Origin of the sequence: Planotetraspora thailandica (assembly GCF_016863335.1) — a bacterium.
Taxonomy (GTDB): Bacteria; Actinomycetota; Actinomycetes; order Streptosporangiales; family Streptosporangiaceae; genus Planotetraspora; species Planotetraspora thailandica.
Genome location: NZ_BOOR01000012.1, coordinates 225,758 through 310,083, shown reverse-complemented (window position 1 = coordinate 310,083; position 84,326 = coordinate 225,758). Strand labels below are relative to the sequence as shown.

The following is an 84,326-nucleotide window of genomic DNA, read 5'->3' as shown; positions in this document are numbered from 1 at the left end:
GGCACGGTCTTCAGGCACGGTCTTCAGGCACGGTCTTCAGGCACGGTCTTCAAGCGCAGTCTTCAGCCGCGGGCCGGCCTGCTGCCCGCATACGGCTTCGCGCGTACGGCGCGGGCCCACCTCACCTGTTGATGTAGCCGACGAGCGCCTCCTTCTCGATCTCCAGCTCCTCGATGGCGCTCTTGACCACGTCGCCGATGCTCACGATGCCGCACAGCCTGCCGTGGCGCACGACGGGCACGTGACGCACGCGATGGTTGGTCATGGTGCGGCGAAGCTCCTCCACGTTCGCGTCGGGAGCACAGGTGCGAACGTCGGCAGTCATGATCGATGAGACGGGGAGGCCGAGTACCCCGGCGCCCTGCTCGTGCAACCGCCGTACGACGTCGCGTTCCGAGACGATTCCCTCGATCGTGACGCCGTCCTGTGAGACGACCACGGCTCCGATGTTGAGCTCGGCGAGCATCGCGAGGAGCTCGGTGACCGTGGCCTGCGGGGGAACCGTCGCGACGCTCGTCCCCTTACCCTGCAAGATCGAACCGATGAGCAATCCACACCGCCCTTCCGGGGCTCCGAGGGGAAAGATCCCCGATTACCGCTCCGGCCTGCGGCGGAAGCGACCCAGTCTGTTTTCCCAGGCAACAACCGCCGGTCAAGTCCGTCAATACTCCTGACTCACAACAGGCGAAGGATCGCCGCCCCCTTGAACCGCCCCCTTGACCGCCGCTCGTCGTACGGCGGAGCCTCCGCCGGCAGTTCACTTGATCGTCATATAGGTCCCCTAGGGTGAGCGCGTGCGCGCCCCCCTGGCCGTGGCCGGATACACCGACGAGGTCCTCGACGCCGTCGGCGGCACGCTGACCGAGGCGGAGCGCACCCGGGCGGACCGGTTCACCCGCAGGCAGGACCGCCTCGACTTCATCGCCGCCCACCTGCTCGTACGGCACTGCGCGGCGGAGCTGCTCGACACCCGGGCCTGCATGCTCACGCTGGTCCAGCGGTGCGAGCGCTGCGGCGGCGCGCACGGGCGCCCCCGGCTGGCCGAGGCGCCCGAGTTGTCGATCACCCTGGCGCACACGTCCGGATACGTCTGCGCGGCGGCCGGATACGGGCGGGTGGGAGTCGACGCGGAGCACGCGACGTCCGGCCCTGCCGACGAGAGCCTGGCCGCCCTGGCGTTGACCCCGGCGGAGGCGGCCGTGGTGGGCCGCGACAACGCCCGGCTCATCCGGCAGTGGGTCCGCAAGGAGGCCCTGGTGAAACGGGGAGAGCTGACCCTCGACCGGCTCAGAGACGTCGACCTGTCCGCGCTGCCGTTCGACGACGGCCTTTCCGGCGACATCGAGTGGGAAGGCCGCCACCTGCTCGAATGGCGGGCCGGCACCGTCATCGCGACCGCGATCACCGACGAGCCGGCGAAGCTACGCCTCCTGGGGGGCTGACCGTCCGGGGGTCGGGTCGAGGAAGACCTGCTTGATCTCGGGGAAACGCTCGGTCAGGCACAGCTCCACCCGGTCGGACGCCTTCTCCAGCCCGTCCCCCGTGGTCTCGTCCAGGAAGTCGATCTTCGCGGCGACCATGATCTGGCCGGGGCCCATCACGACCGTGACGAGCTCGACGACGCCCTCCACCTCCGGCTGGCCGACGAGCAAGGCCCTGATCTCGTCCTCCATGGCGGTGGAGGTCGACTGCCCGATGAGCAGCGACGCGTTCGTCCTGATCAGGATGAGGGCCACACCGAGCAGGAGCAGGCCGATGACGATCGAGGCCGTGCCGTCCCAGAACGCCGTGCCGGTGACGCTGGACAACACCAGGCCGAGCCCGGCGATCACGATGCCGGCCAGAGCCGCGATGTCCTCCAGGACGACGGCTTTCAGCATCGTGTCGGAGGTGCGCGACAGCAGCCGGCGGGAGCTCACCCCCTGCCTGCCCGCCTCCGTGCGCAGCTGCGACAGTCCTCGCCACAGGGAGACCGACTCGATCACGAAGGACACGGCGAGCACCGCGTAGGAGACCCAGACCTTGCCCAGCTCCTCGCCGTGGGTGATCGTGTGCCAGCCATGCGTGAGGGAGAAGCCGGCTCCCACGACCAGCGTGAAGCAGGCCGCGATGATCGCCCATAAGTAGCTCGCCCTGCCGTGGCCCAGCGGATGCCGCCGGTCGGCGGGCCGCTCGCCGTGCCTGATGGCGGTGAAGAGCAGCAGCTCTGTGACGGTGTCGGCGGCCGAGTGGGCGGCCTCGGACAACATCGACGCGGACGAGCTGATGAGGCCCGCGACCAGTTTGGCGAGCGCGATCGCGAGATTGGCCGCCCCGGCCACCACGACGGTGCCGAGGCTCTCGCTGTTCTCGCTGCCCTCTTCCGCGCCCATCGCCACTCCGTCCGCCCTGCTCAATCGGTGCGATCTTATGCTGTGGTCATGAAAGACCCCGGCTGGCTCACCCCGCAGGAGCAGCGCGCGTGGCGGGCTCATCTCGCCGCGCACCGCCTGTTGTCCCATCAGCTCGACCGCGAGCTCCAGGTTTTCGGCCTGTCGCTCAACGACTACGAGATCCTGGTGAACCTCTCCGAGAGTCCTGAGCATCGTATGCGTATGAGCGAACTCGCCGACGCGACCGTCCAGTCCCGCAGCAGGCTCTCCCACCAGATCTCCCGCATGGAGGCGGACGGGCTGGTGGCGCGGGAGGACTGCGAGGACGACCGCCGCGGCACGTTCGCGGTGCTGACCGACCTCGGGTGGGAGACCATGCAGCGGGTGGCCCCCGAACACGTCGCCAGCGTGCGTGAGCATTTCGTCGACCTCCTCACCCCGGAGCAGGTGGCCACGATCGAGGAGGTCTACACCGGCGTCGTCGAGCACCTCCACACGCTCCGCTCGGCCAAGTGACCACACGCGTACGGCACGGGCCGAGGGTCGTGTTCCCCCAGAGGTGCCAAACCGATATGTCGCAATCGCCTGCCGTTACCTTGACGATCGCTACGATCCGCCTGTGAGAAGAATCGTCTGGCTGGCCCTGGCCGCCGTCCTGCTCGTCGCGTCCTGCGGCTCGAACAGCGACGCCTCATTGCCGAGCGGCCCCGACCTGCTCAGGAAGTCCGCGGACGCGATGAAGGCGGTCAAGACGGTCTCCTTCGCCATCGACACCAAGGACAAGCCCGCCGTGCCGATCCGGCACGCGGAGGGCAGTCTCACCAATGCGGGCGACGCCAAGGGCAAGATCCAGATCGATCTCATGGGCCTCCAGGAGCTGGAGTTCGTGGTGTCCGGCGACACCGTGCACTTCAAGGGACCGACCGGCGGCTTCCAGACGATGACCCGTCAGCAGCTCGCAGCGATCTACGACCCGTCGGCGGTGCTCACGGGCGTGCCCGCGCTGCTGACGGAGGCGGCGAAGGACGCCCGCGCCGAGGCGGCCGAGAAGGTCGGCGACGCCGACGCCTACCGGGTGGGCGTGAAGCTGCCCCAGCAGTCCCTGGTCAAGCTGGTTCCCGGCGTTCAGCAGGGCGTCGACGGCACGGTGTGGATCGACAAGGCCACCAGCCGGCTCGTGAAGATCGACCTGCCGCTGACCGGCGGCAGCGTGCTGGTCACGCTCGACGACTACGACGCACCCGTGACCATCACGCCTCCCCCGGCCGCGTGACCGCCGCCTCATGACCACGGTGCAGAACACGATGCGGAACACTGTGCGGAGTCGCCGCGTCCTGCTCGGCGTCGGCGGAGCAACCGTGCTCCTGGCCGCGCTGGACGCCTACGTCGTCGTGACCGTGCTCACCGCCATCGCGGGGGACGTCGGCGTCCCGGTCAACCATCTGGAGCGCGCCACCCCGATCGTCACCGGCTTCCTGCTGGGATACGTCGCGGCGATGCCGCTGCTCGGACAGCTGTCCGACCGGTACGGCAGGCGTGTGGTGATCCACGCCTGCCTGGCGGGCTTCGCCGCCGGGTCCGTGATCACCGCCCTGGCCACGGGGGTGCCCGCCCTCGTGGCGGGCCGTACGCTCCAGGGCGTCGCGGGCGGCGCGTTGCTGCCGGTCACGATGGCGCTCATCGCGGACCTGTGGGACGAGCGGGGGCGGCCGGTGGCCCTGGGGGCCGTCGGCGCCGCGCAGGAGCTCGGCAGCGTCCTCGGCCCGCTGTACGGCGCGGGCCTGGCGGCCCTGGCAGGTTGGCGCGGCATCTTCTGGATCAACGTGCCGCTGGCGCTGCTGGCCGCCGTCGCCGTCCACCGGGCGGTCCCCGGCGAACCCCGCGGCCGTACGGCAGGCCCGACCGGGGCGCAGATCGGGGTGCGGATCGACGTCGTCGGCGGGATCCTGCTCGCGCTCTCCCTCGGGCTGCTGGTGGCCGGGCTGTACAACCCGTCGCCGGGCACCTCCGTGCTGCCGCCGTGGGGCCTGCCGTGCGTGGCGGCGGGGGCGGTCGCGGCGGCGGCGTTCGTGACCTGGGAGATCCGCTCGCCGGTCCGCCTGCTCGACCTCACCGGGATTCCCCGGCGGCCGCTGCTCGCGACGCTGGCCGTGAGCTTCCTGGCCGGGGCCGCCCTGCTGGTCACACTGGTCGACGTGCAACTCGTCGCGCAGACGCTGATGGGCAAGGACGAGGTCTCCGGCGCCCTGGTCCTGACCCGGTTCCTCGCCGCGCTCGCGGTGGCGGCCTTCCTCGGCGGCATGCTGACGCGCCGGTTCGGGGAGCGCGTGGTCGCGGTGGCCGGCATGGCGCTGGCCACCGCCGGTTATGTGCTCATCTCCGGCTGGCCCGCCGACCCTGCGGCGGCGGGGCTGCGCGTGGACGCCGACCTGGTCGTCGCCGGTCTCGGGCTGGGCGCGGTCATCGCCCCGGTCTCGTCGGCGGTGCTCAGGGCCGTGCCGGCCGTGCAGCACGGTGTGGCGTCGGCGGCGGTCGTGGTGGCCCGGATGATGGGGATGCTGCTCGGCGTGGCCGCCCTGTCCGCGTGGGGTTTCCACCGTTTCCAGTCGCTGACCGCCGACCTGGACACGCCGCTGCCGTTCGGGGTGGACGCCGCCGAGTACACGAAGCAGATTGCCGACTACACGGCCAAGGTCAAAGCCGCCCTCCACGTCGAATATTCGGAGATCTTCCTGATCACCGCGGGGCTGTGCGTGCTCGGCGCGGCCGCCGCCCTGGCGCTGCCCGCCCGCGCCGCGGCCGGCGAACCCCCGGCGGGCGAACCCGGCGCTCAGGAACCCGGTGCTTAAGAGCGCAGGTAGGCCAGCACCGCCTGGACGCGGCGGTGCTGGTCGGCGTCGTCGGCGTGCAGCCCGAGCTTGGTGAAGATGCCGCGGATGTGCTTTTCGACCGCGCCCTCGGTGACGACGAGCAGCCGGCTGATGGCCGGGTTGGACCGGCCTTCCGCCATGAGCCCGAGCACCTCCCGCTCGCGCGGGGTCAGCGACGCGAGGGGGTCGCCCCGGCGCCGCCGTACCATCAGCTGGGCGACGACCTGGGGGTCGAAGACGGTGCCGCCGGCCGCGACCCGGCGCAGCCCCTCCATGAACTCCTCGACGTCGACGACGCGGTCTTTGAGCAGGTAGCCGACCGCGCCGCGGGCGTCGGCCAGCAGGTCGTCGGCGTAGGAGACCTCGACGTACTGGGAGAGGATGAGCACGGGCGCGCCGGGCACGCGGCGCCGCGCCTCGACGGCGGCTTTGAGGCCCTCGTCGGTGAACGACGGCGGCATCCGCACGTCGACGACCGACACGTCGGGCCGGTGGGCGGTGACCGCCTCGACGAGGCCGTCTCCGGTGCCGACGGCCTCGACCACTTCACATCCGAACTCTTCGAGCAGCCGGACCAGGCCTTCCCTGATCAGGACCGCGTCGTCCGCCACCACTACCCGCACGGAACCTCCGCCACGATCGTCGTCGGCCCGCCGGCGGGCGACCGTACGGCCAGTTCGCCCTCGACCGCCCGCAGCCGGTCGGCGAGGCCGGACAGGCCATGCCCCTTGGCGACGTGCGCGCCGCCCACCCCATCGTCGCCGATGGTGAGCAGGAGCGTGTCGCCGATCCTCGACAACGTGACCTGGCAGAGCTCGGCCCTGCTGTGCTTGGCCACGTTGGTGAGCGCCTCTGCGGTCACGAAATACACCGTGTTCTCGATCAGCGCGGGGAACCGCTCGTCGACCTGCACGTCGAGCTCGACGGGCACCGTGCACCGGCTCGCCAGGGCGGCCAGCGCCGGAGCCAGGCCGCGGTCGGCGAGGATCGGCGGCGCGATGCCCCGCGACAGCGCCCGCAGCTCGTCCAGGGTCTCGCGGGTGGCGGTGATCGCCTTGCCGATGGTGTTCTGGGCGGCCGTCGCGTCGCGTTCGAGCTCGCGCTGGGCGCGCGACAGCTCCATGGCCAGGTGCACGAGTCGCTGCTGGGGGCCGTCGTGGATGTCGCGCTCCAGCCTGCGCAGGGCGTTGGCCTCGGCGTAGGCGGCGGCGTTGCGGCCCTCCGTCAGGTCCTCGATGCGCTCCTGCAGCTCGGCGACCCCGGTGAGCAGCGCCCTGCCCAGGGACGCCTGAAGCAGCGCGCAGCCTCGGACGACCGGATAGAGCGTGATTGCCGCGACGACGCCGAGCGCGCCGTAGAAGAGGGAGTCGACGAAATATCCGCGGCCGAATCCGAGCAGCTCGGGCAGGCCGTGGTTGTCCGGGATGTTGGACAAGACCCAGCCATAGAGCGGATAGGTCAGCCCGGTGAGCGTCAGCGACCACCACGTGACCGCCACGCAGAAGGTCAGGATCGCCACGGGGAAGATCACCAGAGCGTGCAGGACGTCGAGCCACGGCTGCCCGCCGGACAGCGGCGTCAGCATCCTGCGCAGCCAGCCGGCGCCTTCGGGAGACCGGGGGTAGCGGGGGCGGGCGAGTTGCGTGCCCAGCACCCCGCTGATCCTGATCCGCTCGACGTCGCCCAGTCCCCGCGCCACGAGCGCGGTCAGCGCGAGGACGGGCACGCCGACCCAGACGACCAGCAGGCCCGCCCCGGAGGAGAGGCCGAGCACCGTCAGGCAGAACGCGATGATCGCGAGGGGGAACCCGACGAGGAGATAGACGGTGTCCCCGGCGAGGCGGGAGAGGAGTCGTCGCATGAAGCCCACGCTATGCACCGGCCGCCTCTCGATCGATCCCGTAGCCGGGAGCCCTCAAGGTAGGGCTGGCCCTACTTCTTCTTCCGCTTCTCCCTGATCTTCATGGTGACCTCGATCGGGGAGCCGGCGAAGCCGAACTCCTCACGGATGCGCCGCTCCAGGAACCGGCGGTAGGTCTCCTCGAGGAAGCCCGAGGTGAACAGCACGAACTTGGGCGGCTCCGTCGACGCCTGGGTCGCGAACAGGATCTTGGGCTGCTTGCCCGACCGGACCGGCGGCGGGGTCGCCTGCAGCAGCTCGGTGAGGAACTGGTTGAGGCGGCCGGTCGGCACCCGCGTGCCCCACGACTCCAGCGCCCGCTCGATCGCCGGCACGAGCTTCTCGACGTGACGGCCGGTCTTGGCGGAGATGTTGACCCGCAGCGCCCAAGGCGTGCGCACGAGCTGCCGGTCGATCTCCTTCTCCAGGTAGTAGCGCCGGTCCTCGTCGACCAGGTCCCACTTGTTGAAGGCGACGACCATCGCCCGGCCCGACTCGATGACCAGGCCGATGATGCGCAGGTCCTGCTCGGTCAGCACCTCGGAGGCGTCGATCAGCACGACGGCGACCTCGGAGCGCTCCAGGGCGGCACGGGTGCGCATGGCCGCGTAGAAGTCGGCGCCCTGCAACTCCCTGTCCCGGCGGCGGATGCCGGCGGTGTCGATGAAGCGGTAGGTTTTTCCGCCCAGCTCGACCAGCTCGTCGACCGGGTCGCGCGTGGTGCCCGCCTTGGGGTCGACCAGCACGCGTTCCTCCCCCGCCACCCGGTTGAGCAGGGACGACTTGCCCACGTTGGGCTTGCCCAGCAGGGCGATCCTGCGGGGACCCCGGCCCTCGCCGAACTTGAGGGGCGGCGTCTCGGGGAGCGCCTCGAGCACGACGTCGAGGAGGTCGCCGCTGGACCGTCCGTGCAGGGCCGAGACCGGGTACGGCTCGCCGAGCCCCAATGACCAAAGTCCGGTGGCCTCCAGCTCCATCAGCTGGTTGTCGACCTTGTTGGCGGCGAGGATCACGGGTTTGCCCGAGCGGCGCAGCACCGCGCCGACGGCCTCGTCGGAGTCGGTCACGCCGACGCTGGCGTCGACGACGAAGAGCACCACGTCGGCCAGGTCGGCCGCGATCTGGGCCTGCTCGGCGATGCGCAGAGCCATGCCGGTGGCGTCCGGGTCCCAGCCGCCGGTGTCGACCAGGGTGAACCGGCGCCCCCGCCAGTTCGCCTCGTAGGTGACCCGGTCGCGGGTCACGCCGGGCACGTCCTCCACGACCGCCTCACGCCGGCCGATGATGCGGTTGACCAGCGTGGACTTGCCCACGTTGGGCCGGCCGACCACCGCGACGACCGGGATCGGCCCCGCGTCGGGCTCCTCGTCCGCGCCGCCGGAGGGCGCCTCGTTCTCGTCGAACTCGTCGAACCCATCGAACTCGGAGAATTCGGACTCGTCGAAGTCAGCGGGCTCGGCGTCCACCCAGCCGCTGTCGTCGCGGTACTCCCCCGTCACGTCCCTGCTCATCGCTTCCTCTCCCGATCCCGGAGAGGATCAGGCTCGCTCCTTGACGAGCCGCAGGACCTCGGCGATCACATCGTCCAAGGTCAGCGGCGTGGTGTCCAGCTCGATCGCGTCCGCGGCCATCGCGAGCGGGTCGGCCTTCCTGGTGGAGTCGAGCGTGTCCCGCCGGGCCATATCGGCCTTCTGCGTCTCGACCGTGGTCTCCGCCGCCGTGCCGATCAACTCCGCCGTACGGCGCCGCGCACGGGCGTCGGCGCTCGCCGTCAGGTAGATCTTGACGGGCGCGTCCGGGGCGACGACGGTGCCGGTGTCACGGCCCTCGACGACGATGCCGCCTTCGGGCAGGGACGCGGCGATGATCTCCTGCTGGAGGGCGACGAGGCGGCGGCGCACCTCGGGCACCGCGCTCACGGCCGAGACGGCGCCCGTGACCTCCGGGCCACGGATGGGGCCGTTCACGTCGACGCCTCCGACGGTCACGCCGGGGGCGTCCGGGTCGGTGGTCATGACCAGGACCGGCTCGCCGGCGCGGGCCGCGATCGCCGCGGGGTCGGCCAGGTCGACCCCCTGCTGGAGCATCCACCAGGTGATCGCGCGGTACATCGCACCCGTGTCGAGGTAGCGCAGTCCGAGCGCGCGGGCGACGCCGCGCGAGGCGCTCGACTTGCCTGACCCCGAGGGACCATCCATGGCGACGACCAGACCCGACACGGTCTCTCCTTTACTTTTCCGGCCCCTTCGAGCTTCCGCCCATGAGGCTACCGGGATTCGACGTCTACCCACGCATCGGAGCGGCTTCCCGTCCGGGCTCGTCAGGCGTCTCCGAGCAGCCGCGTGGAGGCGGCCTCCTGAGCGAGCCTGCGCAGGGAGGCCAGCACCGCGTCGCCGACCGCGGTCCACACCACCACGGCCTCGACGACGCTGTCGAGATCTCCCCGCCGGGCGACCGCCTCGACCTCCTCGGCGGCGAGCCGGTCGGCGGCTTCCGCATAGGAGTCGAGCAGCGCGAAGTAGTCGTCCTGGCCGAGCCTTCGCAACGTGGCGAGCGCCTCCGCGAGGGTGCGGCGGGCCGGGTTGTTCTCCTTGACCTGCCATCCCCGCTTGGCGACGAGTTCGTCCACCTCGGCCACGGCGTCGTCCCACGCCTCGTCCCGCTCGTGCTCCCCGACGGGCTCCCGCGCGGGCGTCATGGCGTACTGCGCCTTGCCGAGGGTGTCGAGCTCGGACAGGCCGCCCGAGAACATCAGGGTGAGCGCCTCACGCGCGGAGGCGATCGACAGCCCGCCGACCTCGACGAGCGCCCGGGCGAGCCGGATTCGCCGCACGTGGGCCTCGCCGTACTGGGCCTGGTTGGGACCGGTGCGCTCCCCTGCAGGGACGAGGCCCTCCCGCAGGTAGTACTTGATCGTGGGGATGGGGACGCCGGTGCGCCTGCTGAGCTCAGCGATCCTCATCGTCTCTCTCCCTCGCCACGTGCCCCCAGGATAGGACCCCCGCGGTGTACGGCACCGCCCGCGAGGTCTTGCCCGCCTCACCACCGAGCGGATAGCATCACTATCCATAAAGTGGATAGCAATACTTTCTACTATCCATCATGGAGGTCCGCATGTTCGCCACTCTGGGCAGGTTCGCCGGCCGGCGCCGCCGGTGGATCATGGTGGGGACGCTGGTGCTCGTCGCCTTCTCGGCGGTCTGGGGCACCGGCGTCTTCTCGCGGCTCGGCGGCGGCGCCGGCTTCGACGACCCCGGGAGCCCGTCCGCGCACGCGGACCGCGTGCTCGCCGGGCCGCTCGGGCGGCACGCCAATGACCTGGTCGTCCTCTACGAGAGCGACCGGCTCACCGTGGACGACCCCGCCTTCTCCGGCCCCGTACAGCGGGCGCTGGAATCGGTCCCCCGCGACGACGTCACCCGGCTCGACTCCTACTGGTCGACCGGATCGCCCGGATTCGTCGCGAAGGACAGGCACGCCACCTACGTCACCGTGCAGTTGCGCTCGGCCGACGATCAGGAGCGGGTCCAGCAGCTGAGGAGGATCCAAGGCGATTTCGCGGCCGAAGGGCTCACGGTGCGCTTCGGCGGCACCACGGCCATGACCGACCAGGTGAACCGGATGACGCTGCGCGACCTCGCGATCGCCGAGGCGGTCTCGATCCCGGTGCTGCTGATCCTGCTGATCGTGATCTTCCGGAGCGTCCGGGCGGCCGCCATCCCCCTGATCATCGGGATCACGGCGGCACTCGGCTCGCTCGCGCTGCTGCGGTTCGTCACGTTCTTCACCGACATCTCGACCTTCGCCATCCAGGTCGTCACCATCCTCGGCCTCGGTCTGGCCATCGACTACGCGCTGCTGGCCGTCACCCGGTTCCGCGAGGAGCTGTCGGCGGGCGCCACCGTGGAGGCGGCGGTGGAACGCACGATGGCCACGGCGGGCCGCACCATCGTGTTCTCCGGGGCCGTGGTGGCCGTGTCGTTCTCCGGGCTCACGCTGTTCCCGTCACGGTTCCTGCTGTCCATGGGCTATGCGGGGGCGGGCACGGTGATCGTCGCCGTGCTCGCCTCCCTCACCGTGCTGCCGGCGATCCTCACGTCCATGGGCACCAGGTTGAAGACGGCCCGGTCCCGGACGGCCGACCCCCTGGCGGGGCGGTGGTACCGGGTCGCCCACGCCGTCATGCGGCGCCCGCTGCGCAACACGGTCGGCATCGTCGTCGTGCTGGCCGCGCTCGGCCTGCCGTTCCTCGGCGTGAACTGGGCCCGTCCCGGCGACTGGGTGCTCCCCCCGAGCGCCGACGCCCGGGTCGTCACCCAGGAACTGGCGGCGCGCTTCGCCGCCGACCCGGGCAAGCTGCTCACCGCCGTCGTCGAGTCGCCCGGCCCCGCCGACCTGGCCACCTTGGACGCCTACGCCGCACGGCTCGACGCGGTGCCGGGAGTCGAGGGCGCGGCGGTCACGGGAGCCGCCGGCCGCCAGGCCAGGATCACCCTCGGCTATTCGATGGACCCGATGTCGCGCGACGCCCGGCGCATGGTCGAGGACCTCCGCGCGGTCCCCGCGCCCGCGGGCGGCACCGCCTCGTTCACCGGCATGCCGGCCTCGCGGGTGGACATCGTGAACATGGTCACCTCCCGCATGCCGTGGATGGCGTTGTTCGCGGCCGTGGTGTCCTTCGCGGTCCTGTTCCTGGCGTTCGGTTCGGTGGTGCTGCCGCTCAAGTCGGTGGTACTCAACCTGCTGTCGCTCGCCGCGGCCTTCGGCGCCATCAAGCTCATCTTCCAGGACGGCCTGCTCGACGGCCTGCTGGGGCTCCAGGCGGTCGGCGCGGTCGACGTGAACTTCCCCGTGCTGATCGTCGCGATCGCCTTCGGCCTGGCCATGGACTACGAGGTGTTCCTGCTGTCCCGGGTCCGGGAGGAATACGACCGCACGGGCGACGTCGCCGAGGCGACCGCGGTGGGGCTGCAACGCACCGCCCATGTCATCACCAGCGCCGCCCTGCTGGTGGCGATCGTCGTCGGCGGGTTCGCCCTGTCCGGCATCGTGTTCATGAAGATGGCCGGCATCGGCCTGGTGGTCGCCGTGGCGGTGGACGCCGTCGTGGTGCGGGGCCTGCTCGTGCCCGCGACGATGCGGCTGCTCGGGCGGTGGGCCTGGTGGGCGCCCGGGCCGCTGGCCCGGTGGTGGCGGCGGTACGGCACGGCCGGCCCGGCGATTCCCGGCTCCGGCGCGTCCACGGGCCGGCTCGATTCTCGCCCTGCTCGCACCTGACGGACATCCAGCGGACGTCCTGGCCGGCGTTCGCGCCGCGCCGGAACTCAGACGGGCACGTGCCAGCCGCGCCGGCGCAGCCCGTCGGCCAGGGCGTCCGCCGCCTCCGGCTGGACGTACAGCTCGGCCGCGCCCAGCGGCAGGCCGGGGGCGTGCTCCAGCCGGATGTCCTCGATGTTGACGCCGGTCTCCCCCGCCGCCTGCACGAGCCGCGCGAGCTCGCCGGGGCGGTCGCCGATGACGACCTGGACGACCGCGTACGTCCTGGCCGGCCCACCGTGTTTGCCGGGGATGCGGCCCGTGCCGCGCACTCCGCGTTCGAGCAGGTCGGTGACTCCGCTCACCGCCGCGCCCTCCCCGGCGAATTCGCGCAGGGACCGCGCCACGGCCGAAAGGTCGGCCACCAGCGCCTCCAGGACCTCGGCCACCGGTGTGGCGTTGCCCGACAGGATGCCCGTCCACAACGACGGGTCGCCCGCCGCGATGCGAGTGACGTCACGTACGCCCTGCCCGGACAGGCCGAGGGCGGTGTCGGACGCCTCCGACAGCCGCGCGGCGACGGCGGCGGCGGTGACATGGGGCACGTGGGAGACGACCGCGACGGCCCTGTCGTGCTGCTCGGCGTCCACCTGGGTGGCGTTTCCGCCGCACAGCGCGACCAGTTCGAGAGCCGTGTCCAGTGCCGCCGGCGTGGTCTCCGGCGTCGGGCAGAGCGCCCACGGGCGGCCCAGGAACAGATCGGCTCTGGCAGCCGCGGGCCCGGACCGTTCCCGGCCGGCGAGGGGATGCCCCGCCACATAACTGGACAGGTCGCACCCCAGCTGAGCGGCCTGGTCGAGCGGCAGCACCTTGACGCTGGCGACATCGGTGTAGACGCGCGCGGTGTCGTTCTTCTGCAGGTCGAGCAGCTGCTGCGCGACGAACTGCGGGGGAACGGCGATGATCGCGAGGTCGACCGTGCGGTCGGACGGCCAGTCCTCACCCGCGCCCAGCTCCCGCGCCAGCCGTACGGCCGACGGGTCGCGGTCGGAGAGGAAGACCCGGACCCCCTTCTGCCGGAGCGCGAGCGCGATCGAGGTGCCGATCAGCCCGGTGCCGATCACGACGGCGCTGCTGATCGCCGTGTCCTCGATGGGAGTCATGTCGTCGTCCTCGAGAGCCGTCTCATCGGGCCGACCGGCCGGTATGCCGGTCCGTTCCCGTCCAGCGGGCGGCCGTACGGCCCGTGAGGGCCGGCCGCCCGCGCCCGCCGTCCGGCCGGCGTGTACGGACGGCCTGCCGTACACGCCATGTGAGCCGTCAGCGGGCGGGTGTCACTGAGCGATGTCGACCCGCAGGGCCGCAGCGCCGCGCAGGTAGACGTGGTGGATCTCCTGCCGCGGGCGGTCCGTCGCCACGTGCGCCATGAGGCGCACCACCCGGGGCAGCGCGCCCGGCACGTCGATCTCCGAGGCGCACAGGAGGGGCACATCGTGGAAACCCAGCTTGCGGGCCGCCAGGGCGGGAAACTCGGCGGTCAGGTCGGGCGTGGCCGTGAAGATCACACTGATGACGTCGTCGGTCGTAAGCTTGTTGCGCTCCATCACCTCGGTCACCAGCTCGGTCGTGCCGGCGATGATCGAGTCACGATCGTCGGCGTCGACCTGGATGGCACCGCGTACTGCCCGCACCATGTCATTCCCCTCCCAGGAAACGGAGAGACGGGCGGGCTGAGCCACCCGTCTCCTTGACCCACAGACATTGTGCCCGAATGCGAAGTTCGTTCGCCGGACGGCCCAGGTTAGAGGCCCACGGCCGCGTACAGCTCGCCGATCTCCTGCACGGTCAGGGTCCGCACCGTGCCCGGCTTGAGACGCCCCAGCTTGACCGGGCCGAACTCGATGCGGGCGAGGTCGATCACCCGGTGGCCCGAGGCCTCGAGCAGCCGTCTGACGATGTGCTTGCGCCCCTCGTGCAGGACGATCTCCACGAGCGCCTGCTGGGCGTGCTCCTGCACGACGTGGAACTCGTCGACCTTGGCCAGCCCGTCCTCGAGCTCGATGCCCTTGCGGAGCACCCGGTGCAGGTCGCGCGGAATGGGACCGGGCACCTTGGCCCAGTACTTCTTCTGCACGCCGTAACTCGGGTGGGTCAGCCGGTGGGCGAGCTCCCCGTCGTTGGTGAACAGCAGCAGGCCCTCGGTCTCGGTGTCGAGCCGCCCGACGTGGAACAGCCGCGTGGACAGCTCCTGCACGTAGTCCTGGAGGCACGGCCGGCCGTCCGGGTCCTCCATGGTGCTCACGACGCCGATCGGCTTGTTCAGGGCGTAGTAGACGAGGTCGGGCGAGGCCGGGATGCGCTTGCCGTCGACGTGGATGACCTGCTTGGCGGGGTCGACCCGCGCACCGAAGCGGCGCACCACCTGACCGTCCACCGTCACGCGGCCGTCGCCGATCATCTCCTCGCAGGCCCGGCGGCTGGCGATGCCGGCCTGGGCCAGCACCTTCTGAAGCCGCTGGCCGCCCGGCACCTCGGTGGTGTCGCGCTCGTCGGTGTAGTCCTCGTCGTAGAAGTCCGGGTCGCGCCGCGGTTGCCGGGCGCTCTTGAACGGGTTCTCGCCGACGGTCCGGTCCGCTCCGCCGCGGCCCGCCCCGCCCTGCCCGTACGGCCGGCTGCCACGGGAACCGCCCGTGCCTCCCGAACCGCCCGTGCCTCCCGAACCCGACCGGGAGCCGCCGGAACCGGCACGCGTGTCCCGGCGGGAGCCGTCCCTGCCGAAACGGCCACGGGAGCCGCCCCTGTCGTCCCCGCCGCCACGGCCGAAGGAGCCCCGCCCGGAACCGCCGCGGCCGTAGCCGTCGCCGATCGTCTGGACGTCGTCACGCCGGTCGCTCCGGCCGCCCCGGGCACCGCGATCGGGCTGGGTGCGGGCGCCGCCCCGCTCGGCACGGAACCCCGCTCGCTCCTGGGACGGGCGCCCGTCCCCGCGCTCGCGCCGCACACCGTCCCGCCGGTCGCCCCCGTCGCGGTAATCTCGACGGTCGTCCCGGCTGTCCCGGCTGTCACGGCGGTCATCACGACGGTCGTCGCGGCTGTCACGGCGGTCGTCGCGACCGTATCCGCGCGTCTCCTCGCGCCGGGGGGCGCGCTCACGCCGATCCGAGCCGCCGCCCCGGTAGCCGCCGCGGTCGTCCCCGGCGTCGCGGCCCGGCCGCTCGCCGCGGTATCCGCGGTCGTCATCCGGCCTGCCGTACCGCTCGCGGGAACCGCCCCGCTCGGCCCGGAAGGAATCCGACCGGAAGGAGCCGGACCGGGGAGAGTCGGACCTGGAGGAGCCGCGCTCGCTCCTGTACCCGTCCCTGTCGCCCTCCGGCCTGCCGTACCGGCCGCGCGAGCCGCCGCGCTCCCCGGCGTCCCTGGAGCGGAAACCGCCGTCGGACCCGGTTCCACCGCTCTGCCGGAATCCCGATCCGGAGTCCGACCCGCGGAAACCTCCACGCCTGTCCCCCTGCGCTCCACGGCTGCCGCCGCGGGATCCTCCGCGGGTGCCGCCGGGACCGCTGCGGAATCCGCTCGATCCTCCCGAGCGGCCCGCCGCTCCTCCGCTCCGGCCGGTGTTCCGGTTCTGACCGCGTCCATCACCGGACGGGGTGCTCCTGCTGTTCACTTCTGCTCCTCAAGGGTTTCCACGTTGTCCGGGAGGAAGGGGGCCAGCTCGGGAAGCTCGCCGAGCTCCCGCAGCCCCAGTCTCTCCAGGAAATAGCTGGTCGTCCGGTAGAGCACGGCCTGGCTCTCCTGATCGACCCCGGCCTCTTCCACGAGGCCGCGTGCGAGCAGCGTCCGCATGACGCTGTCGCTGTTCACGCCGCGCACGGCCGCCACCCTGGCCCGGCTGACCGGCTGGCGGTAGGCGACCACGGCGAGCGTCTCCAGCGCGGCCTGGGTCAGGCGCGCCTGCTGGCCGTCTCTGACGAACCTCTCCACCAGCGGGGCGCATTCGGCCCGGGTGTAGAAGCGCCAGCCTCCGGCGACCTCCCGCAGGTCGAAACCTCTGCCTGCGGCAGTGTATTCCTCCGACAGCGCCCGCAACGCCGCGCTGATCTCGTTGGTGGGCCGCTCCAGCACCTGGGCCAGCGTGATCTCGGCGACGGGCTCGTCCACGACCATGAGGATCGACTCCAGCGCCGCGGACAGGCCGGGCCCGGCTTCGCCCTCTTCGGGGACGCCGATGTGGTCGGCGAGTCCGGAGGCGTCGCTCGCTTCCATAGCTCCTCGTTCGTCGTTTCGGGGCGCGGGCTCGTCCTGCCGCCGCTCGCGCCGTTTCGTCGGGCCTCGATGCTCACCGCGAGGCGGCGACCGGGACGGCCGGGGCTCCCGCGGGCGTGCCGGTCACTCGTCGTCCCCGTCGCCCTCGTCGCCCTCGTCGCGGCCGGGGGCGCTTTTGGCCTGGTCGTAGTCGTCCCCGACGGCCACCTCACCGTCGGACGAGCCCGTCCAGGTCACGTAGAGATCGCCCAGGGGCTCGAGCTGCTCGAACGTGACGGCGGCCTCCCGGAAGAGCTCCAAGATGGCCAGGAAGCGGGCGACGATCTCGAACGTGCCCGAGCAGTCGGCGGTCAGTGCCCGGAACGTCGCCTTCTGGACTCGTCTGAGCCGCTCGACAAGGATAGCCGCCTGTTCGCGGACACTGGCGAGCGGTTGGTACATGTGGCTGACCGAGACGGACGGCGGCGCCTTCGGCGTGAACGCCCGGGCCGCGATCTTCGCCAGCTGCTCGGGCCCGATGCCGAGCACCAGCTCGGGTAGGAGCTCCGCGAACCGCTTCTCCATGGGGACGGCTCTGGGGAAACGCAGCGCCTCCTCGGCCATCCGGCCGGAGAAGACCTTCGCCACCTCCTTGTAGGCCCGGTATTGGAGCAGCCGGGCGAACAGCAGGTCGCGGGCCTCCAATAGGGCGAGGTCCTCCTCATCCTCGACCTCACCGGTCGGCAGGAGCCTGGCGGCCTTGAGATCCAGCAAGGTCGCGGCGACGAGCAGGAAGTGGCTGGTCTGGTCGAGGTCCCATTCGGGGCCGCGTGAGCGGATGTAGGCGATGAACTCGTCGGTGACCTTGTGCAGGGAGACCTCGGTGATGTCGAGCTTGTGCTTGGAGATCAATCCGAGGAGCAGGTCAAACGGGCCCTCGAAGACGTCCAGGTGCACCTGGAAGCCGTCCTTGGGCGGGCTCTCCTGCTCCGTCTCCTGCTCGATCACGCCTCTCATTGTCCCCCACGCGGCGGGTCGCCGCCGGACGGCCGCGTGAATCCCCTCGCCGTAGAGCGCGTCCGCACGGTCGTCTTCGTGGCGTCGGCCCAAAAATAGGCAGGCGGCAATGATCACGATCTGCCTACCCTGTCGTCGTGGGCACCGACATCTACGGCGTCATCGAGGCGCGTCACCCCTTAGCCGATGAGGACTGGTACGAGTGGGAGCCGTGGTCGGTGTCGATGCCCCTCTACCCGCTCTATGACGGCAGCGACTTGGACACGTTCGGCTGCCTCTTCGGCGTCCGCAACCGGCTCGGCTGGCCCCCGGTCGCAGCCGGCCGCGGCCTGCCGGCCGACGTCTCCGAAGCCGTCCGCACCGACTACGAGAACGACGCACGGATCGACGCCGCCATCCATGGCTGCACGTGGGTTTCGTGGGCGGAGCTTCGTGAGCTGGACATGACCGTCCGCCCCGCCGCGAGGGGGACGCTGCAGGTCCAGCGAGGCGGGTTGATCCACCAGTATCGGATCGACGAGCAGTGGCCCGATGAGGTCGTCGAGCAGTACGGCACACCGCCGCTGGGCGCCTCACCTGTCGACGCTCCGGCCCTTCGATGGGAGGCGGCTGGAGCGACACTCGAGTACGTCCCGGTGACCCGGCATGACGTGCTGGGCCCCGGCACCGGGTGGGAGCACGTCTTCGAAGTGATGCGGGCCCTGGCGCAACGGTTCGGTCCCGACGGCGTGCGGCTGGTCGTCTGGTTCGACTGACGGCACCGTGTGCCTCGCGGGCGTCTCACGGGCGGCTCATGGGCGTCCCGCCCGCACGCGCCCGCCGGTTATGCCTCGCCCTGGCTGAGATGTTCGCGCGCCCACGTGGAGATCTGGTCCAGCGCGGGCATGAGCGCCCGCCCTCGCTCGGTCAGCTCGTAAAACACCGCGACGGGCGGTCCCTCGTCGACGGTGCGGGCGACGAGCCCCTGCTCGGTCAGTTCGGAGAGACGGTCGGAGAGCACCGAGTCGCTCACCCCGCCGATTGCGCGCGAAAGCTCGCGGAATCCCGCAGGACCGGGCCGGAGGCATCCGAGGACGACGGCGGTCCAGCGCTTCCCCAGGAACGAGAACGCCCGACTCAGCGCCGCGTCGCCGCGCTCGCAGGCTGCCGCATCCGCGTGCGTGGGGGGTTCGAGAGCCACGCGCCAATACTAGCCCTCACCTGGTCGCTTCTATTTTCCTAGCTGCTACTCTTCTCGATGTCACCAGTAATTTACGAGTGAGGACGGAACAATGAGTGACAGTGACGGCGTGCGCACGAGCGTCGTGGTCGTGGGCGGCGGATATGCCGGCATCCGGGTCGCCAAGGAGCTCGACGACGTCGCCGACGTGACCCTGGTGAGCCCCAGTGACGCGTTCGTGCACAACGTGGCGGCCTGGCGCGCCCTGGTCGAGCCGGTGTGGCTGGACCAGATCTTCATGCCGTACGACCGCCTGCTGAGGAACGGCCGGTTCGTCCGCGACCGCGCCGTCGACGTCGACGGCCGGCGGGTCAGGCTGGCGTCAGGGAAGGTCCTGGAGCCCGACTATCTGGTGCTGGCCACGGGAAGCTCCTATCCGTTCCCCGCCAAGACGGACGCGCCGGACGCCGAGACGGCGCGGGCGAGGTTCCTGGGGGCGCACGAGGACCTGCTCAAGGCGGACCGGGCCCTGCTGGTCGGTGCCGGCCCCACCGGCCTGGAGCTCGCCGGTGAGATCAAGGCGTTCTTCCCCGACAAGCACGTGACGATCGTCGACGCGGGGCCCGACGTCCTTCACGGCCCGTTCGACCAGACGCTGCGCGACGAACTCCGGCGCCAGCTCAAGGAGCTCGGCGTCGAGGTCCTGCTCGGCAGCCCGCTCAGAGAGCTGCCCGACACGCCCCCCGCGACCTACGGCGAGATCGTCGTCACCACGGAGGCGGGCACCAAGGTGACCGCGGACATCTGGTTCCAATGCTTCGGCCTGACCCCGCAGACGGAGTATCTGGGCGGCACGCTGGCCGAGGCCCGTGACGCGAACGGCTACATCCGGGTCGACGAGAACCTCCGGGTGGCCGGGCAGGACCGGGTGTTCGCGATCGGCGACATCGGCGACGCCGACCGCAACACCGGTGGCAACGCCACCTACCAGGCCATGACGGTCGCGGCGAGCATCCGCACGCTGATCACCGGCGAGGGTGAGCTCGGCCGGTGGGAACGGTCACAGCCACTCATCGTCGTGCCCCTGGGGCCTGAAGGGGGCGCCAGCTGGTTCCCCGGCGACGACGGCGTGCTGGGCCTGGCGGGGCCTGAGGTGACCACGGGCGTGAAGGGCAAGGCCATGCTGGTCGACATGTACAGCCCGCTGTTCGACGGTCCCGGCGGCATCACGGAAGACTGAGCGCCGCGAGACGGCGCCTCGACCCGTGCGGTCCCGTATCGGGGGGACGGGACCGTGCGCGGTCAGACGCGGGAAGGCCACCTGACGAGCAGTTCGCGGGCCAGCTCGCGGTAGGCGGTGGCGCCCATCGACCCCGGGTCGAACTGCGTGATCGGCTCGCCGGCGAGGGTGGCGTCCGGGAACCGGACCGTCCGGTTGATGACGGTGTGGAAGACCTTGTCGCCGAAACCCTGCATGATCGTCTGAAGCACCTCGCGGGCGTGCAGCGTACGCGGGTCGTACATCGTCGCCAGCAGGCCGTCGATCTCGAGCTCCTTGTTCAGGCGCTCCTGCACCTTCCCGATCGACTCCATCAGCAGCGCGACGCCTCGAAGAGCGAAGAACTCGCACTCCAGCGGGATCATCACACTGTGCGCGCAGGTCAGCGCGTTGACCGTGAGCAGGCCCAGGGACGGCTGGCAGTCAATGAGGATGATGTCGTAGTGCGGCAGAAGCGGCTCCAGTGACCGCTGCAGCGCGTACTCGCGGGCGACCTCGTTGACGAGCCTGATCTCGGCGCCGGACAGGAAGATGTTGCTCGGCAGCAGGTCCATGCCCTCGACGGAGGTGTTCAGCAGGACGTCTTCGACCGTGACGTCCGGCTCCTCCATGATGAGGTCGTACATGGTCGACTCAAGCGGCCGGGGATCGATGCCCAAGCCGACCGACAGCGCGCCCTGGGGGTCGAAGTCCACGAGCAGCACCCGCTGACCCACTTCGGCCAGTGCGGCACCCAGATTGATCGTGGTGGTCGTCTTGCCGACGCCGCCCTTCTGGTTCACCATCGCCACGACCCGCGCGGGACCGTGCGTCTCCGGCGGTAGCGGCTCGGGGAACACGGGGCGGGGGCGACCGGTCGGCCCGATCTCACCGCCGGGAGTCCCCGCGGTCCACGTCGCATCTGTGGTCGCAGTCAACTGTTGAACCTCCCTGACGGCCATAAACCTGATCGAATTTAGAGCGTAGGCCCCCACGCGGCAAGGCGGCGCGCCCGGGACCGCGATATTCGGCGCTTGCTGCCTGCGAAATCGACTGCTTTCAGTGCCGGGCCCGGGGGTGGGCGGCCGCATAGACCTCGCGGAGCTTGTCGACCGTCACCAGCGTGTACACCTGGGTGGTGGTCACCGATGCGTGGCCGAGCAACTCCTGGACCACCCTAACGTCGGCGCCGCCGTCCAGGAGATGCGTTGCGAATGAATGCCGCAACATATGCGGAGAAACACCCGAAAGACCGGCTCGTTCTGCCGCCGCCTGGAGGACCTCCCACGCGCCCTGGCGGGTCAGCCGCCCGCCTCTGGCGTTGAGGAACAACGCCGGAGTCCCACGCCCGTGTGCGGCGATCTTGGGCCTGGCCCGCACCATGTACGCGTCGAGCGCCTGGCGGGCGAACCGGCCCAGCGGGACGATCCTCGACCTGCCGCCCTTGCCGCGCAGGCGCACCTGGTCGTGGTCGTCGCCTGCGGGTACGGAGACGTCGTCCACGGCCAGGCCCACCGCCTCCGATATTCGGGCGCCCGTGCCGTACAGGACCTCGAGGAGGGCGCGGTTGCGGAGGGTCAGCGGGGCGTCCTCCGGGCCGGACGCGGCGATGAGCCGCTCCACCTCGGCGACGGTGATCGCCTTGGGCAGTCTGCGGAGCTGGCGCGGCGGCCTGACCTCGTGCGCGGGGTCGTCGCCCGTCACGCCCTCGCGCACGGCGAAGCGGTGCAGGCCGCGCACGGCCGACACCGCCCGGGCCGCCGAACTGGCGACCAGGGCGGGGTGCTCCTCGTCCCCCTCCCTCAGGGAGGTGAGGAACGCGACCACGTCCGACTCGGCGATCTGGGAGAAGGACTCCAGCCCGCGCCCCTCAAGATGGTCGAGGTAGCGGCGCAGGTCACGGCGGTAGGACGCGAGCGTATTGGCAGCCAGACCGCGCTCCACCGCCAGATGGGCGAGGTAGCTGGACAGCACCGCCTCGGGCTCGCTCAGAACGTCCCCCTATGGACTCATGCCTCCGGCGCGTCGGCGGGACGAAGCCCCTTGAATCCGTCGGCGGAAGCGGCGTACGCGGCGAGAATACCGGCGACGGCCGGAGAATTGTGGATCATTCCTGCCAGGGCCTTCTCGACCGCTTCGGACAAGGGGATCCAGATCGCCGGCATGTCGATCTCCTCGTCCTTGCGGACGAAGTCGTCCTCGTCTTCGGGCAGCGGCTCGACGTCGCGGGCGAGGAAGACCCGGATCCGCTCGTCGCTCATGCCGGGCGAGGTGTACACGTCGACCAGCGTGTGCCAGGTGGCCGCACGGTAGGAGGCCTCCTCTGCCAGTTCGCGCGCCGCGCAGTCCACCAGCGGCTCGCCGGGAACGTCGCGGATGCCCGCGGGGAGCTCCCACAGCAGGTGGCGCGCCGGGTGCCGGTATTGGCGGATGAGCAGCACGCGCTCGTCCGCGTCGAGCGCGACCACCGCGACGGCGCCCGGATGCACCACGTAGTCGCGCTTGGCCGCCGAGCCGTCGGGCATGCGCACCTCGTCGGTCCGCACGGAGATCACCCGTCCGGAGAAGTGCTCCTGCGAACCGCTGATCTCCCAGGACTCCTTGATGTCTTCGACGTTCACTTGGTACGGCCCGCCTTCGCGACGGTCTCACGGGCGTCGGCGTACACCAGGGCGGCCTGGACCAGCCCCTTGAAGAGCGGATGGGCCCGGGTGGGCCGCGAGCGGAACTCGGGGTGCGCCTGGGTGCCGATGAAGAAGGGGTGCTGGTCGGCCGACATCTCGGCGTATTCGACGAGCCTGCCGTCGGGCGACAGACCGGAGAACACCATGCCGATCTTCTCCAGGCGCTCGCGGAAGGAGTTGTTCACCTCGTAGCGGTGGCGGTGCCGCTCCTCCACCTTGGCCTTGCCGTACAGCTGGCGGGCCAGGGAGCCCTCGAGGAGGTTGGCGGGGTAGAGCCCGAGCCGCATCGTGCCGCCCATGTCGCGGTCGCCGGAGACGACGTCCTCCTGGTCGGCCATGGTCGAGATCACCGCGTCGGCCGTCTCCGGGTCGAACTCGGTGCTGCCCGCGTCGGCGATGCCCGCGAGGTTGCGCGAGGCCTCGATCACCATGCACTGCATGCCGAGGCAGATGCCGAGCAGCGGGATCTTCTCCTCGCGGGCGTGGCGGACCGCGCCGACCTTGCCCTCGATGCCGCGCACGCCGAACCCGCCGGGGATGAGCACGCCGTCCACGCCGTCGAGCTCGCGCGCGGCGCCCTCGGGCGTCTCGCAGTCGTCGCTCTTGACCCAGCGGATGTTGACGCGGGCGTCGTTGGCGAAGCCTCCGGCGCGCATCGCCTCGGTGACCGACAGGTAGGCGTCGGGCAGGTCGATGTACTTGCCGACCAGGGCGATCGTCACCTCCCTCGACGGGCGGTGCACACGGTGCAGGAGCTGGTCCCACTCCTTCCAGTCCACGTCGCGGAACGGCAGGCCGAGCCGCCTGACGACGTAGGCGTCGAGCCCTTCGGTGTGCAGGACCTTCGGGATGTCGTAGATCGACGCGGCGTCCACGGCCGACACCACGGCGTCCTCGTCCACGTCGCACATCAGGCTGATCTTGCGCTTGAGCGAGGTGGTGATGGGCCGGTCGGAGCGGCAGACGATGGCGTCGGGCTGGATGCCGATGCTGCGCAGGGCCGCCACGGAGTGCTGGGTCGGCTTGGTCTTCAGCTCGCCGCTCGGCCCGATGTACGGCAGCAGCGACACGTGGAGGAAGAAGACGTTGTCGCGGCCCACCTCGTGGCGCACCTGGCGGACGGCCTCCAGGAAGGGCAGCGACTCGATGTCGCCGACGGTGCCGCCGACCTCGGTGATGACCACGTCCACATCGGGCCTGGCCATGGCGCGGATGCGGTCCTTGATCTCGTTGGTGATGTGCGGGATGACCTGCACGGTGTCACCCAGGTATTCGCCGCGCCGCTCCTTGGCGATCACGTTCGAATAGACCTGCCCGGTGGTCACGTTGGCGGAGCCGTGGAGCTCGGTGTCGAGGAACCGCTCGTAGTGGCCGACGTCGAGGTCGGTCTCGGCGCCGTCGTCGGTGACGAACACCTCACCGTGCTGGAACGGGTTCATCGTCCCGGGGTCCACGTTGAGGTAGGGGTCCAGCTTCTGCATGGTGACCCTGAGGCCACGAAGCTTGAGGAGGCGTCCGAGGCTGGAGGCGGTGAGCCCCTTGCCGAGGCTGGAGGCGACGCCGCCGGTGACGAACAGATGCTTGGTCAGTGCTGGCCTGGAGTGGGCGTCGCTGCTGCGCAAGAAGGGCTCCCGTGGTCGTTAACTGTGCTCGGCCGCCGGATCGGCGACCGCCATGCCACGGGCTCTCAGAATATCAAACGCTTTGCATGATTGGGGCCCCCACGTGCGCGAACCCACCATGGTCACCAGCCCGACCAGGGGGTACCTTGTCCCGTTATGTCGATCGTGAAGCGCCTCGTCGGGCGGCTGGCCCACCGGGGGTGGGCCTACGTGCGCGAGGCCGCCGCCCTCAGCCCCGGTTCCACGGGCGGCTACCGGTTCCGCCGTTTCGGCGAAGGCGCCTGCGTTTCGTTCCCGCTCGGCGCGATCTTCGGTGAGGCGTGGATCGAGATCGGCGACCACACGCTGATCGGGGAGCGTGTGTCGATCTCCGCCGGGATGGGCCCCGGCGTCGACCTCGGGCCGGACTCGATCGTGCGGATCGGCCGGGCGTGCTCCATCGGCCGCGGCAGCCACATCGTCGGCCACCAGTCGATCGACATCGGCGACGACGTGTTCACCGGGCCGTACGTCTACATCACCGACCAGAACCACGTGTACGACGACCCGGAGACGCCCATCGGGCGGCAGTGGCCGCGCAACAACCCGGTCTCGATCGGCTCGGGCTCGTGGCTGGGGACCGGCGCGATCATCCTGCCGGGCACCCGGATCGGGCGACAGTCGGTCGTCGCCGCCGGAGCCGTCGTCCGGGGTGAGTTCCCCGACCACTCGGTGATCGCGGGCGTCCCCGCCAAGATCGTGCGGCGGCACTCCCCCGAGCGGGGGTGGCACAGCCCTCTCCTGCCGGTTCCACCCGCCGACCCGTTGCCCGTCCCTGATCCCCGTACGGCTCCGCGCGCCGGCGAACCGGCCGACGAACGCCTAGCCCCTGGTCAGCAGCAGCTGATGTAGGGGCTCTCCGCGGCCTCGTTGTGGGCGTCCGGCGCCACGGCCGCGGCTCCGGCGGCCAGGCCCGCGCAGATGAGCGCCGCCACCAGGATGTTCCTCACGTACGCGCGCACAGCGCCTCCTTGTCGTTGATCGCATTCATCGAATCAGGAGGTCGCGGATTTTTCATCAAATGTCAAGAAATCATGACAATAAAGCCGACGACGGCGACGTGGGAGACGGCCCTGGCCGCCCGGTCAGGCGTGTCCCAGGATTCGCGCCCGCTCCTCCAGGGCGCGCCGTTCGTCGTTGCGGTCACCGCTCTCCCGGGCTGCCCGCAGGGCCTCGGCGATGTGTTCCGCCGCCCCTTCGGCGTCGCCGAGCAGCCGGCACGACCTCGCGAGGGCGACCAGGGTCTGCGACAGTTCAAGGCTCTGGGCGCACCGGGCGAAGCTCGCCACCGCCTCTTTCAGGTGCTCACGCGCCGCCGCAGCGTCGCCGCCCGCGAGGGACGCCTCGCCGAGCCGCCGCAGCGTCATCGCCTCGTGCATGACGTCACCCGTCTCCCGGGCCCGTTCCAGGGCCTGCCGAAGCACCGGGGCGGCCTCGCCGGGCGCCCCCAAAGACGTGTGGGCCTCCCCCGCCATGATCAACGCGTACCGCTCGCCCGGGGCCGAGCCGACACGCCTGCTGATGACGAGCTGACGCTCGGCGAAACGCAGCGCCTCGTCGTGGCGCTGCAGGAGGAGGTGAGCGCTGGCGAGGTTGCCGAGCGCCCGCATCTCGCCGAGGCCGTCACCCATCTCGTGGCAGAGGTCGAGCTCCGCCTTGAGGCACTCCAGCTCGGCCTCGTCGTCGTTGAGCGCGCGGTAGGCCATCGAGAGCATGGCGAGAGCGTGCGACTCGCTTTCCCGGTCCCCGAGGCGGCGCGCGGCGTCGAGGGCCGCCGCGCCGAGCGCGCGCATGTCATGGCGGTGCCGATGCGCCGCGGGGTGCCAGCGCAGGCTGAGGGCCAGGGCGACGGCGAGGCGCTCGTCCGCCTCCTCGGTGTTCCACGCCTGACCGGCGAGCGACAGCAGGTTGGGCAGTTCCCGCTCCAGCCAGCGCTCGGCGTCGGGCCGGTCGCGCAGGGGCAGCGGAGACTGCGGCACCTCGGGCACGACTGCGTGCACCCGATGCGGCTCCACCAGTCGTACGGCGGCGCCTGTGGTGGCGAGATGGAAGCCCAGGACACGGCGGAACGCGGCGGAACGCTCCCCCGGCTCGGTGTCCTGCGCCCGTTCCTGCGCGTACAGCCGTATGAGGTCGTGCATGGTGTAACGGTCGGGGACCGGCGCGTCGACCAGCCGCGCGTCGACCAGTCTCTCGACGACCTCCTCCGCGGCTCTGTGCGGCAGGCCGAGCAGTGCGGCCACCGCCTCCAGGCCCACGTCGGGCACCCGCAGAAGCCCGATGAGGCGGAACGCGCGTGCCGCATCGCGCTCGACGGCCTGCTCGCTGCCGTCCAGCGCCGCGTAGCTGACCGCGATGCTGCCGCGCACGCCGGCCTCGCCGCTGCGCAGCTCGTCGAGCCGCCTGCTCTCGTCCTCCAGCCGCTCGATGAGCATGTCGGCCGTCCAGCCGGCCCGGCTTGCCAGGCGTGCGCCCGCGACGTGCAAGGCCAGGGGGAACCCGTCGCACAGGCCGGCCAGCCGTTCGACGGCCTTCTCCGAGTAGCCGACGCCGCCCGACCGGAACCTCCGCTCGAGCATCGCGACGGCCTCTTCGCGCGGCAACGGCCCGAGGTCGACGTGCGACCCGGGAGCCGCCCGGGCCAGGCTCTCCCGCGAGGTCAGCAGCACGGTGGACCCCGCCGTCATCGGGAGGAGGGGGCCGACCTGCGCGATCGACGCGGCGTCGTCCAGGAGGAGCAGCACCCGCCGGTCGTGCAGCAGCGTGCGCAGCGCCGAGGCCGCCTCGTCGGCGTCCGGGGGGATGTCCGTCTCCGGCGTGCCGAACGTGCGCAGGAGCCTGCCCACGAGCTCCTCGGTCTCCAGCCGGCGCACGCCCGGCATCGCGCCGCGGAGGTTGACGTACACCTGCCCGTCCGGGAAGTCGCGGGCGGCCTCGTGCGCGGCGCGCAGCGCGAGGGCGGACTTGCCCGTCCCCGGGGGCCCGCAGACGGCGACGACCGGCGCGGGCGCGGCCCCGCCCGGCGGGACGAGCCAGGAGACCAGCCGCGCGAGCTCGTCCGCCCTTCCCACGAAGTGCGGCACGTCAGAGGGCAGCTGCCTCGGCACCGCCCGCCTGCCTGTCTCCGCCACGGGCGCGGCCGGGGAGAGCCCGGGATCGGCGTCGAGGATGCGCTGATGCAGCAGCTGAATGGAATGGGCGGGCTCGACGCCCAGCTCGTCGACCAGGCGGCCGCGCAACTCCTGGAACGCCTCCAGCGCGTCGGCCCGCCTGCCGTCGCGCGACAGGGCGAGCATCAGCTGTTCCCACGGGCGCTCCCGCAGCGGGTGGTCGCCCACCCACGCGCGGAGGGAACCGATCATCTCGGCGTGCATGCCTAGGTCGAGCCGCGCCTGCGCCCAGTCTTCGAACACGCTCATCCGCTGCTCGCGCAACTGCGCGGCGATCTGCTCGAGCCTGAGCGTGAGCGGCACGTCCTGGAACGGGTCGTCACGCCACAGCAGGAGAGCCCGCTGGAACAGGGCCTCGGCCTGCCGCGGATCGCCGGACTTGAGCGCGGTCCTGCCCTTCGCGGCGAGGTCGGCGAAGGCGGGCAGGTCGAGTTCGCCGGGCCGTACGGCGATGCGGTAGCCGTCCCCCGCGGTCTCGATGGGCGAGGCCTCGCCGGAGGGCGACAGCAGCCGGCGCAGGTCTGAGACGTAGGTCTTGAGGTTGCCGCGGGCCGACGCGGGCGGCGTGCCGTCCCACAGATGCTCGATGAGCCGTCCGGCGGGCACGACTCTGCCCGCGTCCACGAGCAGCGCGACGAGCACCTGGCGGTGCTTGGGACGGACGACGTGGATCTCCCGGCCCGTGTCGTCGCGGACCCGGACAGGACCGAGGAGCCGGTACTCCACGCGGCCTCCGGCGATGAGGCGATGAGTCGTGAAACGCCCTAGATCCTAGGCATCCGCCCCTCACACAGCAAGATCGCCAGATGAGTCGGCGGTGTCTGTGTGCTCGCGTCCGTCCCGTGGAGCGAAGGCTGCCAGAGCGTCCGCGTCGGTTGCGCGCGCGTGCAAGAAGTAGTCGGCCCACTCCGCGATCTCGGGGTAGGAGGAGTCCTGGCTGACCTGTGAGACGGCGGATTCGATGTCGAATTCGGTGGCTCGTAGTTCGACGCCAGGACCCAAGAGGGCCCAGTGAGCTCCGCTTCGCCCGTAGGGCATGCCCACGCTGCCGGGGTTGATCACCAGCCGGCCATGGGCGAGGCGGACGAACGGCATGTGGGTATGGCCGCAGACGACGGTGCGGACGTCGGCGTCGAGCCCGCTGAGCACTTCCTCCCAACGAGCGAGGCGCGAGTCGACCAGAACGACCTCTTCGTCATCCCGGGGAGTGGCGTGGCAGAACAGCACCTGCCCCAGGCCCCGCACGGGCAGGGAGAGCGACTGCGGCAGCCGGCTGAGGATGTCGAGGTGGTCTTCGCGTAGTTGGCCGGCAGCCCAGGGGGCGATCGGATCGGGGATCGACTCGCGGTGCCCGCGGCGGTACTCAAGAAGTTCCCGGTCGGCGTTTCCACTGATCCAGGCGACCCGGTCGCCGAGGCCGGTCAGCAGGTCGAGGACCTGGGTGGGTTGTGGACCTGCGGTGATGTCGCCGGTGAGCACGATGCGGTCAGCAGCGCGCACATCCGGTTCCGCGAGCACGGCCTCCAGGGCCGGCAGGACTCCGTGAATGTCGGACAGTACCGCCACTCGATTCAGCATGCTCACCACTCTGGCCGCCGCCCACTAACCATGCGATTACCTATTTGTGGCCACTATTCGTCGTCGTGAGTGAATCTTCTTATGGGAGCGACCGCTCGGCGGCCTCACCGGCCGACTCCCCTCACCCCTCACCTACTCTCGTAGGGCCCCCCGTTCCTCCGGAGGCCGGCCCGTACGGCATGCCTGGGTCCTACGGAACTCTTCAGAGCCCTTACGGCGGCCCCTACCCGCCTCTGCAGAATTACCTGACCCCGTAGAAGACCAACGGTTTCGCGATCGCCGCCCTCGTCCTCGGCGTTATCGGCGTCGTCTTCCTGTCGCTCATCTTCGGCGTCGTCGCGCTGGTGCAGATCGGCCGGCGCGGCGGCCAGGGCAGGGGCGTCGCGATCGCCGGCCTGATCGCGTCAGGTGTGTGGATCCTCTTCGTCGGCCTGGTTGTCCTCTTCGGCGTCATGGGCTCCGCTCAGCGGGACGCTGCGGGCAAGGTGATCCGGAGCGGGTCGGTGTCGATCGGCAGCGTGCACGTCGGTGACTGCGTGGACGGCCTGGCCAACGGCGAGGTGGCCACCAGCGTGACGGCCGTGCCGTGCACCCAGCCGCACGACGCCGAGGTCATCGCCAATGTGGCCCTGCCCGCGGGTGACTGGCCGGGCGTCGACGCCACCCACCAGGAGGCGAGGTCCATCTGCGAGCAGCAGGTTGCCCAGAAACTCGCGAACAGCCCGATGCTCGACCGGCTCCGGATCCTCGACCTCTTCCCACACAACAAGGCCGCGTGGGACCGGGGTAACCCGATCACCTGCCTCGTGGTCGACCTGCAGAACGGCGGCCGGCTGACCGGCCCGGTCGGTTCCTGATGACCTCGGAACACGAAGAAGGGGCGGGCGGCCGAGTGCTCTGGAAGAGGACATCATGATCAGTACCACGCCGGCGCAGCGGGCCCTCCTGCTCGCCGAGTTCCCGGAGTTGCTGGACTTCGCGCGGCCGGCCTTGCGGCTCCATCCGCGTCCCGGGGTCACGGAGATTGGTGACAGCTCGGTCGGGGGACCTTTGCTGTGGCCGGCTGACGAACCCTGGCCAACCTGCACGGAACCCCATCTCGTGGAGCGGGTGTCCACACTGTCCACAGAGGAGTCCGCGCGCAGGCACGAGGACTCGATTGCCCGTCGGCGCCGGTCATTGGAGCACTTGGAGAAGCTCGGCGGAGCAGTTCCTGATCTCGTCGAGCAGGCACGGGCCGCGCTGGCGAAGGCTGAGTTCGGTCCGCGGCACATGGTCGGCGTCTCCCGTGAGGCGGAGCCGTCCGGGGAGCCCGTGGTGATGGCTCCGGTGCTCCAGTTGTTCGAGCGTGATGCTCCGGGCATAGCGTTCGCCGACGACTCGGACCTGGTCCAGGTGCTGTGGTGTCCGGCGCAGCACGCATCCGGCCTTGGGCCGCGGCCGGTCGTCTTCTGGCGCCGTGTCGCTGAAATCGATGCCTGTCGTGAGGCGGCTCCAGCACTCAACCGGGTTTTCAGGGACAGCTGGGTGCCACTGATGTGCGTCGTCCATCCTGAGTCCGTACTCGAGTTTCCGCCCATCTGCACGCTGGAAGACGAAACGTCCACTGGACTGTTCGGGCTGCTTCCTGCGTCGCTGGAAACCAGGATCCGCGAGTGGGACGCGGCGGAAAACCTGCCGGAGGAACTGTCGTATGTGAGGCTGGCACACGCGCCGGGTTGGAAGGTCGGGGGGTGGGAGTTCAGCGCTCCCGAGGATGACGCCCTGGTCGACTGCGCTTGCGGAGCCCCGATGCGGCCGCTCTTGGAGACGTACAGCAACGAGGAACTCGCAGGCCCGTGGTCCCCGAGCAGCGGACCCGACTTCGTCTGGGGCGATCCGGAGAATTGGACCGACCAGGAACCCACTGGCGTGAAAGTCGCCCGCAACGGTGCCTTGTGGATCCGGATCTGCAGCGTCAACCCTCGGCACCCGATCGATGTCGGGCTCTTCTAAGCAACCGTCTGCCTGACGTGCGTTGGAGGTCGCAATCGGGGACAGGGGCGTGAGAAGACCGGCTACCGGCCGGCGAGAGCGGCTTCGCCGTCCGGCCGTGCTCTGCGGCGCTCGTGCCAGAGCGCCGCACCGGTGACCAGCGCGCCCAGTCCCTCCCAGAGCCCCACGCCGAGGAAGCTGTCCGGCGCGACGTCGGCCAGGACGAGCGTGGTGAAGACGGTGAAGGTGACCACGCGGAAGGGCACGGTCCAGAAGAAGAAAGGCCGGAAGTCGACGGCCGCGGCGAGGACGTAGTAGACGCCCATGTTCACCGAGGCCATGGACGAGGCGGTCATGAAGACCCGCGTGTAGTCGCCGGACGCGCGCTGCTCCGCGCCGATGCTCACGAAGCCCACCATGGCCAGTTGCGCGTCGGGGGCCACCAGACCGACCAGTCCGAGCACAAGGGCCATGAACCCGAACACCGCCATCGTCCACCCTGAAAGGGACCGCGGGAGCCGCACGGACGTCCTCCTTCGCCGCAGACCGGTGGATCTTCGAGGCTGCACGATCTTTGATCGTGCATTTCATCACGAGGTGGCCCTCAGCCGACACCCCTTCACCGGGCCCGTCGCGCTGGATCTGCACTTCACCAGCAGGCGGAAGAATCCGCCCGCGATCCACAACGTTGCCAAGCACGTTCTCGATCTCCTGGATGAGGCTGACCCGGCCGTCCGGCCCCGCCGGCGGAGCGTGCTCTACCGGGACGACCGGTCGACCTGGTGCGTGAGCTGTTCAGGCTGGTCGACGACGACCTGGGGCAGACCGTCGACGCGCTCGAGGCCACCGCCGGCAGCATGCGTACGCTCGACCGCACTCCCGAGCGGCCGGTAGCCAGGGAGGGCTGGGCAGTGAGTGACACGCAGCCAGGATCGGTGTGGGCGCTGTACGCGCGGGCGGCCGACGTACAGCAGGTGCGGGCCCAGCTCGCCGAGCTGCGCGCCTATGTCGACGGCGAGACTGGCGGCCACGTGCACGCGGAGTGCTACGACCGTGGCCGCCCCGGCGTCGGCCTGGAGGCGGTTCTCGCACTGGCCCGGGCGGGGTCGTCGACCGGATCCTCGTGAAGGACGCCCCCCGGCTGGGCCGCCAGCTCCACGCGCTGAGCGAGTTCGGCGAGACGGGCGCGCAGCTGTTCTACCTCGACCGCATCCGCGCGCAGGGCGGCACAGCGGTGCCTGTGGAGTTGGAGGCACAGGTCCGTGAGTTGTTCGACGAGGCCGGCGCGGGCCCGGACGACGTCGCCGAGCTTCCCCGTCGTGGTTCCACGACGGGGTGCTCGCGTTGCTGCGCCAGCGGATGCAGCAGGCGCAGCCGGCGACCACTCAGGCGGACGCGCCGCCCGGGTACGGAGTCACCCCGGACGTGATCGAGGCGCGGCTTCGTGCGGCTGACGCGGAGTGGTTCTTCGCCGCCCGCGTCATGCAGCTGGGCCAGCCGCAGGCCTGACCGGGGCGCTGATCTTCTCCGTCGTGCCCTCTATCCCGTCGGCGCGGGTTTGATGGCGAGGTTCGCGACGGTGGCGTGGTCTGCCTCGAGACTGAAGACCTGGGTGAAGCTGAAGCTCGCCCGTTTCGTGTCCGAAGGCAGGTGCCCGGGGAAAACGACCACCCCGTCGATCCGTACGCCGGGCGGGACGGTCGTGGGCCACCGGCTGCGGAACGGGTCCCCGCTCAGCGTGGTGCCGTCCGCCGCGCTGAGCTGGCTGTATCCGTACACGGGAAGCGACAGCGACTCGGAACCCCGGTTGCGCGCGGACAGCTCGACCCGGGTGAAGTGTGACGTGACCAGGATCCGCCGGACGGTGAGAGTGAGGGATCCGGACGTGGCGGTCTTCTGCGCTCTGAGGACGTTGCTCCCCGGCTCGTCGCCGGTGACGTAGCCGCCGACATAACGCACGCCCAGGGCGACGGCGGCCGCACCGCCTCCGCACAGCGCGATCACCAGCAGCACGGCGGCGATGGCCGGCATTCCACGCGACCGCTTCTGCGGGGTGGCGGGAGGCCAACGGAGCTGATCGCTCGGCGCGCTCGGCGGCGATCCGCCGTCCCCCTGCACGACCGTGATGACACCGGTGATGGCGACGAGCCCGACGACCAACCCAAGACCGATGGGGTTCGTCCAGTCCTTGCCGGCGAAGCTGATGGCCGCGTCGAGGGCGATGCCGACGACAGTGGCGATCATCGAGAAGAGGATCGCGCGGGCTAACCGCCCACCGCCTATCCGCCGCATGAGCACCACCATCTCGTGGTAGGCCTGACTGCCAGATGTTCAGGAAGGGCGTCCGCTCCGCTGCCGTGAGGCTTTCTTTCACGTCTCGGGCCCGAGTTCATGATCTCCGAGGTGGCGTCCTCACACAATGGGTCACTTCGCCGGAACGATCACCGTGCGCGCCTCTCGGACTCCGCATGAAATCACAGCTGGTACGGATAGAGCCAGATCTCGGGCGATCGAAATGAAATGACGTCGTGCGGCTTGAGCCTCGCCCTTCGGCCGGCGTCCGGGATTTCGATCAAAAGAATGTCCGTGCCCGTCCTGAGTTCGACCACGTGATCGTCCTCCTCGCCGACGCCGAGCACCTCCCCGGTGACGCGCACGTCCTCGCCGATCTCCGAGATGGCGGGAACGCCCGGCGCAGGCTCCTCCCATTCCTGGACCTCTTCCGGAATTTCGAACTCGACGTCGTAGAAACCCTCGTTGGCGGGCGTGGATCCCTTCCAGCGCCCGGTCGCGGTGCCGATCTCGCATCGGAACGAGACGATTCCCTGGGCAGGGTCCACGACTCGGAGAATCTCCACTCTCACTACTTCAACCCCAAAGGAACCCGCTGCATCGTATTGCCGACGGTCCACTGGTTTATCACAGAGTTCCAATCCCACGTTTCCATGTGGTAGTGGAACCTGTTCGGTGTCGAGTCCATTTCGTGTTTCCCTATTCGAATGCTGCGACGTCCATCGGCCGACACGAGCCGGTCGGGATCGGGAAGCCCGGTCCGCGGGTGCGTGTTCGTGTAAGGCCCCTCCCCCAGGAAATCCCTCCATGCCGCATCCGCCTGTGAAGGTTTGAGAGGCTTGGGCGCCTTCACCTCCGGCAGGTTGACCACTGTTTCAGCGGGACCGCAGTTGTGGACGAGGACGGGGGTCGTGCCGGCCACCACGTAGAACGTGTGGAATCCGTCCACGGTCAGGTCGTGGACCACGGGGTGGCCCTGGGCCACGGCTGCGGAGACGACGCGCACGGTCCGGCCGTCCGGCGTGCGGACGACGTCGGCGGCGGTCAGCTGGTCCGCGCGGACCCAGGTGTGATCGTCGGCGTCCCAGAACAGGTGGTGCTCGGTGGCGAGGATGACGCCCGTCGCCGCGCCCTTGCCCCCGTCGGTGTCGACGGTGACCTGGACGAGGTCGACGTAGCCGACGCCGGAGGAGACGGCCGTGACGGCCTTCGCGACGGTCTTGCCGGTGGCGGGGTCGGTCGCCAGGACCTTGTCCCCGGGCTTGACCTTCTCGATCGCCTTGGTGGTGCCGTCGGCCAGCTTGACCAAGGTTCCGGCGGGGAAGCTGTCGCAGCCGGACGGCTTGGCCGAGCCCGCGCGGGGGCCTCCGCCTGCGCCCTTGGCCGCGCCCTCTGCGGCTTCGGCTCCGGCCGCGGCATCCTCTGCCGCGCCGCCCGCGCGTCCGACCGCGGCCCGCACCTTGCCCGCGGCCCTGCTGACGGCTCCGCTGACGGCCCGGCCCGCCGCCGTGGTGGCGAGCTTGCCCATGACCGCGGACACCGCCTTGCCGGCGACTCCGCCCGCCGCGCCGATGACGGCCCCGACGGCGGCGGCCTTGAACGCCCCTCCCGCGCTCCACTCGTCACGCGGCGTGGAGACCAGGTAGCCCGCCAGGTTGCCCGCCGCTCCCCCGGCGGCCGCGCAGCCGATGCTGCCCGCCCCTCCGGTCGCCGCCTCGCATCCGATGGTGACGACGATGGCGACCGTGACGCTGACGATGGTGGCCTTGTGCTGGTTCCAGAAGTTGTGCGCCTTGCAGCCGAAGTCCCACCGGCCGCAGTGCGGCGGGCTGCTCGGCGCGGGAGGACTGAAGTCGGGAAGTGGCGGGCGTTTGCCGCTGCTGCCGCCTTTGGGTTTGCCGCCGAAGTTCGGGTTGTCGTAGTCGCAGTGGTACGCGGTGCAGAACGGACCGTCTTCCGGCCTCAGCCCCGAGGGGTCGGACTTCGCGACCGGGCTGTTGTCGGCGTAGGCGTAGCCGTTCCAGCTCTGCGGGTCCGACGCGTCGAACACCGGGTCCACGGAGATGAACCGTCCGGTCTCGGCGTCGTACTCGCGGGCGCCCAGATGGGTCAGTTCGGTGCTCTGGTCGACGGTGCCGCCGACGAAGCCCCGCTCCCCCGGCCAGGACGCGGGCGAGGGGCCGCGGATCTGTCCGAAGGGGGTGAACCGTCGCCGGGTGGTCGCCTGCGCGGTGGTGTCGTCGACGGCGGTGTCGGCGCTTCCGTGCTGGTCGGCGCCGAGCCAGGTCACCCCGCGGGTGGTGCGGACGGCGACGGTCTGTCCCGCGTGGGTGTAGTAGCGGGTCGCGGTCTTGGCGCCGGTCTTGGTGTCGAGCCGGATCTCCATGCCCGCGACGTACAGGGTGGCCGAGCCCGGATCCCGGCGGATGAGCCGCTCACCGCCGGCGTCGTAGACATAGGTGCTGACGCCTGAGGGGTCGGTCGATCTCGCGAGATGCCCTTCGACGTCCCATTCGAGCAGGCGGTCGTCGCCCCGCTCGGTGGTGTTGCCCACGGCGTCGTAGGCGTAGTCGTCGGTCTGCCCGTCGCGGGGGCCGCCCTGGTAGGAGACCGAGGTCAGGGTGTGCGGCTGCGGGTGGCCCTGGCCGGCGTAGGCGAAGGTCTTGGTGATATCACCGGTGGGGTCGTGATCGACCTCCTCGGTCCGGTTGCCGACGACGTCGTAGGAGAAGGACTGCCAGTACGGCGCGGGCCCGCCGACGATCGACGGCGAGGGGGCGCTCGCGCAGCCGTCGGTGGCGGTCCACGCCTCGGTGAGCCGTTGCAGGGTGTCCTGCTTGAAGCACTGCACGTCCTGGGGTTGTCCCGAGGGCGTGTCGGCGATCTTGGTGATGTTGCCGGAGTCGTCGTAGGTGTAGTTGGTGTCGGCCACCGAGATGGGCGCGGTCTCCCGCTCGAAGAGGGAGCGGGTGAGCCGGTTGGTGCCCTCCTCGTAGAAGTTGGTCTCCTTGACGCGCTTGCCGCCGGTCGACATGGTCATGTCGAGCACCTGGCCGAGCTTGGAATAGGTCGTCGAGGTGACGTAGTCGGTCAGGCCGCGCGTCGTGGTCGGATCGCCTAGCTCGTCGTAGCCGTACAGCATCGTCTCGCCGAGCAGGCCGCCGGCGGCGGGCAGGACGGTGCGGTGCACGGTGCCGTCGGGGTTGTAGTCGGTGCTCGTCTTGTAGGTGCCCGCCAGGCCGCCCTCGGCCGCCGGGATGACCGTCTGGGTGCCGGTGGGCCGGTAGGCGTCGTCGTATCCGGTGATGGAGCTGACGTAGGCGTCCATCGCGCCCGTGGCGGGGTTCTTGACGTACCGCGTGGAGGAGACGGGCTGGCCCTTGGCGGCCGTGCCGCTGGGCAGCGTGTCGAAGGCCCACTCGGCGAGCTTGGTGCCGCTCGGGGAGGTGCCCGCGTATTCGGCGGTCTTGCGGCCGAGCGCGTCGTAGGTGAAGAACAGGCTGGAGCCGCGCGCGTCGGTGACCGTCTGGAGCCAGTCGGTCCTGTCGTCGTACTTCAGCGTCGCGGTGCCCTTGTCGGGGTCGTCGACCTGGACCAGCCGCCCCCGCAGGTCGTACTGGTAGCTCCAGGCGTTTCCCGCGGCGTCGGTGACCGTGGCGGGCTGCCCGGCCCGCGTGTAGGTGTATTTGACCGCGTCGTAGTCGCCGGTCGGGTCGTCGCCCTTGTACTGCCGCAGCTCGGTCGTCTCGCCCTGCGCGTTCACGATCTCGGTGGTGGGGGTCGCGCCGGGCGGCGGGTCGACGCTGGTGCGGTCGCCGCCGTACGTCGTGGTGGTGCGCCACTGCTCGCTGCCGCGCTTGCGGAAGATCTGCGCGGTTGGCCACTCCATCCCGTTGTAGACCGTGACGGTCTGGCCGGGCACGTCGTCGTCGCTCGCCGGGGTCCACAGCGTCGTGCCGGGGGCGCCCTCGGTGTAGTAGGCCTGGTCGGTCTTGGCCACCAGGCCGCGGGTGTCGTAGAAGACGCCGTCGACCACCCTGCCGCCGCCGGGTGCGGGCTGCTGGGTCTGCCGCTGCCGCAGGAGCCCGTCGTACAGCGCGTATCCCGTGGTGTAGGTGGCGCCGTCGTTGCGGAGCGTCGAGGTGGAGACGGCGGTCGGCCCGTCGGTGCGGATCAGGTAGCCGAACTTCATGCTCGGGGCCGAGGGGAACGACGCCTTGGCGTGGCCGGGCATCCAGACGCCGGTCAGGCGGCCGAGCGGGTCGTAGGCCATCTCGGCGCGCTTGCCGTTCGGGTCGGTCGTCGCGGTCGCCACGCCCCACGCCGGATCGATCTGGGTCGTGCTGGTGAAGCCGAGCGCGTTGGTCTCCTGCTTTGCGGTCAGCAGGCCGGTGGCCGGGGTGTAGACGGTCCTCGTCGTGGCGCCGGTCGCGTCGGTGACCACCAGCGGCCGGCCGTACCCATCGAAAGTGGTGGTGCCGGCGGTGACGTAGACCGGGCCTCCGTCCCATGAGCCGAGCCGTTCGGTCCTGGTCACGTCTCCCCTGGCGGGGGCGGCGCCGAACGCCATGCCGTCGTAGTACTTGCGCACGTCGGACACCACGTCGGCCGGCCGGTCGGGGGTGGCCGAGCACGCCTTGGTGACGGTCTCCACCCGTGTGGCGTAGGAGACCAGCCATTTCGCGGCGTCGCGGGCGTAGGTGGTGCGCACGCACTGGTCGTCGGCGGGGTCGGCCACGTCGCCGAGGTCGCCGACCTGCGTGGGCAGGCCGTCGGCGTTGTAGGAGGTGTCGGTCGCGGTCCGCCGCCAGCCTCCGGCGGCCAGGGCGGTCCGGGTGCGTTCCTCGTCGGGGCGCACCATCTGGGCGGTGGTGGTGCCCCAGGAGCGCACGCGCTTGCCGGTCTGCTTGACCCAGTAGCCGGTGATCGTGCCCGTCAGCGCGGGCCCGCCGGCGCCGTCGTAGTGGATCTCCTCGAGCATCCGGCCCTGCAGGGCCTCGGCGTCGGGCACGGATGTGCCCTCGGAGTCGGCGACCTTCACGTCCCGGGTGCCGCCGCCGGACAGTTCGTCGCCGTCCATGCCGCGGAAGTAGGTGAGCTCGGCCTTCGACTGCGTCTGGCCGGGCGCTCCGCTCAGCACCCGCACCTTGCCGTAGCCGCGCCACTGCGACCAGGTCTTGTACTTCTCCTTGGTCAGCCCGTCGTCGTCATCGTGGTGCCAGGCGCCGCCGCCGAGGTACTCGTAGGTGTCCACCACGTCCGGCGCCCCGCCGGTACGGTCGACCTGCTGCACCTGGGTGACGACGTACTTGTGGAACCAGTCCAGCTGGGGCGTGATCGCCCCCTCCGGCGACGAGTACTGCGGGAAGCACCGCCGGGCGTTGGCGTCGGGCGCGGGGGTGTCGCCGGCGACGCAGTCGGGATCGGAATAGGTGACCGACAGGGAGCCGCCGGTCTCGTTGTCGACAGCCGAGACCCGCCACTTGGTCAGCGGGGGCCGCCCTTCGAGCGCGTCGACCCGGTTGGGCAGCTGCACCCCGGAGAACGTCACCTCGGGCAGCGACGCGCTCCCTCCGACCTTGCCGGTGTGCTCGATCCCGGCCAGCCAGAGCGTCGCGGCGGTGCCGTCCCCGGGGGCGCGCATCTCCTGCCTCAGCGTCCAGGTGTCCACGTCCGCGTAGGAGGTGCCGGAGGTCAGGACCTGCGTGGTGACGCCGGCCAGCCGCTTGGTCGTCCAGAACGTCGGGGAGTACCTGTCGAGGCACTTGTCGCCGGAGTCGCATTTCTGGTCGTACGGAACGTCCGGCCAGAACTTGGCGTTGTCCTTGGTCAGCTTGTCGGCGGCGCAGTCGAAGGCCGAGGTCGGGATGCACCGCTCCTTGGCATCGAAGACGACGCGGGCGGGGGCCGAGGTGGTGAACACGGCGTCGGAGCGCTGCCCGTAGTCGATGCGCTTGAGGTAGCCGCCACGGGTGTAGACGGTCGGCGTGCCGTTGGGCTGGCCGTCGGTCAGGGTGGTGACGTCACGCCGGTAGTAGTTGGTCTCCGGGGTGTACCAGAACGTGCTGACCGTGCCGTGCGGGTCGACGACGTAGTCGAGGTTCCACCGCCACGCCTGCTGGCACCAGGAGTCGTCGAATCCGGAGTCCTTGTGGCACGGCTCGCCGTCGTCGTCGCCGTAGACCGGGACCGTCCACGTCGACTTGGTCTCCGGCTTGCCGCTCGCCCATCCGGGCAGGTGGTTGAGCCCGAAGTAGTACTGGGTGCCGTCGGGGGTGGTGACCCGCCAGTGCTCGCCGCCGTTGGCTCCGTTGTCGGCGTCCTTGAGCCGCTCGACCTTGGACCCGTCGTCGTCCTGCGGCTGCCAGGTGCCGGTCGCGTCGTCTCTGACGAGTTCGGTGGCCTGGCCGTTCAGCGACAATGTGGCGTTGTCGGTGCCCCAGCACTGGTCGGACCGCTTGGGGGTGACGCCGTCGTCGGCGCACTGCTTGTATTTGCGCTCGATGAAGCCGGGCCAGTAGTCGAAGCCCTCCCCGATCCAGGAGGCCTGGTTGTTGGTGGCCACGGTTCGGCCGTCGACGCTGCCGGAGGAGTAGGCGAATCCGATCTCGGGGGCGGGACCGCCCGGAGGGGGCGGCACGCGCAGCGGATAGGACCAGGAGAAGGATCCGCTCTGCTCGCTGACGCTCCACGTCGCCGACGGGGACAGGGCGGTCGCCTCGTAGGTGCCCGCCGACCCGGACGGCGCGGCCTCGGCGGCCAGCGTGATCGAGGCCGCCGACGCGAGGCCCACATCGGCGGCGAGGCGCCCGGCCTTCACGTCGTTGCGGGTGGCCAGCGGAGTGCGCGTCTGGCATTCGGGCCGATCGGGGGTCGTGGCCGCGCAGTCGGGCAGCCTGACCAGCCGCAGTCGCGAGGCCCAGTCGCCTCCGTAGGCGTACCGGAAGCCGGAGTAGTCGATCTCGACCGCCATGCGGGCGGGGCGAGCCGGTCGGGTGAGCGGCGTCAGCCGGATGCCGAGACCCTCGATGCCGGACATGCCGGCCGTACGGGCGTCGAGCGTGCGGACCTCCACCGACGGCGCGGGCGACGCGGCAGCCGTACCGGATCCGGCGGAGGGCGAGCCGGGAGAGACTCCGGAGGACGCGGCTCCGGCCGGTCCCCTCCTCCCGGCCGGAGCCCCGGCATCCCCCTGCGGGGCGGAAAGCGCGGGCCCCAGCCACACCGGTAACGCTCCGGCCTTCACTTTGGTGCCACCACGCACAAGATCGGCACCGTTTTGCGGATCAATGTCCGTTTTCACGCCGGATCTGGCAGGATCCGTCTGGCTCGGCGCCGCCCCTGCCGGTGTCTCTACCGGTGTCTCTGCCGGCGCCTCGGGCAGGCGCACCACCGCGGCGCCCGCCGCCGGCCAGACCACCGGCGGCGCGCCCTTCAGGTCGTACCTCGCCCCAGGGTCCGTCACGGGCCCTCGTGCCGTGGCGGCGTGTCCGGGCACGGGGTGTTGCGCCTGGGCGGCGTGCCATCCCGGGACGCCGGCGGCCTCGGCGGCCCCCGGGCTGAGCAGCGCGGCGGGCACCACGACGGCGAGCGTTCCGGCGATCAGCTTCCAGCCTCGCGTGGGACCGGGCACGGTTTCCTCCGGGGGGTGACACGTCTGCGGGAACGGTGGGCGGGTGGGTCAGCCGTCGACCGGGAGATTCATGGCGAGGTTCACGATCTGGCGATCGGTGAGGGTCCCGGCGAAGACGCGCACGTCGTCGATGTCGCCGGCGAAGTAGTCGGAGTAGGAGCCCCGGTATTTGACCCGGCCGATCTGGAGGCCGCCCGAGGCGTGCCAGCCCGTGGACGGCCTGCGGTCGGAGAGCTGGCCGTTGACGTAGAGCCGGATCTCCCTGGCGACCTCGTCGTACACGCCTACCAGGTGGGTCCAGCCGTTGACGGCCGAGCAGTCGATCGGCTCGGCCGACTTGGCCACGGTCATGGACTCGGTGTCGGTGTCGTCGCTGGCGGTGGAGAACCCCCAGCGGGACACCTTCACCCCGTTCTCGGTGTAGATGCGGTAGCTGAGGTAGAAGCCGCTGTTGCGCACGCCGTCCTGGCCGACGGCGGTCATCACCCGGGCGGGGAGGGCGCAGGTGTCGTCTCCGGCAAGGCGCACCCAGGCGGACACCGCGTAGCTGTGGTCGGTCCTGACGGCGGCCGAGGTGGTGGACGCGTATCCCTTCACCCCGTCGAGGCTCAGCACGGCGCCGCCGTCGACGCCGTCGCCGGACCATCCGGCTCCCGTGGCGAGGGTCGCCTTCGCTCCGCCGTCGGATCCGGCCGCCGTGGTGCCCGTGCCCTCGTCGAACGTCCACCGGCCGACGGCCGCGGGAGGCTGCTTGGCCATGGCCGCGATCTCGTTTCCGAGGCCGGGGTCGGTCACCGAGCGGGGGTCGTCGGACAACATCCGGTCCCAGACCGTGACGTCGTCGATGTCGCCGGCGAAGTTCTCGATGAAATGGCTGCGCCATTTCATCCGTCCGACCTGGAGCGGGCCGGTCGCGTCCCAGGGCGTGTACGGGTAGGCGGCCGGGGCGGACTGCAGCGTGCCGTTGACATAGAGGCGGATCTGCTTGGCGGGAGCGTCGTACACGCCGACCAGGTGGGTCCACACGTTGGCCTGCGGCTCTTTGTCGCTCAAAGCCCGGATGGCGATCTCGGTGTCGGTGTCGGCGTCGTACTTGTTGAAGACCCAGCGTTTGTACCCCGACGAGTAGTAGAGCTGGAAGCCGGAGCCGTGCACGCCCGACTGGCTCACGATCGTGGAGTTCTTCGTCGTGTCGGCGAGGCGGACCCACGCCGAGACGCTCAGCCCCCGGTCGGTGTGCACCACGGGCCCGTCCGTGCTGCCGTACCCGGTATCGCCGTCCAGCCGGAGGGCGCCGCCCACGCGGCCGCCCGTCCAGCCGGTTCCCCCGGTCAGGGTCAGGGGGTGCGGCGTCGCCGAGGAGTCGGCCGCCAGGGCGCCGGACGTCTCATCCATGCGCCACTGCCCGGCCGGGTCGGCGCCGGCCTTGACGTAGAAGCTGTAGACAGCGGGAGTCTTGCCCACGTTGCCCGCCCGGTCCACCGGGAAGACGTACAGGGTGTTCAGCCAGTCGTGGCGGGGCGCGACCGACACGGTGACGGAGGTCTGCCCCGCCGGGATCGTGACCTGGGTCGCGGGGGTGGCCAGCGCCGGGTCGTCGAGGGCGAACCGGAAGGCCGACAGGTCGGTCTCGCCGCCTCCGGGGGCGAAGGTGAACGCACCCGCCGAGCCGACGCCGCCCCGCCAGTCGTCCGGGGTGCCCGCAGGGTAGTCGGCCGAGCTCACCTCGGGCAGCGTGGCGGGGTCGACGGTGTCCACCGTGAACTCGCACCAGGCGCTCCACGCGCTGGAGTCGGTGCCGTCGTACGCCTTGACCTTGTAGGAGTAGGTCTCGCCGTCGGCGAGGGAGGTCAGCGTGATCGAGTGGTCGGTCGCCGCGGTGGTGTACTTGTAAGCCGTCTTGCCGCCGCCCGGCAGCGTCGAGGTGATCTCCTCCCAGGTGCCGGTGGCCGTGTTGAAGTGGTTCATGACGAACTCGGCGCGGACCCCGTCGTTCGCCTTGTCCGGGTCGTAGATCTTCGCCTTGAGCTGGAGGGGGCTCTGGGCGTCGCCGGCGTTGACGTACGGCCGGCCGGCCCCGGTGACGCACGGGGTGCCGGGGTAGGTGCCGACGCCCGACGGCGCGGCCGGCGGGGTGTTGTAGTCGACGACGAGCTTGGGCGCGTTGCTGAACCCCTTCCAGCCCCAGGTGCTGCTGCCGGTGTCGTCGTAGTCGCGCAGCCCGAAGGTCGTGTTCGGCCAGCCGCCCTTGGCGGCCTTGACGATCGTGCCGGTGACGTCGAACTCGATGCCCTTGGCGGGACACGAGGAGCTGTAGCCGGCGTCGGAGGAGACGCTGTCCAGCATGTCCATCCAGGACGGCTGGTGGCTCCAGTTGGTCGACTTGGTGATGCCGCCGGTCAGCCACAGCTGCACGGCCTGCGGGCTGTCGGTGCAGCCCCACGACTTGTTCTGCGTGATGCGGAAGGTCGCCTTGAGGATGTGCTTGCCGTTCACGTTGTCGGAGTCCATGCGGAAGAACGACCGCTTGAGCCCGCTGCCGTAGTTGCCCGCCTCCGGCGTGTGAGTGGAGTTCCAGTACTCCTGGTCGGGGTAGGCGCGGTCCACGTACGTCCACGCCTGCTTGGACCCCGACCACTGCGGGTCGATATACACCGGGTAGACGGTGCTGGGTCCGTTGAGCAGCCCGGCGTCGGGGGCCAGCACGACCGCGTCCTTCGTCGCCTCCACGCCCATCACCGCCTGCCGGCCGTACGGCACGGCCTCTGGGGCGGATCCCGGGGCGGATGGCGGGGCGGGCCGCAAAGCGGACGCCGAGCCGGACGAGTCCCACATGCGGGGAGCCGGCGCGTGGAACACGGCGCTGCCGTCGGGGGCCTCAGCGCTCAGGCCGCCGTCGTCGGTCTCACGTACGGCGACGCCGGTGCCGCGTGTGCCGAACCTCAGTTTGGCCAGCGCGGGGTTGACCGCGGCCTCGTGGCTCTTGACCACCAGGACTTCGGAGTAGCCGAGCACCGAGGCGGTGACCTGCAGGTCGACCCCGGGCAGCACCGAGGGGTAGGTGGCGGTGTCGCCGTCGAGCACGGGCCTCGGCAGCGTGCCCGGCCAGGTCGTGGCGACCGAGCGCCCGCCGTCGGCGATGGTGGCCAGCGGTTCCGTGCCGCCGCCGGAGAACGTCATGCTCAGGGGCGTGGCGGCCGGCCGCACCGTGCCGTCGGGGGCGAACCGCAACGTGGTGTCGACGTCGGCCCAGCCCGCCCCCTGGCGCACCCGCTCGGGCAGGGCCGCCGTCTCGGAGGTGAAGCTGCCGTCGGCGTTGGCGAACACCTGGCGGTTCTCGGTGCGCAGCGGCAGCACCTCGACCCGGTGCCCGGAGGTGCGGGCCAGCGCGACGGCCTGCTCTTCGCTCGATCCCGGCTCCGCGGGCGGTTCGGCACGCGCGGTCGCGGCCCACGCGGGGCTCGCACCGGGCCCAATGGAGACCGCGCCGGTGACGCCGGCCATGACGACGGCCATCAGCAGGGCGGTGCCACGCGGGCGAGGGAGCATCATTGATCTCCATGGCGGAACGTTCGTACGGATGTGACGCCGCCAGTCGACCAGGCTCCGGTTCACCGCCGGTCCACCGAAAATGAACCGCCTTAACCGGATTCAAAATGCATATCTCGTTATTTCAGGACTCACGCCATGATGGGGGCGGCCGACCGGGGACACGGGACCACGGTCGTCCGTTGATGACCGCGCGAGATCGTCTCGCGCAGCGAGGAGGTGCTGATGTTCGCGGCCCTGACCGGCCTCGGCCTTTCGACCGCGGCGGGGCTCAACGCGTACATCCCGCTGATGGTCGTCGGCCTGCTCGCCGACTTCACCGACGCCGTACGGCTGCCGCAGGGTTATGAGTGGCTGTCCAACGGATGGGTGCTGACGGTCATCGGGGTGTTGCTGGTCGCCGAGTTCGTGCTCGACAAGGTGCCCGTGGTCGACCACGTGAACGACATCATCCAGACGGCCGTACGGCCCGCCTCCGGCGGCGTGGTCTTCAGCGCCACCGCCGCGGCGGCCAAGCTCGACAACTCGGCCTGGATGGCCGAGCATCCGGCGGTCGGCTGGGTCCTGGGCATCGTGGTCGCCCTGGTGGTCCACCTCGTCAAGGCGAGCACCCGGCCCGTCGTCAACGCGAGCACTGCCGGTTTCGGCGCGCCGATCGTCAGCACGGTGGAGGACGTGAGCTCGCTGGGCATGAGCCTCATCGCGATCTTCCTGCCGGTGCTGGTCATCGTGGGCGTGGTGGTGATGGCGCTCGTCGCCTGGGTCCTCGTCCGCCGCGTGCGGCGGTTCCGGGAATCCCGGCGCGCCCGCGCGGCCGCCCCACCGGAAACGCCATAGGCGGCGGCCTGCAGGCATGCGCCGCGTGTCCGGCGGACCGCCCGGATGGCACGGGTCAGCGGCTCCCGTGGCCGTCCGCACCGGTCTCACCGGACGCCGCGTCCATCAGGGCCGCGAGATCCCGCTCGGTCGCGCCGCGCTTGGCCAGTGCCGCCATCCGCTGCGCCTGCCGCGTCGTCGGCAGGGCGCCGGCGAGCAGGAACGGCAGGAACATGCGGCGGCCGAGCAGTTCGGGAGCCGAGATGCCGTACGGCCGGCGCACCACCGAGACGTTGACCCGGATCGCGTGCTCGTTGCCCGGCGGGACGCCCGGACGGTCGGTCTCGATCGCCGCGTAGCGGAAGCCGTGCGCGAGGTCGCACGGCGCGCATCCCACCGGCCCCCTCCCCAGCCGGGATCCGCAGTCGTCGCAGGTCAGCCTGTCGAGAGCGGCGTCGACCACCCGCCAGTCGTACCGGTCGGGCTCCTGCGCGACCATCTCGGCGATGATCCGCTCGTCCTCGTGGGCCGGTGTGCCGAACTCCCCGGCGAGGAATTCGCGCCACGCCTCTTCCACGATGTCGTCGACGAGCGCGGCGCAGCGCGGGCACCCGGGCGCTCCGCCGTACTCCCAGGAGTCGCAGGCCGTGCAGCGCCGGACAGGCGCACCCACCGCCGGTCGCATCAGCACCTCCGAGACACGGTCAGGTTTGGTCGAGCGCGGGAACGGGGGCGGCGGGATCGGCGGCCGGGGCGAGCACGGCGTCCAGCAGGCCGGGAAAACGTTCGTCCAGATCCTCGCGACGCAGGCTGACGTACCGCTGCCGGCCGCGCGGGACGTTGCGGATCACCCCTGCCTCCCGCAGCGTCTTCAGGTGGTGGGAGAGCGTCGACTTCGGAATCTCCCCAGCCACGGGCTGGCAGGCCGCCACCTCGATCGGCCCGTCGGCCACGCTCCGCACGATCGCCAGCCGGGACGGGTCGCTCAACGCGAACAGCACATCGGTCAGGACCAGGTCCTCCGCGCCGGGATGGGTCAGCTCCCGTGACGTTCCACTCATGGTTCGAGAATAGTTGAACCATCGCCCGGCATGACGTAGCCTCCAACAGTTCGAAATTTTTGGAACTAAGGAGCATGTTCATGTCTGGCGTTCCCCCGTCAACCGGCCGGGCCGGGCGGCGCATTCCCCGCGCGGCCGGTTTCTGGCTGCTCGGTGTGACCCTCCTGGTCTTCATGGCCGCCTCGAGCACGCCTTCCCCGCTCTACGTCGTCTACCAGCAACGATGGGGCTTCTCCTCCGCCACGCTGACCGCCGTGTTCGCCGTCTACGTCGTGGCCCTGCTGGTCGCGCTGCTGACCGTCGGAGGGCTTTCCGACCACCTCGGCCGCCGCCCCGTCCTGGCCGCCGCCCTGCTGGTGGAGGCGGTCGCCATGGGTGTGTTCATGTCCGCCCACGGAGTCGGGGTGCTGCTGCTCGCCCGTGTCGTGCAGGGCCTGGCGACGGGCGCCGCCGCCGGAGCGATCAGCGCCGCCGTGGTGGACTTCCAGCCGAGCCCATGGCTGGGCGCCTTGATGAACAGCGTGGCCCCCGCCCTGGGCCTGGCCGTGGGAGCGCTGGGCGCGGGACTGCTCGTGCAGTACGCCCCCGCGCCGACCATTCTTCCCTTCGCGGTGCTCGCGGCCGTCTTCGTGCTGCTCATCGTGTCCGTGGCGTTCCTGCCGGAACCGGTCGCGCGACGGCACGGGGCGTTCGCGTCGTTACGTCCCCGGGCGTCGGTCCCGCCCCGGGCCCGGCGTGCGTTCCTCGCGGCCGTGCCCTGCCTCGTGGCGACATGGGCGCTGGGCGGCCTCTACCTGTCGCTGGGCGGCTCGATCACCGCGAGCGTGCTGCACGTGAGCAACCACCTGGTGGGCGGGCTGGTGGTGACCACCCTCACCGGCGCGGCCGCCGTGTCCTCGATCGTGGTGCGCGACATGGCGCCGCGGCGCGTCATGGCCGGAGGGTCGGCGATGCTGGCCGTCGGGACCGGTCTGACGCTGGCCGCGGTCGCCGCGTCGTCGGTGCCGCTGTTCTTCGTCGGCACGGCCGTCGCGGGCTGCGGGTTCGGGGCCGCGTTCCTCGGCGCGTTCCGTTCCCTGGCGCAACTCGCCGAGCCGTCGGAGCGGGCGGAGTTGTTCGCCTCCGTCTACGTGGTCAGCTACCTCGGCTTCAGCGTTCCCGCGGTCGTGGCGGGCCTGGCCGTACCGCATGCCGGGCTGCGCAGCGTGGCGACGGCTTACGGGGCCCTGGTCATCGCGCTGGCGCTGGTCGCCGTCGTCACGGGAGTCGCGAGGAGGCGGCCCGGCTCCGAGCCGCTCGCCGCCGGCTCTGGCAAGCGTGTCCCCGCCGGCAGGACCGCCGCGTGACGGGGGCCTGCAGTGGCCCCACGGTGGCACTGCGCCGGCCGGGCGTCGGCCGGCGCGGCCCCGTCGATGGGCGGACCGAGCCCTCACCGGTAGCGGCGGTCACTATCCGCTGCTGCGGGCCTACTTCACGCCGGCTTCCCGCATGTCGCGGACCTCGCGCTTCAGCTCCTTGATCTCATCGCGGAGCCGGGCCGCCACCTCGAACTGGAGGTCGGCTGCGGCCGCGTGCATCTGCTCGGTGAGCGACTCGACCAGCGACTCCAGCTGCGCCCGGGGCATCTCGCCCGCGATGGCCTTCGCGTGCTGGCCCGCCGCGCGGGAGGCGACACCGGGGACCGGCGCCTTGCCGCGCGACTGCTGGCGTCCGCCGCCGCCGAGGAGCTGGGCCGTGTCGGCGTCCTCCCTGGCGAGGCTGTCGAGGATGTCGGCGATCTTCTTGCGGAGCGGCTGCGGGTCGATGCCGTTGGCCTCGTTGTAGGCCATCTGCTTGGCCCTGCGCCGGTTGGTCTCGTCGATCGCCCGTTCCATGCTGGGCGTGATCTTGTCGGCGTACATGTGGACCTGGCCGGAGACGTTTCGCGCGGCGCGGCCGATGGTCTGGATGAGCGAGGTCTCCGACCGGAGGAACCCCTCCTTGTCGGCGTCGAGGATGGCCACCAGCGACACCTCGGGCAGGTCGAGGCCCTCACGCAGCAGGTTGATGCCGACCAGCACGTCGAACTCGCCCATCCGCAGCTCGCGCAGCAGCTCGATCCGGCGCAGGGTGTCGACCTCGCTGTGCAGGTAGCGGACACGGATGCCGTTCTCGAGCAGGTAGTCGGTGAGGTCTTCTGCCATCTTCTTGGTCAGCGTGGTGACCAGGACCCGCTCGTCACGCTCGGCCCGCGCCCTGATCTCCTCCATGAGGTCGTCGATCTGGCCCTTGGTGGGCTTCACCACGACCTCGGGGTCGACCAGGCCGGTCGGGCGGATGACCTGCTCGACGACGTCGCCCTTGCTCCGCCCCAGCTCGTACGGCCCGGGGGTGGCCGACAGGTAAACGGTCTGGCCGATGCGCTGGAGGAACTCCTCCCACTTCAGCGGGCGGTTGTCCATGGCGGAAGGCAGGCGGAACCCGTGGTCGACGAGCGTGCGCTTGCGCGAGGCGTCGCCCTCGTACATCGCGCCGATCTGCGGCACGGTCTGGTGCGACTCGTCGAGGACGAGCAGGAAGTCGTCGGGGAAGAAGTCGAGCAGCGTGTGCGGCGCGGTGCCCGCCTCACGCCCGTCGATGTGCCGCGAGTAGTTCTCGATGCCGGCGCACGTGCCGATCTGGCGCATCATCTCGATGTCGTAGGTGGTGCGCATGCGCAGCCGCTGCGCCTCCAGCAGCTTGCCCTGCCGCTCCAGGTCGGCGAGCCGCTCGACCAGCTCGGCCTCGATGCCGGCGATCGCCCGCTCCATGCGCTCCGGGCCGGCGACGTAGTGGGTGGCGGGGAAGATGTGCAGCTCGGTGTCCTCGCTGACGATCTCCCCGGTCAGGGGATGGAGGGTGGACAGCTTCTCGATCTCGTCGCCGAACATCTCGATCCGCACGGCGAGCTCCTGGTAGACCGGGATGACCTCGATCGTGTCGCCCCGCACGCGGAAGGTGCCGCGGGTGAAGGCGACGTCGTTGCGCGCGTACTGCATGTCGACGAGCTTGCGCAGCAGGCGGTCGCGCTCGATCTCCTGGCCGACCTTGAGGCCGACCATGCGGTCGACGTACTCCTGAGGAGTGCCCAGGCCGTAGATGCACGAGACGGAGGCGACCACGACGACGTCGCGCCGGGACACCAGCGACCACGTGGCCGAGTGGCGCAGCCGCTCGACCTCCTCGTTGATCGAGGAGTCCTTCTCGATGTAGGTGTCGCTCTGCGGGACGTACGCCTCAGGCTGGTAGTAGTCGTAATACGACACGAAATACTCGACCGCGTTGTTGGGGAGCATCTCGCGCAGCTCGTTGGCGAACTGGGCGGCGAGCGTCTTGTTGGGCTGCATGACCAGCGTGGGCCGCTGGACACGCTCGATCAGCCAGGCCACGGAGGCCGTCTTGCCGGTGCCGGTGGCGCCCAGCAGGACGTTGTCCTTGTCTCCCGCCTTGACCCGGCGCTCCAGCTCGGCGATCGCCGCGGGCTGGTCCCCCGACGGGGTCATCGCGGTCACGACCTCGAAGGGCGCCGCGCTGCGCTGCAGGTCGGCAACTGGTTTCATCGGCCGCTCACCACTCCTCGATCACAAAGGGATCCGTCATCCGGCGGCCATGCCGCTCGTCGTGCCGGGCCACGGGACCACGACCCCGGACAGCCACTGACCCCGAAACCACTGACGGGCCCCGCCCCACAGTTGCATAACCTACGCGCGGCCACCGACAATTCCGGCGCCGATCCCCGGCCGCCGCCTCCGCCCCCGTACGGCTCCCGCGAACGATCTCGGTTCGTCCCGTTCCTGGCCGTCTCATGACCTTCTCGTTACCATGCGATGGGGGCCACACCGACGGATGCGGGGCTGACCTATGGCGGGGTTCAAGGAGGCCGTTGGCCGTTCCCTGACGTGGGCGGCCAAGAACGTCGACGGCGCGATCGCGCTCGTCCTGGCCGTCGTGGTCGGCGTGCTCGGCGTCCTGCCCGATCCGGTGATCGACGACGACACGAAGAGACAGCTGATCAGCAGCACCACCCTGGTCATCCTCGCGCTCGTGGCGACCGCGCTGCTGCGTGACAGGGTGCGCCAGGAGCCGGTGGAGACCGCGATCAACGCGGCCTCGGGGGTCCTCGCCCAGCTGCCGGAGCGGCTGCGCCGCCTCGACGAGCTGGAGTCCCTGGTGGGCGACACCAAGAGGGCCCTGGAGGACATGTCGGTCGTGCGGATTCTGGGCAGCCAGCAGGAGATCACCCAGGCCCACGCCGACGCGCGCCGCGGCGCCCTGCGGTGGAGCTTCAAGGGCGGCACAGGCACCTACATGCGGGCGGTCACGCTGCCGGAGTGCGTCGCGGCCGCCAGGCGCGAGAAGCGGCACCTGACGATCCGCGTGGAGATCATCGACCCGTCCGACGAGGAGGTCTGCGAGTCCTACGCGCACTACCGCCGCTCACTGTCCGACCGCCCCGACGGCACGGGCGAGCTGTGGACCACCGAACGGGTCAGGAAGGAGTCGTTCGCGACGGTCCTGGCCGCGTTCTGGTACCGCCAGAGGTTCGGGCTGCTCGACATCGGCGTCGGGCTGTCCTCGACGATGACGACGTTCCGGTGGGACCTGTCCAGCCACATGGTCATCATGACGGTGGAGGATCCCAACCGGGCGATGGCCGCCCTGAGCGGCACGTTCTACTACGAGAGCTGCGACACCGAGCTGCGCACCAGCTTCGAGCAGGCGCGCAAGGTCCCGGTCGACCGTTACAAGGCGGTCCCGCTCAGCGAGGAGCCGACCGTGGAGGAGGTCCGCAGGTTCTTCGACCGGATCGACCTCCCCCTGCCGAAGTCCTACACGGATCGCGAGGTCGTCGAGATCACCCGCAAAGCCCTTCGCGCCAAGGACCCGTACGCGTGACGAAATATCATGATCTGCTCTACGAGCTGCGCGAGGGCCGCGGCGTCCGCGGCTGGGCCCTCGGAGTCCTGGGGGAGATCGCGGAAGGCCGCTCCGGCCTCACCGCCGTGCGCCATCCGCTCGGCTTCCTGTGCCTGCCGCTGGAACGCGAAGGCGACTACGGCGTGTGCGTGCACATCTGGTCGGCCACGGTGCGGCATGCCGGCAACACGACCTCCGAGGTCCACTGTCACAGCTGGGACCTGATCAGCCACGTGCTCTACGGGCGGGTGCGCAACGTCCACGCGGTCGTGACCGACGCCGCGCGGGACGCCACCCATCGCGTCTTCGAGGTGACGAGCTCTCCCGAGGGCGACCTCCTGCGGCCGACCGGGCGCACGGTCACGTACGCCACGGGGCGCGTCGAGGAGTTCGGCCCCGGCGACACCTACACGCTCAAGGCGGGCGTGTTCCACAGCAGCGTGATATCCGACGAGGGCGAGGCCGCCACCGTCGCGCTCGGCCGCGGCAGGCCCGGCCTCGCCGACCTGTCGCTCGGCCCGCTCGACATGCCCCTCCACCACGTGGAACGGGAACGTTGTGACGCCGGTGAGACCGTCCAGGCCGCCGTGCTCGCCAGGAGGAGCCTATGGATCTCGAACACGCCCGGCGGCTAGCCGTCGAGGCCGCGAACGACGCCGGGACGATCCTGCGCGAGGGCACCGCGGGCGCCGTCGGGATCCTCCCCAAGGGATCGGGGGGCGACGTCGTCACCGCTCTCGACCTGGCGGCGGAGAAGCTGCTCATCGACCGGATCCAGGCCGAATACCCCGCCCACAAGATCATTGCGGAGGAGTCGGGTGTCCACGGGGCCGGCGACTGGACGTGGCTGATCGACCCTCTCGACGGGACCAACAACGTGGCCATCGGCCTGCCCGCCTACGTCGTGGGCCTGGCGTTGTGCGAAGGCGGCCGTCCGATGCTGGGCGTGGTGCACGACCCGATCCGCCGCCTGACGTGGTCGGCGATCGACGGCCGCGGCGCCCTCGGGCCGGGCGGGCCGATGCCGCTCCCGCCGCCGCGCGACCTCACGAACGGCCCGGTGCTCGCGTGGACCCAGGGCTACGGCGTGGCCCGCGACGACCCGGCTGTACGGTCGATCAAGATGACCATGGATGTGCGGGCGCGGCGGGTGCTTCAACTGTGGGCGCCACTGCTGTCGTGGGCGATGCTCGCCCGCGGCGACATCGACGGGATGGTCGGCTACCATGCCGAGGCCGTCGACCTGCCCGCCGGAGCTCTCATCGCGCGGGAGGCGGGCCTGGAGATCCGCGACCTGGACGGCGGACCGTTCGAGGTGAGCCTGGACTGCCGGCCCGACGGCCGCAGCTTCGTCGCCGGCCGTCCCGAGATGGTGGAGTCGCTGCTCACGCTGATCGGCGATGCGCGCGCGAGCGCCGCCGGTCTCCCCGCCCTCTGACCCCTCAGGGCGCGCCGGGCCTGAGCGCGGCGACGCCGTCCAGCACCCGTTCGAGGCCCTCGGCGAACGCCTCGTCGGGCGAGACCCGCTCGAACTCGGCGAAGATCCGGGCGAGCGCGGGGTAGCGCCCGGTGGCCGCCATGCGGGCCAGGTAGGTGAGCTGCTCCACGCCGGGCTCGGCCTCCGGGCCGGGGAGCAGTTCGAGCTGGAGGAACCCCGCGATGTAGGCGCGGACGGCGTTGACGGCGTGCACGGTCTCGCGCGCCGACAGGCCGAGCGCGGCCACGCTCGCGAACAGCCGCTCCGAATAGGCCAGCCCGTTCGGCCCGTACGGCTGGCGGGTGCCGAGCAGCGTGACGTACCACGGGTGGCGGCGGGCAATGAACTGGGTGCCGTGCGCGATCGCCCGCAGGTCTTCCCGCCAGCCCCCCGATCCAGGCAGCTCAGGCGGGGCGGGCAGCTCGATCTCGCCGCAGACCGCGTCCATCATCAGGTCGAGCAGGTCGTCCTTGGTGTCCAGGTAGCCGTACAGGCGCATCGGCCCGGTGCCGAGGGCCGAGGCGACGCGGCGCAGCGACACCGCCTCGAGCCCTTCCCGGTCGGCGATGGGGACGGCCGCCGCGGTGATGCCCGCGCGGTCCAGCCGGACCACCCGTCGCGGGCCCGGCTCCGGGCGCTCCCAGATGACACTCACTCAATACAGTGTATCGTGTCGATACGGCGTATCGAGAAAGGCAGGCGGATGAGGAAGGCCATCAACTACGACGTGGGCATGCGGGCGACCCCCGACTGGCCGTCCCGGCCGGTCTTCGACCCGGCGGCGGTCCGCGAGGAGATGCGGGTCATCCGGCACGACCTCGGTTGCACGGCCGTACGGATCTTCGGGGAGGACCTCGGTCGCCTGACCACGGCCGCCGAGTCCGCCCTCGACGAGGGCCTTGAGGTCTGGTTCTCCCCCGACCTCCACAACTCCCGTCCCCGTGCCTGGCTTGCCGCGCTCGCCGACGCAGCCGACGCCGCGGAACGGCTGCGCTCGCGCGGCCCGGTCGTGTTCGTCGTGGGCCGGGAGCTGACGTTCTTCATGCGGGGCCTGGTGCTGGGCCGCGACGCCCCGGCCCGCATGAGGACCTTCACGTCCGTGCCAAGGCTGCTGGCGAACCTGCTGGTGCGGGGCTCGTTCAACCGAAGGCTCGGCGCGTTCCTGTCCCGCGCGGTGCCCGTCGTGCGGACCCGTTTCCGCGGCCCGGTCACCTACGCCGCCGGATCGTGGGAGCAGGTCGACTGGGCGCCCTTCGACATCGTGAGCGCCGACCTGTACAGGGACGCCGCCGCGGCGGCCGGGTTCCGCGACACGATCCGGGCCTGCTTCTCGCCGGGCAAGCCCGTCGCGATCACCGAGTTCGGCTGCTGCACCTACCGGGGCGCCGCAGCCAGGGGCGGCATGGGGTGGGCCGTCGTCGACCGTACGGCCACGCCGCCCCGCCTGAAAGAGCGGCTGGTCCGCGACGAGGAGGGTCAGGCGGCGGAGGTGACCGGGCTCATGGACGTCTTCGCGGCGGAGGGAGCCGACGTGGCGTTCCTGTTCACCTTCGCCAGCTACAGCTACCCGCACTCGCCCGACCCGGCGCTCGATCTCGACCTGGCCGCCTACGGCATCGTGTCGTGCCTGCCGGACGGCTCCTGGCGGCCGAAGAAGGCGTTCCACGCGTTCGCCGCCTGGCCCGCCGGAAACCTGAGCCAGGTCGCGGACGCCTCGGAACGTGCGACGGGGACAGGCGCACCCGGGCCGCCGGTCACGACGTGAGCAGCAGCGCGCCCACCGTCACGGCCAGCCCCACGACCGCGAGGCCTGCCCCGAACTCCAGGCTCGCCCGGCGACCCCACGCCATCTGGACGGGACAGAGCCCGGGGAGATCCCACAAGATCTGGGTGCCCCACGCCGAACGCATTACCATTCGATGGGGGAAATGCGCCGGAAGCCATTGAGGGGCCTTTATGCGGAATCTCCTGGCACGACTGCGGGGGCTGGTCGAGAACGCGGACATCATCCTGGTGTTCCTGACCGCTCTGGTCTTGGGCGTGCTCGACCTGATGAATCTCGTGCCCGACGACAAGGCGAGCGGCGCGATTCTCCCGGTTCTCGCGGCACTCGCCTTCGTCTGGATCATGGACCGCTCGCGCCAGGGGCGGGTAGCCAAGCAGGTGTCCTCCGTGGCCGACGACACGCAGGATCTCAAAACCCTGCTGACCAACGCGAGCTCCGTACGCGTGCTGTCCGGCCCAATGATCTCCCGTGAACTGCGCGAGGCGCGGCTGGACACCGACCGGTGGCTGTTCAAGGGCGGAACGGGGACGTTCACACGCGCGGTGACGCTGCCGGAGTGTTTCGCGCACGCCGAACGTAACCGTCGCTCGATCGAGTTCCGGCTCGAGATCCTCGATCCCATGGACGCGGCCCTGTGCGCGAACTACACCAAACTTCACCAGGATCTGGCGCCGGCGAAATCAGAGGAAAGGGACGTCTGGACGCCGAAGGGCACCCGCATGGACGCCTACTCGACGATCCTGGCCTGCTGCTGGTATCGGCAGCTCAACGAGCAGCTCCTGGACATCGACGTGCGGCTCTCCTCGGTCATCACGCTCTTCCGGTGGGACCTGTCGTCCAGCCGCCTGATCATCACACAGCGTGGCCCGCGCTTTCCCGCCATCTCCTTCCCCCGGCACAGCCCCCACTACAACCTGTGGTCCACCGAGCTGAGGAACAGCCTTCGCCAGGCGCGGCGCGTCCCGCTGGAGCTTGCTCCGCGGCTCAGCGACTCGCCGACGCCGGCGGAGACGTTCGCTCTGTTCGCGGCCCTCAGGATTCCGCTGCCTGACGACTTCGGCGAGGTCGACGCCGAGGAGATCGCCCGGAACGCGCTGAACCATCAGGACCCCTACAGAGGACACATCCCGCCCGAGGCCGCCTGGGCTCCTGCCGTGCCCGGTCTGGCCTGAGCGGTTCCCCGCCCGGGCGTCAGGCGGCTCCAGCCGCCCCCGTCCGGATCATGCTGCCGCGGTCACGATGTGAGCAGCAGCGCGCCCACCGTCACGGCCAGTCCCACGACCGCGAGGCCGGCCCCGGTGAGCATGAACTTCACGAGGGGCACGCGCACCTCGCGCCTGCGGCACCACTCGAACCAGAGCAGGGTGGCGAGCGACCCCCATGGGGTGATGATCGGCCCCAGGTTGGTCCCGATGAGCAGCGACAGCAGCTGGGTGTGGTTGGAGGGCGGGATGACCTGCTCTCCCGCGACGTAGGCGGGCAGGTTGTTCACCACGTTGGACAGGCCGGCGCCGGCGGCGGCCGCCCGATAGGCGCCGCCGACGTGGCCGTCCGTGCCGATGATGGCGCCCATCACCGTGTCGAGGCCGATCCTGCTCAGCGTCGGCACCACGAGGAACAACCCGGTGACGAACACGAGGAGCTGCCACGGGACGAGGCTCCAGGTGAGCTTCTTCCGGTCCCGGAAGACGAACGCCACGACGACCGCTACCGCGGCGGCCAGCGCGGCCACCTCGATCGCGACCCCGGCGAGGATCGCGGCGACGAACAGCAGGCACGCGGTGGCGGCGATCGCGAACAACGGCCGGTCGGCCACCGGAGGCGGTGGCGGCGGGACGTATCGATCCTCCCCGCGCTCGCCGCGCCGCCAGTAGAAGGCCCACAGGAACGCCATGGTCGCCGCGACGCCGGCCAGGGCCGGCAGCCACATGCGGGCGGCGAACTCCTGCGTGCCGAGCGCGACCCGGTTCATCGCCAGCAGGTTGGTGAGGTTGGAAACCGGCAGGAGCAGGCTGGCGGTGTTGGCCAGCCACACCGTCGTCATCGCGAGCGGTAAGGGCGCGATCTTCGCCCGCGGCGCCAGAGCCAGCATGACGGGGGTCAGCAACACGGCAGTCGTATCGAGATTGAGAAATATCGTCACAAGCGACGCGAAAGCCGTACAAAGCAGGAAAAGGGCGGCGTAGCTGCCGCGGCCGACGATCGCCAGCCGCGTGGCGATGACATCGAAAACCTGGGCTTCCTTGGTCAGCTCGGCCAGCACGATCACCGCGCAGAGGAAGAGCAGCAGCGGCGCGATGCGCTCGACGCTGTCGCGCGCCGTCTCGGTGGGGAGCAGACCGGTCGCCACGAACAGCAGGCCCACCGCCAGCAAGGCCAGCCTGATCCAGTCCAGGACGCTCAGCCGCCGCAGCACACCCGACACGCGCACACCCTATAACGCGATCATCCCTCGCCTTATGGCCCCCAAAGCGATCGAAGGCCTCGAAACCCCCGGCGGCAGCGGTAATACTGGGCCCCATGACGGACAGCGATCTCAGACCCGGGCACGAGATTGCGGCGACACGGTCGGGCGCATGAACCGGCGCGAGGACGAGCGCACCGAGATCTTCGTCAGCTACTCCCCCGCTGACGAGCGCTGGGCCGCCTGGATCGCGTGGCAGCTTGAGACCGCCGGCTACCGCACGATGCTCCAGGCGTGGGACTTCGTGCCCGGCACCAACTTCATCGACTTCATGGACCGCGGCGTCAGCGAGGCCGACCTCGTCGTCGCCGTCCTCAGCCGCAACTACCTCCAGTCGCGGTACGGCAGGCTCGAATGGCAGGCGGCGCTGCGCGCCGACCCCGACAACCCGTCGAACAAGCTCGTGACGGTCCGCGTGGAGGACTGCCCGCTCGAAGGACTGCTGTCCACGATCACCTGGGTCGACCTCGTCGGCGTGACCGACCAGGACGAGGCGAGGCGGCTGCTGCTGACCCGCATCAGGCAGTCGCTCGCCGGGCGGGCCAAACCCGCCGAACAGCCGCGCTTCCCCACTGGCCCCGCCGCAGCGGTGACTCCGCGGGCCGACCGGACGGAACAGATCGAGGCCGTCAGGACGCCGCGGGCCCGGCGCACGCCCGTCTCCGCGCCCGCGTTCCCAACAGACGCGCGGCAGAGCGGGGCGGCGTCGGTCACGCTGCTCCACATCGCCGGGCCACGCTTCGGGCGCGGCCTCGCCGAGGCCGACGATCCGCTCGACGCCGGTGAGCTGCAGGCCGCCATCTGGGCCGACCTGACCCGCCTGGCCGACGCGGGAGCGCCCAGGCCCGATCTGCTGGTGGTGACAGGCGACCTGACCGAGTCGGGCAGCATCCGCGAATGCGAGCAGGCGCTGACGTTCCTGACGGGTCTGCGGGTGCTGCTGGGCCTGGAGCCCGGACGACTGATGATCGTCCCAGGGCCTCGGGACGTCACCAAAGCCGCCTGCCGGGCCTATTTCGCCACGTGCGAGGCCGACGACGTGCACCCGCGCCCGCCGTACTGGCCGAAGTGGCGGCATTTCTCCAACCTCTTCAAGGAGATCTACCAGGGCCTGGACGGCCCGTCCTTCGACAGCGCCCAGCCGTGGACGGTGTTCGACGTGCCCGAGCTGCGGGTCGCCGTCGCCGGGCTGAACTCGACGATCGCGATGAGCCACCGCGAGGAGGACGATCACGGGTTCATCGGGGAGGCGCAGGCCGCGTGGTTCGCCGAGCGGATGCGCGCCTTCGACGGGTGGCTGCGGATCGGCCTGGTCGCCCACCCGCCGAGGGGCGGCATGCGGGACGCGGCGACGCTGGAGCGCCTCCTCGGCTCGCGTCTCGACCTGCTCCTCCACGGCCACGAGCCCCGGCGCGGCGATCCTGACGTCTGGGAGATGGAGGGTCTGCCGTGCGTGCCCGCGCCGGCGCCCGGCCGCCACCAGCTCATCGAGATCACGCCCGAGGGCATGCGGCGGTGGGTCCGCGACCGCCGCGACGTGCGCGACCCGGAGGTCCTGCCGTACGCCTGGCGGGTGTGGCGGCCGCAGGGTCACGCGCCCGAACCCGAGCCGGAGGCCGACGTCCCCGGCCCGGTGATGGACGGCCCGGCCGACCTGCTGCTGGACCGGATCACCGAGGTGTGCGAGACCCGTTTCGAGCGGTCGAAGATCCGCAGGGTGGCCGGCGAGCCTCCGTACCTGCTGGTGACCCACCCCGAAGACGGCTTCGTGCGGCAGTTCCTGATCGGCGCACACGTGGGACCGGTGAGCGCGGACCACGTCGAGGCCTTCCTCGGCCGCGTCCATGCGGCGGGGCTGGAGCCGGGGTCCGAGCTCGTCTACCAGGGCCCGACCCCGCCGCAGGCCCTGCGTGACGACGCGCTCAGGCGCGGGCTGCGCCTGCGCAGTTTCATCGAGTTCCAGGGCCTGCTCGACCTGTCCGACTACGTCGCCGCGCAGACGGCCCGGCTGCGGGGCGACCGGCGCTACCCGCCCGAGCTCTACGTGCCGCAGAGGTTCCGCGAGCTCGACCGGGCGTCCGGCGCTGTGCGCGACGACCTCACCGGCGAGCTGATGCGCCTGCTGGCCGCCGACCACGGCAGGTTCATGCTCGTGCTGGGCGACTTCGGCCGGGGCAAGACGTTCTCGCTGCACGAGGTGGCCCGCCGGATCCCCGCCGAGCTGCCCCATCTGACGCCGATCCTCATCGAACTGCGCGCCCTCGACAAGGCCCACTCGGTCGCCGGGCTGGTCGCCGCCCACCTCGCCAACCACGGGGAGGAGCTGATCGACCTCAAGGCGTTCCACTACATGCTGCGCCAGGGCCGGATCGTGCTGCTCTTCGACGGCTTCGACGAGCTCGTCACCCGGCTCACCTACGAACGGGCGACCGACCACCTCGACACGCTGCTCCAGGCGGCCGAGGACAAGGCCAAGATCGTGGTGGCCGGCCGTACACAGCATTTCAAGTCGCAGAGCCAGGTGATGACCGCGCTCGGCGAGAAGGTGGGCCTGCTGCCCAACCGGCGGGTGCTGAGCATCGAGGAGTTCTCCACGGACCAGATCCACGCCTACCTGGTCAACAGGTACGGCGGGGAGCGCGCGGCAGACGAGCGGATGGAACTGCTGCAGGGCATCGGCGACCTGCTGGGCCTGGCCCACAACCCCCGGATGCTCGGCTTCATCGCCGACCTGCCGGAGGAACGGCTGCGGGCCGTCGCGCAGGCCGGGGAGACCATCAGCGCGGCCGGGCTGTACCACGAGATCCTCGACACCTGGCTGGCGTTCGAGGAGAACCGCACCCGTGGCGTGGCCGGGGCGCCCGGCGGCCTCACCAGGGACGCCCTGTGGCAGGCGACCACCACGCTCGCCCTCCGGTTGTGGGAGACCGGGGAGACCTACCTGCAGCCGGCGGAGCTGTCGGATGTGGCCGCCACGCTGACCGACCTCACGGGCAGCCCGGACGGGACGGGCGGACGCCTGTCGGCCGGGCAGGCCGTGCACGCGGTCGGCGCTGGCAGCCTCCTGGTGCGCACCGACGAGGGGCTCTTCGGTTTCATCCACGCCTCGGTCGTGGAGTGGCTGGTCGCGCGGCACCTCGCCGTGTCACTCGACGGGCTCGCACTGCGTCCGCTGTCGGCCCTGGCCGTCGATTTCCTCTGCGACCTGGCGGACGCGGGGGCACTCCAGACCTGGGCCGCCAGGACCCTGGCCTCGGCCGACGCCGACGACGTCTCGAGGGCCAACGCGATCAAGGTGACGACGCGGCTGCGCACCTCGGCCCGGACCGATCTGCGGGGAGCCCGGCTGAGCGGCGAGGACCTGTCCTACCGGGAGCTCACCGGAGTCGACCTCACCGGAGCCGACCTCACCGACGCCCGCCTCGTCGGGGCCAACCTCTCCCACGCGGTCCTGAGGGACGCCCGGCTCGCCGGTGCGCGCCTGGACGAGGCCACACTGGCCGGGGCCGACCTGCGCGGCGCCGACCTCACCCGGGCCAGGCTCGCCCGGGCCGATCTACGCGACATCGCGATCGAGCGCAGCCGCTGGGACAGGGCGGCCTTGCTCCACGCGACCGGGGTCCCCCACGACGCCCCCGAACTGCGGGGCGCCGCGATCGCCCCCGGCCGGCCGGTGACCGCCGAACTCGCCCCCGCCCTCGTCGGCGTGCCGTACGGATATCACTTCCAGAGCAGCAGGCTGCCCGAGCCGGTCGCCTACAGCCGGGACGGCGGCATGGTCGCCGTCGGCAGCGAGGACGGCGGCGTGCTCGTCTGCGACAGCGTCACCGGCTCCCCGCTGCGGACCCTCCAGGGACATCGCGGCCGCGTCTACAAGGTCGTGTACGGCGACGCCGGCCTGATCACCGGAGCCGCCGACGGCACGGTCCGGGTGTGGGACCCGGCCACAGGAGCCCAGCTCCGCGTCCTCCACGGGCATCCCGACGGCGTGTGGCCCGTGGCGTCCTCAGGCGACCTGATCGCGGCGGGCGGAGCCGACGGCGTGATGCGGGTCTGGTCGTCCGGCGAGCACCCGCTGGAGTTGCCCGGCCACACCGCGCCCATCTACAGCGCCGTCTTCCTGCCCGGCCTGTTGATCACCGGCGACGCCTCCGGGACCATCAGGATCTGGGACCTGGCCACCGGCCGAGTCCGCCGGGAGCTGACCGGCCACACGGGCAGCGTCTACCGCCTCGCCCTCAGCCCCGACGGGCGGCTCCTGGCCGCCGGCGACGGCCAGGGTGTGCTGCGCGTGTGGGACCCCAGGACCGGCGACCTCCTGCGCGAGATCACGGGGCATCCCGGGCGGATCTACACCCTCGCGTTCCATCCCGAGGGGCGTCTGCTGGCCTCCGGCGACACCCGTGGTGCCGTACGCCTGTGGGATCCGGCCGGCGGCGACCAGGTGGGGGCGATCCCGAGCCACAGCGGAGCGGTCTACCAGGTCCTGTTCAGCCCGACGGGCGAACTGCTCGCGACCGGCGACAGCGACGGCGTCGTGCGGGTCTGGGACGTGGCGACGGGGCAGCAGCGGGCCGAGCTGACCGGCCACCGCGGATCGGTGTGGCCGTTCGCGTTCCGGCCCGACGGTCAGCAGCTCATCACCAGCAGCAACGACGGGACCACCCGGCTGTGGGACCCCGCGACCGGCCAGTGCCGTCAGACGCTGCGCGGCCATGGCAGGCGGATCACGGCCGTACGGTTCTCCGCCGACGGCAGCACCCTCGCCACCTGCGGAAACGACGGCTATGTGCGCCTGTGGGATCCGCACACCGGGCGCCGCCTCCGGTCGCTCACCGGGACCGCCGACCGGCTCGTCTCGGCCATCTTCAGCCCGGTGGCGCCCGTGCTCGCCACGGCGAGCAACGACGGCGGCGTCTACCTGTGGAACACCGCCGCCGGCACCTACGAGCGTGAGCTCAACGTCGAGACCGACCACGTGTGGGCTGAGGCGTTCAGCCCCGACGGCGAACTGCTCGCCACCGCCAACGACGACGACAGCGTCCGGCTGTGGTACCGCACCACCGGCCGCCAGGTGAGAAACCTGGCCGACCACCGGGGAAGGGTCAGGTCGATCGCCTTCAGCCCCGACGGCCGGCTGGTGGCCACCGGATGCGACGACCGCCTCGTGCGGCTCTGGGACGTCGACGGCGGCGACGGCGTCATGACGCTGAGCGGCCACGGAGAACGGGTCTACTCGGTGGTCTTCCACCCGTCGGGCGGCCTTCTGGCCAGCGCGAGCAACGACGGCACCGCCCGGATCTGGGACACGTCGTCGGGCGAGTGCCGCCACGTGCTCGACGGCGGCACGGGCCGGTTGTGGACGGTCGCCTTCAGCCCCGACGGCCGGCTGGTGGCGACCGGAGGGGACGACCTCACCGTCCGCCTGTGGGACGCCTCCTCGGGCGAGCCCGTACGAGCGCTCACCGGGCACACCCGGCGCATCTGGTCGGTGGCCTTCAGCCCGGCGGGCGACCTTCTGGCCAGCGCGGGCGACGACGGCGTGGTGCTGCTCTGGGACACGGCGTCGTGGACCCAGCGGGCCAGCCTGCTGGGGTTACCGGAGGGATGGGCCGCCTTCTCACCGGACGGCCGCTACAAGCAGGAGGGCGAGGTGGCCGGCCAGTTCTGGTACGTCATCGGGATGTGCCGGTTCGAACCGGACGAAGCCTACCTGCCGGAGGTGCGCAGGCTCGCCCTCGACGAGCCCTTCTGACCCCCTGCCCTGGCCCCGCTGCCCTGGCCCCGCTGCCCTGGCCCCGCTGCCCTGGCCCGCTGCCGACCGGCTCCGCCGCGCCCCCGCCGCCGCGCGCGGGGCATGCGGCGCGGCGGAGCTTGTGGCCGGCGGCCGGAGCGCTAGGAGTTCGCCCGGGCCTGGAGCACGGCCAGCACCTCGGCCACGCGGGCGTCGAGCGCGTCGAGGGAGCCCTCATTGTCGATCACGATGTCCGCGATCTTCAGGCGGTCCGCGCGGGAGGCCTGCGCCTGGATTCGAGCCCGGGCCGCCGCCTCGGGCATATCCCGAAATTTCCGCAAACGCTCTAGGCGGGTCTCGTCGGACGCGTCCACCACGATCACCACGTCGTACAGGGGGGCGAGGTTGTTCTCGGCCAGCAGCGGCACGTCGTAGACCACGATCGCGTCTTGGGGGGCGGCGTCCTGCAGCTCGCCCACGCGGGCGCCGACCTTCGGATGCACGATCCCGTTGAGAACCTTCAGCTTCTCGGGGTCGGCGAAGACGATCGAGCCGAGTTTCTCCCGGTCGAGCGCGCCGTCCGGGAGCAGGATGCCGTCGCCGAACGCCTCGACGATCTCGGCGAGACCGGCCGTTCCCGGCTCCACCACCTCGCGGGCGATCCGGTCGGCGTCGATGACCACCGCCCCGGCCGCCGCGAGCCTCTTGGAGACCTCGCTCTTGCCCGAACCTATGCCGCCTGTCAGGCCAACCTTCAGCACGCCCGAAGCCTACCGAGTGATGTTCAGGCGTCGCGGCGCAGGTGCACGAGTGTCAGGTGGTCCTGCAGGCGTTCCCTGTGGGTCTCGCGGTAGCCGAGGCGGCGATAGAGCCGCAGATTGCCCCCGGACAGGTGCCCGGTGAACAGGTCGAACGCCGTCACGCCGGGAACGGTCTCGTGGATCGCGGTCAGCAGTGCGGTTCCGATGCCCTCGCCCTGGCGGTCGGGGGCGACGACCAGGCGGCCGACCAGGCAGGTCGAACCCGACACCTTGCCCCGGACGGATCCCACGATCCTGGACCCCTCGGTCGCCTTCAGCACGACGCCGGTGGCGATGACCTCGCGCACCTGATCGGCGGACTCGACGAGCGCCCCGATGAACGGATCCCCGTACAGCTGGGCCTCGGTCACGTAGGCCGCCCGCTGGAGGGTGAGGATCTCACCCGCGTCTTCGGGGCGGGCCCGCTCGATGTCCACGTCGATGTCCACGTCGATGTCCGCCACGCGGCCACCTTATCGGCGCGCCGGCGGCCGGCCGCACGGTCCCCGGACATGCGGAAGGCCCCGCCGGAGCGGGGCCTTCCTGAGCCGTGTCCCTGCTGCGGTCAGCTCTGGCCGCCGGCCAGCTTCTCGCGGAGGGCGGCGAGCGCCTCGTCGGAGGCGAGAGCGCCGCCCGACTGAGCCGTGCCCGTGGTCTCGCCGGTGTAGGAGGACGGAGCGGCCTCGCTGGCCTCGGCCTCCTCGGCGCGGGCCTTCTCGACCTGCGTCTTGTGCGCCTCGAAGCGGGCCTGGGCCTCGGCGTACTGCCGCTCCCACTCCTCGCGCTGCTTGTCGAAGCCCTCGAGCCACTCGCCGGTCTCGGCGTCGAAGCCCTCGGGGTAGATGTAGTTGCCCTGGTCGTCGTAGGTCGCCGCCATGCCGTACAGCGTGGGGTCGAACTCGACGTCGGCGCCGATCGCACCCTCGTTCGCCTGCTTCAGCGACAGGGAGATGCGGCGGCGGTCCAGGTCGATGTCGATGATCTTGACGAAGATCTCGTCGCCGACCTGCACGACCTGCTCCGGGATCTCCACGTGGCGCTCGGCCAGCTCGGAGATGTGGACCAGGCCCTCGATGCCCTCCTCGACCCGGACGAACGCACCGAACGGCACCAGCTTGGTGACGCGCCCGGGAACGACCTGGCCGATCTGGTGGGTGCGGGCGAACTGCTGCCAGGGGTCTTCCTGCGTCGCCTTGAGCGACAGCGAGACCCGCTCGCGCTCCATGTCGACGTCGAGGACCTCGACCGTGACCTCCTGGCCGACCTCGACGACCTCGGAGGGGTGGTCGATGTGCTTCCAGGACAGCTCGGAGACGTGGACCAGACCGTCGACGCCGCCGAGGTCCACGAAGGCGCCGAAGTTGACGATCGAGGAGACGACGCCCTTGCGGACCTGACCCTTCTGCAGGGTGTTGAGGAACGTCTGGCGCACCTCGGACTGGGTCTGCTCGAGCCAGGCACGGCGGGACAGGACCACGTTGTTGCGGTTCTTGTCCAGCTCGATGATCTTGGCCTCGAGCTCCCGGCCGACGTACGGCTGCAGGTCGCGGACGCGGCGCATCTCGACCAGGGAGGCCGGCAGGAAGCCGCGGAGGCCGATGTCGAGGATGAGACCACCCTTGACGACCTCGATGACCGTACCGGTGACGATGCCGTCCTCGTCCTTGATCTTCTCGATCGTGCCCCAGGCCCGCTCGTACTGAGCGCGCTTCTTGGACAGGATCAGACGGCCTTCCTTGTCCTCCTTCTGGAGGACCAGGGCCTCGACGTGCTCCCCGACCTCGACGACCTCAGCGGGGTCGACGTCGTGCTTGATGGAGAGCTCGCGAGAGGGGATGACACCCTCGGTCTTGTAGCCGATGTCGAGCAAGACCTCGTCTCGATCGACCTTGACAACGGTGCCTTCAACGATGTCGCCGTCGTTGAAGTACTTGATGGTCTCGTCGATCGCGGCGAGGAAGGCCTCCTCGGAACCGATGTCGTTGACCGCTACCTGCGGGGTGTTCGAGGTGGCCTCAGTGCTGCTCGTCATGTGTGGAGTTGCTCCGAACCGGACAGATGTCGTTGTGGCGGGCGCGTGGCGGGCCGGTTTTCGGTCATCGGAGCCGCTGATCTGACGATCCCCAACATCGAATGATCGAGCGCGAGCCGCTCCGTCCGAGACGCGCGCGAGCCCACAACGCAGCGATCAGCATATGAGACGTGGCGTGCTGGGTCAATCCGATACGGACCCCTACACGCTAATACGCGATGACAGCTTTGGCCCAACTTGTAGCGATTTTACTCTTGAGGTTCCTCGGCACCGCGACGTGGGCCGGGTCCCCGTCCGAGGTGTAGCGCTCACGTGGGTGTTCGTCCAGCCAGTTCAGCCAGTATTCCGTGCAGAACCGGGGACATCCCGTCCTCTTCCCGTTCGATTGCACCCGAGGGATCGCATACCGGGGGAAGGCTTTCGCGTAAGGCGAAACCGAAGGTTTCGCCGATGCCAGAAAAACTCCATCAAAACGATACGAAGTCCCGTCCCATGATCCTTTATGGGCGAGGCCGCTCTTCTTCGGGCTAGAGCCGTACGGCAGAGCGAACGTGGTGGACTCGGGGGCGCCGAGCCGCCCGAGCAGCCGCTTCTCCCTGACGATCTGCTTCTCGACGTCCCTGGGCTTCAGGGTGTGCAGGTCGGGGTGGGAGTAGGTGTGGTTGGCGACTTCGAAGCCATGCCCCACGAGCCATTTCACCGCCTCCTTCTGCTTGGCCGGGTCCCTGATCCCGAAGGGGGTGCCGTTGACCCAGAACGTCGCGACGGGGCGGAATCCGGGGAACCTGGCCGCCGTCTCCTCGATGATCTCGACCGCGGTGTCCTTCTTGGGCCTGCCGTGGGCGTCGAGAGCGAAGTGGCTCGGGTGGCCGTCGTCGAACGTCAGCACGACGGGGTGCGTCCCGGCCGGGACGCTGAACTTCCCCGAGACGAACTCGGCCGCCGTGATGGGCACGTAGTGCTCCCTCGCCAGCCTCGCCAGTTCGGCGCGCAACTGGGCCGGAGTCCTGTCGATCGAGGCGATCCGCCTGCGCAGAAGGCGGTGGTACATGATCACGGGGATCATCCCGGCCTCGTTGGCCTTCACCTTCTTCGCCGCGGCGGCGATGGCGGCGGGGTTGCCGGCGGCGGACGCCTCCGACGGCGTCGGGGACGGCCGCGTGGCTGGAACGACCCTTTGCCTGTCGTTTCCCGCATCCCCCGAGGGCAGCAGGACGACCACGGCCAGGCCGACGAGCACCACGGCCATGTTGGCCAGAACGGTGACTCGGGCAACACTCCGCACAGTTATTTGACCTTAGTGCCGGTCTGTACCCGATTCGTAGTGTGTTGCAATTTTTCTGTGGATTGGAGTCTGCGGGCCTGCGGCAGGAACGGTCACGTCACGTACGCGCCCGATGACCCGGCGCTGCGCGATCGGCTGCGCACCGACACCCCTGTCGGCGAGGCCTGGCGGTGCCTGCGGTGCGGGACCTTCGTCGTCGGCGCCCCGCTCGGCTCCGGTCCGGCGCGGGACGCGCCGATCGTCTTGCGGGGCAGGGCGCTTCGCGACGCGACGATCCTGCGCCTGATCGCCGTGTTCCGGTGGGCCAAGGGCGTGCTCGTCCTGGCCGCCGCCTACGGCGTCTGGCGGTTCAGGGCCCAACACGACGCCGTCAACCGGGCCTTCAACCAGGACCTCCCCCTGCTCCAGCCGCTGGCCGAGAAGCTGGGGTGGAACCTGGACCAGTCCGGCGTGGTCCACACGGTCAGAACCGGCCTGGCGGCGACGACCACGACGCTCGCATGGGTCGGGCTCGCGCTGCTCGTGCTCGGGACGATGTGGATGCTCGAAGGCGTGGGGTTGTGGCTGCTCAAGCGCTGGGGCGAGTACTTCTCCGTGGTGATCACCTCGGCGTTCATCCCGGTGGAGCTATACGAGCTGGCGGAGAGGGTGACCGCCACCCGGATCGTCATCCTGTTGATCAACATCGCCGTGGTGGCCTACATCGCGCTGAGCAAACGGCTGTTCGGCCTTCGCGGCGGCCGCCCCGCCCATGATCGCGAGCTGGACGAGGCGAGCCTCCTCGAAGTGGAGACCGCGGGGATTCAGGCCCGGGGCCGCACCACCCACCGGCCGGGATGAGCGCACCGGCAGGAATGAGCGCGGCGCCTCCGACCGGTAGCGCCTCCCACCGGCGGCCCATACGGCGGGGCCGTCAGTGCCCCGCGTCCTCCCACGTCGAACCGACGCCAACGGAGACGCTGAGCGGCACCCGCAGGGAGTAGGCGGCGCACATCTGGTCGCGCACGACCTCGGTGAGCTCGTCGAGCTCCCCCGTCGCCACCTCGAACACGAGCTCGTCGTGCACCTGGAGGAGCATCCGGGAGCGCATGCCCGCGATCGCCTTCTGCACGTTGAGCATGGCGACCTTGATGATGTCGGCGGCCGACCCCTGGATCGGCGCGTTGAGCGCCATCCGCTCGGCCATCTCCCTGCGCTGCCTGTTGTCGCTGGTCAGGTCGGGCAGGTAGCGCCGGCGGCCGAGGATGGTCTCGGTGTATCCGTCGGTGCGGGCCTGGGCGACGATCGCCTCGAGATAGTCGCGGACGCCGCCGAACTCCTCGAAGTATTCGTCCTTGAGCGCCCTGGCCTCGGCGACCGGGATGTTGAGCTGCCCGGACAACCCGAAGTCGGACAGGCCGTAGGCCAGGCCGTAGTTCATCGCCTTGATCCTCGCCCGCAGCTCGCCGTCCACCTGCTCGGCCGGCAGGTCGAAGACTCTGGCCGCGGTCGCCTGGTGGAAGTCGTGCCCGGACTCGAACGCCGCGATCAGCGACGCGTCCTCCGACAGGTGCGCCATGATCCGCAGCTCGATCTGGCTGTAGTCGGCCGTCAGCAGGGTGTCGTAGCCCTCGCCCACGACGAAGCCCTTGCGGATGCGCCGGCCCTCTGCGGTGCGGATCGGGATGTTCTGCAGGTTCGGCTTCTCGCTCGACAGGCGGCCGGTCGCGGCGACGATCTGGTTGAACGTCGTGTGGATCCGCCCGTCGTCGGAGATCTCCTTGATCAGGCCCTCGACGGTGGTCCGCAGCTTGGTCTGGTCGCGGTGCCGCAGCAGGATCGTGGGCAGCTCGTTGTCGGTCTGCGCCGCGAGCCACGTGAGCGCGTCGGCGTCCGTGGTGTAGCCGGTCTTGATCTTCTTGGTCTTCGGCAGGCCGAGCTTCCCGAACAGGATCTCCTGCAGCTGCTTGGGTGAGCCGAGGTTGAACTGCTCCCCCACCACGTCGTGGGCGGCCTCGACGGCCTGCTTGACCGCCGCGCCGAACTCGGCCTCCAGCGCCGCGAAATACTCCCGGTCGGCGGCGATGCCGGCCCGCTCGATCTCGGCGAGCACCCGGACCAGCGGCAGCTCCACCTCGGTCACCAGCCGGGTGCCGCCGCGCTTGGACAGGTGGTCTTCGAGCGCATCGGCCAGATCGCGTACGGCCTGGGCCCGCAGGGCGAGATCCTTGGCCGCCCCGGCGTCGGCGTCCTCGAACAGCGACCCCTGGCCGTTGGGCGCGGACTCAGCCCTCAGCTCCCTGTGGAGGTAGCGCAGGACCAGGTCGTCGAGCGGGAACGAGCGCTGGCCGGGCATCGCGAGGTAGGCGGCCAGGGCGGTGTCGCAGGTGAGCCCGCCGAGGTCGAACCCGAGCCCCCACAGGGCCAGCAGCGGCCCCTTCGCGTCGTGCACGGCCTTGGGCCGGGACCCGTCGGCCAGCCAGGCCCCCAGCGCCGCCTCGTCCTCGGGGAGCAGCCGCGTGGGGTCGATGTAGGCGGCGCCTCCCTCCGAGGCGATCGCGATGCCGTCCAGCCGTCCGGTGCCGCTGCCGTACAGGCCCTGGAAGGCCAGGCCGGCCCGGCCGGCGGGCAGCGCGGCGAGCCACCCGGCGATCCGGCCGGGTTCGAGGACCGTGACCTCGAGCTCGAAGCCTTCCTCGACCTCGGGCTCGGCGGTGCCGAGGGTCTTGAAGAGCCGCTCGCGCAGCTCCCCGCGGATCTGCAGGGAGTCGAGCAGCTTGTTGATCTCCTCGCGGTCCCACTGGCCCATCCGCAGCCCGGTCACGTCGACGCCGAGGGCCACGTCGCGCTTGAGCTCAGTCAGCATGCGGTTGTGGATCACCTGGCCGAGGTGCTCGCGCAGCTTGTCGCCCACCTTGCCCTTGACCTCGTCGGCCCGCCTGACCAGCTCGTCCAGCGAGCCGTACTCGGCGATCCACTTGGTGGCGGTCTTCTCGCCCACGCTGGGGATGCTGGGCAGGTTGTCGCTGGGGTCGCCCCGCAGCGCGGCGAAGTCGGGGTACTGCGCGGGGGTGAGGCCGTACTTCTCCATGACCGCCTCGGGGGTGAACCGGGTCATGTCGCTGATGCCCCGCCGCGTCATGAGGACCGTGACGTCGCCGTTGACGAGCTGGAGCGCGTCGCGGTCACCGGTGACGATCAGGACGTTCATGTCCTTGCCCGCCGCCTCCGTGGCGAGCGTCGCGATCAGGTCGTCGGCCTCGAACCCCGCCATCGACAACCGCGGGATCGCCAGCGCGTCCAGCAATTCGAAGATCAGCTGCACCTGGCCGCGGAAATCCTCGGGGGTCTCCGACCGGTTGGCCTTGTATCCGTCGAACGCCTCGTGCCGGAAGGTCGGTTCGCTGCGGTCGAAGCAGACGACCACGTGGGTCGGCTGCTCGTCGCGGAGGATGTTGGCCAGCATCGAGGTGAAGCCGTACACCGCCTCGGTGTGCTGCCCGTCCGTCGTCATGAGATTGGCGTCCTTGAGGGCGTAGAACGCACGATATGCAAGGGAATGCCCGTCCAGCAGCAGCAGGCACGGACGGTCGGGGGTCGCTTCACTCTTCGGCACATCCGCAGCCTAGTCTCCCGGTACGACATGAATCCCGGGCTCTTCCCACAGGAGGGATCCCTTTGACCTTGACCAATCCCGACGAGATCTCGGCGGCCATGAACGAGGCCGGCCGCGGGCACCTGCCCGAGCGCATGGGCATCGAGATCATCGAGGCGACCGCGGAGCGGGTCGTCGGGCGCATGCCGGTCGCCGGCAACACCCAGCCGTACGGCCTGCTCCACGGTGGGGCGTCGGTCGTGCTGGCCGAGACCCTGGGATCGATGGGGGCAGCCCTCCACGCCGGCGAGGGCAGGATCGCCGTCGGGATCGAGATCAACGCGACGCACCACCGCTCGGCCACCTCCGGGCACGTCACCGGCGTCGCCACCCGCCTGCACGGCGGCCGCACCCTCGCGACCTACGAGATCGAGATCACCGACGAGCAGGGGCGGCGCGTCTGCACCTCGCGCCTCACCTGCATGCTGCGCGACGCGTGACCCGACAGGGCTCGACAAAAGGGGCACTGCCGAAAATCACCCCATAACGGATGGGATTCCGACTCTCTTTGCACGCGGCCCTCTCGGGTCGCTACCGTTGTGGCCCCAGAGCCCGTGGGAGACCGAGTAGACAACGTGCAGAGCCGGGGAAGCTCTGCACGGTCCCAAAGGTCCACCGCGGGCTCGCCGGTTTTCTCCCCCCGGACCAGACGCGCAGATCAGACGCAACGTCCCCCACAGGATGAGGGCCCGCGGAACGGGGGCGGTCAGCTCGACGGGAAGCCGCACACGTCGGCAGCGTAAGACTGGAAGAGCCTCTGCGCCTCCTGCGACGGCGTCAGGACGATGCGGTAGGTGGCACCGCCGCCCGCGGACGCCCACAGGGAGAACAGGAACGCCTGCTTCGCCTCGCCGAAGGCGTGCGGATCGCACCGGGTCGGGGTCACGACGACGGGGATCTCCGCCGGGCCGGACCGCACCACGGTCACCGGCCGGGTCTTCCCCGAGGCGGGCTTCAGGTCGTAATGGGTCGTCCCGGCGACGTCGTCGACGGTCACCGGCCCCGCCGCGTTCTTGGGCTCCACCCGGATCACGCCGTGCAGCTCTTTCCCCACGCGGTCCCAGGAGTCCCCGAAGGCGACCCCGACCGACTCGCGGAGGATGAACTCCCCGCACTCCGTGGTCAGCAGGCCGCTGAGGATCGGATCGGGGTGCGGGACGGCGAACCTCACCTCGCGCAGCGGGCCGTCCCCCACACGCAGATGGGCGATCACGACGGCCGGGCTCACCTGCGGGATCCGGTCCCGGTCGCAGCGGGCCGTGCCGTACGGGATGGAGAAGTCGGTGCGCGGCGTCCTGCCGAGCGTCGTGTCCACCCGTTGCGGAGGGAGCACCTGGAAGGAGGCGGTGGACAGCTGCACGTCCTGGAAGTAGACAGGCGTCGCCGTGTCGTTGCGCGCCGCGATCTGCAGCCGGTGGACGGGCACGTCCGACCGCCACTGCTGCACGGAGACCGAGACGCCGGGTGGAGGCACCGTGGAAGGCGCCGTAGTAGGCCCCGGGCGCGGCCCGCACGCGCTGACTGCCAAGGCCACCGCGACGGCCGGCCACAACCCGGCGATCCGCACACCGCGCCCCACGGCGCCTCCTACCCTTCGGATGTCACGCCCTGGCCAGCGTCCCCAGGTACAGCTGAATGACCTTGGGGTCGTTGATCAGGTCCTTGCCGCTCGCCATGTACGCATTACGTCCCTGGTCGAGCACGTAGCCGCGGTGGCAGATCTGCAGGCACCGGCGTGCGTTCTGCTCGACCATGATCACCGTGACGCCTGCCTTGTTGATCTGCTGGGCCTGGATGAAGACCAGGTCCTGCAGCTTCGGCGACAGGCCCGCGGAGGGTTCGTCGAGCAGCAGCACCGACGGCTCGGTCATGAGCGCCCGGCCCATGGCGACCATCTGACGCTCGCCGCCGGACAGGGACCCGGCCCGCTGCCTGCGGCGCTCCTTGAGCGCCGGGAAGATCTCGCAGACGAACTCGAAGCGCTCCTTGAACTTCTTGGGCACCTGGAAGGCGCCCATCTCGAGGTTCTCCTCGATGGTGAGGCTCGGGAACACGTTGTTGGTCTGCGGGACGTAGCCGACGCCCCTCGCCACCAGGGCGTGGGACTTCAGGTTGGTGATGTCCTCGCCGTTCAGCGTGATCGTGCCGCTGCGCACGTTCACCAGCCCGAACAGCGACTTGAGCAGGGTCGACTTGCCGGCGCCGTTCGGGCCGATGATGCCGATCAGCTCGCCCTTCTTCACGTACAGGTCGGCGCCGTTGAGGATGTTGACGCCCGGCACGTATCCGGCGAACAGCTCGTCGGCCCGCAGGACCGCGTTCTGCGCCCCCGCGACGTGGTCGGAGCGGTCGGTGACGGCCGCGGCCGACTCCGCCGCCTCCGGCTCCCGCTCCTCAGGCGTCGCGGCGTCCTCGGGCTGGGGGATGTCCTCGGGCTCGGGGGTGTCCGGCTTGGTGGGCTCGCTCATGCCTTCTCCTCGATCTCAGCCTCGATCTCGGCCTCGGCCTCCTGCAGTTGCTCCTCGGCCTCCTCGACCGACATCGGCGCGTCGTGGTGGGCGCCGAGGTACGCGTCGATGACCCGGTGGTCGGCCATGATCGTGTCGGGCGGGCCCTCGGCGATGACCGACCCCTGGGCCATGACGATGACCCAGTCGCTGATGTCGCGCACCATGTCCATGTCGTGCTCGACGAACAGCACGGTCATCCCCTCCTCCCGCAGGGCCTTCACGTGGCCGAGGAGGGACTGGGTCAGGGCCGGGTTGACGCCCGCCATCGGCTCGTCGAGCATGACCAGCTCGGGGCTGACCATGAGCGCCCGGGCCATCTCGAGCAGCTTGCGCTGGCCGCCCGACAGGGAGCCGGCGAAGTCATCCCGCTTGGCGTCGAGCTTGAACCGCTCGAGCAGCTCCTCCGCCCGCTCGGTGATCTCGTCTTCCTGGCCGCGCCAGAAGCCGGGGATCAGGGAGCGGAAGAAGTTCTCGCCGCGCTGGTTCTGTGCGCCGAGCCGCATGTTCTCCACGACGGTCAGCTTCGACAGCGCCTTGGTGAGCTGGAAGGTGCGGACCATGCCGTGCCGGGCGACCCGGTGGGCGGGCACGCCCCGCAGAGACCTGCCGTTGAAGGTCCAGTCGCCTTCGTCGGCGGTGTCGAATCCGGTCAGCTGGTTGAAGAACGTCGTCTTACCGGCTCCGTTGGGGCCGATGAGCGCCGTGATGGAGCCGCGCTGGACCTCCATGTGGTCGACGTTCACCGCGGTCAGGCCGCCGAACCGGCGCACGACCTTGTCGACGACCAGGATGGGGTCGGGCTTGGCGACCCCGGGCTCGGTCTCCAGCGTCGCGAAGGCCGCCAGCGCCGCGGCCTTCTTCTCGCTGACGGTTTCAGCGTGCATCGAGCGCGATCTCCCTCTTGTCGCCCAGAATGCCCTGCGGCCGGAAGATGAGCAGGAGCACCAGCCCCAGGCCCACGAGCATGTAGTTGATCGCGCCCACCTGGTTCACCGAGATGAAGGTGATCACCTGGTGGTTGACCGCCTCCTCCATGCCCGTCTTCACGAGGATCAGCAGCAGCCAGAAGAGGGCCGCCCCGATCACGGGCCCGAGCACCCTGGCCGCGCCGCCCAGGATCAGGACGGTGTAGGCGTAGAACGTCAGCTCGGTGCTGAACAGGTCGGGCTGGGTGGCCGCCCGGCTCAGGGCGAAGAGGAAGCCCGCGAACGCGCCGACCACGCCGCCGAACACCAGCGCCTGCATCTTGTAGGAGAAGACGTTCTTGCCGAGGCTGCGCACCGCGTCCTCGTCCTCGCGGATCGCCTTGAGCACGCGACCCCACGGGCTGTTCATGGCGAGATAGACGAGCACGCAGAAGACCGCGACGAGCACCCAGCCGACGGTGAGGACCCACATCGTACGGTTGTCGAACCCGATGGGGCCGATGCCGTACTCGCCGGGGCCGTAGGGGTTCATCGAGTAGAACCCGTCGGAGAACGCCTCCAGGCCGTCGGTGCCGCCGAAGGTGCCCTGGAGCGCGATCGACCGCACCACCAGGCGGACGATCTCCGCCGCCGCGATGGTCACGATCGCCAGATAGTCGGCCCGTAGACGCAGGGTCGGAATTCCCAGGAGTAACGCGAAGACCACCGCGCCGGCGATGCCGGTGAGCACGCCCACCCAGAAGGGCAGCCCGAACGTCGCGATCATCGTGGCGAGACCGTACGCGCCGACCGCGACGAAGCCGGCCTGTCCGAAGTTCAGCAGGCCCGTGTAGCCGAAGTGGATGTTGAGGCCGATCGCGGCGAGCGCGTAGATGACCGCCTCGGTGCCGATCCCGGCTTCGATCGCCCGGGTGAAAATGAGGTTCCAGTCCATTGCTCTTTCTCCCCCTAGCCGATCCGCTCACGTCGGCCGAGAATGCCCTGCGGTCGGACGAGAAGAACGAGGATGAGCACCACGAGGGCGCCGACGGTCTTCAGCTCCGGCGGGATCCACAACGTCGAGACCTGGACGAAAATCCCCACCACGAGCGAGCCGACCAGCGCGCCGAACGCGGTGCCGAGGCCGCCGAGCGTCACGCCCGCGAACATCAGGAGCAGCACCTGCTGCCCCATCTGGTAGTTGAGGATCTGCGTGGTGCCGAGCAGCACGCCGGCCAGCCCCGCCACTGCCGTGCCCGCCGCCCACACGATGCGGATGATGCGGTCGACGTTGATGCCGGAGGAGGCCGCCAGGGCCGGGTTGTCCGACACGGCCCGGGTCGCCTTGCCGAGGCGGGTGAACATCAGCGCCAGCCCGACGAGGATCAGGACCACGATCTCGACGCCCATGGCGACCAGGCCCTTGGGCGTCGTGGAGATCGGCCCGAGCTGGATGCCGTCCTGCGCCACGTACTGCTCGTAGGGGAGGTTCTCGCCCTTGAAGATGAACAGCAGCAGATAGCGCAAGAAGATCGCCAGGCCGATGGAGATGATCATCATGGAGACCAGGCCGGTCTTCCTGCGGCGCAGCGGCCCCCAGAAGAACCGCTCCTGGCCGTAGCCGAACCCGGCGGCCACGATCACTGCCAGCGGCGCGGCGATCAGCAGGTGCAGCCCGGCGGTGTTGAACACGTAGGCGATGAACGCGCCGATCGTGAGCAGCTCACCGTGGGCGAAGTTGGTCAGGCCGGTCGTGCCGAAGATCAGGGAGATCCCCAGCGCGCCGAGCGCGATGATCAGTCCGAGGGCGAGACCGTCGAACAGGAGCTGGGCGAGCTCATCCCAGACGGTGTCGGTGTTCGTGTCCGCGCCCTGGCCTCCGCCTTGATTCGCGGCACCCGCCGAAACCAGAGGAAAGAGCACATTACGGACATTGCCCTCGTATACCTGAAGCGTCAGCGAGGAACGATCCTTGAATTTGAGCGCGACACCGGAAGGAAGGGTCTTCGCATCAAGGGTGACCTTGTACGTTCCGGGTTTCGGGACGGCGATCGACCATTCGCCTTTCGCGTCCGAGGTCGCATCCCCGACGGGAGCGTTGCTGTCGGTGACCGCGCTGATCTTGACGCCGCTCACCGGTTGGCCTTGGTTTTGGAGTGTCCCCTTCAGCGCCTCGCCGTCCGCCCACGCTGTGGGGGCCGCCAGGAAGAGAATGAGTCCACCCAGGAAGGCCGTGAACGCAATCACGGCACTGCGCAATGGTGCTCCCTCGAATAGAGATGGATCTGGGGTTTTGCCCCTCCCAAGCGCGCGATATCACAGTGAGCCCGCGACGCTGTGGCGGAGCATAGCCCGAGACGCCCCTTTATGGACCGTTCGTCACCAATCGGTGACCATGGTGTGTCTCCGACGTGAGCAGTCCGCAAGTCTGCCTCCGAACAGCTCCCCGAACAGGAAAATCGCCGGATATTCAGCCCCGCCGTACACTGGGCCGATTCCGTTTCCGCGTGATCGCAGAGAGATGACGCCATGAAACAACCGAAGCCCCTCGCCGCACTTCTTCCCGCCCTTTTCACGCTTTCCGTCGCCGTCGCGTGCAGCCCGGCAGCTCCGCACGCGTCCGCGTCGCCACCCCGGCCCTCGACGACCACGGCGCAGTACGTCGTGGGCGCCGACCCCCGAGACGACGCCTGCGCCCGCGTCGTCTCCGCCATCGGATTCGCCGGCCCCCTGCTGCGGCCACCCGGGCAGGAGAACCGGCAGAGCTTCGACGAAGGAGTGCGCGGCAGGCTCGCCTACGTCGAGGGCGTCGTCTCGGAGTACGGCCCCCGCCTCCCGGCTCCGCTGTTGCCCGCGCAGGACACCCTCCGCGAGACGACGCACGGGCTCGCGCCCTCCACCACGCCGCTCGCCGAGCAGATCCGCCTCCTCAAGGACTACAGAAGCGCGGCGGACACCATCGTCGACGGCTGCCCCCGACATTGAGCGGGGCATTGAGCGGGACACCGAGCCGCCGCAGACACAAGGGGGCCCCGGCCTGGCCGGCCGAGGCCCCCTCCTCATGCTGTGCTGCTCGCTGCCGAGCGGATCGGTGATCCCGATCAGCCGGCGACGTTGCCCTTCAGGTACGTGATGTTCTTGTACTTGTTGTCGTCGCCGTACTGGTAGATGCCGATGGTGGCCTCCGACGGGTCACCGGCGTCGCTGAACTCGACCGGACCGCTGACGCCGTCGTAGTCGATGTCCTTGCCGGCCTTGAGCAGGTCGAGGCAGGCCTTGAAGTCGGTGCACTTCTCGCCGCCCTTGCTGACCTCGACCAGCTTGGACGCGATGGCCGTGCCGGAGTCGTCCTTCGCCGCCTCTGCCGCCAGGGCGGTCAGCGTGGTGGCGTCGTAGGACTCGGGCGCGTAGCTGTAGTCCCTCAGCTCCGGGTCGACCGTGAGAAGCTTCTTCTTGAAGTCGTCGGAGGAAGCGGCGCCGGGCAGCGTGCCCTTGATCCCCGCGAGCGTGCCCTTCGGGAAGTCGCTGGAGTAGTCCGCGAGGTTTCCGTCGACGAAGTAGATCTTGACCTTGTCCGGGCCCAGACCCTGCTTCTTGAGCTCAGGGATGATCTTCGTGGTCTCGTTGAACGCGATGAGCGCGATGGCCTTCGGGTTCGACGACTTGATCTTCGCGACGTCGGCGGAGAAGTCCGCGGCCGCCGGGTCGTAGGCCGTCTTCGAGACGACCTCGCCACCACCACTGGTGACCGACTTCTCGACCTCGTCGGCCAGGCCGTTGCCGTAGGAGTCCTGACGGTTCAGGATCGCCACGGAGTCGCTGCCGTCCTGGACGATCAGGTCACCGAGGACACGGCCCTGCAGAACGTCCGACGGAGCCGTACGGAAGTACAGGCCCTTGTCGTTGTAGGTCGTGAACTCGGGCGAGGTGTTCGCCGGCGAGAAGTGAACAACACCGGCGCTCGTGATCTTGTCGATGACCGTCTTGGAGACGCCCGACGAGGCCGCACCGATGATGGTGTCCGCCTTCTGCTGCAGCAGCTTGTCCACGGACTGCGAAGCGATGTCGGTCTTGGTGTCGCCCGAGTCGGTGTCGATCTCGACGACCGGCTTGCCGAGCACGCCACCAGCGGCGTTGATCTCCTGAACCGCCAGCTTGACGCCCGCGAACTCCGGCGGCCCGAGGAAGGCGAGGTCACCGGTCTGCGGCAACAGTGCGCCAATGGTGAGGACGCCGTCACCCTTGGCGGCGGGCGCCGAAGAGGAGGCGGGCGCCGAGGTAGCCGGCGCGGCGGACTCCTCGCCACCGCCACAGGCCGTCAGGGCGAGACTGGCAGCCGCGGCGACGGCCAGCACACGCCCAAGGGGGGCAATGCGGATCATGAAGCATCTCCTTCATCCAGGCCGGGAAACGACAGCATTGCCGACGGTCCCGATCGAATGCTGGAAACGTACATACCGCAGTGGGCCTGCGACCAGGCGTGCGTCAGAACTGTCCACACTTGGTTGCGGAGTCGTAATAACTCCTCAACTTAGGAAGGGAACCTTTCTGAGCAGGCGACCGGAAAGAACCGACCGGCCGGTCCGCAATTCTCACACCGCCATCCGAGCCGGCTGTGAGACGCCGCATCACTCGGACGGCCGCGACCCTCCCGCCCCTTCCGTCACAACGATCTGAGCCACCTCGCGCATGCTCATCCGCCGGTCCATCGACGCCTTCTGAATCCAGCGGAAAGCCTGCGGCTCGGTCCATCCGTGCTGGGACATGAGCAGGCCTTTTGCCCTCTCCACAAGCTTCCTGGTCTCCAGCCGCTCCGAAAGCGACGAGACCTCCTTTTCCAGCGCGGAAATCTCCTCATGACGGCTGACCGCCATTTCGATCGCCGGAACGAGATCGCCCTTGGTGAACGGTTTGACCAGATAGGCCATCGCCCCCGCGTCCCTGGCCCGCTCCACCAGATCGCGCTGCGAGAACGCGGTCAGAATGAGACAGGGCGCGATCCGCTCGGAGACGATCCGCTCCGCGGCCGATATGCCGTCGAGCACCGGCATCTTCACGTCGAGGATCACCAGGTCGGGCCGCATCTCGACCGCCAGCTTCACCGCGGTCTCCCCGTCGCCGGCCTCGCCCACGACGGCGTAGCCGTCCTCTTCGAGCATCTCCTTGAGGTCGAGACGGATCAGTGCCTCGTCTTCTGCGATCACCACTCGCCGCTGCGTACTCACGCACAAGAGGTTACCGACGTCCGCTACATTAGGACCACGCCAGGTGGGTAGATGATCGGCATATGCTCCATGGGCAAAACCTGGCAATCCGGACACAACCGGACCAACCAGCCGGAATGATGGAATAGGCAGACATAGACGCCTCAAAAGCGTCCGCCTGAAAGGGCGTGCGGGTTCGAGTCCCGCTTCCGGCACCCAGCGTCACCGACGGAAACCGTCGGTGACGGATGGCATGGTCACTCCATGCATCCGAAAGAGACCGTCGAGCGGGCACTCCGCCTCTCGAAGCTCGGTCACAACGATCGGCAGGTCGCCCGGCTCTGCGGCGTCTCCCTGGGAGCGGTGCAGAAATGGAGGACCGGCGCGCGCAGGGCCGCACCCGACGGCCGCCGCTTCCGCGACTGCCCACGGTGTCACGGACGGCCACTCGACGAGGAGGCGTACGCCTATCTCCTGGGGCTCTACCTCGGTGACGGCCACATCGTCGCCTGCCCCAAGGGCGTGTACCGCCTGTCCATCTTCTGTGACGACTCCTGGCCCGGGATCATCGAGGCGGCGGCCGGCGCGCTCGCCACGGTGATGCCTGGATCGCTCGTCAGCAGACGCCGGCGCAATGGCTGCACCGAGGTCAAGAGCCTGTCCACCCACTGGACCTGCCTGTTCCCGCAGCATGGGCCGGGCAAGAAACACGACCGCGCCATCGTGCTCGACCACTGGCAGCGGGAGATCGTGGAGGTCCACGCGGGCCCCTTCGCCCGCGGGCTGATCCACTCCGACGGCTACCGCGGGATGAACCGGGTCCGCCGGACCGTCTCCGGTCAGGACAAGTGGTACGAGTACCCCCGGTACCTCTTCAAGAACGAGTCCGCGGACATCCTTCGGCTGTACGGCGAGGCACTCGACCGGCTCGGGGTGGACTGGCGGCACAACAACCCCAACGAGATCTCCGTGGCCCGGAGGGAGGCGGTCCTGCGGCTGGACGGGTTCGTCGGCCCCAAATACTGACCTCCACGCCGGCCCCTCCCCCACCCGGTCACGGGTCCGGCAGCAGCCGTACGGCGTCGAGGGCCAGCGACAACTCCACCGCGTCGAGGGGACGCGAGGGCGAGCGGCCGGTCATCTGCTCGATCCTGCGCACCCGGTTGAACACGGTGTTGCGGTGGCAGTAGAGCTCGCCGGCCACCCGTACGGCCGAGCCCTCGCAGCGCAGCCACGCCTCCAGGGTGGCGAGCAGCACGCCGCGCTCGGGCGAGGACAGGACCGGGCCGAGCACGCGGGCGGCGAGGTGGCGGGCGAGTTCGGGCTGGCAGACCACGAGCGCGGCGGGCAGGCGCCGGTCGAGCCTGGCGATCTCGGGTTTGCCGCCGGAACAGGTCCGCATGGCGAGTTCGGCCAGTTTCCGGGCGGTGCCGAGTTCGGCCAGGCCCTCGACGACGGGGCTGACTCCGGCGGTCCCGCACACGATGGGCCCGATGGCCTCGACGAGGTCGTCGAGGCTTCTGTCGCCCATGGAGACGACGGCCATCTCGTGGTCGGTGCGCATGCGCCAGAGGAACACCATGCCGCCGATGATCTCGGGGCGGTGGGCGCGTTCGGGCAGCCGTGTTGTGACGACCGCATAGCGCCCGTGTTCCGGGAGGTCCAGGGCGGCGGCGACTTCGCCTGCGGCGGCGTCCGCGCGTCCTTCGAGCAGGGCGTCCAGCATGGCGTGGATCCGTTCGTTGCTGCGGCCGAGCAGCTCGTTCTCCCGGCGGCGGTAGGCGTCGGCGGCCGCGACGGCCTGGCGGTCGATGGCGTGCCAGACGTGGGTGGCGCAGCGCAGCAGGGCGGGCAGTTTGTGGGGGCTGTGGTCACCGACGATGTCGATGAAGCCGTTCCACGTCACCTGCGCGGCCAGGCGGTAGCTGCGCATGAGTGAGTCGAGCGGCAACCCGTGTTCGGCTCTCCTGCGGCCCACGGTCTGGGCGTAGGCGACGTCGCGGCGCTCGTGCGCGGGCTGGAGGATCGCGGTGATGCCGACGCGCAGGCCCTCGTGGGTGCTCTGCCAGTGGTCGTCGAGGGGGATGTTGATCCGGTAGGCCTCGTCGCTCTCCCTGCCGCGTCTGACGAGTTCGTCGGTGAGGCCGGGGATGCGTTCGAGCAGGCGCGCGGCGGAGGTTCGCAGCAGTTCCCGGATTTCGGCGTCCGCCTTGGACCTCATGTCCCGAATGTGCCAGCAAGTGGGCTCTGGAACAAGGTTCGGTTTTCTTTTCGTGACCGTGCCTTGTGCACGTGCACAAGGCGCACACGGGCGGCATGGGCTGCGGTCCCGACTTGCCGGGGAGATCTGGACGCGGCTCGACGCGGTGGGTTGTGTGTGCCTTCATCGAGTCACAGGAGGGGTTGATGGCTGGTGAGGCGGGCCTGGAGATCAGGGATCTGTCGGTGCGGTACGGCCCTGTGCGCGCGTTGAGGGAGGTCGGCCTGACGGTGCCGCGCGGCGCGGTGGTGGCGGTGCTCGGCGCGAACGGCGCGGGGAAGACGACGTTGCTGCGCGCGGTGTCGGGCACGCTCCGCTTCCATCGGGGCGGCGTGGCGTCCGGTTCGGTCTTCTTCGGCGGTTCGCCCCTGCCGGCTTCTCCGGCGGCCGTGGTCGCGCGGGGGGTGATCCAGGTGCCGGAGGGCCGCCGCGTCTTCGGCCGCATGACGGTGGCGGAGAATCTGCGGGCGGGGGCTCTCGGCGTGCGCGACCGGGCGGCGGCCGCCGGGGCGCGCGAGCGGGTCCTCACACTGTTTCCCGTGCTGGCGGAGCGGGCGCACCAGAGGGCCGGCCTTCTGTCGGGCGGCGAGCAGCAGATGTTGTCCATCGGGCGGGCGCTGATGGGGTGCCCGTCGATGCTGCTGCTCGACGAGCCGACGCTGGGTCTGGCGCCGATGATGGCGGCCCGCATCGCGGCGACCATCGGGGAGATCAACGCGCAGGGCACCTCGGTGCTGCTGGTGGAGCAGAACGCGGCGACGGCTCTGGCGCTGGCGTCCCACGCGTACGTGCTGGAGGTGGGCGAGGTCGCGTTGTCGGGGCCGGCGGCGGAGTTGGCGGCCAGCGACGAGGTGCGGCGGCGTTATCTGGGTGTCGGCACGCCCGAGACAGACCGACCGGTTGGTATCGGCTCGGGCCGCACCTTGCCGAGGTGGACCGCATGACGCCCCCGCCGGCGCATGCCGGAGTCGTCCCGGAGCTGGTCGTGGAAGACGTCACCGTCCGCTTCGCCGGCCTGGTCGCGCTCGACGCGGTGAGCTTCGCTGTCGCGCCGGGGAGCACGCACGCGCTGATCGGGCCGAACGGCGCGGGCAAGTCGACGTGCTTCAACGTGGTGTCCGGGGTGTACCGGGCGGCGTCCGGAAGCGTGCGGTTCGCGGGAGCGGAGCTGACGGCGGCACGCCCGCACGAGGTGGCCGCGCTCGGGGTGGCGCGCACGTTCCAGAACATCGCCCTTTCCGCCCGGCTCCCGGTCAGGGACAACCTCATGCTCGGCCGCCACCGGCTGACCCGCAGCGGGTTCGTCTCGGCCGGGCTGCGCCTGCCGTCCGCCCGGCGCGAGTCCGTACGGCACGGCGCCCGTGTGGCGCAGATCGCCGAGTTCGTCGGCGTCGCCGACGTGCTCGCGACCCCGGTGGGGCTGTTGCCGTACGGGACGCAGAAGAGGGTGGAGCTGGCGCGGGCGTTGTGCATGGAGCCGCGCCTGCTGCTGCTCGACGAGCCGGTGGCCGGCATGAACGGCGAGGAGCGCCGGGAAATGGCCGAGCTGATCGTGTCGGTCAGGGAGAGCCTCGGCATCTCGATCCTCCTGGTGGAGCACGACATGGGGATGGTGATGCGGATCGCCGACACGGTGACGGTGCTGGACTTCGGCAGGCGGATCGCGGGCGGCCCCCCGGAGGAGGTCCAGCGCGATCCCGAGGTGATCCGCGCCTACCTCGGCGAATCCCGGGAGGGGGCGTCATGACGACGTTCGTGGAGCTGCTGGTCAACGGCGTCTCTGTGGGGGCGGTCTACGCGCTGATCGCGCTCGGGTTCGTCGTCATCTTCAAGGCGACCGAGGTGGTGAACTTCACCCACGCATCGTTGCTGCTGGCGGGCGGCTACCTGATCGCGCGGCTGCATCCGGTCGTGGGGTTCTGGGCGGCGGTGTCCGCCGGAGTGGCGGGGGCGGCGGTCGTGGGCGCGCTGGTGGAGTTCCTCGTCATCCGGCGGGGGCGGGTGGGTTCGCACGGCGTGCTGGCGATCGTGACGATCGGCGTCGACATCCTGCTGACGACCGAGCTGACCAGGCAGATCGGCACCGACGTGCTCGCGATGGGCGACCCGTGGAGGGACCAGGTGGTGCGTCTGGGCCCGGTGACGATCGCGGAGACCCGGCTGGTCGCCCTGGGCGTGGCGGCCGCGCTGATCGTCGCCTTCCTGCTGGCGTTCAAGTTCACCGGGTGGGGGGTGGCGATGCGGGCCACCGCCGAGGACGCCGAGACAGCCGCGCTGATGGGTGTGCGGCTCGGCCGGGTGTCGCTCAGCGCGTGGGCGGTGGCGGGCGGGCTCGCCGCGGTCGCGGCCCTGTTCCTGTGCGTGTTCCCCACGCCGGGGCTGGACCGGAGCACGGCGGCGGCGGCGATGAAGGCGTTTCCCGCGGCGATACTCGGCGGGCTCGACTCGACGACGGGTGCCCTGGCCGGCGGCCTGATCGTCGGGGTCACCGAGACGATGATGAGCGGCTACCAGGGCCAGCTGGCCTTCCTCGGGCGGGGCATCGGTGACGCCGCGCCGTACCTCGTGATGATCGCGATCCTGCTGTTCCGGCCCGCGGGGCTGTTCGGCACGAAGGAGCCCGCACGTGTCTAGGAGGACGAGGTGGATCGCATCGGCGGCGGTGTGGGGGGCGGTCACGGCAGGGGCGGTCGCGGCGCCGTTCTATCTGGAAGGCTTCTGGCTGCAGACGGGGTTGTTCGCAATGTCGGCGGCGGTCGGCGCGATCGGGATCAACCTGCTGACGGGGGCGACGGGCCAGTTGTC

General features: G+C 70.4%; 72 protein-coding genes and 1 tRNA gene (1 of these 73 cut by a window edge). 29 read left to right on the top strand and 44 right to left on the bottom strand.

What is annotated here, in order from left to right; all coding sequences use genetic code 11:
* Positions 1-121 precede the first annotated feature (121 nt).
* Positions 122-550, bottom strand: coding sequence for a CBS domain-containing protein (locus Pth03_RS12290; protein ID WP_203944296.1), 429 nt, complete (start codon positions 548-550; stop codon positions 122-124).
* Between the two features lie 244 nt (positions 551-794).
* Between Pth03_RS12290 and Pth03_RS12285 the strand changes: the two genes are divergently transcribed.
* Entirely contained in the window at positions 795-1,442 is a 648-nt protein-coding gene (locus Pth03_RS12285; RefSeq protein WP_239118959.1) for a 4'-phosphopantetheinyl transferase family protein, read from the top strand.
* On the opposite strand, the gene Pth03_RS12280 is transcribed toward Pth03_RS12285, so the two are convergent.
* Complete coding sequence (locus Pth03_RS12280) at positions 1,422-2,396, bottom strand: cation diffusion facilitator family transporter (protein WP_239118958.1); 975 nt, start codon at positions 2,394-2,396, stop codon at positions 1,422-1,424. The genes Pth03_RS12285 and Pth03_RS12280 overlap by 21 nt on opposite strands.
* Before the next feature lie 24 nt (positions 2,397-2,420).
* Between Pth03_RS12280 and Pth03_RS12275 the strand changes: the two genes are divergently transcribed.
* From Pth03_RS12275 to Pth03_RS12265, 3 genes are all read left to right on the top strand, one after another.
* Positions 2,421-2,888 carry a MarR family winged helix-turn-helix transcriptional regulator gene (locus Pth03_RS12275; RefSeq protein WP_203944295.1) on the top strand — a complete coding sequence of 156 codons (468 nt, stop codon included), beginning with the start codon at positions 2,421-2,423 and terminating at the stop codon, positions 2,886-2,888.
* 103 nt (positions 2,889-2,991) lie between these two features.
* Positions 2,992-3,645 (top strand): LppX_LprAFG lipoprotein, encoded by a 654-nt coding sequence (locus tag Pth03_RS12270; RefSeq protein ID WP_203944294.1) that lies wholly within the window; start codon positions 2,992-2,994, stop codon positions 3,643-3,645.
* A 10-nt stretch (positions 3,646-3,655) separates the two neighbouring features.
* Positions 3,656-5,221 (top strand): MFS transporter, encoded by a 1,566-nt coding sequence (locus Pth03_RS12265; RefSeq protein ID WP_203944293.1) that lies wholly within the window; start codon positions 3,656-3,658, stop codon positions 5,219-5,221.
* Here Pth03_RS12265 and Pth03_RS12260 read toward each other — a convergent pair.
* From Pth03_RS12260 to Pth03_RS12240, 5 genes are all read right to left on the bottom strand, one after another.
* The gene (locus tag Pth03_RS12260) at positions 5,218-5,865 is read right to left on the bottom strand and encodes a response regulator transcription factor (RefSeq protein WP_203944292.1); all 648 of its coding nucleotides are present in this window, start codon (positions 5,863-5,865) and stop codon (positions 5,218-5,220) included. The genes Pth03_RS12265 and Pth03_RS12260 overlap by 4 nt on opposite strands.
* A complete protein-coding gene (locus tag Pth03_RS12255; RefSeq protein WP_203944291.1) occupies positions 5,856-7,103 on the bottom strand; it encodes a sensor histidine kinase in 1,248 nt (415 codons plus the stop codon). The genes Pth03_RS12260 and Pth03_RS12255 overlap by 10 nt, the downstream gene beginning before the upstream one ends.
* 71 nt (positions 7,104-7,174) lie before the next feature.
* Positions 7,175-8,653 carry a ribosome biogenesis GTPase Der gene (der, locus tag Pth03_RS12250; protein WP_203944290.1) on the bottom strand — a complete coding sequence of 493 codons (1,479 nt, stop codon included), beginning with the start codon at positions 8,651-8,653 and terminating at the stop codon, positions 7,175-7,177.
* 27 nt (positions 8,654-8,680) lie between these two features.
* Entirely contained in the window at positions 8,681-9,340 is a 660-nt protein-coding gene (cmk, locus tag Pth03_RS12245; RefSeq protein ID WP_203944344.1) for a (d)CMP kinase, read from the bottom strand.
* Positions 9,341-9,462: 122 nt separating this feature from the next.
* A complete protein-coding gene (locus tag Pth03_RS12240) occupies positions 9,463-10,104 on the bottom strand; it encodes a MerR family transcriptional regulator (RefSeq protein WP_203944289.1) in 642 nt (213 codons plus the stop codon).
* Between the two features lie 152 nt (positions 10,105-10,256).
* Here Pth03_RS12240 and Pth03_RS12235 point away from each other — a divergent pair, with 152 nt between their 5' ends.
* On the top strand, positions 10,257-12,419 hold the full coding sequence (locus Pth03_RS12235; protein ID WP_203944288.1) for an MMPL family transporter: 2,163 nt from the start codon (positions 10,257-10,259) through the stop codon (positions 12,417-12,419).
* A gap of 47 nt (positions 12,420-12,466) precedes the next feature.
* Here Pth03_RS12235 and Pth03_RS12230 read toward each other — a convergent pair whose 3' ends face one another.
* From Pth03_RS12230 to Pth03_RS12210, 5 genes are all read right to left on the bottom strand, one after another.
* Positions 12,467-13,561 carry a prephenate dehydrogenase gene (locus Pth03_RS12230; protein WP_203944287.1) on the bottom strand — a complete coding sequence of 365 codons (1,095 nt, stop codon included), beginning with the start codon at positions 13,559-13,561 and terminating at the stop codon, positions 12,467-12,469.
* A 171-nt stretch (positions 13,562-13,732) separates the two neighbouring features.
* A complete protein-coding gene (aroH, locus tag Pth03_RS12225) occupies positions 13,733-14,092 on the bottom strand; it encodes a chorismate mutase (RefSeq protein ID WP_203944286.1) in 360 nt (119 codons plus the stop codon).
* A gap of 107 nt (positions 14,093-14,199) precedes the next feature.
* Complete coding sequence (locus Pth03_RS41385; RefSeq protein WP_239118957.1) at positions 14,200-16,065, bottom strand: pseudouridine synthase; 1,866 nt, start codon at positions 16,063-16,065, stop codon at positions 14,200-14,202.
* The gene (gene scpB, locus Pth03_RS12215; RefSeq protein WP_203944285.1) at positions 16,062-16,664 is read right to left on the bottom strand and encodes an SMC-Scp complex subunit ScpB; all 603 of its coding nucleotides are present in this window, start codon (positions 16,662-16,664) and stop codon (positions 16,062-16,064) included. The genes Pth03_RS41385 and scpB overlap by 4 nt, the downstream gene beginning before the upstream one ends.
* Before the next feature lie 123 nt (positions 16,665-16,787).
* Positions 16,788-17,660 carry a segregation and condensation protein A gene (locus tag Pth03_RS12210; RefSeq protein ID WP_203944284.1) on the bottom strand — a complete coding sequence of 291 codons (873 nt, stop codon included), beginning with the start codon at positions 17,658-17,660 and terminating at the stop codon, positions 16,788-16,790.
* Between the two features lie 137 nt (positions 17,661-17,797).
* Between Pth03_RS12210 and Pth03_RS12205 the strand changes: the two genes are divergently transcribed.
* Positions 17,798-18,415: a hypothetical protein gene (locus tag Pth03_RS12205; RefSeq protein ID WP_203944283.1), complete on the top strand. Its 618-nt coding sequence runs from the start codon at positions 17,798-17,800 to the stop codon at positions 18,413-18,415.
* Positions 18,416-18,483: 68 nt separating this feature from the next.
* Here Pth03_RS12205 and Pth03_RS12200 read toward each other — a convergent pair whose 3' ends face one another.
* Positions 18,484-18,840, bottom strand: coding sequence for a winged helix-turn-helix transcriptional regulator (locus Pth03_RS12200; protein WP_203944282.1), 357 nt, complete (start codon positions 18,838-18,840; stop codon positions 18,484-18,486).
* 91 nt (positions 18,841-18,931) lie between these two features.
* On the opposite strand from Pth03_RS12200, the gene Pth03_RS12195 reads away from it, so the two are divergent.
* Entirely contained in the window at positions 18,932-20,059 is a 1,128-nt protein-coding gene (locus tag Pth03_RS12195) for an NAD(P)/FAD-dependent oxidoreductase (RefSeq protein WP_203944281.1), read from the top strand.
* 62 nt (positions 20,060-20,121) lie between these two features.
* Here the strand turns inward: Pth03_RS12195 and Pth03_RS12190 are convergent, their stop codons facing one another.
* The 4 genes from Pth03_RS12190 to pyrG form a co-directional block, all read right to left on the bottom strand.
* Positions 20,122-21,015, bottom strand: coding sequence for a ParA family protein (locus tag Pth03_RS12190; RefSeq protein ID WP_373318530.1), 894 nt, complete (start codon positions 21,013-21,015; stop codon positions 20,122-20,124).
* A gap of 121 nt (positions 21,016-21,136) precedes the next feature.
* Entirely contained in the window at positions 21,137-22,051 is a 915-nt protein-coding gene (gene xerD / locus Pth03_RS12185; RefSeq protein ID WP_239118955.1) for a site-specific tyrosine recombinase XerD, read from the bottom strand.
* A gap of 35 nt (positions 22,052-22,086) precedes the next feature.
* The gene (locus tag Pth03_RS12180; protein WP_239118954.1) at positions 22,087-22,698 is read right to left on the bottom strand and encodes an NUDIX domain-containing protein; all 612 of its coding nucleotides are present in this window, start codon (positions 22,696-22,698) and stop codon (positions 22,087-22,089) included.
* Positions 22,695-24,383 carry a CTP synthase gene (gene pyrG / locus Pth03_RS12175; RefSeq protein ID WP_275413086.1) on the bottom strand — a complete coding sequence of 563 codons (1,689 nt, stop codon included), beginning with the start codon at positions 24,381-24,383 and terminating at the stop codon, positions 22,695-22,697. Before pyrG ends, Pth03_RS12180 begins: the two co-directional genes overlap by 4 nt.
* Positions 24,384-24,539: 156 nt before the next feature.
* Here pyrG and Pth03_RS12170 point away from each other — a divergent pair, with 156 nt between their 5' ends.
* Positions 24,540-25,274: an acyltransferase gene (locus Pth03_RS12170; protein WP_203944279.1), complete on the top strand. Its 735-nt coding sequence runs from the start codon at positions 24,540-24,542 to the stop codon at positions 25,272-25,274.
* On the opposite strand, the gene Pth03_RS42045 is transcribed toward Pth03_RS12170, so the two are convergent.
* The 3 genes from Pth03_RS42045 to Pth03_RS12160 form a co-directional block, all read right to left on the bottom strand.
* Positions 25,256-25,384 carry a hypothetical protein gene (locus Pth03_RS42045; protein ID WP_275413085.1) on the bottom strand — a complete coding sequence of 43 codons (129 nt, stop codon included), beginning with the start codon at positions 25,382-25,384 and terminating at the stop codon, positions 25,256-25,258. The two genes, Pth03_RS12170 and Pth03_RS42045, sit on opposite strands and share 19 nt — an antisense overlap.
* 123 nt (positions 25,385-25,507) lie before the next feature.
* A complete protein-coding gene (locus Pth03_RS12165; RefSeq protein WP_203944278.1) occupies positions 25,508-28,318 on the bottom strand; it encodes an AfsR/SARP family transcriptional regulator in 2,811 nt (936 codons plus the stop codon).
* A gap of 60 nt (positions 28,319-28,378) precedes the next feature.
* Entirely contained in the window at positions 28,379-29,170 is a 792-nt protein-coding gene (locus Pth03_RS12160; RefSeq protein WP_203944277.1) for a metallophosphoesterase family protein, read from the bottom strand.
* 275 nt (positions 29,171-29,445) lie between these two features.
* On the opposite strand from Pth03_RS12160, the gene Pth03_RS12155 reads away from it, so the two are divergent.
* Positions 29,446-30,027, top strand: a complete 582-nt coding sequence (locus tag Pth03_RS12155) for a septum formation family protein (RefSeq protein ID WP_275413087.1) — start codon at positions 29,446-29,448, stop codon at positions 30,025-30,027.
* Positions 30,028-30,358: 331 nt separating this feature from the next.
* Complete coding sequence (locus Pth03_RS12150; RefSeq protein ID WP_203944275.1) at positions 30,359-31,165, top strand: hypothetical protein; 807 nt, start codon at positions 30,359-30,361, stop codon at positions 31,163-31,165.
* Positions 31,166-31,227: 62 nt separating this feature from the next.
* Here Pth03_RS12150 and Pth03_RS12145 read toward each other — a convergent pair whose 3' ends face one another.
* Positions 31,228-31,668: a hypothetical protein gene (locus Pth03_RS12145; RefSeq protein ID WP_239118953.1), complete on the bottom strand. Its 441-nt coding sequence runs from the start codon at positions 31,666-31,668 to the stop codon at positions 31,228-31,230.
* 258 nt (positions 31,669-31,926) lie between these two features.
* On the opposite strand from Pth03_RS12145, the gene Pth03_RS12140 reads away from it, so the two are divergent.
* On the top strand, positions 31,927-32,271 hold the full coding sequence (locus Pth03_RS12140; protein WP_203944274.1) for a hypothetical protein: 345 nt from the start codon (positions 31,927-31,929) through the stop codon (positions 32,269-32,271).
* Between the two features lie 217 nt (positions 32,272-32,488).
* Complete coding sequence (locus Pth03_RS12135) at positions 32,489-32,653, top strand: hypothetical protein (protein WP_203944273.1); 165 nt, start codon at positions 32,489-32,491, stop codon at positions 32,651-32,653.
* A gap of 30 nt (positions 32,654-32,683) precedes the next feature.
* Here Pth03_RS12135 and Pth03_RS12130 read toward each other — a convergent pair whose 3' ends face one another.
* The 4 genes from Pth03_RS12130 to Pth03_RS12115 form a co-directional block, all read right to left on the bottom strand.
* Complete coding sequence (locus Pth03_RS12130; RefSeq protein WP_203944272.1) at positions 32,684-33,388, bottom strand: hypothetical protein; 705 nt, start codon at positions 33,386-33,388, stop codon at positions 32,684-32,686.
* A 230-nt stretch (positions 33,389-33,618) separates the two neighbouring features.
* Positions 33,619-33,984 (bottom strand): hypothetical protein, encoded by a 366-nt coding sequence (locus Pth03_RS12125; protein WP_203944271.1) that lies wholly within the window; start codon positions 33,982-33,984, stop codon positions 33,619-33,621.
* A 23-nt stretch (positions 33,985-34,007) separates the two neighbouring features.
* The gene (locus tag Pth03_RS12120) at positions 34,008-41,069 is read right to left on the bottom strand and encodes a polymorphic toxin-type HINT domain-containing protein (RefSeq protein WP_203944270.1); all 7,062 of its coding nucleotides are present in this window, start codon (positions 41,067-41,069) and stop codon (positions 34,008-34,010) included.
* Between the two features lie 48 nt (positions 41,070-41,117).
* Positions 41,118-44,621 carry a LamG-like jellyroll fold domain-containing protein gene (locus Pth03_RS12115; RefSeq protein ID WP_203944269.1) on the bottom strand — a complete coding sequence of 1,168 codons (3,504 nt, stop codon included), beginning with the start codon at positions 44,619-44,621 and terminating at the stop codon, positions 41,118-41,120.
* Between the two features lie 222 nt (positions 44,622-44,843).
* Here Pth03_RS12115 and Pth03_RS12110 point away from each other — a divergent pair, with 222 nt between their 5' ends.
* Entirely contained in the window at positions 44,844-45,455 is a 612-nt protein-coding gene (locus Pth03_RS12110; RefSeq protein WP_203944268.1) for a DUF4126 domain-containing protein, read from the top strand.
* Between the two features lie 55 nt (positions 45,456-45,510).
* On the opposite strand, the gene Pth03_RS12105 is transcribed toward Pth03_RS12110, so the two are convergent.
* Positions 45,511-46,119 carry a hypothetical protein gene (locus tag Pth03_RS12105; protein WP_239118952.1) on the bottom strand — a complete coding sequence of 203 codons (609 nt, stop codon included), beginning with the start codon at positions 46,117-46,119 and terminating at the stop codon, positions 45,511-45,513.
* 19 nt (positions 46,120-46,138) lie between these two features.
* Positions 46,139-46,495 (bottom strand): ArsR/SmtB family transcription factor, encoded by a 357-nt coding sequence (locus Pth03_RS12100; RefSeq protein WP_203944267.1) that lies wholly within the window; start codon positions 46,493-46,495, stop codon positions 46,139-46,141.
* Positions 46,496-46,575: 80 nt separating this feature from the next.
* Here Pth03_RS12100 and Pth03_RS12095 point away from each other — a divergent pair, with 80 nt between their 5' ends.
* The gene (locus Pth03_RS12095) at positions 46,576-47,841 is read left to right on the top strand and encodes an MFS transporter (protein WP_203944266.1); all 1,266 of its coding nucleotides are present in this window, start codon (positions 46,576-46,578) and stop codon (positions 47,839-47,841) included.
* 120 nt (positions 47,842-47,961) lie between these two features.
* Here the strand turns inward: Pth03_RS12095 and uvrB are convergent, their stop codons facing one another.
* Positions 47,962-50,073 (bottom strand): excinuclease ABC subunit UvrB, encoded by a 2,112-nt coding sequence (gene uvrB, locus Pth03_RS12090; RefSeq protein ID WP_203944265.1) that lies wholly within the window; start codon positions 50,071-50,073, stop codon positions 47,962-47,964.
* Between the two features lie 301 nt (positions 50,074-50,374).
* Between uvrB and Pth03_RS12085 the strand changes: the two genes are divergently transcribed.
* Genes Pth03_RS12085 through Pth03_RS12075 form a run of 3 tightly spaced genes read left to right on the top strand, consistent with a single transcriptional unit; the run spans position 50,375 to position 52,868 of the window.
* Positions 50,375-51,409, top strand: a complete 1,035-nt coding sequence (locus Pth03_RS12085; protein ID WP_203944264.1) for a hypothetical protein — start codon at positions 50,375-50,377, stop codon at positions 51,407-51,409.
* Complete coding sequence (locus Pth03_RS12080) at positions 51,406-52,065, top strand: hypothetical protein (protein WP_203944263.1); 660 nt, start codon at positions 51,406-51,408, stop codon at positions 52,063-52,065. The genes Pth03_RS12085 and Pth03_RS12080 overlap by 4 nt, the downstream gene beginning before the upstream one ends.
* Complete coding sequence (locus Pth03_RS12075; RefSeq protein ID WP_203944262.1) at positions 52,038-52,868, top strand: inositol monophosphatase family protein; 831 nt, start codon at positions 52,038-52,040, stop codon at positions 52,866-52,868. Before Pth03_RS12080 ends, Pth03_RS12075 begins: the two co-directional genes overlap by 28 nt.
* A 4-nt stretch (positions 52,869-52,872) precedes the next feature.
* Here the strand turns inward: Pth03_RS12075 and Pth03_RS12070 are convergent, their stop codons facing one another.
* The gene (locus tag Pth03_RS12070) at positions 52,873-53,562 is read right to left on the bottom strand and encodes a TetR/AcrR family transcriptional regulator C-terminal domain-containing protein (RefSeq protein WP_239118951.1); all 690 of its coding nucleotides are present in this window, start codon (positions 53,560-53,562) and stop codon (positions 52,873-52,875) included.
* A gap of 48 nt (positions 53,563-53,610) precedes the next feature.
* Between Pth03_RS12070 and Pth03_RS12065 the strand changes: the two genes are divergently transcribed.
* Positions 53,611-54,672: a glycoside hydrolase family 113 protein gene (locus Pth03_RS12065; protein ID WP_203944261.1), complete on the top strand. Its 1,062-nt coding sequence runs from the start codon at positions 53,611-53,613 to the stop codon at positions 54,670-54,672.
* Here Pth03_RS12065 and Pth03_RS12060 read toward each other — a convergent pair.
* Positions 54,662-54,817 (bottom strand): hypothetical protein, encoded by a 156-nt coding sequence (locus Pth03_RS12060; RefSeq protein ID WP_203944260.1) that lies wholly within the window; start codon positions 54,815-54,817, stop codon positions 54,662-54,664. The genes Pth03_RS12065 and Pth03_RS12060 overlap by 11 nt on opposite strands.
* A 46-nt stretch (positions 54,818-54,863) precedes the next feature.
* On the opposite strand from Pth03_RS12060, the gene Pth03_RS12055 reads away from it, so the two are divergent.
* Positions 54,864-55,865 carry a hypothetical protein gene (locus tag Pth03_RS12055; protein ID WP_203944259.1) on the top strand — a complete coding sequence of 334 codons (1,002 nt, stop codon included), beginning with the start codon at positions 54,864-54,866 and terminating at the stop codon, positions 55,863-55,865.
* Between the two features lie 62 nt (positions 55,866-55,927).
* Here the strand turns inward: Pth03_RS12055 and Pth03_RS12050 are convergent, their stop codons facing one another.
* Complete coding sequence (locus Pth03_RS12050; RefSeq protein ID WP_203944258.1) at positions 55,928-57,118, bottom strand: ArsB/NhaD family transporter; 1,191 nt, start codon at positions 57,116-57,118, stop codon at positions 55,928-55,930.
* A gap of 151 nt (positions 57,119-57,269) precedes the next feature.
* Here Pth03_RS12050 and Pth03_RS12045 point away from each other — a divergent pair, with 151 nt between their 5' ends.
* Positions 57,270-62,912, top strand: a complete 5,643-nt coding sequence (locus tag Pth03_RS12045; RefSeq protein ID WP_203944257.1) for a WD40 domain-containing protein — start codon at positions 57,270-57,272, stop codon at positions 62,910-62,912.
* Positions 62,913-63,052: 140 nt separating this feature from the next.
* Here Pth03_RS12045 and coaE read toward each other — a convergent pair whose 3' ends face one another.
* The 4 genes from coaE to Pth03_RS12025 all read right to left on the bottom strand — a co-directional run bounded on the left by coaE (position 63,053) and on the right by Pth03_RS12025 (position 67,008).
* Complete coding sequence (coaE, locus tag Pth03_RS12040; RefSeq protein WP_203944256.1) at positions 63,053-63,652, bottom strand: dephospho-CoA kinase; 600 nt, start codon at positions 63,650-63,652, stop codon at positions 63,053-63,055.
* Between the two features lie 23 nt (positions 63,653-63,675).
* A complete protein-coding gene (locus Pth03_RS12035) occupies positions 63,676-64,155 on the bottom strand; it encodes a GNAT family N-acetyltransferase (protein ID WP_239118950.1) in 480 nt (159 codons plus the stop codon).
* Positions 64,156-64,256: 101 nt separating this feature from the next.
* Positions 64,257-65,723, bottom strand: coding sequence for a 30S ribosomal protein S1 (gene rpsA, locus Pth03_RS12030; protein ID WP_203944255.1), 1,467 nt, complete (start codon positions 65,721-65,723; stop codon positions 64,257-64,259).
* A 208-nt stretch (positions 65,724-65,931) separates the two neighbouring features.
* Positions 65,932-67,008 (bottom strand): polysaccharide deacetylase family protein, encoded by a 1,077-nt coding sequence (locus Pth03_RS12025; RefSeq protein WP_239118949.1) that lies wholly within the window; start codon positions 67,006-67,008, stop codon positions 65,932-65,934.
* Between the two features lie 57 nt (positions 67,009-67,065).
* Here Pth03_RS12025 and Pth03_RS12020 point away from each other — a divergent pair, with 57 nt between their 5' ends.
* Positions 67,066-67,848, top strand: coding sequence for a DUF2127 domain-containing protein (locus tag Pth03_RS12020; protein WP_203944254.1), 783 nt, complete (start codon positions 67,066-67,068; stop codon positions 67,846-67,848).
* A 73-nt stretch (positions 67,849-67,921) separates the two neighbouring features.
* Here Pth03_RS12020 and polA read toward each other — a convergent pair whose 3' ends face one another.
* Complete coding sequence (gene polA / locus Pth03_RS12015; protein WP_203944253.1) at positions 67,922-70,603, bottom strand: DNA polymerase I; 2,682 nt, start codon at positions 70,601-70,603, stop codon at positions 67,922-67,924.
* A gap of 98 nt (positions 70,604-70,701) precedes the next feature.
* On the opposite strand from polA, the gene Pth03_RS12010 reads away from it, so the two are divergent.
* Positions 70,702-71,082 carry a hotdog fold thioesterase gene (locus Pth03_RS12010; protein WP_203944334.1) on the top strand — a complete coding sequence of 127 codons (381 nt, stop codon included), beginning with the start codon at positions 70,702-70,704 and terminating at the stop codon, positions 71,080-71,082.
* 266 nt (positions 71,083-71,348) lie between these two features.
* Here the strand turns inward: Pth03_RS12010 and Pth03_RS12005 are convergent, their stop codons facing one another.
* The 5 genes from Pth03_RS12005 to Pth03_RS11985 are packed head-to-tail and all read right to left on the bottom strand — an operon-like array spanning position 71,349 to position 76,316.
* Positions 71,349-72,221 (bottom strand): hypothetical protein, encoded by an 873-nt coding sequence (locus Pth03_RS12005; protein ID WP_203944252.1) that lies wholly within the window; start codon positions 72,219-72,221, stop codon positions 71,349-71,351.
* A 22-nt stretch (positions 72,222-72,243) separates the two neighbouring features.
* Complete coding sequence (locus Pth03_RS12000; RefSeq protein ID WP_203944251.1) at positions 72,244-73,110, bottom strand: ABC transporter ATP-binding protein; 867 nt, start codon at positions 73,108-73,110, stop codon at positions 72,244-72,246.
* Positions 73,107-74,036 (bottom strand): ABC transporter ATP-binding protein, encoded by a 930-nt coding sequence (locus Pth03_RS11995; RefSeq protein ID WP_203944250.1) that lies wholly within the window; start codon positions 74,034-74,036, stop codon positions 73,107-73,109. The genes Pth03_RS12000 and Pth03_RS11995 overlap by 4 nt, the downstream gene beginning before the upstream one ends.
* Positions 74,026-75,012, bottom strand: a complete 987-nt coding sequence (locus Pth03_RS11990; RefSeq protein WP_203944249.1) for a branched-chain amino acid ABC transporter permease — start codon at positions 75,010-75,012, stop codon at positions 74,026-74,028. Before Pth03_RS11990 ends, Pth03_RS11995 begins: the two co-directional genes overlap by 11 nt.
* A gap of 14 nt (positions 75,013-75,026) precedes the next feature.
* Positions 75,027-76,316: an ABC transporter permease subunit gene (locus tag Pth03_RS11985; RefSeq protein WP_239118948.1), complete on the bottom strand. Its 1,290-nt coding sequence runs from the start codon at positions 76,314-76,316 to the stop codon at positions 75,027-75,029.
* 270 nt (positions 76,317-76,586) lie between these two features.
* Here Pth03_RS11985 and Pth03_RS11980 point away from each other — a divergent pair, with 270 nt between their 5' ends.
* Positions 76,587-77,042, top strand: coding sequence for a hypothetical protein (locus Pth03_RS11980; RefSeq protein WP_203944248.1), 456 nt, complete (start codon positions 76,587-76,589; stop codon positions 77,040-77,042).
* Between the two features lie 116 nt (positions 77,043-77,158).
* Here the strand turns inward: Pth03_RS11980 and Pth03_RS11975 are convergent, their stop codons facing one another.
* Positions 77,159-78,439, bottom strand: a complete 1,281-nt coding sequence (locus Pth03_RS11975) for an ABC transporter substrate-binding protein (protein WP_203944247.1) — start codon at positions 78,437-78,439, stop codon at positions 77,159-77,161.
* Between the two features lie 246 nt (positions 78,440-78,685).
* Entirely contained in the window at positions 78,686-79,282 is a 597-nt protein-coding gene (locus tag Pth03_RS11970) for an ANTAR domain-containing response regulator (protein ID WP_275413084.1), read from the bottom strand.
* Positions 79,283-79,392: 110 nt separating this feature from the next.
* Between Pth03_RS11970 and Pth03_RS11965 the strand changes: the two genes are divergently transcribed.
* Together Pth03_RS11965 and Pth03_RS11960 are read left to right on the top strand one after the other, a co-directional pair.
* Positions 79,393-79,476, top strand: a tRNA-Leu gene (locus Pth03_RS11965).
* A gap of 49 nt (positions 79,477-79,525) precedes the next feature.
* Positions 79,526-80,287: a helix-turn-helix domain-containing protein gene (locus Pth03_RS11960; protein WP_203944246.1), complete on the top strand. Its 762-nt coding sequence runs from the start codon at positions 79,526-79,528 to the stop codon at positions 80,285-80,287.
* Between the two features lie 28 nt (positions 80,288-80,315).
* Here the strand turns inward: Pth03_RS11960 and Pth03_RS11955 are convergent, their stop codons facing one another.
* Positions 80,316-81,482 (bottom strand): PucR family transcriptional regulator, encoded by a 1,167-nt coding sequence (locus Pth03_RS11955; protein ID WP_203944245.1) that lies wholly within the window; start codon positions 81,480-81,482, stop codon positions 80,316-80,318.
* A gap of 185 nt (positions 81,483-81,667) precedes the next feature.
* Between Pth03_RS11955 and Pth03_RS11950 the strand changes: the two genes are divergently transcribed.
* The 4 genes in view from Pth03_RS11950 to Pth03_RS11935 are tightly spaced (each overlapping or abutting the next) and all read left to right on the top strand, a layout consistent with a single transcriptional unit that may run on beyond the window.
* Positions 81,668-82,465 (top strand): ABC transporter ATP-binding protein, encoded by a 798-nt coding sequence (locus Pth03_RS11950; protein ID WP_203944244.1) that lies wholly within the window; start codon positions 81,668-81,670, stop codon positions 82,463-82,465.
* On the top strand, positions 82,462-83,268 hold the full coding sequence (locus Pth03_RS11945) for an ABC transporter ATP-binding protein (RefSeq protein ID WP_203944243.1): 807 nt from the start codon (positions 82,462-82,464) through the stop codon (positions 83,266-83,268). Before Pth03_RS11950 ends, Pth03_RS11945 begins: the two co-directional genes overlap by 4 nt.
* Entirely contained in the window at positions 83,265-84,155 is an 891-nt protein-coding gene (locus Pth03_RS11940) for a branched-chain amino acid ABC transporter permease (RefSeq protein WP_203944242.1), read from the top strand. Before Pth03_RS11945 ends, Pth03_RS11940 begins: the two co-directional genes overlap by 4 nt.
* Positions 84,148-84,326, top strand: partial view of a branched-chain amino acid ABC transporter permease gene (locus Pth03_RS11935; RefSeq protein WP_373318529.1) — the start only. It continues 910 nt past the right edge of the window; 179 of the gene's 1,089 nt are visible here — the first part of the coding sequence; its start codon is at positions 84,148-84,150; the stop codon falls past the right edge of the window. The genes Pth03_RS11940 and Pth03_RS11935 overlap by 8 nt, the downstream gene beginning before the upstream one ends.

Bases quoted from the DNA above. Each gene is read 5' to 3' on its own strand.
- Pth03_RS12275 (WP_203944295.1), top strand. From the start codon at position 2,421: ATGAAAGACCCCGGCTGGCTCACCCCGCAGGAGCAGCGCGCGTGGCGG.
- Pth03_RS12265 (WP_203944293.1), top strand. From the start codon at position 3,656: ATGACCACGGTGCAGAACACGATGCGGAACACTGTGCGGAGTCGCCGC.
- Pth03_RS12255 (WP_203944291.1), bottom strand. From the start codon at position 7,103: ATGCGACGACTCCTCTCCCGCCTCGCCGGGGACACCGTCTATCTCCTC.
- der (WP_203944290.1), bottom strand. From the start codon at position 8,653: ATGAGCAGGGACGTGACGGGGGAGTACCGCGACGACAGCGGCTGGGTG.
- cmk (WP_203944344.1), bottom strand. From the start codon at position 9,340: ATGGATGGTCCCTCGGGGTCAGGCAAGTCGAGCGCCTCGCGCGGCGTC.
- Pth03_RS12240 (WP_203944289.1), bottom strand. From the start codon at position 10,104: ATGAGGATCGCTGAGCTCAGCAGGCGCACCGGCGTCCCCATCCCCACG.
- Pth03_RS12235 (WP_203944288.1), top strand. From the start codon at position 10,257: ATGTTCGCCACTCTGGGCAGGTTCGCCGGCCGGCGCCGCCGGTGGATC.
- Pth03_RS12230 (WP_203944287.1), bottom strand. From the start codon at position 13,561: ATGACTCCCATCGAGGACACGGCGATCAGCAGCGCCGTCGTGATCGGC.
- aroH (WP_203944286.1), bottom strand. From the start codon at position 14,092: ATGGTGCGGGCAGTACGCGGTGCCATCCAGGTCGACGCCGACGATCGT.
- scpB (WP_203944285.1), bottom strand. From the start codon at position 16,664: ATGGAAGCGAGCGACGCCTCCGGACTCGCCGACCACATCGGCGTCCCC.
- Pth03_RS12210 (WP_203944284.1), bottom strand. From the start codon at position 17,660: ATGAGAGGCGTGATCGAGCAGGAGACGGAGCAGGAGAGCCCGCCCAAG.
- Pth03_RS12195 (WP_203944281.1), top strand. From the start codon at position 18,932: ATGAGTGACAGTGACGGCGTGCGCACGAGCGTCGTGGTCGTGGGCGGC.
- Pth03_RS12170 (WP_203944279.1), top strand. From the start codon at position 24,540: ATGTCGATCGTGAAGCGCCTCGTCGGGCGGCTGGCCCACCGGGGGTGG.
- Pth03_RS12160 (WP_203944277.1), bottom strand. From the start codon at position 29,170: ATGCTGAATCGAGTGGCGGTACTGTCCGACATTCACGGAGTCCTGCCG.
- Pth03_RS12130 (WP_203944272.1), bottom strand. From the start codon at position 33,388: ATGATCGCCACTGTCGTCGGCATCGCCCTCGACGCGGCCATCAGCTTC.
- Pth03_RS12115 (WP_203944269.1), bottom strand. From the start codon at position 44,621: ATGATGCTCCCTCGCCCGCGTGGCACCGCCCTGCTGATGGCCGTCGTC.
- Pth03_RS12110 (WP_203944268.1), top strand. From the start codon at position 44,844: ATGTTCGCGGCCCTGACCGGCCTCGGCCTTTCGACCGCGGCGGGGCTC.
- Pth03_RS12105 (WP_239118952.1), bottom strand. From the start codon at position 46,119: ATGCGACCGGCGGTGGGTGCGCCTGTCCGGCGCTGCACGGCCTGCGAC.
- Pth03_RS12100 (WP_203944267.1), bottom strand. From the start codon at position 46,495: ATGAGTGGAACGTCACGGGAGCTGACCCATCCCGGCGCGGAGGACCTG.
- Pth03_RS12095 (WP_203944266.1), top strand. From the start codon at position 46,576: ATGTCTGGCGTTCCCCCGTCAACCGGCCGGGCCGGGCGGCGCATTCCC.
- uvrB (WP_203944265.1), bottom strand. From the start codon at position 50,073: ATGAAACCAGTTGCCGACCTGCAGCGCAGCGCGGCGCCCTTCGAGGTC.
- Pth03_RS12085 (WP_203944264.1), top strand. From the start codon at position 50,375: ATGGCGGGGTTCAAGGAGGCCGTTGGCCGTTCCCTGACGTGGGCGGCC.
- Pth03_RS12075 (WP_203944262.1), top strand. From the start codon at position 52,038: ATGGATCTCGAACACGCCCGGCGGCTAGCCGTCGAGGCCGCGAACGAC.
- Pth03_RS12065 (WP_203944261.1), top strand. From the start codon at position 53,611: ATGAGGAAGGCCATCAACTACGACGTGGGCATGCGGGCGACCCCCGAC.
- Pth03_RS12060 (WP_203944260.1), bottom strand. From the start codon at position 54,817: ATGCGTTCGGCGTGGGGCACCCAGATCTTGTGGGATCTCCCCGGGCTC.
- Pth03_RS12055 (WP_203944259.1), top strand. From the start codon at position 54,864: ATGCGGAATCTCCTGGCACGACTGCGGGGGCTGGTCGAGAACGCGGAC.
- Pth03_RS12045 (WP_203944257.1), top strand. From the start codon at position 57,270: ATGAACCGGCGCGAGGACGAGCGCACCGAGATCTTCGTCAGCTACTCC.
- rpsA (WP_203944255.1), bottom strand. From the start codon at position 65,723: ATGACGAGCAGCACTGAGGCCACCTCGAACACCCCGCAGGTAGCGGTC.
- Pth03_RS12010 (WP_203944334.1), top strand. From the start codon at position 70,702: ATGAACGAGGCCGGCCGCGGGCACCTGCCCGAGCGCATGGGCATCGAG.
- Pth03_RS12000 (WP_203944251.1), bottom strand. From the start codon at position 73,110: ATGAGCGAGCCCACCAAGCCGGACACCCCCGAGCCCGAGGACATCCCC.
- Pth03_RS11995 (WP_203944250.1), bottom strand. From the start codon at position 74,036: ATGCACGCTGAAACCGTCAGCGAGAAGAAGGCCGCGGCGCTGGCGGCC.
- Pth03_RS11990 (WP_203944249.1), bottom strand. From the start codon at position 75,012: ATGGACTGGAACCTCATTTTCACCCGGGCGATCGAAGCCGGGATCGGC.
- Pth03_RS11980 (WP_203944248.1), top strand. From the start codon at position 76,587: ATGAAACAACCGAAGCCCCTCGCCGCACTTCTTCCCGCCCTTTTCACG.
- Pth03_RS11975 (WP_203944247.1), bottom strand. From the start codon at position 78,439: ATGATCCGCATTGCCCCCCTTGGGCGTGTGCTGGCCGTCGCCGCGGCT.
- Pth03_RS11960 (WP_203944246.1), top strand. From the start codon at position 79,526: ATGCATCCGAAAGAGACCGTCGAGCGGGCACTCCGCCTCTCGAAGCTC.
- Pth03_RS11955 (WP_203944245.1), bottom strand. From the start codon at position 81,482: ATGAGGTCCAAGGCGGACGCCGAAATCCGGGAACTGCTGCGAACCTCC.
- Pth03_RS11950 (WP_203944244.1), top strand. From the start codon at position 81,668: ATGGCTGGTGAGGCGGGCCTGGAGATCAGGGATCTGTCGGTGCGGTAC.
- Pth03_RS11945 (WP_203944243.1), top strand. From the start codon at position 82,462: ATGACGCCCCCGCCGGCGCATGCCGGAGTCGTCCCGGAGCTGGTCGTG.
- Pth03_RS11940 (WP_203944242.1), top strand. From the start codon at position 83,265: ATGACGACGTTCGTGGAGCTGCTGGTCAACGGCGTCTCTGTGGGGGCG.